Raw genomic sequence first — 108,782 nt, forward strand, 5'->3', positions numbered from 1 at the left:
CCCCCCCCCCCCCCCCCCCCCCCCCCCCCCCCCCCCCCCCCCCCCCCCCCCCCCCCCCCCCCCCCCCCCCCCCCCCCCCCCCCCCCCCCCCCCCCCCCCCCCCCCCCCCCCCCCCCCCCCCCCCCCCCCCCCGGATCGCCTGCCGCAGGGCAGGCGAAACCCATTGACCCCGCGGCGCGGCTCGGCGCAGATGACGCCATGACAGAACGCTTCACCGGCTCATTCACCCAGCAGGAACCGATCCCGGACGAGGGCATCGCCGCGGCCTTGGCCGTGCTGCGCCACGGGCGCCTGCACCGCTACAACACCGCCCCCGGCGAGCTGTCGGAAACGGCCCTCCTGGAACAGGAATTCGCGGGCTTCACCGGCGCGGCCTATGCGCTGGCGGTGGCCTCCGGCGGCTATGCGCTGGGGTGCGCGTTGCGGGCTGTCGGCGTGTGTCCGGGCGACAAGGTGCTGACCAATGCCTTCACGCTGGCGCCGGTGCCGGGGGCCATCGCGGCGCTGGGGGCCGTGCCGGTCTTCGTCGGCGTGACGGAGCGGCTGGTGATCGACCTCGACGATCTCGCGCTCAAGGTGCAGTCGAGCGGCGCGAAGGTGCTGATGCTCAGCCACATGCGGGGCCACATCTGCGACATGGACGCGCTCATGGCGATCTGCGATGCGGCGGACGTCACGGTGATCGAGGATTGCGCCCACACCATGGGGGCCTCGTGGAACGGCGTGCCCTCGGGGCGGCACGGCGCGGTCGGCTGCTATTCGACCCAGACCTACAAGCACATGAACTCGGGCGAGGGTGGTTTCCTCGTCACCGACGACGCGGAGATCGCGGCGCGGGCGGTGATGCTCTCGGGCTCCTACATGCTTTACGAACGCCACCTTGCCGCGCCGCCGCCCGAAGCCTTCGCCGAGGTGAAGTACATGACGCCCAACGTCTCGGGGCGGATGGACAACCTGCGGGCGGCGATCCTGCGGCCGCAGTTGGCCTCCCTTGGGGCGCAGGTGGCGCGCTGGAATGCGCGCTACGCGGTGGTCGAGGCGGGGCTGGCGGACACGCCGGGCCTGACGCTGGTTGCGCGCGATCCGAAGGAGGTGCCGGTCGGCTCCTCCTTCCAGTTCCTGCTGCTCGACTGGAGCGACGAGGCCATCGCCGAGGTGCTCCGCCGCTGCGCCGCACGCGGGGTCGAGCTGAAGTGGTTCGGCGGGGCAGAGCCCACGGGCTTCACCTCGCGATATGACAGCTGGCGCTACGTGGAGGCCGAGCGGATGCCCGCCTCCGACCGCATCCTGAAGGGCATCGTCGACATGCGCCTGCCGCTGACCTTCTCGGAAGAGGACTGCGCCCTGATCGCGCGGATCGTCCGGGCCGAGGTCGGCGCGGTCTATCAGGCCGGCTGAGCCAGCAGCCCGCGGGTGTCCAGCGCGTGGCGCAGCGGGGTGAGGTGCTCGGCATAGGCCTGCCACGCGCCGTCGCTGCCGGTGTAGATGCCGTCGCGGACCTGCAGCGAACTGGCGGTGGCGACAACCCGGTCGGACCTGCCGAAGGACAGGCAGGCATTGTCCCAGGGCAGCCCCAGCGCGTCGAGCAGGGCCGCAACGGTATCGCGCGGGGCCTCGGTCAGCGCGCTGTAGGACAGGCGGTGGATCGGCACGCCTTCTGCCTGCCAGTGGTCCAGCGTCTCGCGGTAGAGCGCCATGGCCCCGGCGATGTCGTCGAAATCGTAGGCAAAGCCGTTGCCGGTCTTCACGAAACACTGCCGGAAAAGTGACCAGCCGAGCGCCATGGGATCGCGGTCGAGGGCCACGATCCGCGCCTCGGGGATAAGCGCGTGCACCAGCCCGAGCAGAGGGAAGTTGAGCGGCATCTTGTCGACCACGAAGGCCTTGTCGCCGCCGCGTTCGGCCAGCGCCCGGCGGTAGCCGTCGCGCAGCCGGGCGAGGGTTGCGGGATCGGGGGCGCCCTTGTCGGGGGTGCCGGTCTTCATCGCGGGCAAGAGGTTCGCGCGCAGGAAGGTGCATTCCCCCGCCGTGCCGACCTGCGGGTGGGCCGAGAGGATCGTTTCGGTCAGCGTGGTGCCGGAGCGGGGAAGCCCCACGACAAGGATCGGCACCGGCGCGCCGGGCGCGGGCTCCGGCAGGACGGGGAGGTCCTTCAGCCGCGCAACCTCTGCCGCGTAGGGCGCCAGCGACAGGCCGTGCGCCTTCTTCTTCTGGGCATTGCCGAGGGCATAGTGGCGAAAGGCCTCGCGCGGGCGGCGGAGGTCGTCGAAGGCCTTGCCGAGCGCGAAGTTGAGTTCGTAGAGCTCCGCCTCGGTCAGCTTGCCGGAGGCGGCGAGCTTCTTCATCTTCGCCAGGTGCGGGTCGCTGCGGGAGGTGTAGCGGCTGGTTTCCGCCAGTGCCCGGTGCGCGGCGCCGTTGGTGGGCTGGAGCCGGGTGAGCACGGCAAAGCGCGCCCGCGCCGTTTCCCGCGCGCCGTTCACATGGGCCGCGACGGCGGCGAGCCGCACCGCGTGCGGGTCGTCGGGCAGGGCGTCGGCGGCGGCCTCTGCCGGGGCGCGCAGGGCCTCCATCTCGCCCAGGTCCATGAGGGTGCGGGCGAGGTCGCGGTAGAGCGCCGGCTTGTCGGGGTTGCGGCAGAGCGCCTCCGCCACCGCATCGCGGGCCTCCCTCGGGCGGCGCAGGGCGGTGAAGGCGTGGTAGAGCGCCTCGTGCGGGGTCGCGGCCTCCGGGTAGCGGGCGGCGAGCGCGCGGGCCATGGTAAGCGCGGCCTCCGCCTGTCCGCCGTTCAGCATCATGGCGAGGCGCTGTGCCTCTGCCGGGGAGGGGCGGGCGGCGCCGAGGCCGGGCAGGGCGGGCGGACGCAGCCGGTTGCGCAGGCGGTAGGCGCGGGGCGCGTGCCGCAGGCTGTCCGGCAGCGCGTCGAGCAGGGCCCGCGCGCCGTCCCTGTCGCCCGCGTCCAGCAGGCGCTCTGCCTTGTCGAAGTCTGACACCCCTGTTTCCTTCCTGTCCCGGCGGCGTTTGTCGGCGGGCAGTCTCTCCGGTTGGCGGGGGAAGGACAAGGGCGCGGCCTGTGCTTTGGCCGGGGCGGTGGAGGTTGGGGTGCGGTCAGGCGGCGGGCGGCGATGCCTGTGCCGTGGAGAGTTCGGCCAGGCGGGCGTCGATGTGGTGCAGCCCGTCGAGCGTCAGCGGTTTCGTCATGAAGTCGCGCACCACCTGGAACGCGCGGGCATGGGCCTTGTCCTCCTCCCGCGCGGAGGTGGAGAGCATGATGACCGCGCTTTTGACGAAATGCGTGCCGAAGCGGGCGGTGGCGGCTTCGAGGAACTCGAACCCGTTCATGCCGGGCATGTTGATGTCCAGTAGGATCACGTCGATGTCCGGGCCGTCGCCCGCGGCAAAGAACGCCAGCGCGCTTTCGGCGCCGAGGTGCTGGTGCAGCGTGCCCACGAGGCCGGAGCGTTCGATCAGCCGTTTGTAGAGCTTCTGGTCGATGGGCTCGTCGTCGATGGTCATCAGATGGTCGATCATGTCAGGCTGCCTTCATCGTGATGGTGAACGTGCTGCCCTCGCCGGGGGCGGATCTGAGGGTGATGTCGCCGCCGTGGGTCTGCGCGATCCGCTGGCAGATCGGCAGCCCGAGCCCCGAGCCGTCGAATTCGGTCCGGTTGTGCAGCCGGGCGAAGAGCGCGAAGATCCGGTCCTGCTGGTCCTCCGCGATGCCGATGCCGTTGTCGCCCACGGTGAAGGCCACGGTGCCTTCCGACGCCTCCGCCGGGGCGATGGAGACCACGGGCGCCACGCCGGGGCGGCGGAACTTCAGCGCGTTCGAGACGAGGTTCTGGAACAGCTGGCGCATCTGCGGCGGGTGGGCGGCGAGACGGGGCAGGGGGCTGCGCCGGATCTCTGCCCCGGCACCTTTGATGTCGGCGCGCAGGTCGGTCAGCACCTGGTCCAGCACCGCGTCGAGGTCAACGTCCTCCCGCGTGAATTCGGTGTCGAGCGAGCGGGTGTAGGTCAGCATGTCCTCCACCAGCCGGTTCATGCGCGTCAGGACGCCGCCGAGGTCGCCGATCAGCTCTGCCGCATCGCCCGGCAGGTCGGTCTTTGCCTCGTCGAGGTCCTGCCGGACGGCGGCCAGCAGCATCAGCGCGGTGTTGGTCGGCGCCTTCAGGTCGTGCGAGATGGCATAGGTCATCTCTGCCTGTTCGCGGTTGATCTGCTGGAGCTGGCGGTAGGACATGGCGAGGTCGCGGCGGTGCCTGACCTCGGTGTCGAGCGCGGCCTCCTGCGCCTTCAGCTGGTGGAAGGCTTCGCGGGCGCGGGCGTGGTTGCGCAGCTCCTGTCCGTACAGCACCAGCAGCAGGAGACAGGCGAAAAGCGACGCCAGCATCGCGCGGCGCACGGGTTGGTAGGCGTCCCTGTAGGCGTTGCTGATGGCGCGTGTCGCCCTGTCGAGGCTTTGCCGGGCGTCGCGGTCCGACACGCGCACCATGGCATCGACATCGCCGATGCTGTCCGTCGCGGCGCGCCGTCCCGAAAGGAAGTCGAGGTTGGCGCGGTACTGGCCGAGCGCCTGTTCGAACAGCGAAAGATCGACCTCCAGGCTGCGGTCGGCAGCCAGGCTGCGCAGGGTCGTAAGCGCCGCCATCGCACGGTCGTAATCGGCCATGGCATCGGCGATGTAATGCGGTTCGTCCGGCCGCAGGACCGCGTTCTTGAAGTCGTGGATGAAGCCCGTGTAGCCGGTCACCCGCTCCAGCTCGAGCGTGGTTTCGATGTGCAGGCGCCAGTTGGTGCGCACCTGATCGGAGGCGTACCAGAACCAGACGAAAGCGGCGCCGGAAATGGCGGCGCCGCCGAGTGTCACGGCACTGATGACGAGGTGTTGTCTGCGGCGCGGCATATCTTCGGCTCGGGTCGCCTTGCGTGGTCTGGTGTGGGTTCCGGCAGGCGCCGCATCGGACATGCGCTGCCCGTTTGCTGCGGCGCCGCCGGAGTGCGGGCTTCGGTTCTTTGCAGGATGCGGGCGGAGGTCTTAATAATCCGTTGCCCCGGACGCGGAACTCAGGGAACCCTTGACGCAATGCTTTCTGCGTCGTTAAATGAACAAGCGTTCAATAAGGGGGAGGAGAGGCGATGTTCCTTGCGAGCATGCGGTTCGATCTGGGCGAGGATGTGCACGCATTGCGTGAAATGGCGCATCGCTGGGCCCAGGAACGGGTGAAGCCGATGGCGGCGGCGATCGACCGCGACAACGTCTTTCCGCCGGAGCTCTGGCCGGAGATGGGCGAGCTGGGCCTGCTGGGCGTCACTGTCGAGGAAGAGTACGGCGGCGCGGGCATGGGCTACCTCGCGCACACGGTCGTCGTGGAAGAGATCGCGCGGGCCTCTGCCTCTGTCTCGCTGTCCTACGGGGCGCATGCCAACCTCTGCGTGAACCAGATCCGGCTGAACGGCTCGGACGAGCAGAAGCGCAAGTATCTGCCGGGGCTGATCTCGGGCGCGCACGTGGGCGCGCTGGCCATGTCGGAACCCTCGGCCGGGTCGGACGTGGTGTCGATGAAGCTGCGCGCCGAGAAGCGCAACGACCGCTACGTGCTGAACGGCAACAAGTACTGGATCACCAACGGCCCGGACGCGGACACGCTGGTGGTCTATGCCAAGACTGATCCGGAGGCCGGCGCGAAGGGTATCACCGCCTTCCTCGTCGAGAAGTCGATGAAGGGATTCTCGACCAGCCCGCATTTCGACAAGCTGGGGATGCGCGGGTCGAACACGGCGGAGCTGATCTTCGAGGACGTGGAAGTGCCGTTCGAGAACGTGCTGGGCGAGGAAGGCAAGGGCGTGCGCGTACTGATGTCCGGCCTCGACTACGAGCGGGTTGTGCTGGCGGGCATCGGCCTCGGGATCATGGCCGCCTGCATGGACGAGATCATGCCCTACCTGCGCGACCGCACCCAGTTCGGCAAGCCCATCGGGTCGTTCCAGCTCATGCAGGGCAAGATCGCAGATATGTATACCGCGATGAACTCGGCCCGCGCCTATGTCTACGAGGTCGCCAAGGCCTGCGACCGGGGCGAGGTCACGCGGGCGGATGCGGCGGCCTGCTGTCTCTATGCCTCGGAGGAGGCGATGAAGCAGGCGCATCAGGCGGTGCAGGCGATGGGCGGGGCGGGGTTCCTGAACGATGCGGCGGTGGCGCGCATCTTCCGCGACGCCAAGCTGATGGAGATCGGCGCGGGCACGAGCGAGATCCGCCGGATGCTGGTCGGACGCGAGTTGATGGGGGCGATGTGAGCGGAGCGCCGGGTGCGGCTGTCGGGGGCCGTTCGGGCTGGTCCGGGGCTGCGCCCTGCGTGCAGAGCGCTCGGCTGCGGACGCTTTTCGCGAACCCGCTGCGGTGACTCCGCGTTGGGTCATGTGGCTGCCGCTTGGCGTGCTGGTGACCTGCGGGGCGCTGTTGGCCTTCCGCTATGGCTGGATAGATGCCAACCTGACGGAGAGCGCGGCGATCGAGGCCTACGGGCGGCGCTACATGCGCGAGGCGGGCGCCCCGGCGGCGGATTGCACCGGGGTGCCGGGGCAGGGCGTCTGGCTGGTGGTCCGCTGCGGGCCGGAGGCGGCACGCTGGGAATACCGGGTGAACCGGTTCGGGGGACTGGTGGAGATCACCCGGCCGAACGGAATGGGAGAGGGGATATGATGCTCAGGATCATCGGCATGGCGCTTCTGGCGATGCCCGTCGCGGTGACGTTGCCGGTCGGGGCCGTTGCGCAGGACCTTGCGTTCTCGCCGCAGGTCACCGCGGATTGCGTGTCCTCGGGCCAGCCCTTCGAGGAATGCATCGGCGCGGCGGCGGAGGACTGCATGGAGCGCAACGGTTCCGCCACCGTGGTGATGAGCGCCTGCTACGGCGCAGAGGCGGACTGGTGGGATGCGCGGCTGAACGAGATCTATTCGGGCGTCATGGCCGAGGCCAAGGGCATGGACCGGGAAAACGGCGAACACGCCCCGAGCCAGGCGGAGGCGCTGCGCCGGATGCAGCGGGCCTGGATCGCCTACCGCGACGAGACCTGCAGCTACGAGGCGAGCCTCTGGGGCGGGGGCACGGGCTCCGGTCCGGCGTTCAACGCCTGCCTCATGCGGATGACGGCGGAGCAGGGCCGCTACCTGGACACCGCGACGATCAACTGATGCTGGAGCGCGCGGACACATACGAGGCGCTGCGGGCGGGCTTCAGGTGGGAGATCCCCGACCGGCTGAACCTGGCGGAACAGGTCTGCGACGGCTGGGCCAACCGCGAACCGGAGCGTCTGGCCATCCTCGACCTCTCGGAGGAGCGCGCGGAGCGGGTGTCTTACGCCCGGCTCCACGCCCTGTCGCTGCGGGTCGAGGACGTGCTGCGGCGCCGCGGCGTGGCGGAGGGCGACCGGGTGGGCGTCCTGCTGAGCCAGTCGGCGCTTTGCGCGGCGGCGCATGTGGCGGCGTGGCGGATGGGGGCGATCAGCGTGCCGCTCTTCAAGCTCTTCCGGGAAGATGCGCTGCGTTCGCGGCTGGAGGACAGCGGCGCGCAGGTCGTGGTGACGGACACGGAAGGATCGGGGATGCTGGCGCCCTTCGGGGTGGTGCCCGTGACCCGCGCCGACCTGCCCGAGGAGGGCCGGGGCGGCCCGGTTGCGCAGACCGGGCCGGAGACACCGGCGGTGCTGATCTACACCTCCGGCACGACGGGCAAGCCCAAGGGCGCGCTGCATGGCCACCGCGTGCTGGCCGGCCACCTGCCGGGCGTCGAGATGAGCCACGACTTCCTGGGCCAGGAGGGCGACATGCTCTGGACGCCCGCGGACTGGGCGTGGATCGGCGGGCTGTTCGACGTGCTGATGCCCGGTCTGGCCCTGGGCGTGCCGGTGGTGGCCGTGCGGGAGGCAAAATTTTCGCCGAAAATTTTGACGCGCGTGGCGAAGGCCGGTGCCCGGAATGTCTTCCTGCCGCCCACTGCCCTGCGGATGCTGAAGGCGGAGAATGCCTCGGTCCGGGGGCTGCGCTCCGTGGCGTCGGGCGGAGAGCCTTTGGGCGCCGAGATGCTGGCCTGGGGCCGCGTGGCACTTGGCGTCACGATCAACGAGTTCTACGGCCAGACCGAGTGCAACATGGTGGCGTCGAGCTGCGGTGCGCTGTTCGACGTGCGGCCCGGGTGCCTCGGCCGCGCGGCGCCGGGTTTCGACGTGGGCGTGATCGACGCGGACGGGCAGGAGACGGAGGGCGAGGGCGACATCGCGATCCGCCGCGGCGCCGGGTCGATGATGCTGGAATACTGGAACAATCCCGCCGCCACGGCCGAGAAGTTCCGGGGCCACTGGCTGGTGACCGGCGACCGGGGCGTGATCGAGGACGGCTTCATCCGGTTCGTGGGGCGCGAGGACGATGTCATAACATCCGGCGGCTACCGGATCGGCCCGGCGGAGATCGAGGATTGCCTGATGACCCATCCCGGCGTGGCCACCGTGGGTGTGGTCGGCAAGCCGGACGCGATGCGCACGGAGATCGTCAAGGCCTACGTGGTGGCGAAACAGGGTGCCTCGGTGAGCCCGGAGGAGCTGCAGGACTGGGTGAAGGCACGGCTGGCCGCACACAGCTATCCGCGCGAGGTGGCGCTGGTCGAGGACCTGCCGATGACGGTGACCGGCAAGGTGATCCGCAAGGAGCTGAAGCGCCGGGCCGTGGCCGAGACCGAAGGAGGCGGGGCGTGAACGGTGTGTCCACTGGCTTTGCGGGGCTTTTGGAGCGGGGGGTGACGCCAGCCGGTCCCGCAGGCGCGCGCGATCCTCAGCGGGAGGGCCTGTCGTGAAACCTCTGGTGCTGGGTGTCTGTCTGCTGGCTGGTTCGGCCATGGCGCAGCCGGAGGAGGCGCCGCCGGACTACGCGCCCCTGCCGAGCTTCGGCGAATGCATGGACGAGGAGGCGGCGCGCTACGAGCGGGCGCTGAAGCGGCTGAACGAGATGCCGGAAGACCAGGAGTTCGAGATCGGCGACACCCGCGGCACGGGCTATTGCGGCTCGGTGGGGTTCGTCCATTGCGACCGGGAGCCGACGCTGGAAGAGGTGCAGGACTGCCAACTCGAGCTGGCGGCGGAGGAAGAGGCGCTGGCCGAGAAGATCCGCGCGACGCTGCCCCTGCCCGAAGAGGTCGAGGGCAAGGGCAGCGACTTCGAACAGGCGCTTTATCCGCGCGCCTATGCGCTGGCGCAGGGCATCTCGGCCGGGCCGGATTGCGACGGCGACATTCCCCAGCGCGGCACATGGTGCACGGCATGGGAAGCGAACAACCGGCTGCGGGACGCGATCCTCGCGTGGCAGCTGGCACGGTTCCTGGGCGTGGCGGATACGGCTGTGGAAGCCGGATGGGCCGAGGCGCCCCCGCCTCTGCGCCCGCGTGCGCGGGAGGCGGAGGATGACTGACCTGACATCGCGGCTGGCGGATCGGCGCTGCCCGGACTGCAACACGTTGCAACCGCTTTTCGTGTCGCAGCCGGGAAGCCGGCGCGTCTGGCAGCGCGACGGGGCGGAGGTCATCCCCTGTCCCGGCTGCGCGGTGCCGCTGCGGCTGGAGGCGAACACCCGCGATCCGAAGGGCATCGTGGCCAGCGTGCTGCTCGTGGTGATCCTCGGCGGCGGGCTTCTGGCGGCGCTCCGGGCCGCGACGGTCTGGGGGCTGGGGGCCTGGCAGCTTGGCGGTCTCCTCCTGGTGATCGTGGCGCTGGGGATCGGGGTATCGACGGTCTGGAACGGATTCGAGGCGCGGCGGCGGCCGGTGGTCGTGGCCGGACGGGCCTCTGGGGAGGAAGACGCATCATGAGGTTGCAATCGGCGGTCCTGACGGGGTCGGAGGCGTATCGTGCCAACAGGGAGGCGCACCTGGCCGCGCTGGCGGAGATATCCGAAGCCGCGTCGCTGGCGGCGGCGGGCGGCGGCGCGAAGGCGCGGGAACGCCACCTGTCGCGGGGCAAGATGCTGCCGCGCGAGCGCGTGGCGGGGCTGCTCGACGCGGGCTCTCCGTTCCTGGAGGTGGGTGCGCTGGCGGCGCACGGCATGTACGACGGTGCGGCGCCCGCCGCGGGCGTGATCGCGGGGATCGGCCTTGTCGAGGGGCGGCAGGTCATGGTGATCTGCAACGACGCCACCGTGAAGGGCGGCACCTACTATCCGATGACGGTGAAGAAGCACCTGCGCGCGCAGGAGATCGCCGAGGAATGCCGCCTGCCGTGCATCTACCTGGTGGATTCGGGCGGGGCGAACCTGCCCAACCAGGACGAGGTCTTTCCGGACCGCGACCACTTCGGCCGTATCTTCTACAACCAGGCGCGGATGTCGGCCAAGGGCATCCCGCAGATCGCGGCGGTCATGGGGTCCTGTACGGCGGGCGGCGCCTATGTGCCCGCCATGTCGGACGTGTCGATCATCGTGAAGGAGCAGGGGACGATCTTCCTCGCCGGGCCGCCACTGGTGAAGGCCGCGACCGGAGAAGTGGTCAGCGCCGAGGACCTGGGCGGCGGCGACGTGCACACGCGGTTGTCGGGGGTGGCGGATTACCTTGCCGAGGACGACGCCCATGCGCTGGTGCTGGCGCGTCGTGCGGTGCGGTCGCTGGGCAGAGTTTTCGAGGAAAACTCTGCGGCGGGAAGACTTTTCGTCGAAAAGTCTTTGGGGGGCACCGCGCCGGATTACGACCCGGAGGAGATCCTAGGCGCCGTGCCCGCGGACCTGCGCACCCCCTACGACATCCACGAGGTGATCGCGCGGGTGGTCGACGGGTCATGGTTCGACGCTTTCAAGCCGCGCTTCGGCGAGACGCTGGTCTGCGGTTTCGCCCAGATCCACGGCATGGACGTGGGCATCGTGGCCAACAACGGGGTGCTGTTCTCCGAGAGCGCGCAGAAGGGCGCGCATTTCGTCGAGCTCTGCTCGCAGAGGAAGATCCCGCTGGTTTTCCTGCAGAACATCACCGGCTTCATGGTGGGCCGGAAGTACGAGAACGAGGGCATTGCGCGGCACGGGGCCAAGATGGTGACGGCGGTGGCCACGACGAGCGTGCCCAAGGTCACGGTGCTGGTCGGCGGGTCGTTCGGTGCGGGTAATTACGGCATGGCGGGGCGGGCCTATCAGCCGCGGTTTCTCTGGACCTGGCCCAACTCGCGCATCTCGGTGATGGGCGGCGCGCAGGCGGCGGGCGTGCTGGCGACGGTCAAGCGCGACGCCATCGAGCGGTCGGGCGGCAGCTGGTCGGAGGACGAGGAGGCGGCGTTCAAACGCCCGACGCTGGAGATGTTCGAGCGCCAGTCGCATCCGCTCTATGCCTCGGCGCGGCTCTGGGATGACGGCGTGATGGACCCGCGCAAGACGCGCTCCGTGCTCGCCCTGTCGCTGCGCGCGGCGCTCAATGCCCCGGTGGAGGAGACGCGGTTCGGCGTCTTCCGGATGTGACGGAGGCGGCTGTGGACAGGATGCGACGTGCGCGCGGTTGCAGCCTGCGCTGTGCCGGTCCCCGTTCTGGCGGCGGATTGCGGGGGCGCCGCGCGTCAGCCGCGATAGGCGGTGCGCGGCGCGCCTTCCGCCGCCCCGTGCCGCTTGAACTGAAGGTTGTTCTTGCGCACGAACATCCCCATCGAACTGCGCACCGCGGGCAGGAGGGCGTCGAAGGCGTCCTCGTTCGCGGCGCGCGCCGCCAGCACGGCATTGGCCGCCTCCGTGCCGGCGACGAGCTGGTCGAGCGCCGCGATGCTGGTGTCGAAGTCGGGGAACTCCAGCTTGATCTTGCTCTTGCCGATCACGGCTTCGAGCTGCTTGTTGGGCGGCAGGTCGACCTTGGCACCTTCGGTCTGAAGCTGCTTGCCGAAGTTGTAGAGCGGCGAGGCCGCCCCCAGCGCGAGGCAAGCCTTGAGGAAACCGGTGTACTTCTGGGTGGTGCCGAATTTCTCCATCTGGCAGTCGAGTTCGATCGGCTTGGTGATGATCGGGTCTTTGGGCCGGTCGGCGCGGATCGTGCGGACGTGGATGGCGTGCGAGACGTCGAGCAGGATGTTCAGCGAAAAACCGAATTCGTAGAAAAGGTCTGCCTGCGCTTCGGTGAGGGTGCCGACAAGGCGGTATTGGCCGGACATGGCTACAATCCTTGTTTTGCGGGCCGCGCGGGCCCCGGAAAATCGTGGCCGGGTAACAGCGGCCGAAACACGGAAAATACCGGATACGCTGCCAGATCGGCTGCCGTGACGCAACGGAAACAATCGGGCGGACACGGGCTGCGGGGGAATGAAGATGTTTGACACGATCCTGATCGCGAACCGGGGGGAGATTGCCTGCCGGGTGATGCGGACGGCGCAGGCGATGGGGCTGCGCTGCGTGGCGGTCTATTCGGAGGCGGACGCGGACGCGCTGCATGTCGCCATGGCGGATGCGGCGGTCTGCATCGGCGGGGCCGCCCCGGTGCAGAGCTACCTGCGCGGCGACCGGATCATAGCCGCCGCGCAGGAGACCGGCGCGCAGGCGATCCACCCGGGGTACGGCTTTCTGTCGGAGAACCCCGACTTCGTGGCGGCGGTCGAGGATGCGGGGCTGGTGTTCATCGGCCCCTCGGCGGAGGCGATCCGCAAGATGGGCCTGAAGGACGCGGCCAAGCGGCTGATGGAGGACGCGGGCGTGCCCGTGGTCCCGGGCTACATGGGCGGCGATCAGGATCCCGGGCACCTCGAGGTCGAGGCCGGGCAGGTCGGCTATCCGGTGCTCATCAAGGCCGTGGCGGGCGGCGGCGGCAAGGGGATGCGCCGGGTCGACCGGGCGGAGGACTTCATCGACGCGCTGGAACGGGCGAAGGCGGAGGCGCGCGGCGCCTTCGGCAACGACGACGTGCTGATCGAGAAGTTCATCGAGAAGCCGCGCCACATCGAGGTGCAGGTCTTCGGCGACGGCACCCGCGCGGTGCACCTGTTCGAGCGGGACTGCTCGCTTCAGCGGCGGCACCAGAAGGTGATCGAGGAGGCGCCCGCGCCGGACATGCCGGAGGATGTGCGCGCCGCGATGGGTGCCGCCGCCGTGCGCGCCGCGGAGGCGATCGGCTACAGCGGGGCGGGGACGGTCGAATTCATCGTGGACGGCGCGGGCGGACTGCGCACGGACGGTTTCTGGTTCATGGAAATGAACACCCGCCTGCAGGTGGAACACCCTGTGACGGAAGAGATCTGCGGCGTCGACCTTGTCGAGTGGCAGATCCGTGTCGCTGCCGGAGAGAGCCTGCCCGCGCGGCAGGAGGACCTGACGATCAACGGACATGCCTTCGAGGCGCGGCTCTATGCCGAGGACGTGCCTGCCGGGTTCCTGCCCGCGACGGGCCGGCTGGCGGAGCTGCGCTTTCCCGAGGGCGTGCGTGCGGAGACCGGCGTGCGGGCCGGGGACGAGATCAGCCCGCACTACGACCCGATGATCGCCAAGCTGGTGGTGCACGGCCCGTCCCGGGCGGTCGCGCTGCGGAAGCTGGCGAGGGGCCTGCGGGCCACGCGGGTGGCGGGCACGGTCACGAACCTCGGCTTCCTCGGTGCGCTGGCGGAGCATGAGGGTTTCGGCCGGGGCGAGGTGGACACCGGGCTGATCGGGCGCGAACTCGACGCGCTTATTGCGATGCCGGAGGTCGGCCCGGCGGTCTGGGCGGAGGCGGCGCTGGGGGCCATGGGCCTGCTCGACGCCGAGGGCTGGGAGACGGGTTTCTGCCTCTGGTCGCCTTCGTGGAAGCGGATCGTGCTGGCGCGCGGCGAGGACAGGCGCGAGCTGGGCGTGATGGTGCGCGCAGCGGGTTCGGCCCTGGTCTCGGTCGACGGGACCGAGGTCGAATGCCTGAAGGCGGCGCAGGGCTGGACCTTCGACGGGGCGGCGGGCGGCGGTGTCTTTGCCGAAGGCAGGCGCGTGACGGTCTTTGCCGACTACGGCGTGGCTTTCGAGGTCATCGACCCGCTGGCGCAGCAGGCCGAGGGCGCCGCCGCGGGGGCGGCGCTGGCGCCGATGCCGGGGCGCGTCGTCTCGGTCCACGTGCGGGTCGGGCAGGAGGTCGTGGCGGGCGACCGGCTGGCCGTGCTGGAGGCGATGAAGATGGAGCACACGCTGACCGCCTCTGCCGACGGGGTGGTGGCAGAGGTGCTGGTGGCCGAGGGCGACCAGGTGGAGGCCGGGGCGGCGCTGGTGGTCATGGAGGAGGCGGAGTGACCTTTGCCGACCTGCCGGAGGGGACGCCGGTGATGATGTGCCCCGAGGTGCGGGCCGACCCGAAGGCGGCCTACACCGTGGCGGCGGAACTCGACCGCAACATCGCCGTCTGGTGCGGCCTCTGCCGGTTCGAGACGGCGCGGCCGGGCCGCCTGCGCGAGGTGCTGGACGCCTGGCCGATGTTGGCGCGGCAGGAGGTGCCCCGGATGGGACAGCACTACGAACACACGGGCCATGGCCTCTGGTTCCTGAGGGAGGGACGGATTTGATCAGGTTGCATCACGTACAGTATGGGCGGTCGTTCCGCGTTCTGTGGCTCCTGGAGGAGATCGGAGTCGAGCGCTTCGGCGGGCTGGAGATCGTCGAGCACCGTATCGGCACGCGCGAGATGGCAGAGAGCGGGCTGGCGCGGGTGTCGCCCGCGGTGCGCATCCCGGCGATCGAGATGGACGGGCTGGAGATGTCCGAATCCGGCGCCATCGTCGAATACCTCGTGGAGACCTTCGCACCCGGGCTGGGCCGGGCACCGGGGGACGCGGATCGCGCGGCCTACCTGCAATGGATCCATTTCGCGGAGACGCAGGCGAGCCTCATCGAGAACCTGAACCTGCAGATGGTCTTCCTGCGCCCGCCCGCGAAGCCGTCGCCCGTGGTGGTGAAGCTGACCGTTGCGCGGCTTCGGCAGACGCTGAGGGGGATGGAGGCGCGGTTGTCCGGCGACTGGCTGCTGAAAGGCGGCTTCTCCGCGGCGGACATCATGATGGGGTTCAACCTGTTCGCCGCGCCTTATTACGTGAAGCTCGACGAGTTCCCGAAGCTCATGGCCTACAAGGCGCGGATGGAGGCGCGGGAGGCCTACCAGCGCGCCGTGGCGCGCGAGGGAGAGCAGCGGTTCTACACGCAGGATTTCTATCCGGTGCCCGAGGCGTGAGGCTTCGTTAAAGGGCTGTTGAAAGGCGCGCCTTGCGGCGCACGGGCTGTCTCGGCCCCGGCCTTCGGGCCGTGACCTCGGGGGGCGCGGCTCTGCGGTGCGGGGCAAGGAAACAGGAGGACAGGACATGGCCGAGAGGGTCGAGATCTTCGAGGTGGGGCCGCGCGACGGCCTGCAGAACGAAGCGCGGATGATCGCCACGGACGCCAAGGTGGCGCTGGTGGACCTGCTGTCCGGCGCGGGGTTCCGGCGGATCGAGTGCGCCTCCTTCGTGTCGCCGAAGTGGGTGCCGCAGATGGCGGACAGCGGCGACGTGCTGGAGCGGATCGCGCGGGCGCCGGGGGTGTCCTACGCCGCGCTGACGCCCAACATGAAGGGGCTGGAGCGGGCGCTGGCGGCGCGGGCCGACGAGGTGGCGGTGTTCGGTGCGGCCTCGGAAGGGTTCTCGCGCGCGAACATCAATGCCTCCGTCGAGGAGGGGCTGGCGCGGTTCGTGCCGGTCTGCGAGGCGGCGCGGGAGGCGGGCGTGCCGGTCCGGGGCTACGTGTCCTGCGTGGTGGAATGTCCCTACGACGGGGCAGTGCCGCCTGGGGACGTGGCGCGGGTCGTGGCGGCCCTGCGCGACATGGGCTGTTACGAGGTCTCGCTGGGCGACACCATCGGGCGCGGCACGCCGGAGGCGGTGGACGCCATGCTGGCCGCGGTGCTGGAGGAGATGCCCGCCGACCGGCTTGCGGGCCATTTCCACGACACGAGCGGCCGGGCGCTGGAGAACGTGCGCACCGCGATGGATCGCGGTCTGCGGGTCTTCGACGCGGCGGTGGGTGGTCTGGGCGGCTGCCCCTACGCGCCGGGAGCTGCGGGCAACGTGGCGACCGAGGCGGTGAATGCGTACGTCACGGCGCAGGGGTTCGAGACCGGGCTCGACGCCGGTATCCTCGCAGAGGCGGGCCGGATGGCGCGGGCGATGCGGGCGGAATGAGGCGTCGTCGTGTCCGGCGGTTGGCGATTGTCGTCAGTGACGCGGCGGGATGTCTGACGGAGCAGGAGGAGGGATGATGGAAGACGTTCGTGTGGTGCGCGAGATGCGCGGCGTGGCGCGGCTGATCCTGGCGCGGGCGGCCAAGCACAACGCCATGTCGGCGGAGATGATGGCGCAGATCGTCGCCGCGGCGCAGGAACTGGCCAAGGACGAGGCCGTGCGCGTGGTGGTGCTGGAGGCGGAGGGGCCGACCTTCTGCGCCGGGGGGGACCTTGCGTGGATGCGCGAACAGTTCGGCATGGCGCCGGACGCGCGGCGGCGCGAATCCGCGCGGATCGCCGAGGCGCTCGGCGCGCTGCACGACCTGCCGCAGCCGCTGATCGGACGGGTTCAGGGCAATGCCTTTGGCGGCGGGATCGGGCTGATCTCGGTCTGTGACGTGGCCATCGGGGTGGAGACGGCGAAGCTGGCGCTGACCGAGGTGAAGCTGGGGCTGATCCCGGCCAACATTGGCCCTTATGTCGTCGCCCGGATGGGCGCGAGCGCCGCGGCGCGGATCTTCATGAACGGCAGGGTGTTCGGGGCGCCGGAGGCGGTGACGCTCGGGCTCCTGTCGCGGGCTGTCCCGGCGGAGGACCTCGACGCCGCCGTCGAGGCGGAGGTGGCGCCTTATCTCGCCTGCGCGCCGGGCGCGGTGCGCGACGCCAAGCGCCTGTTGCGGAGGCTGTCGGGCGGTGTGCGTCAGGACGATGTGGAGATGGCGGTCGACGCGCTGGCCGCGCGCTGGGAAACTGCGGAGGCGCAGGACGGCATTGCGGCCTTCTTCGACAAGCGTCCCGCGCCCTGGGCGGAGGGGTAGGCGGGGTTTCGGTCCTGTCGGGCGTGCGCTTTACGCGACAGGGCGCACGGGACCGCTGCCCGCGTGACAGCGCGGCACTCTGAATGGACGGGACGATGACCGTACAGGTGGCGCAGTTCTATGCGATGGGGTGTCTGGCGGTCGTCTTCTTCCAGGTGGCACTGATCGGCGGGCTGCCCCTTGGCGCATGGACGCAGGGCGGGCGGTATCCCGGCACCCTGCCGTTGCGGGGGCGGCTGGTGGCGGCGGTCGCCGTTCCGGTGCACCTGTTCCAGGGGCTGGCGATCGTCAGCGCGGCGGGGTTTCCCGGGATGGGCTGGCCGCTCTGGACCGGGTGGGTGGCCTTCGGCACAAGCGTGATCGTCGCCGTGCTGAGCGGCTTCAGCCCGTCAGGGGAGGAACGCGCGGTCTGGTTGCCGGTCAACGTCGTCATGGCGGCGCTGGCGGGCTACGTCATGCTGATGACGCTGACGGGGCAGCCGGCGGGCGCCGTGCAGAATGTCTGAAGGCACGGTCTGCCCGGGAACTTCCCCGCTGCGCCATGGTCAGGACATATTTCTCTGAAAGACGGCAAGGGAAGGGCCTGGGGCCTGCCACCGGCGGTCTGTCCCGCGGGACGGCTGAGGCAGGTGCGGGCCTACGGGCCGTTTATCCGCCGGGGCATTGCTGGCTCAGCGTGGATGGCAAGGCGCAGAAGGAGAACGACGGTATGGCGCGCAACATCGGTCTGGCAGCCGCGCTGCTGTTTCTGGGCGCAGCGCCTGTCAAGGCGCAGGCCGCAGTCGAGTTGACGGCCCGATCCTGCCGCCCGATTGCGCAGGTCGACTGGACCGCGCCGCCGCCTGAGCAGTTCGGCATCGCGCTTGGCTGCCTTGCCGAGGAAGACTACGGCGGGGCGATCCGGTTCCACGCCGTCGCCGCGGCGATGATGTTCTTCGACGCGATGCGGGTGAGCGATCAGGCGGCCCGCGGCGTTCAGGCGGAGGTGGCGAAGGCCTTCGGCGATCAGGCGGGCGAAGCGGCGATGACCGCCCAGTCCGGCTTCCTGCGGACCATGGACCAAGCCGCCTTCAGCGCCGAGATCTGCAAGCTGTTCGATGCCAAGGGCCCCCCGCAGCACGCGGTCGCCTACATGAAAGGCCGGGGCGAGCCGGGCGCCGATCTGGTGGAGCCCGGCTTCGATTCGGCCGGGGCCTGGGCCGAAGTGTCCGCGCTGATGATGCGCTGCTTGCCCGGCGGCTGAGCCGGGATCGCCTCAGAACAGCGTGGCGATCATCCAGACACCCATGCCGATCATCACGAGGTTCTCGGTCAGCGACACGAAGCCGAGCGGCACGTTGGACGATCCGCCCATGCAGGCGCACTTGAGTTCGCGCTTGTCGATGTAGACCGCCTTGAAGACGGAGACCGCGCCGATGGTGCCGATGATCAGGGCCACGGGACCGGAGAGCCAGGGCAGGACACCTGCGAGCATCAGGATCGCGGCCAGCGCCTCGGCGTAGGGGTAGACGTAGCCGTATTCGACCTTGCGCCGCGCGAGCAGGTCGTAGTTCAGGAACATCGTCGTGAAGCTCTCGATGTCGCGCAGCTTCTGCACGGCAAGGAGCGCCATGGCGGTGGCCAGAATCGCGCGCAGGGTGCCCGCCCAGCCAAGACCGCCGGTCCAGCCGATGGCAATGCCCATCAGCGCGGCCATGCCGAAGACGGCGATGACCGGGGTATAGCTCTTCGCGATGTCGGAGGCCGGGGTGATGCCGAGTTCGCGCTGCGTGTCCTCGTAGCCGCCGATGCGCCGGTCGCCGATGTAGACCTGCGGCGTCGTCTCCACGTCGTGCGATTCCTGGAAGCGGTCGGTTTCCTCGCGGGTCGTCAGCGGGTGATCCTCGACCTCGTAGCCCTTCCGCTCCAGGAGGGCCTTGGTCTTCAGCCCGAAGGGACAGAGGTGATCCGGCGTCGACATGCGGTAGAGGCGGGCGCGGTTCGGCGTGGAGTCGAGGGGCATGGATGGGGTCCTCCTGTCAGCGGGGCGGATGGGCGGTCTGCGGTTTGCTGGTGGACCAACGCCCGTGACCGGACGCATGTTCCGGCGCGGTATTGGGCGCGGGATTGGGCGCGACCCATCCGCGCGGGGCAGGGTGGGGTGCGGCGACGCGGCCGGGGCCGGCACGCTACCCCATTGCGCAGGCAGTAGAATTTGCGCCAGAATGGGCGCGTGCCGGTTCGTTTCCATTCTACCGAATATGCCGCGGGCTTGTTGACCCTGCCGGTCGGTGCGGATAAGTCACGACATGACACGCGGCGCGCGCCTCCCGCGCGTGGCGCGCCCCCCGTTTATGAGGAGCTGCCTCGTGGAAGAGATGCTGCGGGAATATCTTCCCATCCTTGTGTTCCTGGCCATCGCCATCGTCATCGGACTCGTGTTCATCTTCGCCGCGATCCTCGTCGCCGTGCGGAACCCGGATCCGGAGAAGGTGTCGGCCTATGAATGCGGCTTCAACGCCTTCGATGACGCGCGGATGAAGTTCGACGTGCGGTTCTACCTCGTGTCGATCCTGTTCATCATCTTCGACCTTGAGATCGCGATGCTGTTCCCGTGGGCCGTGGCCTTCCAGCACATCTCGATGACGGCGTTCTGGGCGATGATGGTGTTCCTCGGCGTGCTGACGGCGGGCTTTGCCTACGAATGGAAGAAAGGGGCCCTGGAATGGGAGTGATGACCGGAGCGAACACTGCGGGCGTCGACCGTGAGGTGGCCACGCAGGACCTGAACCGCGAGCTGCAGGACAAGGGTTTCCTGCTGACCTCGACGGAGGACATCATCAACTGGGCGCGCACCGGTTCGCTGCACTGGATGACCTTCGGCCTCGCGTGCTGCGCGGTGGAGATGATGCACACCTCGATGCCGCGCTACGACCTGGAGCGGTTCGGCACGGCGCCGCGCGCCAGCCCGCGCCAGTCGGACCTGATGATCGTCGCGGGTACGCTGACCAACAAGATGGCGCCGGCGCTGCGCAAGGTCTACGACCAGATGCCGGAACCGCGCTACGTGATCTCGATGGGGTCCTGCGCGAACGGCGGCGGCTATTACCACTACTCCTACTCGGTGGTGCGCGGCTGTGACCGCGTCGTGCCTGTGGACGTCTACGTGCCCGGGTGCCCGCCGACGGCGGAGGCGCTGCTCTACGGCATCATGGCGCTGCAGAAGAAGATCCGCCGCACCGGAACGCTGGTGCGCTGAAGACGGCCCGGCGGGCGGTCCGGCGGGGCACATGCCCCCCGGCGCGCCCCGGGACCGGCAAGATGCAGGGCTTCCGGGCGGACCCGCCGCGGGGGCGAGAAGGGAAGACGAGATGGCAGACGTGAAACCGGGCGACAAGGTCCAGCTGATTTCGGGCAGCGTCGTGATGACGGTTGAAACCGTCGGGCAGAGCGACCAGAACGCCGCCCTCACGGCGGCGCAATGCGTCTGGTACGAAGCAGGGCAGGGCAATGTCCTCGGCGAGGTGCGCCGCGCGGTGGTCGCCGTCGACGCTCTGGAAAAGGTGTAAGCGAATGGTGCAGGCACTCAAGGAACTGGGCGAACACATCGCGACGAAGCGCCCCGACTGCGTGGTGGCATGGGACGTGACCCATGGCGAGCTGAACGTCGACGTGGCCCCCTCGAACATCCGCGGCTTCGTGGACTTCCTGAAGACCGATCCGACCTGCCGGTTCTCGTCGCTGGTGGACATCACCGGGGTCGACTACCCGGAGCGGCCGAAGCGGTTCGACGTGGTCTACCACTTCCTGTCGATGTACCAGAACCACCGCATCCGGCTGCGCGTCTCGGTCCGCGAGGACGAGATGGTGCCGTCGATCGTGCCGGTGCATCCCAGCGCCAACTGGTTCGAGCGCGAGACCTTCGACATGTACGGCATCCTGTTCTCGGGCCACCCGGACCTGCGCCGCATCCTGACGGACTACGGGTTCCGCGGCTATCCGCTGCGCAAGGACTTCCCGACGACCGGGTACACGGAAGTGCGCTACGACGAAGAGCGCAAGCGCGTGGTCTACGAGCCGGTGACGCTGGTGCAGGAATACCGCCAGTTCGATTTCATGTCCCCGTGGGAAGGCGCGAAATACGTGCTTCCGGGCGACGAGAAGACCGAAGGCAAGGCGTGAACATGACCGGGCGCGGGACCTGGAAGAGTTTTCGGACGAAAACTCTTGGACGTGAACACTCTTCGTCCGAAGAGTGTTCCCCGCGCGCGGTGGCATTGGACGGGGTGCGTGACACAAGCCCCGAGGAAAGGGACGGTCGATGATGGACGGCTCCAAAGGTTTCGAAGACGCCCTGACGGGTGAACAGAAGATCCGCAACTTCAACATCAACTTCGGTCCGCAGCACCCGGCGGCCCACGGCGTGCTGCGCCTGGTGCTGGAGCTGGACGGCGAGATCGTGGAACGCTGCGACCCGCACATCGGCCTGTTGCACCGCGGCACCGAGAAGCTGATGGAGAGCCGGACCTACCTCCAGAACCTGCCGTATTTCGACCGCCTCGACTACGTGGCGCCGATGAATCAGGAACACGCCTGGTGCCTCGCGATCGAGCGGCTGACCGGGGTCGAGGTGCCGCGCCGTGCCTCGCTGATCCGGGTGCTGTACTCCGAGATCGGACGGGTGCTGAACCACCTGCTGAACGTGACCACGCAGGCCATGGACGTGGGCGCGCTGACGCCGCCGCTCTGGGGCTTCGAGGAACGCGAGAAGCTGATGATCTTCTACGAGCGGGCCTGTGGCGCGCGCCTGCACTCGGCCTATTTCCGGCCGGGCGGGGTGCACCAGGACCTGCCGCCGAAGCTGATCGACGACATCGAGCAGTGGGCGAAGGAATTCCCGGCCAAGCTGGACGACATCGACGGCCTGCTGACCGAGAACCGCATCTTCAAGCAGCGCAACGCCGACATCGGCGTGGTGACGGAGCAGGAGATCCTCGACTGGGGCTTCTCCGGCGTGATGGTGCGCGGCTCCGGCCTCGCCTGGGACCTGCGACGTGCGCAGCCCTACGAGTGCTATGACGAATTCGACTTCAAGATCCCGGTGGGCAAGAACGGCGACTGCTACGACCGCTACCTCTGCCGGATGGCGGAGATGCGCGAATCGACGAAGATCATCCTGCAGGCGATCGACAAGCTGCGGGCGCCGGACGGCCAGGGCGATATCCTGGCCCGCGGCAAGGTCACCCCGCCGAAGCGCAACGAGATGAAGACCTCGATGGAGGCGCTCATCCACCACTTCAAGCTCTACACCGAAGGGTTCCACGTGCCGGCGGGCGAAGTCTATGCCGCGGTCGAGGCGCCGAAGGGCGAATTCGGCGTGTACCTCGTGGCGGACGGCACCAACAAGCCGTACCGGGCAAAGCTGCGCGCGCCGGGATATCTGCACCTGCAGGCCATGGACCACGTGGCAAGCGGCCACCAGTTGGCCGACGTGGCGGCGATCATCGGCACGATGGACATCGTGTTCGGCGAGGTCGACCGCTGAGGGCAGGGGGCCGGGCCGCCGCCACAGTGGCGGGGCGCGGCCATGCGTGACGGCAGGTCACGGGCAAGGAAGAAGGGCCGCGGAAAGGCCGGACGAGGGAAGTGAATATGAAGAAACTGTTTCTGTGTGTCCCGGCGCTGGCACTCGCCGGCTGCGTGGAACTGGGCATGGCGCCGCAGGACACCACGCCGGAGATGCTGGCACAGTGGGACGCGGCGGTGGCCTCCATCGGCTGCGACCTCGTGGCCGAAAGCGACTACCTCCCGGTGGAACTGCAGACCGGCATCCCGCGTCAGAAGCTGATCGAGATCGCGCAGTACAAGATCCAGAAGAAGCAGGCCGTGTCGCTCGAAGGCGGCGGTGTGCGGTCTGTCGTGGGCGCCTGTGCGCCGCAGCCCGAAGCACAGGTGGCGCAGGCGGGCTGAGCGGAGCCGGCAGGAACGTGATACGGCGCAGGCGCGCCAGAAGGAGTTGAGACATGCTGCGACGGCTGCATCCCGAACAACCCGACAGCTTCGAGTTCTCCGAAGCGAACCTCGCTTGGGCGAAAGAGCAGATCACGAAGTATCCCGCCGGGCGCCAGGCCTCGGCGATCATCCCGCTGCTGTGGCGCGCGCAGGAGCAGGAGGGCTGGCTCAGCCGTCCCGCCATCGAGTACGTGGCCGAGATGCTGGGCATGGCCTACATCCGCGCGCTCGAGGTGGCGACCTTCTACTTCATGTTCCAGCTTCAGCCGACCGGCTCGGTCGCGCATGTCCAGATCTGCGGCACCACGTCCTGCATGATCTGCGGCGCCGAAGACCTGATTGCCGTCTGCCGGGACAAGATCTCTTCGAAGCCGCACGCGCTGTCGGAGGACGGCAAGTTCTCGTGGGAAGAGGTGGAGTGCCTCGGCGCCTGCACCAACGCGCCCATGGCGCAGATCGGCAAGGACTACTACGAGGACCTCACCGCCGAGAAGCTGGGCGACCTGATCGACGCTTTGGCGAAGGGAGAGGTGCCGCAGGTAGGCCCGCAGAACGGCCGGTTCGCCTCCGAACCGCTGGGCGGAGCGACCACGCTGACCGAATACACTAATGCTTCGATCAAGATGAACGCCAGCGCGCAACTGGCGCATGACATCGGCGACACGGTGAAGCGCATCGACGGGACGGAGGTGCCGCTGGTGGCCCCCTGGACCGATCAGGCGGGCACCCGCGGCGCCTGAGCGCGCCCGCAGCAAGGCATCAGAACGGCGGTTCCGGAGACGGGGCCGCCGTTTTTCTTTCCGGCCTTGGTGATTCTCCGGCCCGTGCCCTTGGAAACCCCGGCGCGGGGGTCATTCTTTTGTCCCATGCGGTGCATCTGAGATTGTCTCCGCTGACGAAGGGGGCAAAAGTGTTTAAAACAATTGGTAAACACCGTGGTGGTGAAAACGTAGACGGGAGAACGGCCGAATGAGAACGAATGGCAACTGCACCATGATGAGCTGGGGAATAGCGGCGGCGCTCGGGGTTTTCGCCTTCCTGCTGCTCGTCGGAAGCTACGGGTTCGGCACGGCCCTGTTCCTCGGGATCGTGACGCTCGTGTTGCTGGGATTGCTGTTCCAGTGGCTGTTCTGCGCGCCTCTGCCCGAGAAGGGGGAGACCGGCGTGACGGCAGGCCAGGCCGGAGGCAACGGCACGTCCGCGACGTCGTCGGGCGCCACGGCGGCCTCTGCCGGGGTGGCAGCGGCCAGTTCTGCCTCGGCGTCCGCCAAGAGCGCGCCTGCGGCGGAGTCCGCGCCTGAGCCGAAGGCCCAGCCTGAACCCTCGACCGAAACCGCATCGTCCGCAAGCGCCGAACCGGCAGCGGAGGAGACGCCGGAGAAGGCATCCGGCGCGGACGAACCCGTCGCCGAAAGCGCCGCACCTGCCACGACGGCCAGTGCCGAGCCCGCGCCGAAGTCCGCCCCCAAGGACAAAGGCAAAGAGGCCTCCGGGGACGAGGGTGGTTCCCGCGTGAAGCCGAGCACGCAACTAGCGGGGGAGGCCGATCTTGCCGGTCGCAAGGGCTCCTGGACGTACAAGAAATCCGCGGACGCCGACGACACCACGCTGGCGGGCAGCACGGACGGGGCGGCGGGCAGCGTCGACAGCGCGGGGTCGGGCGGTGACGGCGCCGAGGTCATGACCGCCCCGGACGGGGCAGAGGCCGACGCCCCCGGCTCCGACGGCAAGGGCGGGGACAGCGGCGAAGGCTCCAAGCCGGCGCTGCTGGACGCGCCCGAGGGCGGCAAGCCGGACGATCTGAAGCAGATCAAGGGCATCGGTCCCAAGCTGGAGAAGGTCTGCCATTCGATCGGTGTCTACCATTTCCACCAGATCGCGTCCTGGACCGACGAAGAGGTCGCCTGGGCGGATGCCAACCTCGTCGGGTTCCGCGGCCGCGTCAGCCGCGACAACTGGGTGTCGCAGGCAAAGGTGCTGGCGGACGGCGGCGAGACAGAGTTCTCCACCCGTGTCGAAAAGGGCGGCGTCTACGATTGATGTGAACGGGGCAGGGCGCGGATACGCGCCCTGCGACGCAGGGGCGGCTTGCACATGGACCGATGATGTGTCAGGCGTGAACCCGGCACTGTTGGGGAGGAACGGCGCTTTGACTGGTGGCGCGGAAAGACCTGCGCCCCGCGAACTCGAGCGAGGACGTGACCATGAAAATGACTCCCATGAAAGCTTTCACCCCGGACTATTCTCCCGTCGTCAAGATGATGGCGATGCAGACCCGGTTGATGGTTGAGACCAGCCAAAACATGATGAAGCTGGCGATGCTGCCCTGGCAGGGCATGCCCATGCCGTCGATGAAGGCCGGTTTCGGCAGCATCTGCGCACCGGGCGGCGTGGCCAGGAAGGCCCCCTCGGCCAAGGCAGCGGCGCAAGCCGTCGAAGAGGCCGCGGAGGTGACCCAGGAGGTCGTCGAGACCACCGCCAAGGCCGCCGAGGAGGTCGCAGAGACCACCACGGAAACCGTCGAGGCGACCGTCGACGCGACGACCGAGAGCGTCGAGGACGTGGCCGCAGACGCGGCGGAAACCACCGCGGAGACTGCCGAGGCAGCCGGTGACATGGCCGAGGAAATCGTCGGCGTGGCCCCGGCCTTCCTGTCGGCGCCCGAAGGCGAGGCGGACGACCTGACCACCCTGATGGGCGTCGGTCCGAAGCTGGCGGCGACCCTGAACGAGGCGGGCATCTACCATTTCAGCCAGATCGCGGAATGGACCGAGGACAACGTCGCGTGGGTCGATGCGAACATCGCAGGCGTGCGTGGCCGCGCCGCGAAGAACGGCTGGGTGGCGCAGGCCGCCGACCTGAAAAAGTGATCTGACGGCGGGCGATGGCGAAGAAGGACGACCTTAACCGGCGGGGGCGCAGGATTGCGCTCGTGATTGCCGGGACCGGTGTGTTCTGGATCGCCATCACCGCCATTGGCGGGGCGCTGGACTGGAGCCAGCGCCTTCGTGCCCTGTTCGACCTTGTGGCACTTGCCGGGTTTATCTGGGCGTTCTGGATGATATACGGGCTCTGGCGGGCGCGCCAGGAACACGAAGGATAAGCGATGCTTCAGGATCAGGACCGGATCTTTACCAATCTCTACGGCATGCACGACCGGACGCTGGACGGCGCGAAGAAGCGCGGTCACTGGGACGGCACGGCTGGCCTGATCGAGAAGGGGCGCGACTGGATCATCCAGGAAATGAAGGACAGCGGGCTGCGGGGACGCGGCGGCGCGGGCTTCCCGACCGGGCTGAAGTGGTCCTTCATGCCGAAGGAAAGCGACGGTCGTCCGGCCTATCTCGTTGTGAACGCCGACGAATCGGAGCCGGGGACCTGCAAGGACCGCGAGATCATGCGCCACGATCCGCACACGCTGATCGAGGGCTGCCTGATCGCCTCCTTCGCGATGCAGGCGCATGCCTGCTACATCTATATCCGCGGCGAATACATCCGCGAGCGCGAGGCGCTGCAGCGCGCCATCGACGAGGCCTACGATGCCGGTCTGGTCGGTCCGAACGCCGCGGGCTCGGGCTGGGATTTCGAGATCTTCCTGCACCACGGCGCGGGCGCCTACATCTGCGGCGAGGAAACCGCCCTGCTGGAAAGCCTCGAAGGCAAGAAGGGCATGCCCCGCATGAAGCCGCCGTTCCCGGCGGGCGCGGGCCTGTACGGCTGCCCGACCACCGTGAACAACGTCGAATCCATCGCCGTCGTGCCGACCATCCTGCGCCGCGGCGCATCGTGGTTCTCTTCCTTCGGGCGGGAAAACAACGCGGGCACGAAGCTGTTCGCCGTCTCCGGCCATGTCAACAAGCCCTGTGTCGTCGAAGAGGCGATGTCGATTTCCTTCGAGGAGCTGATCGAGAAGCATTGCGGCGGCATCCGTGGCGGCTGGGACAACCTCAAGGCGGTCATTCCCGGCGGCTCTTCGGTTCCGTGCGTTCGCGGCGAGAAGATGAAGGACGCCATCATGGACTTCGACTACCTGCGGGGAGAGCTGGGCTCCGGCCTTGGCACCGCGGCGGTCATCGTGATGGACAAGGACACCGACATCATCAAGGCGATCTGGCGGCTGGCGAAGTTCTACAAGCACGAATCCTGCGGCCAGTGCACGCCCTGCCGCGAGGGCACGGGCTGGATGATGCGCGTCATGGACCGGCTTGTCCGCGGCGAGGCCGAGGTGGAAGAGATCGACATGCTCTGGGACGTGACCAAGCAGGTCGAGGGCCACACCATCTGCGCGCTCGGCGACGCGGCCGCATGGCCGATCCAGGGTCTGATCCGCAATTTCCGCGACGAGATCGAGGATCGGATCAAGGCACAGAAATCCGGCCGGGTGAGCGCTGTCGCCGCTGAATAAGCCGGTGCAGCGATGGAATAGGAAAAGGGCGCCGCGTGGCGCCCTTTTGCGTTTCCGGGTGAGGCCGGGCTCACTTGGTCCCGGTTTCGTCCTTGAACGTCTCGCGATCCTTTTCGGGCATCCCTTCGGAGATGTCGTCAGAGGTCTCGGCGTGCTTTTCCCGGCCCACATCTTCGTGTTCGGTGAACTTCCGGGTCTTCGCCTTTTCGTCGGCGTCCTTCTCCGGCAGCGGGCGTGTTTTGGGTGTATCGGTCATGGTGGCTCCTCCTTCTCCATCAAAACCCCCGAGCGGGCGGCGCGGTTCCGGGGAGGGCGGGCCATGCGGTCCGATGCTCCTGACTTTAGGGGCAATTTGCCGAAAATGCGTTGGTCATTCCGGTCCCTGCCTCCTTATAGTGGCGTCGAAAGCCGGAGGGCGGGACACAAGGGGGCACACATCAATGCAGATGCAACTCGCGGAACTGAACATCGGTCGGCTCGTGGCGCCGACGGACGATCCCCGTGTGGCGGAGTTCATGGACGCGCTCGACCGGATCAACGGTCTGGGCAAGCGCATGCCGGGCTTCGTCTGGATGATGGAAGGATCGGGGGAACCGGGCACCGGCAACACCGAGAACAACATCGGTGACGATCCGCAGTTCGTCGCGAACATGACCGTCTGGGAAGACGTGGTGAGCCTCGAACGCTTTGTCTGGGGCACGGTCCATCGCCAGTTCTACGAGCGGCGGAAGGAGTGGTTCGAGGTTCTGGGCGACATGCACTTTGTGATGTGGTGGGTGCCGGCGGGACATCGCCCGACGCTGGAGGAAGGTCTGGCGAAGCTTGACCTCCTGCGGCGGGAAGGCGACAGTGACGCCGCCTTCGGCTGGTCGTACCTGACCGAAGCGCGCATGTGGCGTGACAGGCGCTGCGACGCGGAGGCCGGATAAGGTGCTCCGGAAAGAACAAGAGGCCGGAGAATGAGCAATTTGAAACACTTGTCGCCCCGTAAGGCCCGGACGCAGCGCGCCGCCGCGACGGCCAAAGCGGCCCGCGCCCCCTTGGTCGCGCCTGCGTCCCTGATGCGCGCGGGCACGATCCTGCTGCTGATCGCAGCGATGGCGGCGCTTGCGGGCTGCGGCAACGGCCAGCGCCGGCAGGTCCAGACCTTCGACGGCCAGACCTTCCGTGCCAACGCCAAGTCCGCCGGTGACGACCGGCAGTATTTCGTGGCCTCTGTCCGCGACCCGGGCAAGAGCATCGACGGTGCGATCCAGGCGGCGGAATACCAGGCGGTGAAGCACTGCATTCACCTGTACGGCACGTCCGACATCGACTGGGAGGTCGGGCCCGACACGCCGAAGGACCAGCTTTCGATCACCAGCGACTCGCTGACGCTGTCCGGGCGCTGCAAGGACCTGTAAGCGGCGGACCGCGGGGCGGGTGCGGGTTTCGCGCCGGCTCTTGCCGATCGCGGGCGGATTCCGCCCGCGTTATTGCATATCCATGACGTTCCGCGCCTCTTGTCGCGAGATTGCCGTGTAAACGAGGACCCTTTCATGCGCCTGATTCCATCCGTCCTGATCCTTGCCCTGCTGGCGTCGGCCGCGGTCGCAAAGCCGCCGCTGCGCGAGGTTCGTGAAATCGACGACCAACTGATGATGATCGCCATCGCGGACGAGATCCGGAAGACCTGCAGCGACATCGACGCGCGCCTTTTGCGTGGAATCGCGGAGCTCAACGGCTTGAAGTCGAAGGCGAAGTCGCTGGGCTATTCTTCGGAGGAGATCGACGAATACGCGACGTCCAAGTCCGAAAAGGCACGGATGCGCACGAAGGCCGAGACCTGGCTGGCCAGCCAGGGGGTCAATGTCAGCGACAAGGCAGAGCTGTGCAGCTTCGGAAAGGCGCAGATGGCGGGCGGCACCTACATCGGATCGCTGCTGCGCTGAGGTCAATTCCTGACTTGAACGGTCATCTTAACGGGCGCTGAAATCCCGGTCACCGGGTTGCGCCCGTGCAATCAAGTCGCTTTGCCGCGTCGATTTTTCCCGGATTTCTGCGCCGCTGCATCTGGCGCTACCGAACATGTCGCGGTAGAACCCGTCGCAAGTCGCGCCCGGTCCGCTGGTCAGTCCGGTGGTCAGGGCGCTGCCATCTGCAATCTGGAGAGGCACCGGCATGTCCGACTTGCGAAAGCTCATCATCGACGGTCAGGAAATCGAGGTGGACGGGGCTATGACCCTGATCCAGGCCTGTGAGGAGGCCGGCATCGAGGTGCCGCGCTTCTGTTACCACGAGCGTCTGTCGATTGCCGGGAACTGCCGGATGTGCCTTGTCGAGGTTGTGGGCGGCCCGCCGAAGCCCGCCGCGTCCTGCGCGATGCAGGTCCGCGACATGCGTCCGGGCCGCAATGGCGAACCGCCGGAGATCAAGACCAACTCGCCCATGGTGAAGAAGGCCCGCGAGGGGGTGATGGAGTTCCTGCTCATCAACCACCCGCTCGACTGCCCGATCTGCGACCAGGGCGGCGAATGCGACCTGCAGGACCAGGCGATGGCCTATGGCGTCGACTTCTCCCGCTTCCGCGAGGCGAAGCGCGCTTCGACCGACCTCGACCTCGGGCCGCTGGTCGAGACGCACATGACGCGCTGCATCTCGTGCACCCGCTGCGTGCGCTTCACCACCGAGGTGGCAGGCATCACCCAGATGGGCCAGACCGGCCGGGGCGAGGATGCGGAGATCACCTCCTACCTGAACTCGACCCTCGATTCGAACCTGCAGGGCAACATCATCGACCTGTGCCCGGTGGGCGCTCTGGTGTCGAAGCCCTACGCCTTCACCGCCCGCCCGTGGGAGCTGACCAAGACGGAGACCATCGACGTGATGGACGCGCTGGGGTCCAGCATCCGCGTGGACACCAAGGGCCGCGAAGTGATGCGCATCCTGCCGCGCAACCATGACGGCGTGAACGAGGAATGGATTGCCGACAAGACGCGTTTTGTCTGGGACGGCCTGCGCCGCCAGCGGCTGGACCGGCCCTACGTGCGCAAGGACGGCAAGCTGAAGCCCGCCACCTGGCCGGAGGCGCTGGCCGCCGCCGCCACGGCGATCAAGGGCGCCTCGAAGCTTGCCGGTATCGTCGGCGATCTGGCCCCGGTCGAAGCGGCCTACAGCCTCAAGCAGCTGGTCGAGGGGCAGGGCGGTGTCGTCGAATGCCGCACCGATGGCGCGAAGCTGCCGGCGGGCAACCGTTCGGGCTATGTCGGCACGGCTGCCATCGAGGATATCGACAGCGCTGAGATGATCCTGCTGATCGGCACCAACCCTCGTGACGAAGCGCCGGTCCTGAATGCCCGCATCCGCAAGGCATGGGCCGCCGGAGCAAAGGTCGCGCGGATCGGTGCGCCGGTCGACCTGACCTTCCCGGTGCAGGAACTCGGCACCGGCCGCGAGGCGCTGGCCAAGCTGTCGAAGATGGACCACTCCGACAAGGAGGGCGTCGCCGGTGTGGTGATCATCGGTCAGGGCGCACTGAACGAGGCCGACGGCGCCGCCGTTCTGGGAACCGCCATGCAGACCGCCGCCGCCGGTTCGGCGAAGTTCATGGTGCTGCACACGGCCGCGGGTCGCGTGGGCGCGATGGACGTGAACGCCACGAACGAGCGTGGCATGGACGCGGTCAGCGAAGCAGACGTGATCTACAACCTCGGCGCGGATGAGGTGGAGATCGGCGAAGGCGCCTTCGTGATCTACCAGGGCTCGCACGGGGACCGTGGCGCGCATCGTGCCGACGTGATTCTGCCTGCCGCCGCCTACACCGAAGAGCAGGGCCTGTTCGTGAACACCGAGGGCCGCCCGCAACTGGCGCTGCGCGCCGGGTTCGCACCGGGCGAGGCCAAGGAAAACTGGGCGATCTTGCGCGCTCTGTCCGCCGAGATCGGCGCGACGCAGCCGTGGAACTCCATCGCGCAGCTCCGCCAGGCGCTGGTCGCGGAGGTGCCGCACCTTGCCCGCATCGACGAGGTGCCGGAAAACGAATGGACGCCGCTGGAGGCCGCTGACATGGGGGATGCGGACTTCCGCTACCCGGTGAAGGACCACTGGCTGACCAACCCGATCGCGCGCGCGTCGGAGGTCATGGCGGAACTGTCCAAGAACTCGAAACTGCGCTCCCAGGCGCCGATGGCGGCGGAATAAGTGAGGGTGGGCTGGGTGATAGCCTCGCTCGCCTGCGCTGCCACCACCGGATGCGACACTCCGGCGGCGGCAAAGGGGCCGTTCACCCCGTCTTACGAGGGTGTCGAGACGCGGCTGCTGGATGGTGATCTGGTGAATTTCCACGTTTCCATGCGTGGGGCGCGCAACCAGATCGACGTGGAGGCCTACGCCGAATGTGCCGCCGCGCAATACGCGCTGATCCGGGGGTACGGATTCGCGCGGCATTTGCGCACGAATGTGGACGAAGAGGGTGGCCTCTGGCGCGGGGATGCGGTTTACACCATCTCGCCGGCTCTGCCCCGCGGATCACGAACGATCGACGCCGAGGTCACCGCGCTGGCCTGCGCCGAGAACGGAATACCGATGGTGTGAGGACCTGATGGCTGAATTCTTCTCCGACAATCCCTGGGGTATCGCGATCTGGATCGTCTTCACGATCCTCGCGCTTCTGGTGCCGCTTCTGGTGAGCCTCGCCTTCCTGATGTGGGGCGACCGCAAGATCTGGGCCGCCGTGCAGATGCGCCGGGGGCCGAACGTCGTGGGCATCTTCGGCCTGCTGCAGTCCTTTGCCGACTTCCTGAAATACATCGTGAAAGAAGTCGTCGTGCCCGCGGGTGCCGACCGCTTCGTGTTCTTCCTCGCGCCGATGGTCAGCCTTGTCATGGCCTTCATCGCATGGGCGGTGATTCCCTTCGGCGACGGCTGGGTGGTCTCCGACATAAACGTGGCCATTCTTTACGTTTTCGCGGTCTCCTCGCTGGAAGTGTACGGCGTGATCATGGGGGGCTGGGCGTCCAACTCGAAGTACCCGTTCCTCGGCTCGCTGCGGTCCGCCGCGCAGATGATTTCCTACGAGGTTTCGATCGGCCTCATCATCATCGGTGTCGTGATCTCTTCGGGGTCGCTGAACTTCGGCAGCATCGTCGAGGCGCAGGACGGCATGGGCATCCTGTCGTGGTACTGGATCCCGCACTTCCCGATGATGTTCCTGTTCTTCATCTCGGCTCTTGCGGAAACCAACCGCCCGCCGTTCGACCTGCCGGAAGCGGAATCCGAACTGGTGGCTGGCTACCAGGTGGAATACTCCTCCACGCCGTTCCTGCTATTCATGATCGGCGAACTGACGGCGGTCGTGCTGATGTGCGCGCTGGTGTCGCTGCTGTTCCTCGGCGGCTGGCTGTCCCCGGTCGAATTCCTGCCGGATGGCATCTTCTGGATGTGCATCAAGATGCTGTTCGTCTTCTTCATCTTCTCGCTGGTGAAGGCGATCACCCCGCGTTACCGCTACGACCAGCTGATGCGCCTGGGCTGGAAGGTCTTCCTGCCGATGTCGCTGGCATGGGTCGTGTTCGTGGCCTTCGCGGCAAAGTTCGAGTGGTTCTGGGGCTTCTACACCCGTTGGGCAGTCGGAGGCTGATGGTGAAGCAGAGGTCGAAACAGACTGTTTCGGAAATGCTTCCTGGCGTTCGGGGCGTGGTGTCGCGCCCCGATGGTAGGGTCGGGGCAGGGGTGCGCATGACGTGCGCCCGTCTGTTCACGGGAGAAACCTGATGACCGACCTGAAGAAAGCCATCCTCGACGCCAAGTACATCGACATGATCGCCTTGGGCGATTTTGTCGTCCGCGATTGCGGCCTGCCGGACACCGATGCGGAGGGCAACCTCCTGCCGCAGGCCAACGAGATCGCCGCCGCCGTCTTCCGCTGGGCCGCCGATGTGCAGGCCATGGAGGATGCGGAGGTGAAGTCAAAGCCCGCGCCCGCCGCCGTTGCGGCCGCCGTGGCGGAAGAGGTTTCCGCCACCGGCCGCACCGGAAACGAGCGGGTTGGCGATTACGATGAATTCGGCGATCCCGTGATGGACGCCGAGCAGGCCGAGCGGCTGGAAGCAGCCCGCGAAGCCGTCAAAGAGGAGAGCGCGTAGACATGGCAGCCATCGACTACGGACGGGCCGCGAAGTACTTTCTGCTCGCGGACTTCATGAAGGGGTTCCAGCTGGGGATGAAGTACTTCTTCGCCCCCAAGGCCACCGTCAACTACCCGCACGAGAAGGGCCCTCTGAGCCCGCGTTTCCGCGGCGAGCACGCCCTGCGCCGGTATCCCAACGGCGAGGAACGCTGCATCGCTTGCAAGCTGTGCGAGGCGATCTGCCCGGCACAGGCCATTACCATCGACGCGGAGCCGCGCGACGACGGCTCGCGCCGGACGACCCGCTACGACATCGACATGACGAAGTGCATCTACTGCGGTTTCTGCCAGGAAGCCTGCCCGGTGGATGCGATCGTCGAGGGGCCGAACTTCGAGTTCTCGACCGAGACCCGCGAAGAGCTGTTCTACGACAAGGCCAAGCTGCTGGCGAACGGCGACCGCTGGGAAGCGGAGATCGCCCGCAACCTGGAGTTGGACGCGCCGTACCGATGAACCGCCCCGCCGTCCATATCCCGGCCCGCGTCCTGCGGTGTCCCGTCACATCCTGCAAGGGGAGCCGAGCATGACCACCAAGACGCCGTTCGAGCTGATGATGGAGCAGAGCCAGAAGTTCGCGCAGGACATGGTGACCAGCATGAACCCGGCGCTGTCGAGCTTCGACCCCAAGGCATTCGAAGCCATGTGGCCGACCATGCCGAAGGACGCGATGGAGATGTGGTTCGGCAAGGGGTTCTCGAAAGAGGGGCTCGATGCCAAGACGCGCCTGCTGCTGACGCTCTCGGGTCTGGTGATGCAGGGCGCGCAGGCGGAGACGCCCTTGCGCATGACCGTGCGCCACGCCATCGAGGCGGGCGCCACCAAGGAAGAAATCGTCGACACGATCACGCATATGTCGATGTTCGCAGGTATTCCCGCCATGAACCGCGCGCTCGAACTGTCGCGGGCGGTCATGGCCGACAAGAAGGATGACGAGACATGATGGCTTTTGCCTTCTACCTCTTTGCACTTGGCGTGATCGCCGGGGGGCTCTTCACGGTCGTCAGCCGCAACCCGGTGCACTCCGTGCTCTGGCTGATCCTCGCCTTCCTCTCCGCGGCCGGGTTCTTCGTGCTGATGGGGGCGGAATTCGTCGCCATGCTGCTGGTCATCGTCTACGTCGGCGCCGTCGCGGTGCTGTTCCTCTTCGTGGTGATGATGCTGGACGTCGACTTTGCCGAACTGAAGGCGGAGATGGCGCGCTACATGCCGCTGGCGCTGCTGATCGGCCTCGTGATCCTGATGCAGCTGGCCATGGCGTTTGGCGTCTGGGAAGCCTCCGACCTGGCCGCGGGCCAGCTGTCGGCACCGGCGCCCGAAGGGGTGGAGAACACCGCCGCGCTCGGCATGATCCTCTATGACAAGTACTTCCTGCTGTTCCAGCTGGCGGGTCTGATCCTGCTGGTTGCGATGATCGGGGCCATCGTTCTGACGCTGCGCCACCGCCAGGATGTCAAACGCCAGGACGTGCTGGCACAGATGTACCGCGATCCCGCCAAGGCGATGGAGCTGCGGGACGTGAGACCGGGGCAGGGGCTGTGAGCGCATTCTGGGATCTTCTCTTCTCGCCCGCGGGGCTGGTGCTTTACGCCGGTTTCTGGGCCTTGAAGATCGTTGCGGGCGCATGGGTGCTGAGCAAGCTCGTGCTGCTGCTGCCCGCGCGCATGCAGGTCTGGGCCGAGGACAAGCTTGTCCGGCTGCGCCTGATGAAACGGAAGGTCGGCCCTTTGGGCTGACCGGGGCCGGGCAGGTCCCGTCCCCGCCCGGCGCATTGCCGGGGCTGCCGCCCGAGGGCGGCGAGACGATCGAGGTTCCGGGACATGCCCGGGACGTGGTGCCGGGCCCGCCCGGAACCTGACAGAACAGAGCCCCCGGGCCGCTTCCGGGGTGCCACAGACAAGACGACAAATCGGGCAAGCCACCCGGAGGGACACGTATGATCGGATTGGAACACTACCTGACAGTGGCCGCAGTGCTGTTTGTGATCGGCATCTTCGGGCTCTTCCTGAACCGCAAGAACGTGATCATCCTGCTGATGAGCATCGAACTGATGCTGCTGGCGGTGAACATCAATCTCGTGGCCTTCTCGACGCATCTCGGCGACCTCGCCGGTCAGGTGTTCACGCTGTTCGTGCTGACCGTCGCCGCCGCCGAAGCGGCCATCGGCCTTGCGATCCTCGTCTGCTTCTTCCGAAACCGCGGCACCATCGCCGTGGAAGACGTCAACGTCATGAAAGGCTGAGCCCATGGAGAGCATCATCCTGTTTGCGCCCCTCGCGGGCGCTCTCATCGCGGGCTTCGGCTGGAAATTCATCGGCATCCGTGGCGCCCAGTGGATCACCACGGGCCTGCTGTTCCTGGCCTGCTTCTTCTCGTGGATCACCTTCCTGACCCACGGGCCGGAGACCGAGCACGTCCAGATCCTGCGCTGGATCGAAAGCGGCACGCTGTCGACCGACTGGTCGATCCGGCTGGACCGGCTGACCTCGATCATGCTGATCGTCGTCACTACCGTCTCGTCGCTCGTGCACCTGTATTCCTTCGGTTACATGGCGCACGACGAGAACTTCCGCGAGGGCGAGGAAAGCTACAAGCCGCGCTTCTTCGCGTACCTGTCGTTCTTCACCTTCGCCATGCTGATGCTGGTGACCTCCGACAACCTCGTTCAGATGTTCTTCGGCTGGGAAGGCGTGGGTGTCGCCTCCTACCTGCTGATCGGCTTCTACTATCGCAAGCCGTCCGCCAACGCCGCCGCCATCAAGGCCTTCGTGGTCAACCGGGTCGGCGACTTCGGCTTTGCATTGGGCATCTTCGCGCTGTTCTTCCTGACGGATTCCGTGCGCTTCGACGACATCTTTGCCGCCGCACCGACGCTGGCCGAGACGCAGCTCACCTTCCTCTGGGGGACGTGGAACGCGGCAGAAGTTGCGGCCTTCCTGCTGTTCATCGGTGCGATGGGCAAATCGGCACAGCTGTTCCTGCACACCTGGCTGCCGGACGCGATGGAAGGCCCGACCCCTGTGTCGGCGCTGATCCACGCCGCGACCATGGTGACCGCGGGCGTTTTCCTTGTCTGCCGCATGTCGCCGCTGATGGAATACGCGCCGCACGCGATGGCCTTTGTCACCTTCCTGGGTGCCTCGACTGCCTTCTTCGCGGCGACCGTGGGTCTCGTGCAGAACGACATCAAGCGCGTGATCGCCTATTCGACCTGTTCGCAGCTGGGCTACATGTTCGTGGCAGCGGGCGTTGGCGTCTATTCCGTCGCGATGTTCCACCTGTTCACGCACGCCTTCTTCAAGGCGATGCTCTTCCTCGGCGCGGGCTCCGTGATCCACGGCATGCACCACGAGCAGGACATGCGGAACTATGGCGGTCTGCGGAAGAAGCTGCCCTACACCTTCTGGGCGATGATGATCGGCACGCTGGCCATCACCGGCGTCGGCATTCCTCTGACCCATATCGGTTTTGCTGGCTTCCTGTCGAAGGACGCGGTGATCGAGAGCGCATGGGCGGGCACCGCCGGCGGTTACGCCTTCTGGATGCTGGTCGTCGCGGCGCTGTTCACGTCGTTCTACTCGTGGCGCCTGATCTTCCTGACCTTCTTCGGCAAGCCGCGCGGCAACAAGCACACGCATGAGCACGCGCACGAAAGCCCGAAGGTCATGCTGATCCCGCTGGGGGTGCTGGCACTTGGCGCGATCTTCTCCGGCATGGTCTGGTACGGATCGTTCTTCGGTGACCACGCCCGGGTCAACGCCTTCTTCGGCATCCCGGCGCACCATGAAGAGGTGGCTGAGGGCGACGCCGCGCATGCGGAGGACGTGGCCGATCTTCAGGGCGCCGCGGACGCGGTGAACGAAGAAGCCAGCGCGGACGAGGCCGTTGCCGCCGACACCGAAACGACGGGCGACGCAGTTTCGGACGAGGCTAACGGCGAAGACGTGGCCGCAGCGGACGGCGAGGGCGATGCAGCCCATGCCGCCGAGGGGGACCACGGGTCTGCCGGCATGGCGCCGCAGGGCGCGATCTTCATGGCCGCGGACAACACCGTCATGGACGACGCGCACCATGCGCCGGTCTGGGTCAAGGTCAGCCCCTTTATCGCCATGCTGATCGGTTTCGCGGTGTCCTACTGGTTCTACATCGTCAACCCGGCGATGCCGAAGCAGCTGGCAGAGAACCAGCGTCCGCTGTACCTCTTCCTGCTGAACAAGTGGTACTTCGACGAGATCTACGACTTCCTCTTCGTGCAGCCCTCGAAAAAGCTGGGCCGCATCCTGTGGAAGGGTGGTGACGAGGCCATCATCAAGGGCGGGATCAACGGTCTGGCCATGGGCATCGTGCCCTGGGTCACCCGTCTCGCCGGTCGGGCGCAGTCCGGTTACATCTTCACCTATGCCTTCGCCATGGTGATCGGGATCGCGGTCCTGATCACGTGGATGACCATCTCCGGAGGGGCGCAGTAATGGCCAACCTTCTTTCCATCGTCACCTTCCTGCCTGCGCTGGCGGCCCTGATCCTTGCGGTCTTCCTGCGCGGCAGCGATGCGGCGGCTCAGCGCAATGCGAAGTACCTTGCGCTGATCGCCACGACGGCGACCTTCATCATATCCCTGTTCATCCTCGCGCAGTTCGACGCGTCGAACACCGGCTTCCAGATGGTGGAAGAGGGCGAGTGGCTGATGGGCCTCAGCTACCGGATGGGCGTCGACGGGATCTCTGTCCTGTTCGTCATGCTGACGACCTTCATGATGCCGCTGGTGATCTGGGCCTCGTGGGACGTGAAGCACCGCGTGACCGAATACATGATCGCCTTCCTGATGCTGGAGACGCTCATGCTGGGTGTGTTCATGGCGCTGGACCTGGTCCTGTTCTACGTCTTCTTCGAGGCAGGCCTGATTCCGATGTTCCTGATCATCGGCATCTGGGGCGGCAAGGACCGCATCTACGCATCGTTCAAGTTCTTCCTCTACACCTTCCTCGGCTCCGTGCTGATGCTGGTGGCCATGGTCGCGATGTATGCCGACGCGGGCACGACCTGCATCGGGGGCTGCGACGTGTCGCTGCTGACCCACCAGTTCGCGTCCGAGGAGTTCTCGGTCCTGGGCATCCCGGTGGTGGGCGGCCTGCAGACCATGCTGTTCATCGCCTTCTTCGCCTCCTTCGCGGTGAAGATGCCGATGTGGCCGGTGCACACCTGGCTGCCAGAAGCGCACGTTCAGGCGCCGACCGCGGGCTCCGTGGTGCTGGCGGCGATCCTGCTGAAGATGGGCGGCTACGGCTTCCTGCGTTTCTCGCTGCCGATGTTCCCGGTGGGCTCGGACGTGATGGCGAACTTCGTCTTCACGCTGTCGGTGATCGCGATCATCTACACCTCGCTCGTGGCGCTGGTGCAGGAGGACATGAAGAAGCTGATCGCCTATTCGTCCGTCGCGCACATGGGTTACGTCACGATGGGGATCTTCGCGGCGAACCAGCAGGGCGTGGACGGGGCGATCTTCCAGATGATCTCTCACGGGTTCATCTCCGGCGCGCTCTTCCTCTGTGTCGGCGTGATCTACGACCGGATGCACACGCGAGAGATCGACGCCTACGGCGGCCTCGTGAACCGCATGCCGGCCTACGCGCTGATCTTCATGCTGTTCACCATGGCCAACGTCGGCCTGCCGGGCACCTCCGGGTTCATCGGCGAATTCCTGACGCTGGCGGGGATCTTCCAGGTCAACACCTGGGTGGCGGCGGGTGCCGCGACCGGCGTGATCCTGTCGGCGGCCTATGCGCTGTGGCTTTACCGCCGCGTGGTGATGGGCGACCTCATCAAGGAAAGCCTGAAGACCATCAAGGACATGACCGCACGGGAAAAGGCGATCTTCGCGCCGCTCGTCGTCATGACCATCTGGATGGGGGTCTACCCCGCACCGATCCTCGACCGGATCGGACCGTCGGTGGAGGCACTCGTCTCGAAATATGACATGGCGCTGGAAAGCGCGGGCCGGGGTGGCGACGCCACCCAAGTGGCCGAATCTGAACACTAAGGGGGCGACAGATGTCAGCAGATCTGAACATCATCCTGCCGGAGATCATCCTGTCGGTCTACGCGATGGTGGCACTGGTCGGCGCGGTCTACACCGCGAAGGACGACCTCGCCCCGGCGCTCACATGGGCGACCGCGGCGCTGTTCGTGGTTCTGGCCTTCTGGATCGGAACGACGGGCGAGGGCGCACAGAGCGCATTCGGCGGCATGTTCCAGTCGGACGGCTTCTCGCGCTTCTCGAAGGTGCTGATCCTCATCTCCGCGGCGGCGGTGCTGCTGATGAGCGAAGGCTACATGGCGCGTCGCGGCCTGCTGCGGTTCGAGTACCCGGTGCTGGTCTCGCTGGCCGTGGTCGGCATGATGGTCATGGTGTCGGCGGGCGACCTGATGTCGCTTTACATGGGCCTCGAGCTGCAGTCGCTGTCGCTGTACGTCGTCGCGTCGCTGCGCCGTGACAGCGTGAAGTCGACCGAAGCGGGTCTGAAGTACTTCGTGCTGGGCGCGCTGTCCTCCGGCCTGCTGCTTTACGGCGCGTCGCTGGTCTACGGCTACGCGGGCACCACGCTGTTCTCCGGCATCATCCAGACGGCGGAAGAGGGGCATGTCTCCATCGGCCTGCTGCTGGGTCTGGTGCTGATGATCTCGGGCATGGCGTTCAAGGTCTCGGCCGTGCCGTTCCATATGTGGACGCCGGACGTGTACCAGGGCTCTCCGACCCCGGTGACGGCCTTCTTCGCCACCGCACCCAAGGTTGCGGCGATGGGCCTGTTCGCCCGCGTGATGTTCGACGCCTTCGGCAACGCCACGGCGGACTGGGGGCAGGTGATCGCGCTGCTGGCGGTGCTGTCGATGTTCCTCGGCTCCTTTGCGGCCATCGGGCAGAAGGACATCAAGCGCCTGATGGCCTATTCGTCGATCGCCCACATGGGCTATGCCCTGATCGGCCTTGCCGCCGGGTCCGAGGTCGGCGTGCAGAACATGCTGATCTACATGGCCATTTACGTGACGATGAACGTCGGCACCTTCGCCTTCATCCTGTCGATGGAGCGCGACGGCCAGCCGGTGACGGACATCGAGTCGCTCGGCATGTATTCGAAGAAGGAACCGGGCCGTGCGCTGGCCATGCTGGTGCTGCTGTTCTCGCTGGCGGGCGTGCCGCCGCTGCTGGGCTTCTTCGCCAAGTACGGCGTGCTGATGGCCGCGGTCGAGGCGGACATGGTCTGGCTGGCGGTCGCGGGCGTGGTCGCCTCGGTCATCGGGGCCTACTACTACCTGCGGATCGTGTTCTACATGTACTTCGGCGAAGACCGGGAGGACGCGCTCGACACGTCGTCCTCGCCGCTGCTGTCGGGTTTCCTGGCGCTGTCTGCGATCATCATCGTGCTGGCGGTCTTCAACCCGCTGGGCCTGACGGTGGATGTGCAGGACTCGGCGCAGGCGGCAGCGGTCGCCCTGGTCAACTGATCTTGACCGGCTGTTTTCATGCGGCGACGCGCCCCTTTGCGGGCGCGTCGCTTTTTCGTGCCTGCGGCACGCCGGGGGTTCCCCCCGGACCCCAAGGTATTTGGACCAAGATGAAGGGCAGGGCGCATGGGCTGGCCTGAGGGCTACGGGCGGCGGGTGCTGGCAGAGGTCGACAGCACCAACGCCGAGGCGGCGCGGGTCGTGTCGGGGCTGGCCGGGCCGGAGTGGATCTGCGCCCTGCGCCAGACCGCCGCGCGCGGGCGCCGCGGGCGGGCCTGGGTGGCGCCGGAGGGGAACTTTGCCGGCACGCTGGTGATGCGCCCGCAGGAGACGCCGGATGTGGTGGCGCTGCGGTCGTTCGTGGCCTCGCTCGCGCTGTTCGATGCCTTTGCGGCCCTGACGGGTGCGGAGGCGGCCCTGGCGCTCAAGTGGCCGAACGACGTGCTGCTCAACGGCGGCAAGGTGGCGGGCATCCTGCTGGAGGGGCTGCCGGGCGGCGGCCTGGCTGTGGGGATCGGCGTTAACCTGATCGCCGCGCCCGGCGCGCAGCAGGTGGAGGAGGGGGCGGTGCCGCCGGTGTCGCTGCTGTCCGAAACCGGGGTCCGGGTGACGCCTGAACGGATGCTGGATGCGTTGGCCGAAGCCTGGGCCGTGCGGGAACATGCCTTTGTCACCTACGGCTTTGCGCCGATCCGGGAGGCCTGGCTGGCGCGGGCGGCACGCGTGGGCGAGACGATCACCGCGCGCACCGGAACCCGCACCGTCACCGGCGTCTTCGAGACGGTGGACGCCCGCGGGCAACTTGTTCTAGACACGCCGCAGGGCCGGACTGCGATCGCGGCCGCGGACGTCTTCTTCTGAAAGGTCACGCCTCATGCTGCTTGCCATAGACTGCGGCAACACCAACACCGTGTTCTCGATCTGGGATGGCGAGGTCTTCATCGCGACATGGCGCACCTCGACCGAGCATCAGCGGACGGCCGACCAGTACTATGTCTGGCTGTCGACGCTGATGGAATTCCAGGGCATCAAGGCCGAGATCACCGATGTCATCATCTCTTCCACGGTGCCGCGGGTCGTCTTCAACCTGCGGGTGCTGTCGGACCGGTACTTCAAGACGCGGCCCATCGTGGTGGGGCGGCCGGAGTGCAGCCTGCCCGTCGACGTGCGGGTCGATCCCGGCACCGCGGTCGGTCCGGACCGGCTGGTGAACACGGTGGCGGGCTTCGACAAGTTCGGCGGAGACCTGGTGATCGTGGACTTCGGCACGGCCACCACCTTCGACGTGGTGGCCAGCGACGGCGCCTATATCGGCGGTGTGATTGCACCGGGCGTGAACCTCAGTCTCGAGGCCCTGCACCAGGCAGCGGCGGCGCTGCCGCACGTCGACATTTCCCGCCCGCAGTCGGTGATCGGCACGAATACGGTTGCGTGCATGCAGTCCGGCGTGTTCTGGGGGTACGTGGGGCTCGTGCGGGAGATCTGCGACCGTATCAAGGCCGAGCGCGACCGCCCCATGCGCATCGTGGCAACCGGCGGGCTGGCGCCCTTGTTCCAGCAGTCGGTGCCGCTATTTGACGCCTACGATGAATTCCTGACAATGCACGGACTTACCGTGATCTACACACATAACAAGGCCCGTGCTCATGCAGAGTAGCCGTGGCAAACGAATTGAAGAGGCCAAGGCATGAGCGACGCGCGATTGATCTATCTCCCGCTTGGGGGCGCCGGCGAGATCGGCATGAACTGCTACGTCTACGGGTACGGCAAACCGGGGGCCGAGCGGCTGATCGTCGTCGACATGGGCGTGACCTTTCCGGACATGGACGGCACGCCGGGCGTCGACCTGATCCTGCCGGACATTACCTGGCTGAAAGAGAACAAGAACCGCATCGAGGCGATGTTCATCACCCACGCGCACGAGGATCACGTGGGCGCGGTGGGGCATACCTTCGGCGACCTGTCGGTGCCGATCTACGCGCGGGCCTTCACCGCGAACCTTGCCCGTCAGAAACTCGCGGAATACGGGGTGGAGGGGAAGTCGGTGCGGACCTGCTCCGCCTGGCCGGAAACCGTGACGGTGGGGCCGTTCACCGTGGGGTTCCTGCCGATCTCGCACTCCATCCCCGAAAGCAGCGGTCTTGTGATCGACAGCCCGGCGGGCCGGGTGCTGCACACCGGCGACTTCAAGCTGGACACGCAGCCGCTGGTAGGCGAGCCGTGGGACCCGGAACTGTGGGCCGAGGTGTCGAAGGGCGGGGTGAAGGCGCTGGTTTGCGACAGCACCAACGTGTTCAACCGCCATCCCGGCCGGTCGGAGGTCATCGTCGGCCCCGCGGTCGAGAAGCTGGTGAGCGAGGCCAGGCACATGGTGGTGGCGACGACCTTCGCCTCCAACGTGGCACGGGTGAAGACGCTGGCCGAAGCGGGTGAACGGGCCGGGCGGTCGATCTGCCTGATGGGCCGCGCGATGCGCCGCATGGTCGAGGCCGCGGTTGAGACGGGCGTGCTGACGCGGTTCCCGAGCGTGGTCAGCCCGGAGGATGCCGCGCAACTGCCGCGTGAGAACCTGATGATCCTCGCCACCGGTTCGCAGGGGGAGCGGCGCGCGGCCTCGGCCCAGCTGTCCCGGGGCAAGTTCAACGGGATCGAGCTGAAGGAGGGCGACCTCTTCCTGTTCTCCTCCAAGACCATTCCCGGCAACGAGCGGGACGTGATCCGCATCATGAACCAGTTGTCGGAGAAGGGCGTGGACGTGGTCGACGACTCGATGGGCGACTACCACGTGTCGGGCCATGCCAACCGCCCCGACCTGGAAACCGTGCAGGACATCGTGCAGCCGCAGATCGTTGTGCCCATGCACGGTGAGCACCGGCACCTTCGGGAGCACGTCAAGCTGGCGACGGAGCGGCGGCGGCAGGGGGTCCTGGCCGTCAACGGCATGATGATCGACCTGACGGGCAACGAGCCCAAGGTGGCAGAGTTTATCGAGACCGGGCGCACCTACCTTGACGGTACGGTGCAGATCGGCGCGCTGGACGGCATCGTGCGCGACCGTATCCGCATGGCGCTGAACGGCCACGTGGTGGTGACGATGATCCTCGACGAAGAGGACGAACCGCTGGGCGATCCGTGGTGCGACCTCATGGGGCTGGCCGAGATCGGCCGCAGCCACGTGCCGCTGGTGGACATTCTGGAGGCCGACCTCGGCCAGTTCGTGGGCCGGGCCGGGGACAAGACCCTGACCGACGACGACAAGCTGGAAGAGGGGCTGCGCCGCGTGGTGCGCCAGACCTGCCAGAACGAGATCGGCAAGAAGCCCGAGGTCACGGTCGTCGTCAGCCGCCTGTCCTGAGTCAGGCGCTTACGGCGCCGTCCCGAAGGGCGGTGCGGATGCGGTTGGAGAGGTGCTCCCTCTGGCGGTCGGTCAGCCGGAACTCCGCCCCGGCGTCGGAGCCCTGCCGCCAGCGGAAATCGGCGTGATACTGGCCGTAGCCGGGGATCTGCAGGTTCAGGGTGTCGTCGCGGACGCCCGCGATCCCGATGGAATCGAACCGCATCCGCGCGCCGCCTTCGGAGATGTCGAGGATCTGGCAGGGGATGTCGTACCCCCCCTGGAAACAGCGCGCGCCCAGGTTGACCTTGATCCGCGGGCTGCGGCGCAGATCGGTGAACTGGTCCGTTTCCACGATCCGCAGCGTGCTGGCGGGGGCCGGCGCCTCTGACGAGGGTGACGGCAGCTCTGGCGCCTCGACCTCCTCCAGGATTTGCAGGGGCGGCTCCGTGCTGCGGCCGGTCGGTTCCTTCATGCTCCGACCAAGGGCGGCGATGCGATGCTCTACCAGCTGGCGCATGCTGTCGCTGATCAGGAACTCGGCACCGAGGCTGTTGACGGCCTTCCAGACGATCCGCGACGGATATCGCCCGATGCCCGCAATCTCGAGCTCCAGCGGACCGCTGCGCATGGCTGCGGAGGAAATCGGGTCGAGTGCCATCTGCACGCCGCCACCGGAGAGGTTCAGGACCTTTCCCGGTATTTCAAGCCCGTCCTGTATGGCGATGACACGCAGGTCGATCGAAACGCGGGGGGAACGGCGTTCACTCATCCGAAAGGTCGCATTGGCTTGCATCGCCCTGCCGATTCACAACTTGTACGGCCGCACCATCTCACCTGCCGGGTTAAGGATCGGTTTAAGGAACCGGATGTGCTCCGGGTCGTTGGGTCTTCGATGCGCCCCGTCGGGCGCCATGAGGTGTGCCCTGAAGGCGCGCCGACAGACAGAAGACAGGAGATTTACATGATCGAGAAAGCCGGTTCCGCAAAATGGATGGGTGACCTCAAGACCGGGAAGGGCACCGTGTCCACCGAATCCGCCGCGCTGAAGGATCAGCCCTACGGGTTCAACACCCGGTTCGAAGACAAGCCAGGTACCAACCCGGAAGAACTGATCGGGGCCGCGCACGCCAGCTGCTTTTCCATGGCGTTGTCGATGATCCTCGGTCAGAGCGACCTTGTCCCCGACGAGATTTCGACCACCGCGAAGATCTACATGGACAAGGAAGGCGACGGGTTTGCCGTCAAGAAGTCCCACCTGACCGTCGCGGCGAAGGTGCCCGGCGCGTCCGAGGAGGATTTCATGAAGGCGGCAGAGACGGCGAAAGCCAACTGCCCGATCTCGAAGCTGCTGGACTGCGAGATCACCATGACGGCGACGCTCGGATAATCGCCCTCGGAAACAGGAAAGGCCGGTCCCTCGGGGCCGGCCTTTTTCATGTCAGTGTGCCTTGGCGTCAGCCCGCGCGGCGCTCGTCGAAGCTGAGCGCGATGAACTCCGGCATGTGCTCGCCCATGCCGATCATGTTGCTTTCCTTGCGGTCGTTGCGGTCGGACCGCGAAGAAGACGACCGGCTGTTCTTCGAGCTGCTGCCGGAGCGGCTGGACGAAGAGGAAGGCGACCGGTTGGACGAAGACGAGGAAGAAGACGACGAGGAGGAAGAAGAAGACCGCGAGCGGCTCGACGAGCTGCGGGTTTCCTTCTCTTCCGCGGGCTTGCTGTCCTTGCGGCTGTCGGAGCGCGGCTCGGCCGCTGCCGGGGCCTCCGATTTCAGCGGGTTCTCGAGGCGCGGGATCTCCTTCTGGAGGAGCTTCTCGACGGCATCGAAGTACTTCTCGTCCCGCGGCACGCAGATCGTGTAGGCCTTGCCGGAGCGTCCGGCGCGGCCCGTGCGGCCGATGCGGTGCACGTAATCCTCGGCATGGCTGGGCACGTCGAAGTTGAAGACGTGGGTCACCGCCGGAATGTCCAGACCGCGGGCCGCCACATCGGAGGCGATCAGCAGGCGGACGGACCCGTCACGGAACCCGTCCAGCGTGCGCGTGCGCTGCGACTGGTCGAGGTCGCCGTGGATCGGGGAGGCGTTGTAGCCGTATTTCTTCAGCGATTTCGCAACGATATCCACATCGACCTTGCGGTTGCAGAAGATGATCGCGTTGGAGCAGGCCTCGCCCTCTGCGTCGATCAGCGCGCGCAGAACGGCGCGCTTTTCGCTGCCCTCACGGTCACGGCGGGACGGGGTGAAGACCACGGCGCCCTGGGTGATCGTTTCCGACGCGGTGGCCTGACGGGCCACCTCGATCCGCGCGGGCGCGGAGAGGAAGGTGTTGGTGATGCGCTCGATCTCCGGCGCCATGGTGGCGGAGAAGAACAGCGTCTGGCGGGTGAACGGCGTGAGCGAGAAGATCCGCTCGATATCCGGGATGAAGCCCATGTCGAGCATCCGGTCGGCCTCGTCCACCACCATGATCTCGATGCCCGTCAGCAGCAGCTTGCCGCGCTCGAAATGGTCGAGCAGGCGGCCCGGCGTGGCGATCAGGACGTCGACGCCCTTGTCGATCAGCACGTCCTGTTCCTTGAACGAGACGCCGCCGATCAGCAGGGCCTTGGTCAGCTTGACGTGCTTGGAGTAGGTGTCGAAGTTTTCCGCCACCTGCGCCGCGAGTTCGCGGGTGGGGCACAGAACCAGCGAGCGCGGCATCCGGGCGCGTGCGCGGCCCCGGGCGAGCTTGTGGATCATCGGAAGGGTGAAAGAGGCGGTCTTGCCTGTGCCCGTCTGGGCGATTCCGAGCACATCCTTGCCTTCGAGGGCGTGGGGGATGGCACCGGCCTGAATGGGGGTCGGCGTCGTATAGCCGGCCTCTTCGATGGCCTTGAGAACCTTGGGACTGAGATCGAGATCAGAGAATTTTGTCATGCGTGTCCGTGTGATTGCGGACACTCAAACCTTGGCCCGCGCGTATGGATGAAGGGTCCGGCCCGGATGGCCTGACGTCGTTGCGCTCTCAACCCTTTGTGGTCCCTTAGTGAAATTATGCGGAAAGGTCAACGGATGTGGCCTCTTGCCGTGAAATTGCCGCATGGGACGTAGGGTCATGTGCTTTTTGGGAAGTGTTTCCGGCGCAATGTCTCGAGGTTGAGGGCGCGGCGGCGCAGCAACCCATGCGAATCCAGCCGGTCGCACAACGGCGCGTCGGCGACACAGACCTCGTCGAAGAAGGCGCGCAGGGCGGGTTCGCCGCCCTCCGCCTCGATCGTACGGAAGAGGTCGTGCAGGGACAGCGCCCCGTCGCGGCGGACCTGCGGTTTCAGTTCGGCCCGGTAAGACCCCTGGGCCAGGCGGAAACGGTAGGCGGCCAGGAAATGCTCCCAGCTGTCAGCGTGGAAGTGGCCCAGTTCCAGACCCGGCAGATCGGCCTGACCGGGGTTGGTGACATCATCGAGGATCACGTTGTGGATGCGGATCTGCAGGCCCTTGGTCCCGGCCCGAAAGAAGAGCTTGCCCGCGACGTGGCTGAGGAACCCGCCGGACAGGTGCGCGCCGTGGGTGGGAAAGCAGTCCTCCGCCGCCTGTTGCCTGGCCCGCTGGTCGAGGTGGAAGGCCTTGAAGGCAGTCTCACCCTCCGCCGTGCCGGTGCCGGGGGCCAGCGCCTCCACCGGGCGGACACGGGCGCAAAGCGCGCTGTCGGGCAGGCCGGCCAGCATCTCGGCCACGGGCCGGTCGGGCAGCAGGAATTCGTCCACGTCGATATGCGCCAGCCAGTCGACCTCTGCCTTGCGGTTGTTGCAATGTCGCGCGTTAAGCGACTGACGCACCTGATGTTTCTTCGGCCGGCCCTTGCGCTTATCCCAATAGGCCGCGTCGGTGTGCAATACCCTGATGCGGGGATGCGCTTTGAGCGCCGCCAGCGTCCCGGGCACGTCGTCGTCGAGGTATAGGTACACCCGGTGCGCACCCTGTTCGAGGTGCCACGCGGCAAAGCGCTGGATCGCGTCGAGCGGCGCCTTGACGGTGCTGACGGTGCCCCAGGCGGTCATGGCAGCGGGCCGAAGACGCGGGCGACCTTCGCCTCCAGATCGAGGTCGCGGGTGACCAGCATGCCCTTGTCCGCCAGTCGTGCGCGCAGGTCTGGCGTGTCGGCGCAGACCTCGTCGAAGAAGGCGCGGAGCCCGCTTTCGCCTTCCTCCTCCATCAGGAATGCGAAGAGGTCGGCCTGGCCCAGTTCCGGCCGGGTGGAACGCTTGCGGTAGGACCCGCGCGCAAGGCGGAAGTCCAGGTGATTGCGGAACTTTTCCCAGCTTGCCGCGTGCAGGTGGGCGAGCAGCAGGCCCGCCGGTTTGGCCTTGTTGGTGGCGTCCTGCCCGCGGAACTTCAGCGTGTGGATGCCCAGCCGGGTGTCGGCGATGCCGGTGCGGGCAAAGACCTTGCCGGACGTGTGCGACAGGAACCCGCCGTAAAGGTGCAGCCCGAAGGTCGGGTAGACGTCCTGAAGGTCGGCCTTCTTCACGCCTGCCTGCTTGTGGGTCAGCTTGAAATGCTGCGGCGGTCCGTCGGTGGCCAGTGCCTCCGCCGGGGCGATGCGGGCGATGGCCGCGTCGGGCGCTGCGCCGTGGAGGGCAAGGGCGACGGGCGTGTCGGCCAGTATGAATTCGTCCACGTCGATGTGGCCGAGCCAGTGCAGGCCTTCGGAATGTGCGTGATAACAGTGGGTTGCATTGAACGCCTGACGCAATTGATGAGCATCGGGGCGCGCCTTGCCGTGGCTCTCCCAATAGGCGGCGTCGCAGGTGGTGACCCGGATCTTGGGGTGGTCGCCGAGTAAGGCCGCGGCCTGCGGGTCCGGGACGTCGAGGTAGAGGTGCAGCGCCTCGGCGCCGAGGTCCAGATGATGTGCGGCAAAGCGGGCAATCTGGTCGAGCGGCGCCTTCACCGTCGTCACCAGCCCCCAACGCAGTTCCGCCGCCGTGGCGGGGACGCGGCCGGCGTTCACCGGGGCCGGGTTGTTGCCCTGCGGCGTGCCGTCCGGCTCTGGCTGACGGGTGGCGCGATGGGCCTCCTTCTCGGCCCGCATGGCGGCGAGACGGGCCGGAAGCGCGCGGTCGTCATTCAGCAATTTCCCCAATAAATCATGGGCTAAGGGGGCGATGACGAGGTCCTCTGAGGCCTCCTGCCAAAGGCGGGCGATGAGGTTCACGTCGAGGCCGCCGCCGACCAGCGCGTAGGCGTCCATGTCGAGCGGCAGGGCGGCTTTCTGGCGCTTTGACGAAGGGAACGGCTGCTGCGGCGTGAGGCCGGAATAGAGGCGCTCCGTCTCGTAGAGCTTCATCGCGCCGAAGAGCGTGGAGAGCGCGAGGCCGGTGGAACGCTGCGTCGGCGTCAGCCCGTGGTCGCCAAAGGTGGTGATCGCCGAGACCAGCCAGCGGGAGTCGAGATATTCGAGCAGGTGGTCGGCGTGTTCGCCCCAGAGCCTGTGGAACAGGTAGGGCGCGTGATCGGGAAAGCCGCGTTTGCGCAGGTGCGCGACCAGTAATCCATGAAGTGAACAAAGCTCGCTAAGACCCTGAAGTTCCTTGCGGATCGCATGCGACTTGCGATGGAAGCCGGAGCGGAAGGGCGGCGCGAACCTCGGGTCCTCGTCGGGGTCCTCGACGATGGTGCGGGTCAGCCGGGCAAGGTCTGCGTCGGCCTCTGGCAGGGCTTCGCCGGGGGCGCAGTCGATGGGATCGCGGCGCGCTTCGTACTGGGTCAGAAGGGCGGGAATGCCACGGGCGGAGCGGTCTTTCATGAACACGAGGGTGAGCTATCCTTTGGCGCGGGGCAAGGTGGTTCGAAGGTGGGTGTAACCATGATTTCGGGCGCTTTCAGGGCCGCCGTGCGGCGCTTTCGTCACCCGGTCGGAACGGCTGCGCGCGGTGGGCAAAGGTTAACCGGAATGCGCTTGGTCAGGTCTTCGTTAACCAGCGCCCATGGCGGGCTGGCGTTTGATCTGCGGGGGCAGTATGGGAACGCGCATGGCACTGACATCCTTCGAACTGAACGCCCGTGACGGGCGCGCGCGGACCGGCGTGATCCGCACCCCGCGCGGCGATATCCGCACGCCGGCCTTCATGCCCGTGGGCACCGCCGCGACGGTGAAGGGCATGATGCCCGAAAGCGTGCGCGAGACCGGCGCGGACATCCTGTTGGGCAACACCTACCACCTGATGTTGCGGCCCGGGGCCGAGAGGGTCGCAAAACTTGGGGGTCTGCATCGCTTCATGAACTGGGAGCGGCCGATTCTGACGGATTCGGGCGGCTTCCAGGTGATGAGCCTGTCGGATCTGCGCAAGCTGACCGAGGAGGGCGTGACCTTCCGCAGCCATGTGGACGGTTCCAAGCACATGCTGTCGCCCGAGACTTCGATGGAGATTCAACGGCTTCTGGGGTCCGACATCGTCATGGCCTTCGACGAGTGCCCGGCGCTGCCCGCCGACCGCGCGCGGCTGGAGGAGTCGATGCGGCTGTCGATGCGGTGGGCGGCGCGGTCGCGCGAGGCTTTCGGCGACCGGCCGGGGCACATGCTGTTCGGCATCCAGCAGGGCGGGCTGGAGCGCGACCTGCGGGAAGAATCGGCGCAAGCTTTGGTTAACATCGGTTTCGACGGCTATGCGATCGGCGGTCTGGCCGTGGGCGAAGGGCAGGAAGCGATGTTCGGCTGCCTCGATTTCGCGCCCGGAATGCTGCCGGACGACAAGCCGCGTTACCTGATGGGTGTCGGAAAACCGGCAGATATTGTGGGGGCCGTGGCGCGCGGCATCGACATGATGGATTGCGTGCTGCCCTCGCGGTCCGGGCGGACCGGGCAGGCCTGGACGCGGCGGGGGCAGGTGAACCTGCGCAACGCGCGCCATGCGGAGGACCCGCGGCCGCTGGAGGAGGGGTGCAACTGTCCCTGCTGCCGGAGCTATTCGCGGGCCTACCTGCATCACGTCGTCCGGGCGAAGGAGATGATCGCCGGGATGCTGCTGACCTGGCACAACCTCCATTACTATCAGGAGCTTATGGCCGGGATGCGGGCGGCGATTGCCGAAGGGCGCTTTGCGGCGTTCGAGGCTGCGTTCCACGAGGGCGAGGCGCTTGGGGATATCGAGCGGCTTTAACCCCGGATTGATACCTCGTTAAGGCGGGTTTCGGGCCGGTGATCTCGGTGCCTCAGCGCGCCGTCATGCCCGGGGGCGCGCGTTCTGTGCGCGATGCGGTGCCAGATGTTGTGGCGGCGACCGAAGCGGACACAGCGGGTTAACGGCGTATTCCGCGTATTTACCGGATATTACTGGTGAACCGGCCGTTTCAGGGGTCCGAACCGGCCGGTTGGTAACCTTTTCGGGCAAGGCCGGATTTTGCGCGCGGATCAGGCGCCCAGCATGGACGGCAGATCGGCGCGCAGACGCGCCATCCCGCCCGGCTGCCAGCCGAGCGCCGTCAGGCGGGCGCACTCCAGCGCGCTGACAGGATCGGTGGCGCGCGGCGGCGGGGGATGCGGGCAGCCGGTCAGGCGCTTCACCTCTGCCAGCAGGTCGTGGCGGTCGAGGAGCAGGTCGGAGACGTGGACCGGGCCCGCGGTCGTTTCGGTCAGCAGGAGGCGGACGGCGGCGGCGAGGTCGGCGCCGTGCACCTCTGTCGCGCGGCGGGGCGCGACGGGCCGTCCGGCGAGGTAGTCGGCGAAGAGGCCCTGCCACTTGTGATCGGCGCCGGGGCCGTAGATGCCGGTGGCGCGCAGGCTGAGGCCGGTCACGGGCAGGGTGGCGAGATGCTCTTCTGCCTGCAGCTTGACCTGCCCGTAGAGGGAGCGGGGTTCGGGCGGCCGGGTTTCCGGCAAGGGCGTGCCCGGGGGCATCCCGTCGAAGACCGCGCGGGAGGAGAGGAACAGGACGCGTTCCACGCCCGCATCGGCGGCGGCGTCAAACAGGCGCCGGGTGCCGTCGAGGTTCGCGGTCAGGAAGCCCTGCGGATCGTCACCTTCGCCGCCCCGGTACTTCCCCGGCACATGGGAGAAGGCGGCGTGGATCAGGGTGGTGACACCGCGGAGGTCGGGCGCGGGGCCGGTCAGGTCGTAGGGCCGGTGCGGACGGGGGCCCGCCGTGCGGCCCAGCGTCAGGTCGGCCAGCGGCAGGAGCCAGCGGCCGACGAGGCCCGTGGCGCCGGTCAGCGCGATCACGCCGGGTCCTTCAGGGCGTCGAGGTCGGGGCGTTCGCCACGCGCATAGGCGTGCCAGAGGTCGATCAGCGGGCGGAGGCGTTCGGCCTTGGCGTGGTCCTGCCAGGGCTTCTCGTACTGGTAGTGGATGACCTTCACACTGGGCCAGTGCCAGAGGCCGGGCAGGTTGAACCATGCGTATTGCAGCATGTTGAAGGTCACGGGCAGGCCGTGCCAGTCGGGAAAGTACGTTTCGAGGAAGGTCTGGTCGGTGCGCTTCCAGAAGGCGCCGGGGGCGTCGAGCGTTTCGAGCAAGTGCTGGAACGTGGCCTCGGACGGGCGGGCAGTAAAGACGCCGGAGTTCAGGCGGTGGAAGTCGGAGAGTGACTCGTAGACGTTCGGGGCGGCGCAGAACTCGGGATAGTCGAAGAGCGCGTCGATGTTGCGGATCGCCAGCGCGTCGGCGTCGAGGAAGACGACGCGGTCGTAGGGCAGCTGCCAGAGGCGCAGCTTGCAGAAGTTGTCGAGCGGCGTGTGGAAGGCCGGCTTCTCGCCCTTGGTGAAGGGGTTGCGGCCGTGGATCTGCCCCTTGGCGTGCGCGGCCTTGAAGGCGTCGGAGGTGGGCAGGTGGTCGACCGGCACGAGGCGGGCGCCTTGAGCCTTGAGGGGGGCAAGGGCCGCGTCGGGCACGCCCTCGGTGTGGAGGACGACGCGGTCGGCCCTTGTGCCGGTCTGGGCGAGCGAATGGAGCAGCGCGCCTGCGCCCAGCGCGAAGTCGGCGTTGGTGACGAGGGTGACGTAGGCGTTACGCATCGTAGCAGATGAATTCCAGGAGGGTGCCGTCGGGGTCGCGGAAGTAGAGGCTGGTGCCCGGCCCGCGCGCGCCGTTGCGCGGCACGGGGCCCAGTTCGACGGTGACACCGTGCGCCTCGAGGTGCGTCTGTGCGGCCTCTGCCGTGCCGTCCCAGGCAAAGCAGAGGTCGGTGCCGCCCGGGGGGACGGGCACGCGGGCGAGGGGGGCAGCCTCTACCCCGGGGCCGTGGCAGTTGATCTGCTGGGCCCCGAAGCGGAAGGCCACGCCCGCGCCGCGCGGCACGACCTCTGCCCCCATCACGTCGCGGTAGAAGGCCGTGGAGCGGTCCCAGTCGGTGACATGGATCACCACGTGGTCGAGGGTGAGCATGCTCAGGACACCGATTTCAGGCGCGCGCCCTCGGGGTCGTGGTCGACGGTGCGGGCGATGTCCTTGGTCCAGGCGGAGACGGCGGGCACGCGGGAGCGGTCGATCCGGTGGGCGTATTTCTTCGCCACGTCGACGACCTCGGACAGCAGGCCCTCGGCGAGGGTGGTCGGGTTCAGACCCAGAGCGAGGAACTGGTCGTTCTTGACGATCAGGTCGTTCTCGGCGGCTTCCTTGCGCGGGTTGGGCAGGTTCATGACCTCGGCGCCGGTGAGCCTTGCCACAAGCTGGGCGAGGTCGCGGACGCGGTGGGTCTCGGTCATCTGGTTGAAGATCTTCACCCGGTCGCCCTGCGCGGGGGCGTCCTGAAGCGCCAGCTCGACGCAGCGCACGCTGTCCTGAATGTGGATGAAGGCGCGGGTCTGCCCGCCGGTGCCGTGCACGGTGAGCGGGTAGCCGATGGCGGCCTGGATGAGGAAGCGGTTCAGCACGGTGCCGTAGTCGCCGTCGTAGTCGAAGCGGTTGATGAGCTGCTCGTGCCGCCGGGTCTGGTCGGTGTGGGTGCCCCAGACGATGCCCTGATGCAGGTCGGTGATCCGGAGCCCGTCGTTCTGGGCGTAGAACTGGAAGAGGATCTGATCGAGCGACTTGGTCATGTGGTAGACCGAGCCGGGGCGCGTGGGATAGAGGATCTCCTGCTCTTTCGGGCCGGAGGGCGTGTCGATCTGCACGTCGAGGTAGCCCTCGGGGATCGGCGCACCGACGGAGGAGTAGCCGTAGACGCCCATGGTGCCGAGGTGAACGAGGTGGGCGTCGGGGGCGGCCTCCACCATCGCGGCCAGCAGGTTGTGCGTGGCGTTGGTGTTGTTGTTGACCGTGTAGACCTTGTGGCGGTCGGTCTTCATCGAATAGGGCGCGGCGCGCTGTTCGGCGAAGTGGATGATGGCGTCGGGCTTGTGCTCGGCCAGCCACTGTTTCAGCCGCTCGTACTCCTTGGCGAGGTCGAGCAGATGGAAGCGGATGGTTTCGCCGGAGGTCTGCTTCCAGATGCGGCAGCGTTCCTGGATGGAGTCCATGGGCGTCAGCGACTGCACCCCCAGCTCCGTGTCGATCCAGCGGCGGGAGAGGTTGTCGAGGATGTGCACCTCGTGTCCGGCGTTGGAGAGATGGAGGGCGGTGGGCCAGCCGACAAAGCCGTCGCCGCCGAGGATCGCGATGCGCATGATGAGGGTCCCGTGTTGTTTGCGTGTCCTGTTAACGATGGGGCCCGGGGGAGTAAAATGAAACTTTTGTGGTGATTGATGCAGTAAAATGGGCGTCAATCCGCTGAAACGCCGGGGTTTGGCGGTAAATTGATACACGTTTGGCTGCATCAATTTCCGCAGGGGCGGGACGCGCGGAGGGCGCGCAGCCCATCGCCCGGCGTGCAGCTGGTGTCAGGAACTGTAGTGCGTTCCGATCCGGTAGCAGGGGCCGTAGGTCGGCACCTTCTTCCAGAAGAGCACCGCGAAGGTGGCGTATTCGTCTGCAAGGGTGCCGCCGGTCCATGTGCCCCCGCCGCTTTTGGGCGTGTGGGGGTTCAGCGGGTTGTTGGCGTGGTGCTTCGCCTCGTCGTCCACCTGCATCGCCATGGTTGCCGACCCGAGGCCGGAGGTGATCTTCTGGCCGACCTGCGCCACCTTCGCGGCTGGCACGACGGCCGCCAAGGCATCCAGCGGCGTGAGCTTGACGCTGTCGGCCAGCGCGCCGGTCTTGCTCATCTGCGTCTCGATGCTCACGACCGCGGCGATGGCGCCGTCGAGCGGCACGTCGGATTTCTGGTTGAGATAGGAAAACACCGTCGCGCTGATGGCGTTGGAAAAGCTGAAGCGTCCGATGCAGCAGGTGGGGTGGATGCCGTTGCCCTTGTAGCCGACGAATTCGCCCCAGTTGCGGTAGTTCTTCATCGGTTTGACGTCGTTCGCGATCTTGAATGCCACTTGCAAAACTCCTCGTTAAACAGTCGCCCGGAAAAGGCCGGACGCACAGCGATGCTTAATCAGAATGGAGCGGAGCCTATCACGGTTTGGTCCTGCCACAAAGCCGGGGCTTCGGCCGCGCCGGTCGCGTTCTTGTGCGCGCCACGGCACAGGGCCTGTCCGCAGGTAAGGGGGAACGTTTCGTTGCGGTGCAGCATTGGGCGGCACACGTCTTAACGACGAAACCGAAAGGAGCCTCTCATGAGCAAGAGCCTGTTCGACCCGATCAAGGTTGGGGCCATGGACCTCAAGAACCGCATCGTCATGGCGCCGCTGACCCGGAACCGTGCGATGGAAGACGACGCGCCTATGGACATGCACGCCGATTACTACGCGCAGCGCGCGGGCGCCGGTCTGATCATCACCGAGGCGACGCAGATTTCGCCGGAGGGCAAGGGCTATGCCTGGACCCCGGGCATCCACAGCGAGAAGCAGGTCGCCCAGTGGAAGAAGGTGACGGACGCGGTGCATGCGGAGGGCGGCAAGATCGTCCTGCAGCTGTGGCACGTGGGCCGGATCAGCCACACGTCCCTGCAGGAAGATGGCAAGGCGCCGGTGGCCCCCTCTGCGGTGCAGGCCGAGGGTGTGCAGACCTTCGACGGCGAGCAGATGGTCGCTGTCTCGGTGCCGCGCGCGCTGGAGACCGATGAGCTGCCCCGCATCGTGGAGGATTTCCGCAAGGCGACGGTCAACGCGAAGGCCGCCGGTTTCGACGGTGTCGAGGTGCATGGCGCCAACGGCTACCTGATCGACCAGTTCCTGAAGGATGGCCCGAACAAGCGTGACGACGCCTATGGCGGAACTTTCGAGAACCGCGCGCGCTTGCTGGGCGAGGTGCTGGATGCGGTTGTCGGCGCATGGGATGCCGCGCATGTGGGTCTGCGCCTTTCGCCCTATTCCGCTGCGAACGGCGCCACCGACAGCGATCCGAAGGCGCTGGGCGCGTTCCTCGTCGATTTCGTCTCGGGCCGCGGGCTGGCGTATCTGCACATGATCGAGGGCCAGACGGGCGGGCCGCGCGACCTGCCGGAAGGTGTCGACCTGAAGGCGCTGAAGGACCGCTTCGACGGCGTCTGGATGGGCAACAACGGGTATGACCGCGATATGGCCGTGGAGCGTGTTGCAGGGGACCTGACCGATCTGGTGGCCTTCGGACGGCCCTATATCGCCAACCCCGACCTGGCGGAGCGTCTGCGCGTCGGTGCGGAGCTGAACGAGGGCGATCCGTCCACCTATTACGGCGGTGGCCGCGAGGGGTACACGGATTATCCGGCCCTGCGCGACGAGGCCGCGTAAGCGCACAGGCACAAACGGGGGCAAATAGCCCTTGCATCCGGTCCCCATCCTGCAAGATGGGGGCTGGATCGTCATGCGTGAGTCGGGTCTCGCGCCGGTGACGACGATCAGGAGAACGTTCATGGACTACGGGAAATCCGGCAAGGGCAAGGCAGCCAAGGGCGCGCCGCGCTACGACGGGCACAAGGACGCGCCGCAGGGCAAGGACGCCCGCGGTGGCGCACCCAGCAAGGCGGAGCTTCTGGCACGCATGAAGGCCGCCCGTGAGGCGGACGCGCAGAAGGACGGCTGAGGCCGGTCTTCAGTCAGTCTTTCGTTCGGGGCAGGGGCCGGGGGCGCGGAATGCGCCGCACCGGCCTTTTGTCGTTTTGCGGGCGGGTTTGAAGCGCGGGTGCGGGCGCCGGCCGCGTCATGACGGAATTTTGAACCGCCGTGCCGGCATGGCCGTGCATCGTTCACTTTGGCCCGAAAACCCGGCTTGCGGAAACGGGCGGGCAGGGTCACACTGAGCGCCACACACCTTGGGCCGGCCCGGGTTGCTTGAAATCCGGGGTCAGGCGGCACATGTAGTGTGTTCTGACCGGAGACGGCGCAAGTTGCCGCGATGCGGGGCTCTGCCGTCTTGCCAAGAACCAGGAAAACGCGAGCATGAAACAGCCACTCAATCCATCTTACCCGGTGCTGCCGCTGCGCGACATCGTCGTGTTCCCGCACATGATCGTGCCCCTTTTCGTGGGCCGCGAGAAATCCGTGCGCGCACTGGAAGAGGTGATGAACGACGACAAGCAGATCCTGCTTGCCAGCCAGATCGATCCCGCGATCGACGACCCGGAAACCTCCGGCATCTACAAGGCGGGCGTGCTGGCGAATGTCCTGCAACTTCTGAAGCTGCCCGACGGCACCGTGAAGGTGCTGGTGGAAGGCCAGAGCCGTGTGCGCATCGTCGAGTACATCGAGAACGAGAACTTCTTCGAGGCGAAGGCCGAGTACCTGACCGAGATGCCCGGCGACCTCGCCGCGATCGAGGCCCTGACCCACACCGTGGCAGAGGAATTCGAACGCTACACCAAGGTCAAGAAGAACATCCCCGAAGAGGCGCTGGCCGCCGTCAGCGAAGCGACCGAACCGGCGCAGCTGGCCGACCTCGTGGCCGGGCACCTCGGCGTGGAAGTGGGCCAGAAGCAGGAACTGCTTGAGACGCTCTCGATCAGCGAGCGGCTGGAGAAGGTCTATGGCCTGATGCAGGGGGAGATGTCCGTCCTGCAGGTCGAGAAGAAGATCAAGACCCGCGTCAAGAGCCAGATGGAGAAGACCCAGCGCGAGTACTACCTGAATGAGCAGATGAAGGCCATTCAGAAGGAACTCGGCGATGGCGAGGACGGCGAGGGCGAAATCGCCGAGCTCGAAGAGAAGATCGAGAACACCAAGCTGTCGAAGGAAGCCCGGGAAAAGGCCGACGCGGAGCTCAAGAAGCTGCGCAACATGTCGCCCATGTCCGCCGAGGCGACCGTCGTGCGCAACTACCTCGACTGGATGCTGTCCATTCCGTGGGGCACCAAGTCGCGCGTGAAGAAGGACCTGAACAAGGCGCAGGAGATCCTCGACCACGATCACTACTCGCTTGAGAAGGTGAAGGAGCGGATCGTCGAGTACCTCGCCGTGCAGGCGCGGAGCCAGAAGCTGAAGGGCCCGATCCTTTGCCTCGTCGGCCCTCCGGGTGTCGGCAAGACGTCACTGGGCAAGTCGGTGGCGAAGGCCACGGGCCGCGAGTTCATCCGCATCAGCCTCGGTGGCGTGCGTGACGAATCCGAGATCCGCGGCCACCGCCGGACCTACATCGGCTCCATGCCGGGCAAGATCATCCAGGCGCTGAAGAAGGCGAAGACCACGAACCCGCTCATCCTGCTCGACGAGATCGACAAGATGGGGCAGGACTTCCGTGGCGACCCGGCTTCGGCCATGCTGGAGGTGCTGGACCCCGAACAGAACGCGACCTTCGTGGACCACTATCTTGAGGTGGAATACGACCTGTCGAACGTGATGTTCGTGACCACGGCCAACAGCTACAACATGCCCGGGCCGCTGCTCGACCGGATGGAGATCATCTCTCTCTCGGGGTACACCGAGGACGAGAAGCTGGAGATCGCCAAGCGGCACCTGTTGGACAAGGTGACCAAGAACCACGGTCTGAAGAAGTCCGAGTTCGTGGTCGAGGACAGCGCGCTGACCGACATCATCCGCTACTACACGCGGGAGGCCGGCGTCCGGAACCTTGAACGCGAGGTGGCAAAGCTTGCCCGCAAGGCGGTGACGAAGATCGTCAAGAAGGAAGCGGAGAAGGTGGTCGTTTCGGCGGACAACCTCGACGAATTCCTGGGCGTCCGGAAGCACCGTTACGGGTTGGCGGAGGAAGAGAACCAGATCGGTGTCGTCACCGGGCTGGCCTGGACCTCTGTCGGCGGCGACCTCCTGCACATCGAGGCGCTGAAGCTGCCGGGCAAGGGCCGGATGAAGACCACCGGGAAACTGGGCGACGTGATGAAGGAGTCGATCGATGCGGCGTCTTCCTACGTGCGTTCGATTTCCCCGCAGATCGGGGTGAAGCCGACGAAGTTCGACAAGATCGACATCCACGTGCACGTGCCGGACGGTGCGACACCGAAGGATGGTCCCTCTGCCGGTCTGGCGATGGTGACGTCGATCGTGTCGGTGCTGACGCAGATCCCGGTCCGCAAGGACGTGGCGATGACGGGCGAGGTCTCGCTTCGGGGCAACGCCATGCCCATCGGCGGCCTGAAGGAGAAACTGCTCGCGGCCCTGCGCGGTGGCATCAAGACGGTGTTCATCCCGGAGGAAAACGAGAAGGATCTGGCGGAGATCCCGGACAACGTGAAGGAGGGGCTGCAGATCATCCCCGTCAAGCACGTGTCCGAGGTGCTGAGCCAGGCACTGGTGTCGAAGCCCGAGCCCATCGAATGGGACGAGGCGGCGGAGGAAGCGGCGGCGGCAGCCAAGGCCAAGTCCGAGGACACCGTGTCGAGCACCGTGGCGCACTGAGCGTCCGCCCGATCGCTTGAAACAGGAAAGCCCCGACCGCGTGTCGGGGCTTTTTCACGTCCGGTTTGCCGGGGGCTCTTCTGGGCGGACTGTCGCGGCGCCGGGCGCAACAGGACCCTCGGGCCGGGGGCGCTGGGCGTGCGGCCGGGTGAAGGGGCAGAGCAGGGGCGGCGTCAGTTCCCGGCGGCGACGCCGAAGACGATCAGCGCGGCGAGGCCCAGGACCAGACCCGCAGAGGGCATGCTGCTGGCGGCGGCGTCGTCCTCGACGATGACCGGCGGCATGACCGGCGGATCGGCGGGGGCATCGTAACTGCCGGCCTGCGCGGCGCTGGCGGCAGAGAGAAGGGCGAACGCGGCAGCGTACCTTTTCATGGTCGTTCTCCAGACAAAGTTGCTCTGTCAAACTGGCGGGGAATGGTTGTACGAGTCAAGCAAACGCTGGCTTCGAGAGGCGGTTTGCGCTAGGCTCACGCGATACAAACCGAGCAGCTGCACGTGATTGCGGCGCCGCACACCGAGCAGAGACAGGTATCATGAGCACAGCAAAAGCACCGGCCGCCGAGCGGTCCAAGTCCACACGCAAGCCCTCTGCCGGGAAGGCGCGCGGCGGCAAATCCGGGTCTGCCGCCGCAGGGATCCTGAACACGGACGAGGAGGTCCTGCACGCGGACGCCGCCGAAAAGCGGTCCGAGGCGCCCGCCGTCTCCGCGCCTGCCGAGGCGGAGCCGGTCACGGTCGAGGAGATCCCCATCGTGCCGCAGCCGGAACTGAGGAAGAAGGAGCTGATCGACCTCGCGGTGGAACGCTCCGGCATCAAGAAGCGCGACGCCAAGCCCGCGATCGAGGCGGCGCTTGCGATCCTGGGCGAAGCGCTCTCGGAAGGGCGCGAACTGAACCTCGCGCCGTTCGGCAAGATGAAGGTCACGCGGATGAAAAAGGCGGGCAACGGGCAGATCATAAACGCCCGTCTGCGGCAGCCCGACGAGGATAAAATTAACGGACAGGACCCTCTTGCACAGGCTGCCGAGTGAGTCTAAAAGCCCCGCTACCGGGTGATTAGCTCAGTGGTAGAGCGCTTCGTTCACATCGAAGATGTCAGGAGTTCAAATCTCTTATCACCCACCAGAATTCGAAGCGCGTCCCATCCGGACGCGCTTTTTCTTTTGGGCGATGGGGCGGTCTGGGTGCTGCCGTCCTTTGACGGAACCTCCGCTGCGGGCGGAGCGATCTCCGGGCCGGATTGACGCCGCGGCAAGAGCGGGTGCGAAAAGGGCGGACAGAGCCCCTTGCACTGACGCCGCGCTTTGTCTATCTCGACGCGGCGCGGGTGATTAGCTCAGTTGGTAGAGCGCTTCGTTTACACCGAAGATGTCGGGAGTTCGAGTCTCTCATCACCCACCATCCCATCCCCTTGAAATGAAAGAGAACCCTTGTATTCAAGGGTGTTTCAACATTTTTCTGTTACAAAGTTGGTTACAAAATGGGGTTGGGATGGGTGGCAAGCCCAGGCACTTTCTGGAACGGGAAGGACGGTTCTATTCGCGGATCGTGGTCCCGAAAGAACTGCGGTGAATCATCGGCAGGTCAGAGCTGCGTGCCCCGTTGGGCGCTGATCGACGGGAGGCGGCTCGCAGGCATCACGTCGAAGTGGCGAAGCTTATGGCCCGGATCACCGCGGCTGAACAGGAACTGGCCCTGACCACCGGCACGCCCGCTGCCCAACCGCGCTAACCCATGTCCGGCGAGGAAATGGCGCAAATGAATTACCGGTTTGGTGTGGAGCAAGACGCTGAAGCACGCTGCTCACGCGAAATCAATGGGTCCTGAGCCTAAAGAACGCGGACTCCAAAGGGAGCAGGTCATGCTTGACACGGCTTCGCCCTCTCCGTCAGCCGCAACATACCGGGTTGAATTTCTCGGCACCCAATATGCTGACAGTTGACGGCAAGATGATGCAGTTACCGGATAGCGCGGGGCGGTGCATATAAGCTGAACCTGCGCAACTGGATCGCCCGCAGCCTTCGCGATCTTGATGTTCGGCGCAGTAGCTGCGGTAATGGCCCTGACCGCCACCATGGCTTTCTCGCCGCCAGACGGGTTCACAAGGGAGGGGGCGTGTCCGGATGCGTCGGCATGCCTTCGTTTTCGGCGGCCCGGATTGCCTCTCTGTCTCGCACACTTTGACCGGGCGACTTCGACGATGGCCCGGTCGCACCGGGTTCCGGATTCGCGCGTCCGGAATAGAACTGCCGCAGCTGAACCTCGGAGACCCCGTCGGCCTGCATCACGAGACGGACCATCGGGTCAGACAGCATTTCGTCAATGAAGAACTCGGACAATGCCCTGCCGGTCAGCTTGTCCCTCGCGCGGGCCCGGTCCAGGTCGGCAAGGGAAACGGTGAGCGTTCTCGCAAGGCCCGGATGCGATGCCCTCGGGTGCAGTTTTACCAGAACCGAGGCTTTCCAAGCCGCAGGATCCAGTTGATCAGGGGGCGAAGCCAACTCCGTTTCGATCTCGTACTCTCCCGCCGGGAACGTCTCGGCAAGGCTGGGAACCGTGAATGGCCGCGAAAAAAAACCGCGACGGTCTTGCTCGTCAGCTCTGTCATCTTCGTGGTCCTTCGCCTTGGTGGAGCGGGTGGGCCCAGCCGAACTTGCGGACAGAGCGCATAACCCTCTCGTGTTTCAAGATCTTTTGGGCGTCTTTGGCGCTTCTGTGCCACCGGATTCGGCTGCGTTCGCCTCGATGGGTCTGGCGGCGGTTTCCGAAGGCTTCGGTTTCAGTGCCGCCTTGGTCCAAGCGATTAAGTTCTTGAAAGACATGTCAGAGATCCTCTGTTTGCGTGCGGTAGATAATGTGGGCGGCTCGAAACTCGAGCTTCACGCCAGATCGTCGCGACAGACCGCGCAGATCGCGAAAGCCTGAATGGCGGGTGTCACGGCATCGGCCATCCGAGGGACAACCGGTGCAAGGCGGCGGCTGCGAGAGCATGTTCCTTCCGGCTGGAATCGCCCCGAAACTGTCCGTCGACCAGCACCTTCCAGATGCCGGTCCTCTCGCTGACCTGAACGCCATCCGCCTGCCTCGGCTGGTTCAGCGCAATGCCATGGGCCTGGTCGGCTTTCGGCGGCACGGGTGCCCTGCCGGTCGAAGCACTTCGCGCCTCCTCGGGCGGGCTTTCCTCTCCAAGCTGCATCACGGCACGAATGAACTCTTCGGCGAAGTCGTCGGTTTCGCGGTGGTCGTGTTCGCGCTTGGCCATGTGCATCGGCTCGATAAACCACTGCCGCAGGTGGTCGCTGAAGCGGGGTTCCGTTCGCGCCTTGCAGGCGATCAGGGCCTGCAACACTTTGTCATGGGCCAGAACCTGTCGTTCAAAATCGGTCGTCTGCGGTGACAGCGCTGACACGAGAGCCTTAGCCTTCATTCGGGGCGCCCCTGTCTTCGGGCGCAAGCATCCGGTCGATGTCGAGCGCTGCAAGACAGGCCAGTGCGATGTCACGGTTCGGGGCATCCGTCCCCGGCATTGTAGCCCAGCAGGCGGTCATGAGGGCGTCGCGTTTCTGATAGGTGGCGGCGGCCCGGATCGTAGCCAGCTTGTCTGCCCGCGCCGGGTCGGCGCGCGCCAAGTCGAGGCACACCGGCACCATCGATGCCACGACGTCGTCTCGGGACATCTCCATTGCTCTCGCATACGCGGTTCCGCCAGTCACCCAGCCGCCCCATGTATAGCGCCTGCGACGCCGACGAAGACCGCGCCGGTCAGCACCCCGTAAACCCCGGGTTTGGGCCATTCGGGAGTGTTCATCTTCCAACCCCTTGCGGCGACATCGCCGCCTTGCTGCATGTGCCGGTCCAAGCCGCATCCTGGCTCAAGACCTCTTCAAGGTCGTCTTCTGTCGTCGGACGGAGTTCGCGCTGACCGGCGTGTCGGCCGCTGCCGCACACCGCCAGAAATGTCGCGATGCGTATGTAGGCTTCGAAACTCAATCCCTGCAGCAGTTCCTCCACCACCAGGGTGTCGTAGGTGCCAGCGGGCAGTTCGTCTGGGTAGCCCGGCAGGGTGAACGGGTTCGAAAAGGTCATTGCAGATCTGGTTGATCGCACGGTCATGCAAGATCTCCGCTAAGGGGGCGCCGACTTGTCGCTCGCCCGTGTCAAAGGCTGGACGAGTCCAGGGGCAGGGGGTCGAAAGGCACCTCTCCTTGTACGTCCGGTGCCGTCGGACAGCGCTGACCCATGTTAGCCCCGCTCACACAACCGGGTGCCAATTCCCCGGATAGCCGTGCCGACACTGACCTGTGTCAGCACGACGAAGCCGGGCCGCGCATATGCTTGGGAAAACAGGCGCGGCCCGCGTTCCTGCAAACAAGGATTGGAAAGACGATGGAAAAATCCAGTGTCCTCACCCCGCACCCGCCAGAGTTCGGGCGATTTCTCTATGCCTCGGTCGGTGAAGACCGGAACGGGCATGGCGTGACGGTTCTCTCGGCGCTCGCAAGGCTTGGTCTCGATCCCTGGACGGAAACCGCCGAATTGGTCGCGCTTGGGCGCGATGCGGCGCGTGCGCGATTGGGATCGCTTCTGGCGCGATTTCGGGATGTTCCGGCTCTCGCAAGCGAGCACGCGCGGGTTGCCGGCGACCTGAGCCAATTGCTCCCGCAAGGACCGACCCAAGGCAGTGCGACACGCGCTGCATGGTCCGTCGCCAATGGCCACCCCAGGTTTGGCAGCGCAATATGGCTGGTGACGGCAATTGTCTTTATGCTGCTTCAATTGGCCATGGTCGGCGGATCGGTGTCCGGCGAATGACTGGTTCTAAAATCTCCGAGGGGACGCTCGCACATGCGTCGCACAGAAGCGGGACGCTTTCGCCCAGTGAGCAGCGTATTCTCTGGGACCATGAAGAACACTTCTGGACCAGTGGTGCCGACAGCGCGCAGGCGATGACAGCGACCAACGCTGTCATGATTGTTCCCTATCCGCCCGGCATCCTGCAGGGCGACCAGATCCAGATACACCTTCGCCAGAGAAGCGGCTGGCGATCCGTCGCCATGACGGAACGGCGCGTCACGCGGTGCCGGGACATCGCCATCCTGACTTACCGGGTCTCGGCGGAGAAACCCGAGGTGGCGGTCTTCAAGGCACTGTGCGCTTCGACATATCTCCGAGATGAAGGGGCTTGGCTCAGACTGTCGCACCAGCAGACTCCCGTAAACTGACGCGCGCGCTTTATGCACCGACCGGACCGAAGAAGACCGCCACTCTCAAGCACTACCCCGACGCCGCGACGACGCACGCCGCACATGACGGCACCGAGACCAACAAGGAACTCGACGCGGCGACCCACGCCGAGGCGTTAGCGCCATCGCCTGACCAAAGACCTGGGCGTACCCTCACCGAATTGGCGGCCGGGTCCAGAAATTCGGGACAGGAACCGGCAGGATCGATCCATACGCCATGGTCTTCGAACGTTGGTTTCTGGTCCATGTGGACCGCGCGCTGCAGACGCCCGGGATGACGACAGAACCGACCTACTACCGGTCAAACGGTTTCATCGTCTGCGTGTCTGTGCCGGGCACCGGCGGCACCGCCCGCCTTGCCACTTGATCGCGGGTGCCGGAACTTCGACGCCGACCTGGGGCGGTCGGGCGATCAGGTCAGCGTCTGCACCCAGACGACAACCCTGCCAAGGACAAGCTGCGTGACCCCGTCGAGTCCCTCGATCAGCGCCGCCGTGCTGTCCGATGTGACCTTGGCGGTGTTTTCGAAGTGCCGGATGCCCGCGACCGACCGGTCGGATTCACGGATCAGCGTCATCTGCATGGATATGCGAACCTGCGCTTGATCCGGCCCGGTCAGTTCGGCCTGAAAGGCCTGAACTTCGGCCATGAGTGTATAGTCGGGGGTCAGCCCGGCCCCGACACGGGTGACCAGCTCCAAACCTCCCCGGTTCAGAAGTGACTGAACCAGAAGGCTCTGCACCATGGCAGGCGTCGGTTCGGATCATCGGGCATCGGGCAGATACTCGGCCTGCCGTGGCGTGATCTTGATGAGGACCCGGTCCGTCGACATCTCACCCGCAGAGGTAGGCAGTTCCACGACCAGATGGCCGTCGCCACCCGCCCTTGTCCCGTCGGACTGCAACGGCGACAAGGTGTAGGTGTCCAGCGGATCGCTGGCCCGGGACACGGCGGACACGGCGCTGCAGCCGGACAGGCTGGCCGCGGCGGTCAGGGATAGAAACCTGCGGCGCGAAAGGATCATTCTCACCTCCTGTATTCCGGTGTTTCATTGCCGAGCAGGAACCGTCCGGGATCACTGCCGATTTGTCGGGCAAGCGCATCGAACCGGGCGATGACCCCGCTTGCATCCTGTATGAGCGCGCTGGTCTGCGCCGACAGCTGCGGCAGATCGGCCCGAACGGCGCCCGCAAGACCTGCAATCGAGTCCCGGGACTCGAGGGCAACCCCGCGCAGATCATGAACCAGCCCAGGAATTTCACCCTCCAGCAGGCCTGTCGCGGCAATGGCCCCGGCCTCGGTCGCGTCAAGAACGGTGTCGATCCGGGCCAGGGTTTCTTCCACGCGTGAGGTCAGCGCATCGATCCGGCCCGTGGCGTCACGCAGATTGGTGAGGATGCCGGCGATGGCATCGCGGTTTTCCGGCGTGGCAAAGCTGCGAACCTCGGCGATCAGGGCGGTTGCCTCGGCCACGAGATCCGGGCGGGTCAGCATGAGGTCCTGCACGACAGAGCGTTCGGAGCGGATCACCGGGACGCCGTTGGGCGGCACGGGTTTCAGGTGCTCGGCCTCGGCGCTGCCTCCTTCGAGCGCGATGAATGTGACACCCGTAAGTCCCTGAGCGGCAAGCGTCGCGATCGTGTCCGTGCGCACCGGCGTGCTGGCGAAAAGCTCCACGCGCACCCGCACCAGCGCGGGGTCGTCCCGATCGAGCGCAATCGTCAGGACGTGACCGACATCGACGCCGTTGTAGCGCACCGGCGAGGTCTGGCTCAGTCCCGCCACGGTGCCGAACAGGATATCGTACTGCGCATAGGTGCGGTCGAGCTGGACCTTGGCGAGCCAGAGCAGGAAGCCGAGCCCGACCACAAAGCCGAGAATGGTGAAGAACCCCATCAGGATGAACCGTGCGCGGGTTTCCATCAGCCCTCCCTCGCCGTCAGGGCGGCATGCGCACGAGGGCCATGGAAATAGGCATGGACCCAGGGGTCCTTCACATCGCGCAGTTCCGCCATCGTGCCGGTGACCAGAACGCGCCGTTCAGCCAGCACGGCGATCCGGTCGCAAGTTGCCTGCAACGTGTCGAGATCGTGGGTCACGAGGAACACAGTGAGGCCAAGCGCAGCGTGCAGCGCGTTCAGCAGGCTGTCGAAGTCCGAGGCGCTGATCGGGTCGAGACCCGCCGTCGGTTCGTCGAGGAACAGGATCTCGGGGTCCAGCGCAAGCGCCCGCGCGAGGCCCGCGCGCTTGCGCATGCCGCCCGACAGGGCCGCGGGAAAAAGCGCGCCAGCCTCGGGCGGCAGACCGACGAGAGCAATGCGCAGATCGGCCAGCGCCCGCCGCGTCGCCGGATCAACCGAGGTGCGTTCGCGCATCGGCGCCTCGACATTCTCGCGCACGGTCAGGGAGGAGAAGAGCGCGCCGTCCTGGAACATCACGCCCGTGCGCGCGCTGGCCCCCGAACGCTCGGCAGCAGAGCGGTGCAGCACGTCGCAGCCCAACAGCGTGATGTCACCGTCACTGGGTGTCATGAGCCCGACGATGCTGCGCAAGAGCACCGATTTCCCGCTGCCGGAGGCCCCGACGACGCCCAGCACCTCGCCGCGCCGCACGTCGAGCGACAGGTCCTCGTGAACGACCGTGGACCCGAAGCGGTTGGTCAGCCCCCGGATCGAAATGACGGTGTCGGCGTTCATCACACCTCCCAGACCGCGAAGAACACGGAAAACACGGCATCCACGGCGATCACGAGGAAGATGGCGATCACGACGGCACGTGAAGTCCGCATGCCCAGCGATTCCGCGTCGCCCTTGACCAGCAGACCTTGCTGGCATCCGACGAGCGCGATGATCGCGGCAAATACAGGTGCCTTGGACAATCCCACCAGCGCCTGCGTGGCATCGGTATTGGCCAATAACTGGGATCGGAACTGGCTTGGCGATATGCCAAGCTGCGTCCACGCCATCAGCCCGCCGCCAAAGAGGCCCGCCAGGTCGGCGACCAGCCCGAGGATCGGTAGCACGATGACCAGCGCAAGAAGGCGTGGCAGGACCAAAAGGTCGACAGTGTCGAGCCCGAGCACGCGCATGGCGTCGATCTCCTCGCGCATCTTCATCGAGCCAATGGCCGCGGTGAAGGCCGAGGCGGATCGTCCCGCGACGATGATTGCGGTCAGGAGCATGCCGAGCTCGCGCAGGATCGATACGGCGATCAGGTCGACGACAAAGACTTCGGCGCCGAACTGCTGCAGTTGAGCAGCACCCTGAAACGCCAGCACGATTCCGATGAGGAACCCCATGAGCGCGACGATGGGGATGGCACTCAGCCCGACCGCTTGCATGTGATGCACCAGCGCTGTGATCCTGAACCGGCCCGGATGCCACGCGGTCCCGGCGAGGCGTGCCATGACAAGACCGACGAAGCCAAGGCCTTGTGCCAGGTTGCGCAGGGCCCGGCCCGGCGCAGCGCCGACTGCAACGACCGCGTCCCCAACCCGCTGCAATGCCGAGCGGTCCTTGACGACAATGCCGGACCGCATGGCATCCCTGACCGCTTCGATGAGCCGCATTTGCGCGTCATCCGCGCCGGTCAGGGACCGTCCGCCTTGTGCAAGCAACCACGCGCCGGACATATCCAGTCGGGTGACGCCCGCCAGGTCCAAAGGAAAATCCTGCCCGGTGCGGCCGATCTGTCGGCGTACATCCTCCAGAGTGACAAGCGTGACATGTCCCGTCAGGCGATGCGGCGACACGTGGACCGTTTCATCCATCGAGCAACGCAAGGACGGTTGCGAAGGTCTGATTGAAACGGGGTCTTCCGTGGGGTCCCGGAAAGGGGATGGCGCCAGATGTGGCGGCTGATTGGGGCAGGGGCATCTTTTCAGTTCCCTTTGCATCGACCTCGATCCGTCGTTCGGTTCTGCGGGGTCTGACACGCCCGCGCCGGGAACGAAGGGCGTCGCGCACCTTCGTTCTCCTCGCCATCGATCCGCTGCGCCGGGACCGAAGATGGTCGGGGCGGCTTTTGGGATCAGTCACTTTCATCAAGGCGATTTTTCAAGCTGGGCCGCGGCCGCCCTGGCGTGCTCCTCCTGGTGGTAATCGCCTCGAAACACGCCGCCCTCGCGCACTTGCCAGATGCCGTGCCGTTTGCGAATCTCGATATGAGAGGGTCGGGCCTGGTGCCTTAGTGGACAACCGGGGAGACCGGCCACTTGCAACGATGCAGACCCCTGCTGGCGACTTCGGCCGGCAAGGCGCGGTGCGCTGGCCCGTGACGGGTCGGGACCGTGATCATCCTCGGTCATTCCAAATCGCTCCTGAACATCGCGGGTCGTGCCTGTTCTGTACAGCACAGGACAGGTCGGCGGGCTGACCGAGGTTAGCGCGGGGCAGACAACTCTTACTGATCTGCATCAGCCTGCACAGGGTAATCGGAGGATATGGTCCATGGAACATTTGCATGCTGAAGCGATGTCCCGTCGGGACAGATGAGCCGGTTTCAAAGCGCTGTTCTGCAGACGGCAAAGGAAGCCCCGATGATGCTGCGGTGCGATCAGGGAAAGGAACCCGACATGGACAAGAACAAGAAGACGAAAAAGGCATCCGGGACGCCGAAAAGCGTCAAACAGCCCAGCGACTACAAGGCACGTGAAACGGCGGGCAAGGAAAGCCAGACCGACGCGATGTTTCACAAGACCCCCGGAAAGGGCAAATCTGGCCAGCGCAAAGGCTGAGCCGCTGCCCGGATGGCTCCGCCGCCTATTACCTCGTGCGGCGGGGCCACGACCGGAATACGGTCCGGATCGGATTTCGTCATGTGCCAAAGCGTTCATCTGCGCCGCACGGAATTTCCACCCTCCAGAATGCCGTTGATTAGTGCTGCAACTGCCTCGTGCATCTCGGACTGCTCGGTGTCCGGGACAAACTGGTGCGCGGCGGCGGCATCCGTGAGAATACCCACGATTTCCTTTTCCGGCAGGATGTTGCGATCGTTCAGCGCCAGCAACAGCGATTCGCATATGGTAAGTGCGGCCGTTCCGGCGATGTCGTGTGGTCCTAGCATGATCTGGGTCGCTTTCTGATCAGGTGAAATGCGCGAGCTGCCGGAGGTCGACAGCGCCATCTTTCGTGATCTTATGCGTTGTTTGCCTTGCCGGACTGATCCAGAGCAGCTTGACGGACAACTTGTCGGGCTATTCGCTGGATCAGGTCACGCATTCCCGAACGGAGGTGGAATCCGACATGTCGATTCTGCAAAGCCCCCTGACCCGCAAGCTGTCCGCCTTCGTTGCGTTGTCCCGCACCGATCTGGAAACGCTTGCACGCTATCACCGCCGCGGAAGAACGTTTCAGTCGGGCCACCAGATGATCCATGAAGGTCAGAGGAACCAGTCAGCGTTCATCCTGGCCGAGGGCTGGGCCTGTGCCTTCAAACTGCTTCCCGACGGGGAAAGGCAGATCGTGGATTTCCAGATACCTGGAGACTTTCTGGGGCTGCGCAGCATCCTGTTCCGCACGGCCGACCACAGCATCGAGGCCGTGACGCGGATCGAGGCATCCGAGGTTCTCGCGCCGGAAATTTTCGACAGCTTCTCCGATGCACCCCGACTGGCTACGGCCGTGCTTTGGGCCGCGTCGCGCGACGAAGCGATGGTCGTCGAACACCTCGTCAATCTCGGACGCCGGTCAGCCGAAGTTCGGATGGCACATTTCCTTCTGGAACTGAGCGCACGTCTTCATCTGGTCGGGATCGGCGACAGGTCCGGCTTCGAGTGTCCATTGACGCAGTACCACCTGGCCGACGCCCTGGGGCTGAGCGCCGTCCATGTGAACCGCGTCTTGCGCCACCTGCGCGAGGAAGGCCTCGTGACGTTCCAGAATGGGCGCGTCAAGATTGACGACTTGGACGGTCTCGTCTCGCTTGCGAATTTTGACGTGGCCTATCTGGATCAGGCAGGGCCCTTTATCCAGTGACATACATCCCCCGCGCATTGCCGGAAATGCACCGGACAGCCGATTCCAAATTGCCCATCTCATCGGCTTGCTCTGTGTAACGGGCAAAAGTCCTTGCCACAGCGTCATCGGAATCGCGTCATGAGGGGGGCCTTGAAGGCCTCCCGTTGGGCTGACGCCGATTGGTGACCCCGTTCCTCGGGCGACACTCGAAAGGCGCTCATTTCGTCCTTGAGAACGGCGCCCGGGACGGTAGTGGCAACATTGATAATAAAAGTCCGGTTCCGGAGCGCTGCACCGCAGCCTCGATGCCCTTGAGAAATGGCGGCTGAGGGCCGGAAGCGACGGGCAACCCGGTCAGCGATGCGACGCCCTCCCGATGGGCTGCCTCAAGACCGCTTCGTCTCCTTTTCCAAATGTCGTTGCGTGCAACTCGAACGCAGGTTTTTGGGGGGCGCGCCCGAGTGGAGGAGAATGTCCGGATGGACAACAGTCACAGCCGAAAGGGTTTGTGAAAGCGTCCAAGGATGCCAATGACATCGTCGTGGGTTACGAAAATGGCTTCCGCCGCTTCAGCCTTGAGCGAATGCAGCGGTCGCCGTTGGTTTTATATCTTTGCTTTACCAAAGCGTCCCGATTTGACGATCGGCAGTTGTATTTGATCAAGGCCGGTGACGTTGCATGTTACACCGTCGGCACGGTTCCACCATCGATCACGTATTCCGTGCCGGTTATGGTCCCGGCGCGGTCCGAGGCGAGGAAGGCGACCAGGTTCGCGATCTCGCCGGGTTTTGACGGACGCCCGATCGGCACGCCGCCCAGCGAGTCCATGATCATGCGATTGCCCGCTTCCACGTCGACCCCGTGTTCCGTCGCGAGGCGCTTGGCCAACTCGACGGAGGACTCCGTCTCGATCCAGCCCGGAGAGACCCGGACGACCCGCACACCTTTGGGCGAAACCTGCTTCGACAGGCTCTTGCTGTAGGTGGACAGGGCCGCCTTGGCAGCGGCATAGGCGGTCGTCGCCTCTGGCAGCGGCAGTTCGCGCTGGATGGATGTGACGTGGATCACGACGCCGCTGCCTTGCGACTCCAACTCCGGAACAAGCACACGGTCGAGGCGGATCGCCGGCATCAGGTTCAGGTCGAGCTCGCGCCGCCACTCGTCGTCGCCAAGCGCCCTGTAGCCGCCCGCGGGCGCCGAGGAGCCGCCGAGCATGTGGACGATGATGTCGACGCCACCCAGCCTCTCGCGCACGGCCTCTGCCACCCTGGCGCACCCCTCGGCCCGGGTCAGGTCCGCCGCCACGAACCGGTCTTCCGGCATCTCCGGCGGCCTTGTCCGTGCCGTCGTCAGAACGTCGGCGCCAAGCGCCTTGAACAGGGAGACGGTCGCACCTCCGGCACCGCGCGTGCCGGAGGTGACGAGGGCCCGCTTGCCCTCAAGGGTCAGGAAGGGGCTCATGGCACGATCTCCAGTTCGGCGATCTTGTCCCCGCGAAGCACGAAGAAATAGCGCAGGTCGACCGGGCTGCCGGGGAAATTGCCGACAAGGTGGCTGGTGACGATCGTTCGCTGAGCTTCTTCCGCGATGTCGAAGGGCTCTACCGTGTAGGTGTATTGCGTGGAGGCATTCGCCATCCACTGCCGGATCGCGTCGCGGCCCTGGTAGGTGTTGCCTTCGTCGACGACGGTGGCGTCCTGCGTGAAGCACTCGGCCATCGTCTGTGCGTTGCCTGTCTTGTCGGCCGAGAAGTAGGCGTCAATCGCGTTTGGCAGTTCGATACTCATGGTTGATCTCCTTTCTGGATAGGGATTTCGCCGCTTGCCCTCTCGGGGCGGATCGGGACCGGCGCCTTGAGCTTGAATTTAAGGCTTTGACACAATGCGGATAAGCGGGATTAATCCGGACGTGGAGTTTGGATTTTCGGGATAATGGCAACCTACAAGCTGGCTGATTTCGACGCGGTGCTGGCGATTGCCCGCAGGGGATCGTTCCGGGCGGCCGCGCCGGACGTGGGGATGTCCACGAGCGCACTCAGCAGCGCGGTCTCGAAGCTCGAGGAGCAGCTGGGCGTGCGGCTCTTCAATCGCACGACGCGCAGCGTGTCGCTGACCGCCGCCGGGCAGCGTTTCGTCGACCAGGTCAGCCCGGCGCTCAAGGACATTCACGGCGCGATCGACACGGTCCGCTCGCAGCAGGAGACGCCCACGGGGATCCTGCGCATCAACACCTTCGCCACGGCGGGCCGGGAGATCCTGGCGCCGCTCGTCCTCGAATACCTGCGGCGGTTCCCGGGGGTGCAGATCGACCTCGTGACCGAAGGTAACCTCGTCGACATCGTGGCGGACGGTTTCGATGTTGGGGTGCGCAGCCAGAACCTTGTGCCGACCGATATGATCTCCATCCCGCTCGGGCCCGCGCGGCGCTACGCGGTCGTCGCGACACCCGCCTATTTCGAAGGCCGGGAGCCGCCGCAGGTGCCGTCCGACCTCAAGGCGCATGCCTGCATTCGGACGCGTCTGCCGAACGGTGCGCTTTTTCGCTGGCAGTTCGAAGCCGAGGGGCAGCCGGTTCATGTCGATGTCGAGGGCCCGATCACGCTGGACGAAGCCAGCCTCGCGCGCATTGCCGTGCTCGATGACCTCGGCATCGGGTTCTTCATGGAGTCGGACGTGCGAGAGGATATCGAAACGGGTCGGCTGGTACGAGTTCTCGACGCCTGGACGCCGCCGCTGACGCCGCTTTGCCTATACTATCCCAGTCGGCGCAATCCGCCGGCCGCTTTCAAGGTCTTCGTCGATCTCGCACGGGAACTCGCGCGATCCTCGAGACCGAGTTGAAGGCGTTGAGCCAATCCCGTCGCATAAGAACGACGCGGGCATCCGGCTCAGGACTCGTTCTTCCTCAAAGCCAGAAGATGACAGTTGCGGCGAGTGCGATCGCTGAGAAGAAGGTCTTAGGGCATCGGTCGTACCGCGTTGCAACGCGCCGCCAGTCCTTGAGCCTGCCGAACATGATCTCGATGCGATTACGGCGTTTGTACCGCGGCTTGTCGTACCGGACAGGCGTCTTCCGCTTCCGGCCCGGGATGCAAGGACGTATCGTCTTGTCCTGCAAGGCTTCTCTGAGCCAGTCGGCATCGTAGCCACGATCTCCGAGCAGCCACTTCACGTTGGGCAGCCGGCTGATGAGCGCACGCGCCCCGATGTAGTCGCTGACGGGACCGGCCGTCAGGAACAGGTCGATGGGCTGGCCGCGGCTGTCGCAGATGGCGTGCAGCTTCGTGTTCATGCCTCCCTTGGTTCGGCCAATAAGGCGTCCACGCCCCCCTTTTTAACGCCCAGGCTGGACGCCGTGCGATGGGCCTTCAGATGGGTGGCGTCGATCATCACAGTCGTCTCCTCGCCGTGCTCAGCGGCCAGCCCAGCCATGATCCGGGCGAAGACGACTTTATCGCTCCATCTTTTCCAGCGGTTGTAGAGTGTCTTGTGGGGGCCATACTCGCTTGGGGCGTCGCGCCACCGCAAGCCGTTGCGATTTATGAAGATAATGCCACTCAGAACCCGCCGGTCATCAACCCGGGGCTTGCCGTGCGACTTCGGAAAGTAAGGCTCAAGACGCGCCATCTGCGCTTCGCTCAACCAGAAAAGACCAGACATGGTCACCGCTCATTTTCGAACGGTGAATCATGATCGCCAAGCCAAATCAATGGGTCCTGAGCCTAGCCAATATTGTAGTCAAAGCAACAATAAGATTGGACTGAGACCGGTCATACGCTGCGCCCAGAACGAATGTCCGGATAGGGCCGGTCGCTTCGCCGACTGCAAGTAATCGAATTGAAGCGTCTTGGTGGGCCTCAGAGCGATCAGAGAGGCAGAGAACTCAGTTTTTTGCCGGCCTTGACCGGGATCTCATGCATGGTCGGCGCGGCCAAGATCTCAGTTACCTGTAGCATCTCCGGCCACTTCAGGATCAGTGCTGCGGCCCTTTGATGTATTGGCATCTTGGAAAAGCCGCGCGCCATGATGAAACCATGGAGCCCTGCGGGTCGCTGTGCAGTACGCTCCGCTGGGTTCTTCAGGATACGGAAATCCGCCGATATGAACATCCAGCACTCAGGCGCGCGATGCAAAAGATCGATCCACCTCGCAGCCTCGCTTTGGGAAGCGTTTCGCGTTGCGCATCAGCATTTCGTTGGCGGCAGCGTAAAGAGTTGCGCGAACATCTCGATCGCCAGCTCTGGATGCGCGCCCGGGGTTGTCATGTTCGCCCGACTTGTATCTTCGAGGTGTCAGGCGGTCATGTCCCGGGGCGTGGTGTAGCTGAGGCGGTCATCGGGTTTCTCGGTAGGGTCGGATTGCGAAAGCCAACCTGAACCGAGGGACGACCCCGATGACCAAACCCATGATGGACCTGAGAGAGCTCGTGGAGAAGAGCGGTGACGCGGATCTTCTGCGAGAGATGATCGGCTTTGCGGCCGAGCGCCTGATGGAGCTCGAGGTGGGCGGCCAGACCGGCGCTGCTTACGGCGAGAAGAGCCCCGAGCGCCGGGCGCAACGCAACGGTTACCGCGACCGCGACTGGCAGACCCGCGCCGGGAACGTGGAGCTTCGCATTCCGAAGCTGCGGACGGGCAGCTACTTCCCATCCTTCCTCGAGCCGCGACGGGCCGTGGAGAAGGCGCTGACGGCGGTCATCCAGGAAGCCTATGTCCACGGCGTCTCGACGCGCGCGATGGACGATCTCGTGCAGGCCATGGGCGGGACCGGCATCTCCAAGAGCCAGGTCAGCCGGTTGTGCGAGGAGATCGACGAACGGGTAGACGCCTTCCTGAGCCGGCCCATCGAGGGCGAGTGGCCCTATCTCTGGATCGACGCCACCTACCTGAAGGTCCGTCAGGGCGGTCGTATCGTGTCCGTCGCCGTCACCATCGCGGTCGGCGTGAACACCGACGGCCGCCGCGAGGTGCTCGGTATGGCCATCGGCCCCTCCGAGGCGGAACCGTTCTGGACCGAGTTCCTGCGCGGCCTGGTGCGCCGCGGCCTGACCGGCGTGAAGCTGGTGATCAGCGACGCGCACGAGGGCATAAAGGCTGCCACCGCCCGCGTGCTGTCCACGACCTGGCAGCGATGCCGCGTGCATTTTCAAAGGAATGCCCTGGCTCATGCCGGCAAGAGCAGCCGCAGGGTCGTGTCGGCCTTCATTGCCACCGCCTTCGCACAACCCGACCATGGGGCGGCCCGGACGCAGTGGCGGCTCGTGGCCGACCAGATGCGGAGCAAGCTACCGAAGCTCGCCACCCTCATGGACGGGGCCGAGGAGGATGTCCTCGCCTACATGACGTTTCCCCAGCAGCATCGGGCGAAGTTGCACTCGACGAATCCGATCGAGCGCCTGAACGGCGAGATCAAACGGCGCACCGATGTCGTTGGGATCTTTCCGAACGAGGCAGCCATCCGCCGCCTGGTCGGGGCGATCCTGATGGAGCAGACCGAAGAATGGGCGGTGCAGCGTTCTCGATACATGACGCTGGAAACGCTCGCGCCGGTCTGCGACGATGCAATCGTCAGCCTGCCTGCCGCGCAGACGGACTGATCAGCCCGGCCCGCCGAAACCAGTCAGGCCAGCCAGGAGCTACACCACCTCACGGGACATGATCTGTCAGGCCGAATTGCGCGGCTACGTTACGGGATCTCTTGAAGCGGGTGGGGGTATCGATGGCGGCCTTGAAGGTCCGCGCGGCTATCGGACCAAGGCCCGGCACCGTCATCATCCGTAAGCAGACTTCATCACTCCTGGCCGCGTATTTGACCCGCCGAACCAGATCGAGGAATTGCCCGTAAATCTCAAGGCGGGCGTCCAGCAGCGGTAGCATCGCATGCGACAAGACATCGTCGGCTTCGATCAATGGGTGCACGATGTCATCGAAATTTCCATGCTGGACAGACTTGGGCAGTCGCAGTCCGAAGATCTTCAGCAGGCCGCGCACCTCATTCGCCAGATCGATTGTCTTGTTGAGCAAGGCTTTGCGACAACTGAACTGTGCGCGCATGCCATGCGCTTCCCGGCTCTTCATGTGAACCCGGCTAAACCAGCCAGTTCTCAGGATATGAGCAATGCCGCGGGCGTCGTTCTTGGCGGTCTTGTTCCGCATTGCTGACAAGGCGGCGTTGACTTGGCGCGCTTCCATGCAGACGACATCAAAGCCATTGCTCGCAAGCCCTTAGAACAAGTGCTGGCTCATCGTGCCAGCCTCAAATCCGACCCTTGCAATCGGGTGTGAGAAGCTCGCCAAGCAATCGGTGATCTCAACGACATCGACGGCCAGCTCTCGCTCAAAGGCAACGGCACCTCTGGCATCCACGATGCACAGCGCACACGATCGCAGCGATACATCCAGTCCGGCAGAATACTCCATCTTCTATCTCCCTTGTTCACAGACATCCTGTGATCATATCGGGAGCGCGACCTCAGATCAGGGTCAGGCCAATTACGCATGCTCTGGGCCGAGAGCGGCCAGGCGCACGGGCAGGCGCGAAGATCCGCTCTGGGCTCATCTCGTTGGATAAAGTGCCACCGTCCGTCTCCGAGGCAAAGTCCGTTATCTGCGAATGGTAGCCATCAGAGGCTCTGTTGCACAAATCCCATGTGGGATTCATCTCATGAATCCAGCGTGGTAGCTGGGGTGCATGAGCAGCCCCACACCCCCGAACTACAAGACCAGGAACTGGCCAGCCTACAATGAAGCGCTCAAGCGCAGGGGCTCGCTGACGATCTGGTTCGATCCCGAAATGATCTGGGAGGCCGCGCAGACAGGCAGGCGTGGCCGCCAACAGAGCTACAGCGATGCCGCCATACAAACGTGCCTCTCGATGAAGGTGTTGTTCGGCATGGCGCTCCGACAGACGACCGGGTTCGTCGAAAGTCTGCTGCGGCTGGTTGGCCTCGACTGGACGGTGCCCAACTTCAGCACGCTGTCGCGCCGTCAGAAGACGCTGGCCGTGAATATCCCGTATCGCGGCTCCAAGGGACCGTCACACCTGCTAATCGACAGCACCGGCATCAAGGTCGAGGGCGAAGGCGAATGGCACGCCCGCAAGCATGGTGGTCCCAAACGGCGCGTCTGGCGCAAGATTCATCTCGGGATTGATGAGGAAACACTGGAGGTCCGCGCTGTCGAGATCACCTGCAGCCACATCGGCGATGCCCCGGTGCTACCCGACCTGGTCGGTCAGCAGATCCCGGCGGACGGGCGGATCGGCAGCGTCACCGCCGACGGTGCGTACGACACACGTAAATGCCACGACACCATTGCCGACCGCGGCGCCCATGCCGTCATCCCGCCCCTTAAGAACGCGAAGCCCTGGAAGGCCATCACCGCCGGAGCCGTGGCGCGAAACGAGGCCCTGCGCGTGGCGAAATACCTGGGCCGCGCGCTCTGGCGACGATGGAGCGGATACCACCGCCGAAGCCGCGTCGAGACAAAGATGCACTGTGTAAAGTTGCTGGGGCAGCGCCTTATGGCGCGGGACTTCGACCGTCAGGTCGCTGAGCTCCAGGTCCGCATCGCCGTCCTGAACGGATACACCGCGCTCGGCATACCCGTCACGGAAGTTGTAGGATAAGTCCGTCTAGGGAAAGGGAAACCTCGGTCATCACCCGATTTGTGCAACAGAGTCGAGTTGCGCGTCATCGTCAGAAAATCCGGAATTTCGTGTGCCGGTAGGCATTGACCGGGACTCTCAATGATCGTTGCGCAGGAACACCTGCTGCGCCGCGGTGCGGGTCCGCGGACTTGCGCAGCAGGTGAACGGTGTGGCTGTACCTGTCGCGGCCTTTACGCCTCGAACAGGGCCACCATGTCGTCCGGCAGGATGGGGAAGTCGTAGGCGCGCTTGCCGGTGGCATGGGCGACGGCATTGATCACTGCCGCCCCGGCGCCGGAGATGCCCAGTTCGCCGATGCCCTTGGTCTGGATCGGGTTGGCCCAGTCGTCGCGTTCCTCGAGGAAGACCACCTGCATGTCGCCCGGCACGTCGGCATGGGCGGGGACGTGGTAGTTGGCGAGGTCGCGCGTGACCACATGGCCGTCGCGCGGGTCGTTCTGCATCTCTTCGGTCAGTGCCGCGCCGATGCCCCAGATCATACCGCCGAGCGCCTGGCTGCGGGCGGTCTTCTCGTTCAGGATGCGGCCCATCGCCATGACGCCCAGCATGCGGCGGACGCGGATCTCTCCCGTCCATTCATTCACGGCGACCTCGGCGAAATGTGCGCCGAACCCGGAAGAGAAATGGCTTTCGGCGGTCTCGCCCTTCTCGATGGTGGCTTCGGCCAGGATTTCCTCGGGGACGAGGTCCGTGAGCGCCGCCTCCCGGTTGTCGCCGCGGGCCCGCCCGTCCTGCAATGTCAGGGTCTCGACGTCGCAGCCAAGCCGCGCCGCAATCTCTGCGCGCAGTTTCCTTGCTGCGAGGAAGACGGCGGACCCGGCGGAGTTTGCCCCGAAGCTGCCGCCGGACCCGGAGGCGCCGGGCAGGTCCGAGTCGCCCAGCCGCACATCGACCTGTGCGGGCGGGAGGCCGAGCATCTCGGCGGCGACCTGCGCGAGGATGGCGTAGGTCCCGGTGCCGATGTCGGTCATGTCGGTCTCGACGGTGGCGCGATCCCCGGTGAGTCGCATCCGCGCCGCCGACCGCACCAGCATGTTGGAGCGGGCCGCCGACGCCATGCCGATCCCGATCAGCCAGTCGCCCTCGCGGCGTGTTCCGGCCTGCCAGCGGTCGGACCAGCCGAAGCGCTGTGCGCCGTCGGTCAGGCAGTCCGCCAGCCGCCGCGCGCTGTAGGGGCGGCCGTCCATCGGGTGCTTTTCCGGCAGGTTCTTCAGCCGCAGGTCCAGCGGGTCCATCCCCAGCGTGTCTGCCAGTTCATCCATCGCCGCTTCGAAGGCCAGCATGCCGACCGCCTCGCCCGGGGCACGCACGGAGCCCGCCGGGGTGGCCGCGATGCGCGCCAGGGTCTGGGTGAAGCTGAGCCCGTCGGCCCCGTAGAGGAACTGCGAGGCCTGGCTGACGGGTTCGGCAAAGCCTTCGCCGTCGAGGTTGGACACTCGGTCGTCATGCGAAATCGCGGTGATCCGCCCGTCCTTCGTCGCGCCGAGGCGGACGCGTTGCGCGGTCTCGGAGCGGCGCAGCACGCTGTCGAAGACAGTCTGCCGGCTCATGACCACGCGCACCGGGCGGCCCAGCTTCTGCGCGGCGATGGCGGCAGCGGCGGCTTCCGGCCCGAGCCCGAGCTTGGAGCCGAACCCGCCCCCGACGAAGGGCGCGAGGATGCGCACCTGCGACGGCTCGATGCCCAGCGTGTCGGCGAGTTCGTCCTTGTTGAACCGCACCATCTGGAGCGCGCTGCGCAGGGTGACGGTGTCGCCCTGCCACTCGGCGATGGCCGCATGCGGTTCCATCGCCGCGGCGGCCTGCGAGGGGGTGGTATAGGCGCGGTCGATGCGCACGTCGGCCCCCGACCAGGCGGTGTCGAAATCGCCTGCGGTCTCGGGGTCGGCGGTCTCAAGGTCGGGGGTGGTTTCCGGCGTGACGGCGGCGTCCTCGGTCTCGTATTCGACCGACAAACGCTGTGCCGCGTCCCGTGCCGCCTCGAAGCTTTCGGCGACGACCAGCGCGATGGGCTGGCCGTGGTAATGCACTGCGTCGCCGGGCTGGACCGGGGCCTCCCCGGCCATGCCTTGTGCCGGGTTGCGGGTCATGCGCGGGTCGGTGATGACGTCGATCACGCCGTCGATGGCGAGGGCCGCGTCGCGGTCCATGCCGGTGACCCGGCCGCGTTTGATAGTGGCCCGCACCAGCACGCCATGCGCCACACCTTCGGGCGTGTGGTCGGCGGTGTAATCCGCTGTGCCGGAGACCTTGCGCGGGCCGTCGGGCCGGTCCATCGGTGTGCCGATCACGCCCTGTTTCGTTTCATCCAGCAGCCGGGGCTGCGGGCTGTCCATGGTGAAATGGTCTTTCATGCCTCTGCCCTCGCGATGTCTGTGCCAGCGGTATCGGCCAACCCGGTGAGCTGGCGCATCGTGGCGATGAAGGTGCGGCGCAGGAGGGTGCGCTTGTACTCGGTATCCGGGTGGGGGGCCGCATCCGGGGCGATCAGCTGTGCCGCACGCCGGAAGAGGTCGTCGGAGGCGGTCTTGCCTCTCAGCACATCCTCCACCTCCGGGATCGTCCAGGGCTGCGGGGCGACGCTGCCGAAGGCGAGGGTGACATCCTCGATGGTATCGCCCGCCATGGTGACGGCGCCTGCCACCGAGACCAGCGCGAAGGCGTAGGATGCCCGGTCGCGCACCTTGCGGTAACCCTGTCGGCTGCCCGAACGCGGGGCGGGCAGGATCACGGCGGTGATCAGGTCGCCGTCCTCAAGGATCGTCTCCCGGTCGGGGCGCTCGCCCGGTAGGCGGTAGAGATCGCGGACCGGCACGCGGCTTGTGTCGCCGCCGGCCGTGCGGATTTCCACCTCTGCATCCAGCGCGGCAAGTGCCACGGCCATGTCCGACGGATGCGCGGCAAGGCACTGGTCCGAGGTGCCGAAGAGCGCCAGCATCCGCCCGGCACCGCCTTGTGCGGCACACCCCGTCCCGGGCGCGCGTTTATTGCAGGCCTGCGAGGTGTCGTAGAAATAGGGGCAACGGGTGCGCTGCAGCAGGTTGCCGCCGGTGGTCGCCTTGTTTCGGATCTGGGCCGAGGCGCCGGCGAGGATCGCCCGCGACAGGAGCGGCCAGCCCGACCGGACGCGGCGGTCGTTGGCGAGCGCGGTGTTGGTCACCAGCGCGCCGATCCGCAGCATGTCGCCGTCAGGTTCGATGCCCGACAGGCCTTCGAGCCGGGTGATGTCCACGAGGGTCGCGGGGGTCATGACCTGTATCTTCATCAGGTCGAGCAGGTTGGTGCCGCCCGCGATGATCTGGCCTGCCGTCACATCGTCGAAAGAGGCGGCGCGGTGGTAGTCGAAGGGCCTCATTGCTTTGCCTCCGCCGCCATGGCGATGGCCTCGCGGATCAGCGGATAGGCCGAGCAGCGGCAGAGGTTGCCGGACATGCGCTCCGCGATCTCTTCGTCGGTGAAGGCCGCGCCGTCGAGCGCGTCGCTGACATAGGAGGGCGCGCCATCGGCGATCTCCTGCAGCAGGGCCGTGGCGGACATGATCTGCCCGGGCGTGCAGTAGCCGCACTGGTAGCTGTCCTTTTCGACAAAGGCCTTCTGCAGCGCCGAAAGGCGTTCCGGCGTGCCGATCCCTTCGATGGTGGTGATCTCGTCACCGTCGTGCATCGCGGTCAGGCAGAGGCAGGCATTCACCCGCGTGCCGTTGACCAGCACCGTGCAGGCGCCGCACTGACCATGGTCGCAGCCCTTCTTGGTGCCGGGCAGGCCGAGGTCGTCGCGCAGGGTGTCGAGCAGGGTACGGCGCGGGTCGTGCTCCACGTCATGGGATGTCGCGTTCACGGTGAGGGTCGTCTTCATGGAAACTCCGATGCGTCAGGGCAGGCGCGCGGCGGAACCGCGATTCCATGGTAAACGGGGCGCATCGCCCGTTGGTTCCTGCCGCTGTCCGGCGCTTGGCGTGCAATCCGGGTGAGCTGCCGCGGGGTCGTCCTGACCTTTCCGGCCCGGAGACGCCGTCTGTGCCGGTGGGTCTGGAGGCGATGGTGCGGTTTGTCGCGGGCGCGTTCGGCGCCGATGTTGAGGCAGGGATGCCGCTGGGTCCGGCAGCCAGTCCCCGTGGCAGACATGCGGTGCCGGAGAAGGGGGGAGCGATGGCGTAGACCGGCCGTTGGCCGTCATTCACAGCTTTGGATGGATGCGCCTGATACTCTTCGATAATGATGATGTCATGAAGCGCTCCATTGTCTATCTGCTCTGTCTTCTCGTCGTCGCGTGGGCACCGGCCACCGCGCAGGAGAGTGACCCGGCACCCGATCCGTCGCGCGTTCTCGCGGTCGAGAACGGGCCCTCGGATCAGGCCATTGCCGAACGTCTGCGCGCCATTCTGGGCGCGCTCGAACACGAGGGGATCACCGTGTCGGTGGAGGCCGGTGTGGTCCGGCTGGCGGGCGATGTCGCGGACCCGGTCATCGGCCGGGAGGTCGCGGCAATCGCCGAGCGTCTCGAAGGTGTCGTGGCGGTGAACAACGCGCTTGCCGCGTCGGACAACATATCCCAGCAACTCAACCCGGCCGTGGAACGCTTCCGCACACGCTTCGAACAGTTCGTCGCCCGCTTGCCCCTGTTCATCCTTGCCGCGGGTGCGTTCGCGGTGATCATCACCTTCGGCGTCTTACTGGCGCGCCTGAGGTTCTGGGACCGGATCGCGCCGAATTCCTTCATCGCGGGTATCTACCGTCAGGCCTTCCGCGTCGCCTGCGCCATCGTCGGTATCGTGGTTGCGCTGGATCTTCTGGGCGCGGCGGCTCTGCTCGGGACCATCCTTGGCGCGGCCGGGATCGTGGGGCTGGCGATCGGTTTCGCGGTCCGCGACACGGTCGAGAACTTCGTGGCCTCGATCATGTTGAGCCTGCGTCAGCCTTTCCGGCCGAACGACCTGGTCGAGATCGAGGGCGACGTGGGCCGCGTGATCCGGCTGACCTCGCGCGCGACGATCCTGCTGTCGCTGGACGGCAACCATATCCGCATTCCGAACGCCGCGGTCTTCAAGGGCAGGATCGTGAACTACACCCAGAACCCCGCGCGGCGGTTCATGTTCGATATCGGCATCGACCCTGACGCGGATCTCGAGGCGACGCGAATCCTGGCGCAGGCGGCCCTGAAGGCGCAGCCCTTCGTGCTCGACGATCCGGAAGAACTGGTCTGGATCGAGAACATCACCGAGTCCGGCGCGATCCTGCGGGTGACGGGCTGGATCGACCAGAACAAGACCGGCTTCGCGACGGCACGCGGCGACGCCATTCGCCTGGTGAAAGCGGCCATCGAGGATGCGGGGGTCGCGATCCCCGACACCACCTACCGCATTCGTCTGGAGGGGGTCGGTGCCCTCCCTGAACCCGCGGAGAAAGCGCCGTCCCGAGAGAAGCCAGCCGCCAGGCCGCCTGTCGCGCCCGGCGAAGGGTCGGATTACCAGTCCGAGGAAAAGGCGCTGATCCCCCTCGTGGCAGCCGAACGCCGGGACGCAGAGGACCTCCTGGAGCGGGACGCCCCGCGCGAATAGCGGGTGTTGTGTGAGGCCCCGCCGCCGGCATTCGTTCAGGCGTTGATCGCTGTAACGGGATTTCCCGACGCGAGTCTTATCGCGCGGGACAGCATTCACCAATGCGCCTGTCCCCATGCACCTGCCGTTGGCCACGCGAATCCATCTCGGGAAAGTGGGGTATTCCGGCAGTGCCCTTCGGTCTATGCTGCTGCAAGTTTAGCAAAACATTTTTTCCCGGAGGCCCGATGCTTCGCCTTTTGATCACTGTCATTTTCGCAACCTGCGCGTCCTTTGCCATGGCGCAGGACCGTCCCAACACAATCCTCGTCATCGATGGCTCCGGCTCGATGTGGGGCCAGATCGACGGCGTGAACAAGATCGTCATTGCCCGCGACGTCGTCGGTGACCTGCTGGACAGCTTTCCCGCCGACCAGAACCTTGGCCTGACGGTCTATGGCCACCGCGAGCGGGGCAACTGTGCGGATATCGAAACCGTGGTGGCGCCGGGGCAGGGGACATCGGCCCGGATCAGGGAGGCGGTGAACGGGATCAATCCGCGTGGCAAGACCCCCATGACCGATGCGCTTCTCGCTGCGGCAGAAGCCCTGCGTTATACGGAGGAGCGCGCGACGGTGATCCTTGTGTCCGACGGGATCGAGACCTGCAATCCCGACCCCTGCGCCGCGGCGCGCGCGATGGAGGAAGCGGGGATCGACTTCACCGCCCATGTCATCGGCTTCGACGTCACCGATCCGGAGGCCCTGGCCCAGATGCAATGTCTTGCCAGGGAGACGGGCGGGCAGTTCCTGACCGCCGGCAGCGCGGACCAGCTGGCCAGCGCCCTGAACGCCGTTGTCGAGGAACCGGTCTACGTCCCGCAAACGGTGCAGATCGCGGGCGTCCTGCAGCCGGGCGGACCCGAGATTGCCGGACCGATCCGCTGGAACATCCTGCCCGAGGCGGGGGCGAATTACGACGGGGCAGGGCCGGGCTATGCCATCGACCTCGTGGCGGGGCGCTACGATGTCGTGGGGATTCGAGAAAGCGATGGCGCAGAGGCCGGGACGGTTTTCGACGTTGCAGCCCGGGAGACGGATCAGGGCCAGCGGGTCGAGGTGGTCTTTCCCGAGCCCGCGCCCGATCCCACGATGGTGACATTCCGCGCCGTGATCGGCACGGAGAACGGCCCCGAGATCGAGACGCCGGTGATCTGGGACGTGGTGTCCGAGGACGCGGGTGCCGTGGTCGACGGCGAGTTGGCCAACCCGATGCCGGCCCCGTTGATGCCGGGCGCGCATACGGTTACAGCATACTGGGCGGCACAGGAAACCGCATCGCCGCCGCGGCAGTTCATCGTGACCTCCGACCCGCGCGAGATCGTCGTTGTCTTTGAACCGCCTGCGGTCACGGCGTCCATCGGCGCGCCGTCGTCTGCCATCGTCGGGTCGACCATCGAGGTCACCTGGAACGGTCCGGGCCAGGAGGGCGACTTCATCGGCATCGGCAAGGCCGGGGCAAGCGGTTCCGGCCGCTGGCGCAACTTCACAGAAACCGGCGCCGGGTCGCCCCTGAACCTTCTCGTGCCGCCGGAGCCCGGCGCGTATGCCATTGGCTACTTCGACGGGGCAACCAACGACATGCTGGGCAGCGTCGCCATCGACGTTCAGCCCGCCAATATCACGATCAGCGCGCCGGCCGAGGTCAGTGTCAGCGAGACCTTCGAAGTGGCGTGGACCGGCCCCGACTACGCGGACGACTTCATCGGCATCGGTCTTGTGGGCGCGGGCGGTTCCGGCCAATGGCGCAACTTCACCATGACGTCCCAGGGCAGCCCGCTGCAATTGCGCGCGCCCGCTGCACCGGGGGACTACCTGATCAAGTATTTCCTCGGGCAGGACAACTGGGCGTCCTTCGAGGTTCCGGTCACCGTCACCGAGCCGGAGATTTCCCTTTCCGCCCCGGCAGAGGTCGAGGCCAGCACCTTTTTCGAGGTCGCCTGGACAGGGCCGGACACGCCGGGCGATTTCATCGGGATCGGCAAGGTCGGCGCGGGCGGTTCCGGCCAATGGCGCAACTTTGCCGCCACTTCGGACGGAAACCCCGCGCGACTGCAGGCGCCGCCCGAGGCCGGAGACTATCTGATCAAGTACTTCCTCGATCAGGACAACACGGCACTCTTCGAGATCCCCATCACGGTCGGCCAGCCTCAGGTCAGCCTGACCGCCCCGGCCGAGGCGGATGTCAGCCAGACGATCGAAGTCGCATGGGCCGGTCCCGACACGCCGGGTGACTTCATCGGGATCGGCAAGGTCGGTGCGGGCGGCTCGGGCCAGTGGCTCAACTACGTCGCAACGGCCGACGGCAATCCCGCGCGCCTGATGACACCGTCGGAGCCGGGCGAGTACCTGATCAAGTACTTCCTCGATCAGGACAACACAGCACTCATCGAGGTCCCGATCACGCTGCGCGAACCCGAGGTGTCGCTGAGCGCCCCGGCCAGTGCGGAGGTCTCGACCATGATCGAGGTGGCCTGGACAGGTCCGGACACGCCCGGCGATTTCATCGGTGTCGGCAAGGCCGGTGCGGGCGGTTCCGGCCAGTGGCGCAACTACGCCGAGACCAGCACGGGCAATCCGGTCCGGCTCCTCGTTCCCGCCGAACCGGGCGACTACGTGATCAAGTACTTTCTCGACCAGCGGAACACACCGCTATACGAGGTGCCTTTGACGGTGACAGCGGCGGAGGTCAGCATGGAGGTGCCCGCCATCGTGACGGGCGGGACTGTCGTGGACATACCGTGGAGCGGTCCGAGCCATGCGGGCGATTTCATCGGCATGGGTCTGGCGGGCGCCGGAGGGTCGGGCCAGTGGCGGTCCTATGCGCCGACCGTCGACGGCTCGCCCGCGCGGTTGCGGATACCGACTGTCGGGGGGGACTATGCCGTTCAGTACTTCCTCGACCAGGACAACACGTCTGCGCTGGAAATCCCGGTCAAGGTCGTGACGCCCGCCGCAACGCTCGATGCCCCGGCAACGGCGGCACCAGGTTCGACGATCGAGGTCGCATGGACCGGGCCCAACTACGACGGCGACTACATCGGGCTTGGCAAGGCCGGGGCCGGGGGCTCCGGCCAGTGGCGGACATATGCGGAAACCTCGGGTGGTCCGGTGCTCAGCCTCACCCTGCCGGAGGAACCCGGCGAGTACCTGATCCAGTATTTCGTCAATTCGGATCAGACAGCCATCGCGAAACACGCGCTCGTCATCCAGTAGGGGTGGGCGGGCAGACAGCCTGCACTTTGCCGCCTTGCGGGGTCCGTGTAGCGGAGGATCGGGAACCGCCCGGCGGCGGTCCCGGTCTGAGGCAGCCATCCCTGCCGTCTTCGAAGAACGGGAGAAAGACGAGCGCGACGTTCTGGAGGTCACGGCCAGCCGAGGGGGCTAAGCACTATCTAGCTATGATACCGGGCCTCGTTTCACGCCGGATCGCAGCACGGATTTTTCGATCAACCGAAGGCCGTTAGGGGCGGGACATCTGCGGGCCGGGAACGGTCAGCTGTTTGCGGCGGCGGCCGGTTTCAGGCTGGCCAGAAGGTGGTGGAACTTTTCGCCTTGCACGGCCACATGGGCGCGCATGATCTCGGCGGCCTGCGCCCCGTCGGCGTCACACAGCGCGGCAAGAACCGCCTCATGCTCGGCCATCGACTGGCGCAGGCGCCCCCGCAGCCGAAGCTGGGTCCGGCGAAACGGTTGCAGGCGGCGCTGCAGCCGAAGCGCTTCGCCTTCCAGAAACCCGTTGCCGGACTGCGCATAGATCAGCGCATGAAAGCTCTCGTTCTCGCGGTAGTAGGCGTCGGCATCCTGCGCGGCGACGGCTTCCATGCAGCGCGCGTTGATCTCGGCCAGCTTGTCCAGCGCGGCGTCGCTGATGCGGGTCGCGGCAAGCCGGGCGCAGGCGGCCTCCAGCTCGGCCATGACCTCGAACATCTCGATGAGTTCGACCGGCCCCGGTTGGCGGACAAAGACGCCCCGGCGCGGCAACTGCTCGACCAGACCGGAGAGTGTCAGCCGGTGCAACGCCTCGCGGATCGGGGTGCGCGAGACGTCGAAACGTTCCGCCAGCATCACCTCGTCAAGGCGCGCGCCGTCGGGAAAGGTGCCGTCAAAGATCAGCCCTTCGAGTTCGTCAGCGATGCGGTCCGAGCGTTTGCGTTCCATTGGACATGATTTTGCACGGCTTTGGCGCGCACGCAATCTTGGATTTCTTGTATACAAAACATTTGACAGCGTGTGCAGGACCTGCCACCAATCGGACATAGACCGGGCCGACCCGGCAAAGGGAGGAACATCATGAAACATTTTCTGACTGCCAGCGTGGCAGCCGTTGCCCTGTGCGCATCTGCGATGACCGCCGCCGCCGCCGAGCTGCGCCTGTCGCATCAGTGGTCCACCGGCGACGTGCGCCACAAGGTGGCCCAGATCGTCGCGGACGAGGTTGCCGCTGCCGATGTGGACCTCGAGATCAAGATTTTCCCGTCCGCCTCGCTGTTCAAGGCGCGCGAGCAGTATACGCCCCTGTCGCGCGGCCAGCTCGACATGACGGTTCTGCCGCTGTCCTACGCCGGTGGCCAGCAGCCCGCTTACAACCTGACCCTGATGCCGGGGCTCGTGAAGAACCACGACCACGCCGCCCGCCTGAACGAGAGCGAGTTCATGGGCGAGATCGAGGACATCATGGCCGGCGATGACGTCATGGTGCTGGTGCACGGCTACCTCGCCGGCGGCTTTGCGGGCAAGGACAGCTGCATCACCGCGCCGGAAGACATGCAGGGCAAGCAGACCCGCGCAGCGGGCAAGGCGTTCGAGCAGATGCTGGCCGGGGCAGGGGCGTCCATCGCGTCGATGGCCTCGTCCGAGATCTACAATGCCATGCAGACCGGCGTTCTGGACGCGGCGAACACCTCGTCCTCGTCCTTCGTGTCGTACCGCATCTACGAGCAGGTGGCGTGCTACACGCCGGCGGGCGATTATGCGCTGTGGTTCATGTATCAGCCGCTGCTGATGAACAAGACGACCTACGACGGTCTGACCGACGAGCAGAAGGCCGCGCTGCAGGCGGCCTCGGAAAAGGCGCAGGCGTTCTACCTCGAAGAGGCCAAGAAGGAAGACGCCGAAAGCGCCCAGGTCTTTGCGGATGCGGGTGTGGAAATCGCGCAGATGTCCGCCGAGGATTTCGACAAGTGGCGCGCCCTGGCGCAGGAGACCTCGTACAAGGCCTTCGTCGAAGAGACGCCGGACGGCCAGAAGCTGCTGGACCTCGCGCTGTCGGTCGAGTGACCGGCGCCTGACCACAATGGGCGGCCGACGGGACCGGCCGCCCTTTTCCCATCCCGCAAGTGACGGAGGTTTGCCATGGCAGGCCAGATCGGCGGCGCGGTCGCGCGCACCGGCAACAATCCCTTTCTGCGCGGTGTCGCGGCGCTCAGCACACTTGCGGGCTGGTGTTCTGCGGCCATGATCGTCGCGGCGGTGGCCATCACCTGCCAGATGATCTGGGTGCGCTTCGTGCTGAACGGATCGACCGTGTGGCAGACCGAGGCGGTGATCTACCTGGTCATCGCGGCCACCCTGATCGGGCTGGCCTACGTGCAGCGGCTGCGCGGCCATGTGAACGTCGACCTCGTGCCGCTGGCGCTGAAGCCGGGACCGCGCCGTATCCTGGCCATGGTCGTGTCGGCCCTGTCCATCGCCATCGTGGCGATGATGCTCTGGTACGGCTGGGAATACTGGCACTTCGCCTATGAGCGCGGCTGGAAATCCGACACCGTCTGGGGCGTCCGCCTGTGGATCCCCTATTCCGCCATTCCCGTGGGTCTGGGCCTGCTGCTGCTGCAGTTGATTGCCGACCTCGTGGCGCTTCTGATCGGGGTCGATGCGCCCTTCGGCCTCGAAGACACTGAAACCATTGCCCAGCACCATACCGGAGAGACCTGAATGGACCCGCTCCTTCTGGGCGGCCTCGTCGCCGTCATCACCATCGTCGTGCTGTTTTCCGGCGTGTCCGTCGCGCTCGGGCTGCTGATCGTCTCTGCCGGGTTCCTGCTGGTCTTCGACGGGATGCGGTCACTGGAACTGATCCCGGAGATCCTGTTCGGCAAGCTCGACAACTTCGCCCTCCTGTCGATCCCGATGTTCATCATCATGGGGGCCAGTATCGCCTCTACCCGGGCGGGCGCCGACCTCTACGAGGCGCTGGAGCGCTGGCTGACCCGCGTGCCGGGCGGGCTGGTGATCTCCAACCTCGGGGCCTGCGCGCTGTTCGCCGCCATGTCCGGGTCCAGCCCCGCCACCTGTGCCGCCATCGGCAAGATGGGCATCCCCGAGATGCGCAAGCGCGGTTATCCCGACGGCGTCGCCGCAGGGTCCATCGCGGCGGGCGGCACGCTGGGCATCCTGATCCCGCCGTCGGTCACCATGATCGTCTACGGCATCGCCACGGAAACCTCGATCGGACGCCTGTTCCTTGCGGGCGTGATGCCGGGCCTGATGCTGATGTTCCTCTTCATGGCGTGGTCGCTCTATTCCACCGCCCGGTCGGGGGACCGCGCCATGCTGACCGCGCGCCGCTACAGCTGGTCCGAGCGGCTGGAGATCCTGCCCCGTGTGCTGCCGTTCCTCTTCATCATCCTCGGCGTGCTTTATGCCATGTACGGCGGCATCGCGACGCCATCGGAAACGGCGGCGGTGGGCGCACTTCTGTGCCTCGTGATCGCGGTCATCATCTACCGCCTCTGGAACCCCCGCGACCTCTGGACCGTGCTGCGCGACTCCACCCGCGAGTCGGTGATGATCCTCTTCATCATCGCGGCGGCGGGCGTGTTCAGCTACATGCTGTCCTCGCTCTTCATCACGCAGAGCATCGCCGCGTGGATCGGCGAGCTGGAGGTCAACCGCTGGGTCCTGATGGGGGCGGTCAACGTCTTCCTGCTGATCGCGGGCTTCTTCCTGCCGCCGGTCGCGGTGATCCTGATGGCCGCGCCGATCCTGCTGCCGATCATCCAGACCGCCGGTTTCGACCCGATCTGGTTCGCGGTGGTGCTGACGATCAACATGGAAATCGGCCTGATCTCGCCCCCTGTCGGCCTGAACCTGTATGTCATCAACGGCATCGCGCCGGACATCTCGCTCAGGACCATCCTCATCGGCTCGTTGCCCTTTGTGGTCTGCATGGTGCTGGCGATCTTGATCCTGTGCCTGTTCCCCGGCATCGCCACATGGCTGCCTGACCTCGTGATGGGACCCGCGATATGAGCCTGTTTGCCGATCTGCTCTCCAACGTCTTCGAGTACCGCTACCGCTTTGGCCTGGCGCGGCAGGACGGACGGCCCTTGCCCGAACTGACCGCCGCGCTGGTCGGCGCTACGGGCGAGGTGACGGGGCAGGCGGTGGCGCGGCAGATCATCGACCGCTACGCCGATTGGTCGGACGAGGAAAAGCGCGCCTTCTTCGAGCATCTCGCCCGTGACATGGACCTGGATGTGGAGGCCGCCGCCGCCGCGCTGGCGCGCTATGCCGAGAATCGCAACAAGGCGACCTACCGCACCTTTGCCGCCGCCGCAGAACCGCCGCGACAGGAGCTGATCCGCCGGCTGAACCAGGTGCGCGGGGCCACGCGGCAACTGGTGCGCATGCGGGCCGACCTGCTGCGGCTGGGGCGCGACGACGACGCGCTGATGGCGCTGGATCAGGACTTCCGGCACCTCTTTGGCTCGTGGTTCAATCGCGGTTTCCTTGTGCTGCGCCCGATCAACTGGGAAAGCCCGGCGCAGATCCTCGAGAAGATCATCGCCTACGAAGCGGTGCACGCGATCGATTCATGGGACGACCTGCGACGGCGCCTGCAACCGGCGGACCGGCGCTGCTTTGCCTTTTTCCACCCCGTCATGCCGGACGAGCCGCTGATCTTCGTCGAGGTCGCCCTGACGCGCGGCATCCCCGGATCGGTGCAGAACGTGCTGGCCGAGGAACGCGAGCCGCTGACCGCCGATCAGGCCGACACCGCCGTGTTCTATTCCATCTCGAACTGCCAGGCCGGGCTGGCGGGGATCTCCTTCGGCAATTCCCTGATCAAGCAGGTTGCCGCCGACCTCGCTGCGGAACTGCCGGGGCTCAGGACCTTTGTCACGCTGTCGCCCATTCCCGGCTTTGCCCGCTGGCTGGAGGGGCGCGACGTACCCTTTGACCGCCAAGACGACACCCAGATGCGCCAGCTGGCTGCCTGGTACCTGACGCGGGCCAAGCGGGACAATGGCCGGCCGCTGGATCCGGTGGCGGGCTTTCATCTCGGCAATGGCGCGCTGGTCCATGCGCTCCATGCCCGCGCCGACGTTTCGCCCAAGGGGCAGGCGCAATCGCATGGGGTGATGGTCAACTATCTGTATGATCTGGCCCGCGTCTCGCAGAACCACGAAAAGTTCGCCGCGACGGGTGAGATTGCCACCTCGTCGGACGTGCGTGGCCTCGCCTCCGCCGCCGATACCGTACTGAAGGAACCCGCGAAATGAACCCGCTTTACGACCGCCTTTTCGGTGTCCATGCCGGCAAGGACACGCCCTTTCTGCACCTTGCCTCGGGTGACAGTATGACCCACGCGGCGTTCCTGCGCATGGCGGCGCGCTTTGCCCATGTGCTGAGCAACGCGGGGCTGGTGCCGGGCGACCGTCTGGCGGCACAGGTGGAGAAATCCCCCGAGGCGCTGGCCCTGTACGCGGCCTGCGTGCAGGCCGGCGTCGTATTCCTGCCTCTGAACACGGCCTATACCCGCGACGAGCTGGCCTATTTCATCGAGAATTCGGGCGCGAAGCTGGTGGTGGGCGATCCGGCCAAGGCCGACGATCTGCGCCCGATGGTCGAGGGGCTGGACGCGCAGTTGATGACCTTGGCCGCCGATGGCACGGGCAGCTTCACCGAAGCCGCCGCCGACAAGCCCGACAGCTTTGACACCGCCGGGCGGGAGGAGGATGACCTTGCCGCCTTCCTCTACACGTCCGGCACGACGGGGCGGTCGAAGGGGGCGATGCTGACGCAGGCGAACCTCCTGTCCAACGCAGAGACGCTGGTCGACTGCTGGCGCTTTACTGCGGACGACGTGTTGCTGCACGCGCTGCCCATCTTCCACACGCACGGGCTTTTCGTCGCGACAAACGTGATGCTCGTGGCGGGCGGGTCGATGATCTTCCTGCCGAAGTTCGATCTGGACGTGGTGATCGCAAACCTGCCGCGCGCCACGTCGATGATGGGCGTGCCGACCTTCTACACCCGGCTTCTGAACGATGACCGGTTTACCCGCGACCTGACGCAGGGCATGCGGCTGTTTACCTCCGGCTCGGCCCCGTTGCTGGCGGAGACCCACGTTCGGTTCGAGGAGCGCACCGGCCACCGTATCCTCGAGCGCTACGGCATGACCGAAACCAACATGAACACGTCGAACCCCTATGATGGCGACCGCCGGGCCGGGACGGTCGGTCTGCCGCTGCCGGGCGTCGAGCTGAAGGTCTGCGACCCCGAAACCGGGGCAGAGCTGCCGCGTGGCGAGGTCGGCGTGATCGAGGTCCGCGGTCCCAACGTCTTCAAGGGCTACTGGCAGATGCCGGACAAGACCGCCGCCGAATTGCGCGAGGACGGGTTCTTCATCACCGGCGACCTCGGTGTGCAGGGCGAGGATGGCTATGTCACCATCGTCGGCCGCAACAAGGATCTGATCATCTCGGGCGGCTATAATATCTATCCCAAGGAAATCGAACAGGTGCTGGACGACCAGCCGGGCGTGCTGGAAACCGCCGTGATCGGCGTGCCGCACCCGGATTTCGGTGAAACCGTCGTGGCCGTCGTCGTGCCGCAAGAGGGCACCGCGCCGGATGCCGGTCAACTGGCCGCCGCCTGTACCGACAGCCTTGCCCGGTTCAAGCACCCGCGCCGCTTCGAGATCGTCGGTGCCCTGCCGCGCAACACCATGGGCAAGGTGCAGAAGAACATCCTGCGCGACACCTACAAGGGTTTGTTCAGCAATTGATTGCCGTGTTGCCGGGGCATGGAAGGATCTGACCTGCTGGCTGGCTGGGATGCAAGCGCGGAGGTTGCCCGAGACCTGTGTCGCCTGCTGCGGGTGTGGGGCAGGCCCGTCTGCATTGTCAGCGGTGACGGGGCGGCGTTCATCGGTCAGGCGACCGGAAACGAGGTCCCGTGGCCCCGCATGGGTCCTGGCAGGCCTCAACGGAACGCCCTTATCGAAACCCTCCGGGCGGAATAACCGAACGGGGAGGTATTCGACAGCCTGGGCGCAACCGGTTCCGTGGTGCCGGGTGGTCATTCCCGGCATTCGTTCTGTCACATGCGGATAAACCCCGTGTAATCCGGCTCGCCAAGGATGCCCTCGGCGAGCCGGTCGATGCGGGCGCCATATTCCCGACGGGGGCCCGGAACGAACAGCGGCGCGGTACGAGGGCTGGCGGTGGCGTGCGGTCAGGCCTGCGTCCCGTCCACGGTGAGAACCGGTGTGCCGTCGGATGTCGTGTCAGGACTGCGCCCGTCTTTGTCGAGCGTGCCGCGAATTCGGTGGCGCCAGTTCGAGAAGCTGTCGAACCGAACGGTGTCGATCGGCTGATCCAGCGCGATCTCGACCTGGCGACGCTCGGCTCTCCCCGAAACGGCGAGGATCGTTCCGCTGTAGGCCTGCCCAAGATAGTGCCCGCTCACCTTGGTGCCCACGGCGAGGGGCAGTGGGGTGCTGCGTTGTCTGAGACGGGCATGAAGCGTGTTCCAGTCGCGTGCGCCGTGCTGCCGTGCGATGAGTTCGAGAGATTGCGCATGGCTGACCACCTTGCCTTCGGCGCGCAGCGCCTGTCGGAGCGCCTTGGCCTCAGCCTTGACGGTGTCGAGGGTTGGATCGGTCATGCGGCCTCCTCCTTGGCAGATGAGGTTGGCGGGGCAGGGGCGGTCGGCCGACCCCGAAAGACGAGGGTCAGGGCCAGGAGGAACACCACGGCATCCGCGACGGGAAACGCGAACCACAGGCCGTCTATCCCGTAGAGCGCGTTCAGAGCGACGAGCAGCACCGGCGTCAGCAGCCATGGTTTGATCAGGGTCAGGGCCGCTGTCCGGAGGGGTTGACCCATTGCCTGGAAATGCAGGGCAAGGACAAGCACCGGCCCGGAGACCACGTAGAGCGCAGTCATCGGTCGCAGGACCCCGGCGACGGCCGCCACGACGTGCGGGTCCGCCGAGAACAACGCACCCATAGGTGCGCCCGCAAATGCGCCTGCCAGCGCCACGCCGAGACACCAGAGGAACGCGCTGCCCATGGCAAGCCGCAGGGCGGCACCGGCCCGATCCGGGCGGCCCGCGCCGACGTTGTTGCCGGTGATGCTCTGGGTGGTCAGCGCGATTGCCATCTGCGGCAGGAAGGCCAGCCCGAGAAGGCGCGTCACCACACCATAGGCCGCGATATAGGTGGCGCTCTCCGCGGTGGCGCTGCCGATGACGACCAGAACGGTACTGGCCACGAATGCCATGCCGACGAAGGTCAGGCTCAGCGGAAGACCGAGCGAGAGGATCTGGCCCCAGCCGGCCAGCCAGTTCGCGCGCCGGAGCGCACTCAGCGGAACAAGTTCACTGTCGCGCGCGCGCACCAGCAAGAGCAGCATGAGGCCGAGGCCCTGCGCGCCGACGGTGCCGAGTGCGGACCCCGCCACGCCGAGATCGAGGAGCACGATTGCCACGTAGTTCCCGCCGATGTTCAGCAGGGTGACCAGCACCGAAAGCCCCGCGATAAGCCCGGCCCGGCCTTCGTTCCGCAGGGCATCGGCGTGCAGTCCCAGCCCGAATTGGATGGGCGCCCCGAGGATCAGGATCAGCAGATAGTGTTCGGCCATCTCCGCCACCGCCGTGTTTCCGGCGGCGATCGCGGAGACGAGTGTCGGGCCGACCGTCAGCGCCCCCGCGATCAGCAGCGCGCCGATGGCCAGCGCCAGACCGTGGGCGCCTGCGAAGACGTCTCCGGCCTCCTTGCGCGCTCCGGCACCGAGGTGGCGGGCGAACAGGCTCGACATGCCGCCGCCCGCAAGCGTGGTCAGCGCCGTGAGCAGCATGACCACGGGAAAGGCAAGGCTGACCGCGGCCAGGGCCTCGGCGCCGACGAACCGGCCGACGAAGATCCCGTCGATCACGTTCAGAAGGCCGCCGGTCGACATGACGACCGCCATGGGAAGGGCATTCGACAGGAACAATCGCCCGACGGGGCGGGTCAGAAACCGGTTCTGGATTACATTCGGGGCGGGTCCAACGGACATCGCTCACTCCTCCGCAGAGGCATTTCGGTTCAGGAGGGAGCCTGCATTGCCCACCTGCGAAATGCTTCGAGGGTGAGATGTCGTCTTGCTCCGGGCTTCACCGTGACTTGCGTCTGCAGGCGGCAGGTGCCCGGCACCTTGCCGGCTGGATAAGGGGAAATTCCCGGAAGGGCAACACATGACTTGAGAGGGACCAAGGCCTCAGATGCCGGACGGCTGCGCGAACGGGTCCGGTTCGTTCGGTCCGGCGCGACCTCTCAGCGCCGCACGCAAGTCGACACCGCCATGCAAAAGGAAGTCGCCCTGGTATCCACCATGATCTTGCCGGAACACCGATCCGTCTACTATGGTAGCACGATGAAGGGTGACGACATCGATAACAGGCTTGGGGCTCGCATACGCGCCGAGCGGGAAAGCCGCGGCTGGTCGCTGACCGATCTGGCCGAACGGGCGAATGTTTCCCGGGCGATGATCCACAAGGTCGAGCGCGCCGACAGCTCTCCGACGGCCAATTTCCTGGGCAAGCTTTCCGGTGCGTTCGGGCTCAGCATGTCCACCCTTCTGGCCCGGGCCGAGGGCATGGGGGGCAGCCTCCTTCGAAAGGAGGATCAGCCGGTCTGGGTCGACCCGGAGACCGGGTACATTCGTCGTCAGGTCTCTCCCAGGTCCAATATGCCTCTCGACCTCGTGGAGGTTACCCTTCCGGGCGGCAAGGAGGTTCCCATGCCCGCCTCGGCCTACGCCTTCATCCGGCAGTTGATCTGGGTGCTCGATGGCGAGCTGACCTTTGTGGAAGGTGCGGTGCGCCATGAACTTCATGCGGGCGATTGCCTCCATCTGGGCCCTCCCGCGGATTGCGTCTTCAGGAACGAGGGCGCGAGGCCTTGCACCTATGCCGTGGCGGTTCTGCAGGACGGGTGAAATAGCCTGACGCTTGTGCGTTCATATTGACGAATTGTCCATTATGATGGACGGTGATCGCAATATGGTCACAAGGGAATCAACCATGCTCGTGCGCGATGCCGAAGACCGTGACCTCGAAACGGTTACGGCGATCTATAACGATGCTGTCACGCAGACGACGGCGATCTGGAACGAAACCGAGGTCGACGTGGAGAACCGCCGCGCCTGGCTCAGGGAGCGGCAGAGCCTCGGGTATCCGGTGCTGGTTGCCGTGTCGGAGGACGGCGACGTTTTGGGATATGCCTCCTTCGGGGACTGGCGCGCCTGGGACGGATATCGCCATACTGTCGAGCATTCCGTCTACGTCCGGGCGAACCAACGCGGGGCTGGGGTCGGCAGGGCGTTGATGGAGGTCCTGATCGACCGCGCCCGGGCCGCGGGCAAGCACGTCATGATCGCCGGGATCGAGGCGGGGAACACCGGCTCGATCTGCCTGCACGAAAGACTGGGCTTCGAGCAGGCGGGCCTTCTGCGGCAAGTGGGCACGAAATTCGGGCGCTGGCTCGACCTTGCCTTCCTGCAGCTGGTGCTCGACCAGCGCCGCGCTCCCGATCGCCCGGCAGGGCAATGATGCCCGGCTTCGTACTCGGCCTTCTGATCGCAGCCGGTGCGACACTGGTGGCGCAGAACCTTGTGATGACGAAAATCACCAGCGCGACCTCCTCGGTGCTGGCGGCACTCATGATGAACTCGGCGGTCGGATTGGCTTTGCTGTCGGCGCTGATGATGTGGCATGCCGGGATTGGCGGCGTCGGCGAGATCGCGAAGACGTTCAGGCCGTGGTTCCTGATACCGGGACTCTTGGGGACGTTTTTCGTCTTCGCCAGCATCAGCGGGTATCAGTATCTGGGCGCCGCGCCGACCATCGCCATTCTGGTGGCAAGCCAGTTGCTGTTCGGTCTGGCGTGGGACATATCGCGGGCCGATGATCTCTCCTTGCAAGGACTGATGACCGTGGCGGTCGGTGCCGGATTTCTGGTCTGCGGCGTCGTCATCATAGTGTGGCGCGCACCGTAAGGCTGGCTTGCGGTCCTCAGTCGTCATCTCCGCTGAACTCGGTCGCTGCGGAAGAGCGTCCACGAAACGACCCTTCATGGCAGCTTGCAGCAAGGGCCGAGAGGGCGGGGGCCGTCATGCAGACGAGCTTGATGTCACGCCCGAATGCGTGGTCCCGGACTGTCTCATTTACCGGCCTCGCTGCGCGATGACCAGCCCGGCCAGACATGCAAGCTGCACGCCAAAGAACACGGCCATGGCCGGCACGACGCCGATCCGATCCGCCAGACCGCCGGCAGCGATCACCGGGACGGAGAAACCGCAATAGGCGTAGACAAAGAGACCGGCGGTGGCGCGTGCGCGGTTCTCGGGCGCCAGCATCGAGACCTCGGAAAGCGCGGACAGGTAGGTGAAGCCGTAGCTGGACGCGCTGGTAAGACCCGTGCCCAGGAGGATCAGCGGAATCGACTGCAGGGCGGCCCCGGCCAGCAGACCCGCAAATCCCAGCGGGATCAGGCAGAGCCCGAGGCGCAGGGCGCGCGGGTTGCTCATGCGCCGTGCCAGCGGCTGGCAGAGAAAGCCCACGAAGAGCGCGAGAAAGATCACAGGCCCGGACCATGCGCCAAGCCCCTGACGGTCGAGCAAAAGCGGCACCACGGCGATGGTCATCCCCGTGGAGGCCCAGCTCAGCCCTATCGCGATGCCATAGGGCGCGCTGCCTTCGGGGAAGACCGGAAGGCGCAGCATCGACACGCGCCGCGGCACCCATGCCCGCGGCAGGGCGAGGCATGACAGCACCAGCAGGGGAACCGCGAGCAGCAGGAGCCGGAAGCTGGCGGGCACAAAGCTCGGGCCTTGGGCCATCAGGCTGAGGCCGGTAGCAAGTGCCCCGCCGCCGAAACCGAGGGAGGTGGCCGATGTCACCACGAGCGCCGCCTGCTTTGCCCGCGGCTCGCCCATCAACTCGGTCATGTAGGCGGTGCCGGATGTGGTGGCGAGCGCAGTCCCGGTGCCGAGAAGGACCCGCGCGATGACCAGTTGCACCCATCCGGGCGACACGGCCAGCAGCAGCGTCGCGCCGCCGCTCAGCAGCAGCGCGCAGACCAGCGGAGCCTTGCGCCCGATCCTGTCAGAGAGGCCGCCGAGAAAGATCAGGGTCGGCATGAGGCCCGCGACATAGGCGGCAAAGGCCAGGGTCGCCGCCGTGGCGCCAAGTCCGCTGGTTGCGACATAGGCGGGGTAGAGCGGTGCCTGCAGATTGACGGCGAAGGTCACGGCGAAGAGGCAAAGCGCAAGGATGGGAACGGAAAAGCGGGGCATGTGATCCTCAATGGCGGTACGTCCAGGCCACACTGTCGGTGGAGGGCTGGTCCCGACAGGGACAGTGCGGTACAGTTCCGCCAAACTGTATTGATCGGATGGGCAGTACACATGGATGGGCCGACGCTTTCCCGGATCGATGGCCAGACCCTCGTAGAGCAGGTCATGGACGTCCTCGGCACCCGCATCGCCGGACGCAAGGCCGCGCCCGGGAGCAGGCTGCCCTCGATCCGACATCTCGCCGATCAGCTTGGCGTCTCGCGCTCGACGGTTGTCGAGGCATATGACCGGCTGGTGGCCGAAGGCGTGGTCCAGTCGCGCCGCGGCTCCGGGTTCTACGTGGCCGCCCATCTGCCGCCCTTTTCGCTGAGCGACAGCGGCCCGGCGGTGGCGCGGGAGATCGACCCGCTGAGGATCACCCGGCAGGCGCTCGACGGCCGGCGCATCCGCGCCAACCCGGGCTGTGGCTGGCTGCCGAGCAGCTGGATGCCGGAGGAGGAGATCAGGCGGGCGCTGCGCAGCCTGGCCCGGTCGCCGGAGGCGGGGTTGACGGAGTATGGCACGCCGCTGGGCCTTCCCGAGTTGCGCAACCTGCTGGCCGTGCGGATGGCCGACAGTGGCGTGGAGGCGCATCCGGACCAGATCATGTTGACCGAGAGCGGGACCCAGGCGCTCGACCTCGTCTGCCGGCTTCTGCTTGAACCCGGCAGCAAGGTGCTGATCGACGATCCGTGCTACTTCAACTTCCTCGCGCTCTTCCGTGCCCACCGGGTCGAGGCCATAGGCGTGCCGCGTACTCCGAACGGACCCGACCTCGACGCCTTCGAAGCCGCGCTCAAGGAGCACCGGCCACGGCTCTACATCACCAATTCCGGCCCCCACAATCCGACCGGCACGGTGATCTCGCCCGTCACCTGTCACCGCATCCTTCGGCTGGCCGAGGCGCATGACCTGCTGATCGTCGAGGACGACATTTTCGCCGATTTCGAGGATCGTCCGGCTCCGCGGCTGGCCGCCTTCGACGGGCTGGAGCGGGTCATCCAGATCGGCAGCTTCTCGAAGACGCTCTCGGCCTCGATCCGTTGCGGCTACATCGCGGCGCGCCCGGCGTGGATCGACCCGCTCGTAGATCTGAAACTGGCCACGTCCTTCGGTGGGGGCGCGCTTTCGGCCCAGTTGCTGGTGCATCTGCTGAAAGAGGGCAGCTACCGGCGGCACGTGCAGGGCATGCGGACCCGGTTGGCGGCGGCGCGGAGCGCGCTGATCCCGCAACTCGCGGAGATCGGCATCATTCCCTGGCACGAACCGGAGGCCGGGGCGTTTCTCTGGTGCCGGCTCCCGGATGGCGTGGACGGTACGGCGCTGACGCGGGCCGCCTGGGAAGACGGGATCGTGCTTGCCCCGGGCAACGCGTTCAGCGTGTCACGCAGCGCCGGTGCCTGCATGAGGTTCAACGTGGCGCAAATGCTGGGAACTTCGGTCATCGACGACCTGCGGAGGCTGACGGGCGCTCAGAACGCAATGCGGTCGTGATCCGGAAAGGCGACGGCAACGAAGTCGGGGAGGCCCGGGCGGAGAAGGCGTTGCCGGGGGATCAAGGCGATGAAATTTCGTCGGAAGAGTCATGAGCGTACGTGCGATCGCGCGGCACGGGCGGCGCACGCCAACTCAGCCGTGCGCCACTCGTGGTCCATGCCTGACATCCGGGACTATGGCTGAGCCAGTCCCGTTCCGGCCCCGGCAGTCGCGCTCCGACGGGGGCTAGCCGCCGCGCTTGACGTGGACGAAGCCGCCTGTTTCGCCTTCCAGAACGCCGTGCTCGGCTGAGGTCGGTTTCTGCATCGCCTCCAGCAGAACCGGCACTTGGGTCCAGTAAGGGATGTACCATTCCTGATCCACCTCGAGGATCAGCACCCGGTCTTCGGCGGCGTTGTAGGCCCCGATCAGCGAGACATGCGGCCCATCCCAGTCGCCGGTGATCACGCCCTGATTGAAGTAGAGCAGCAGCACATCTTCCGCGGATTCTTCGTTGGCAGCCAGCATCTCGCGCAACTGGGCAAGGGTCGCGTCATCGGCTGTGGCGGGCTTGAACGTCTCCACCTTGTAATCGGTCATCTCAAGGGCCGTGAGCGTCTTGCCGGTGAACTCCGCCAACTGGTCGAAGGTCACCCCGTCGCCGCCCTCTGCCGAAAGCCCGGCCCATGTGGCATCGCCCAACTGCTCAAGCAAAGCCGGTTGGGTCAGCACGGTATCTTCAGCATTTGCCGGGAGACCGCGCAAGCCGTTGACGGCGGCGGTGACAGAGGCAATCGAACAGGCCGACGTGGTGAACTGAGGTTTCACGAAAGCGGAAAACGCCCAGTAATCCGGGGCAGGGCTCTGCCGCAGATAGTCCGTTTCGGCGGGGAGCGGCGTGGCATTGGGGCCGAGCTTGGGGGCGGCCTCGTCGGCCATGGCAGAAGAAGAACCGCAGAGGGCCGCACCGCAAAGAAGGGCTGCCCGGGTAATGGTAAAAGGGGTCATGCGTCAGATGTCCTGAGAATACAGATAAGCAAGCAGTATCACCGGCCTGAAAGCTGTCAACGCGGATTGCCTAGCGGCGTGGCGGTGGACGTTGCCGAGGACTGAACCGGTATTGGCCCGCGCCCCCTGAGCTTCGTTTGGTGAATTGCCCAGTTGTCGTTCTCTGGCAGTTCCTCGACGGGGTGACGGGTGCCGCAGCGTGTCCGCACCTGAACGGTCATTCGCAATGGAATTCCAACCCTGTCTGGATGCCGGGCGAAAGTCCGATACATCTCGGATTGCGGGTGGGGGCATCCTGATCCAATGCTGGCATCCCGACGTGCTTTGGCGGAAGGTGCCTCGGCCCGCCCACCGCAACAGGGGCAGACACCCGGCCAGAAGAGAAGGACGCCGCATGGCTGAACGTACGCCGACCGAACCGGGTCGGGACGCCGTCATCACCCACGGCATCGTCACCGACAACCCCGAAGGCCTGCTGCGCGGGACCGGTTGGCGCGCCGTCTGGAGCGTTCTGCGCGAGGCCGGTTTGCGGCTTTGGAGCGACGATGCCTTCGGGCTGGCCGGGAACGTGGCCTTCCGGGTGCTTCTGGCTGTCTTCCCGTTCCTGATCTTCACGTCGTCGCTGACCGCCTTCGTCGGCAATCAGAGCATGGCCGAAGACCTCATCTCGTTTCTCATCGCCATCGTCCCGCCCACGCTGATCGAACCGATCGTCGCGGAGGTGCGGCAGGTGATGACGGTCCAGCGCGGCGGTGTCCTGTCGGTCGGCATCCTGCTGACCGTATGGTTCGCCCTCGGCGGAGTCGATGGCGTCCGGATGGGGCTCAACCGTGCCTACGGGGTGCGCGAGACCCGGGCGTGGTACGTCCTCTATCCCTTGATGGCCCTGATGGTGGTGATCGCCAGTCTGGTGCTGGTGCTGGTCGGATATCTTCTCGTGCTGGCCCCGCGCGCCGGGTCGTGGCTGCACGTCCTGTTTCCCGGGTTCGATCCGGCCTCTGTCACGGTGCGCTTCGTGCGGTATCCGGCGGCTGCCCTCATCCTCGTCTCGTCGCTGTTTCTGGCGCATGTCTTCCTGCCCGCCCGGCGCACGCGGTTCTCGTCGATCTACCCCGGCGTGCTGTTCACGGTCGGCGCATGGATCACGCTGACCGTGGCGTTCTCGTTCTACCTCGGACATTTCGCCACGTACGCGAGCTATTACGGCGGCCTCGCGGGGATCATCGCGGCGCTCTACTTCCTGTATCTGGCGGCGCTTGTTCTGATCTTTGGCGGCGAACTCAACCGCGCAATCCGCATACGGCGCCTGTCGCGCGCCATGCGGGGCGAGGTTTAGGTATCCGCTCCTCGTGCCGGCCTGCCGGGTCTGGCCATGCCTTGATGTTGGGTGACTTTCGATGCTTCGGACCGCACACCTACATTCATGCGCGCCGCCTGCGGGCCAACCGGTCTGTCTCCGGACGGCGGCGAGCGGTTTCACCGGGCGCGCCAACTGCCGTGCCGGGCACCATGATACGGGGCTCCCGGCCATCGCTTCGGATGGGGAGCCCCGCGGGGGATGATGGTGCGCCTGAAGTCGCGCCAGGCCTCAACGCTGCGCGTCGACGACGAGGGCGGTGAGACGATAGAAGCCGTGGGCCATCTTGGTGAACGGGGTCAGCAGGAAGAAGGCCAAGACCGCGCCGAGGTGCAGGACCAGCAGGAGCGGCATGGCGCCGGTCTGACCCAGGGCGTAGAGCAGCAGGCCGCTGAGGCCCACGAAACCCAGGAGCCCGACGAAGGCGACCTCTCCCCCGAAGGCCTGCGTCGCGCCGAGCGCCCGGTCGGACCGGAGCTTCAGCCGGATCATCTCGGCGCAGCCCAGCACCAGCAGGAGACCGCCCGAGATCCCTAGCAGTTTCGGCAGGGAGAAGAGGCCGTAAGGCGCGGGCATGTCGAGCGCGTAGTGCATCACAGTGGCGACGCTGGTCGAAGCGAAGCACAGCAGGAAGCCGTACATCACCGCCTGATGCGCCATCCGGCGGGCGTGGGAAAAGCGGTCCTCGTCCTCGAAGTTGCAGCCGTCGCCGTGTCCGCCCTTGAGGTTCCTCATGTTGGCAGCCTGCTTCACAGCCTTGACCAGATGTGCAGTCCGGAACGGCCCGGCGCCGACCCGCTGCCAGTAACGGCAGAGGCTGATCGCGATGCTGACCAGCGGAAAGAGGAAGGCGGGCAGGAAGATCGCCACCATCGTGTTGTGCGACAGCACGGCATAGAAGCCTTCGCCGCCCTGCGCCGCCAGTGCGCGTGCCGCCCAGAACAGCAATGCGAAGCCGATGACGGTCGCCACGGCGATCAGCACGCCGTTCTTCTGGAATGCCCGCCCTGCCGCCTGCGGGAAGGCGAGGTCTTCCCAGCTGTCCTGCCGGACATTGGCCAGCGCCTGTGGCAGGTTGAGGTCGAACTCGTGTGGGGCGGTGTACTGGCAGGCATAGTAGCAGCCGCGGCAGTTGTGGCAGAGGTTCGCCAGTTGCGTGAGATCGCCGTCGCTGAAGGCGCGCTCGGCATGGAGCGCCGGGAACACCGAACAATAGCCTTCGCAATAGCGGCAGGCATTGCAGATCTCGGCTTGGCGGCGGGCTTCCTGGAGCAGATCAGTTTGCATGGGCGGCGGCCTCCTTGCCTGCGATGCGTCCGAAGACGGTGCCGATGGTCATGCCGAAACCGGCGAGGTAGCCCTGGCCGAGGATCGACCCGGCCATGGTTTCGCCCGCGGCCCAGAGGTTGGTGACAGGGCGGTTGCCGATGGCGCATTGCGCGTTCTCGTCGACCTTCAGCCCGAGATAGGTGAAGGTCACGCCGGTCCTGAGCGAGTAGCCGTAGAACGGCGGTTCGGTGATGGGGCGCGCCCAGTTGGTCTTGGGCGGCGTGATCCCGGTGGTCGACACGCCGTCGAGTTCGGTGGGGTGGAAGTTCGTCGTGTCGCCGCAGGCGGCGTTGAACTCTGCCACGGTCTGCGCCAGCGCGTCGGCGGGCAGCTCCATCTTCTGCGCCAGTTCCTCCAGCGTGTCCGCCTTGATCGGCGGGAAGACCGACGGCATGAACAGGTTCAGCGACTTGGCGTCGATGATGACATAGCCCACCTGATCGGGTTGCGCGGCCACCAGCCGGCCCCAGATCGCGTAACGCTTGGGCCAGACGTCCTCGCCCTCGTCGTAGAACCGCTGCGCGTCCTTGTTGACCACGATGGAGAAGGGCACGCAATCGAGCCGCGTGACGATGCCGCCGTCGAACTTGGGCGCGCGGCCGTCGATGGCCACGGCATGGCATTGTGTCGGGTCGCCCACCTGTTCGATGCCCTGATGCAGCAGGTCCGCCAGCACCACACCGCGGTTGTATGGCGTGCCCCGGATCAGGAAGTTCTTCGCCGCGGGCCCCCAGGCGCGGGCGAGCCAGTCGGTGTCTGCCTGGAACCCGCCGGAGGCCACGACGACGGATTTCGGCGTGACGCGGTGAGTTTCGCCGTTTTGCGTGTAGTCGACGAAGGCGATGCGGTTGTCGTCGAGGTCGAGGTGGGTGACCGCGGCCTCGTATCTGACCTGCACGCCGAGACGTTCGGCGGTGCGGTAGTAGGCGTTGACCAGCCCCTTGCCGCCACCGAGGAAGAAGGCATTGGTGCGCGCCAAAGACAGCGTGCCCGAGAGGGACGGCTGGAAGCGGACGCCGTGGGCCTCCATCCAGGGCAGGCAGTCCTCCGAGGTGCGGATGGCGAGGCGGGCCAGATGCTCATCGGTCTTGCCGCCGGTGACCTTCAGCAGGTCGGCGAGGTATTCCTCTTCCGTGTAGCTGTCGACCAGCGGGCCGAGCGGCCCGTGGTGCATGCAGCGGAAGTTGCGGGTGTGGCGCGAGTTGCCGCCGCGATAGGGTTTTGGCGCGGATTCGAGGATCAGCACGCGGGCGCCCGCCTCGGCCGCGGTGATGGCAGCACAAAGCGCCGCATTGCCGCCGCCGATGACGACGATGTCGGGGGTGTCCTCGGTCCGGGTCACAAGAGGTCTCCATCAAAGCCGGGGGTGCGGTCGGGCAGGGCGCGGAGGGCACGCACGCGCACCCTCTGGGCCGCCTCGATGTGGGCGCGCATGGCGGCTTCGGCCAGGGCGCCTTCGCGGGCCCTGATCGCGTCGAGCACGCCGAAATGTTCCTCCACCGCCTTGGCGGCGCGGTCCGGTTCGGTCAGCGTCGTCGGGCCAAGGATCATAAGTGCCTTTTGAAGCGTGTGGATCGACCGCGCGAGGAAGCGGTTCTTGGCGGCGTCGAGCAGCGCGGCATGGAACTGGCGGTTCAGAACGAAGGCCTCCGGCGCGTTGCCCAGCTGCGCCATCTGCTGGTTCATGTCGATCAGCTCCTCGATCTCGATATCCGAGGCAGCCCGTGCCGCCAGCCGCGCGGCGGTGCCTTCGAGCACGGCGCGCATCTCGTACAGCTCCATGACCTCCGCGTAATCCAGCGTCCGGATCGTCGCGCCCTGACGCGGAACATGGGTTACGATGCCGTCGGCTTCGAGCTGGCGGATCGCCTCGCGGACCGGGGTGCGGGACATGCCCAGCCGGTCAGCCAGCTCTGTCTCCCGCAGGCGGTCGCCGGGGTTCAGCCGGCCTTCGCGCAGCTCGGTCAGCAGGCGGGCATAGGCGGCGTTGCCCTGCGGGGTGTTGTCATCTTCAGTGGTCATCCCGGTCTCCGTCCCATTTTGCATGCGCGTGTATACGCGTGCATACAAAATGGCGTCAAGAGGTTCCGGCGTGGGGTTTGCGCAAACAGTGGCCGCATTGGCCAGGGCTTGATGGCTCCAGGCCGCGCGGCGGGTTCCTTGGGTGTAGGCGGTGGCCAAAAAGGCCGGTAGGTCCGAGGGTTTTCCTGCCGGTAGGGGGTATCGAGGGAAGTGCCAACGGTGCCGCTTGATCCCGCGCCGTTGCCCTTTCGGCGTGCGGCGTAGGCCGGATCGTGCGGCGCTCAGCCGGCGGCGGGGCCGGTGGTGGAGCGGACGACCAGCTTCGGGACGATGAGTTCGCCGGGCATGTCGTCATCCTGTCCGCCCTCTGCCGCACTGCCCGCGATCATGCGGATGATCTGGCGGGCGGCGATGCGGCCCATCTCTTCGCGGGGCTGGCGCAGGGTGGTCAGCGCGGGCAGGAAATGCGCGGCAAAGTCGATGTCGTCGAAGCCCACCACGCTGACGTCCCCCGGCACGGAGAACCCCAGCCGCACGCATTCGGAGATGAAACCCCAGGCGCATTCGTCCGACGCGCAGAAGACGCCGGTGGGTCGGCGGGGGAGGTCGGACCAGCGCCGGGCGGCCTCCGTCCCCGAGGAAAGTGTGAAATCGCCCTGCAGGACCTGCGGCTTCAACCCCAGTTCGCCGGTGGCAGAGAGGAAGCCGTCGCGCCGGGTCTGGGCGAGAATGTTGTCCTCCGGCCCGCTGACGTGCAGCAGCCTGCGGTGGCCGAGCTTCGCCAGGTGGTCGACGGCCAGCCGCGCGGCGCCGGGGTTGTCGAGCACGAGGCGCGGCGCGTCATAGGCGTCGTTCCATTCGCTGAGCTGGATCAGCGGCAGGTTCCAGCCGTTGACGACCTTGGGGTCGATGGTGCCGTCGAGCAGCACGATGCCGTCCGCGCGCCCGTCGTAGCCGAGCGAGACGAGCTTGTCCCGGCCGATGCGGCTGTCGGAGATCTGCACGGTCAGCCCGACGGAACTGGCCTCTTCCTGTATCGCCGCGAAGATCCGGCTGAAGTAGGTGTTGGCGAGGTTCGGCGCGAGGATCAGGACGGAGCGGGCGCGGCGCTGCCTCAGATCGCGGGCGGCGGAGTTGATCCGGTAGCCGGTGGCGCGGACCGCGTCCATGACCCGCTGCCGGGTTTCCTGTCCGACGGTTTCCGGGGAGGAGAGGGCGCGGCTGACGGTCGCCGTCGACACCCCGGCCAGCGATGCAACATCGACGATACGCACTCTGCCAGCCATGAGGTCCCCTTCGATACCGTCATTTGATTAATCGATTACATTTACATTTGCAATTTGCGTCGCGCTTTGATGTAATCGTTTTCATAGCCACC

112 protein-coding genes, 2 tRNA genes and 3 pseudogenes are annotated in these 108,782 nt (G+C 66.2%); 73 read left to right on the forward strand and 44 right to left on the reverse strand.

The window, feature by feature from the left end; translation table 11 throughout:
• Positions 1-198: 198 nt before the first annotated feature.
• Complete coding sequence (locus ACU0DV_RS09140) at positions 199-1,398, forward strand: DegT/DnrJ/EryC1/StrS family aminotransferase (RefSeq protein WP_283980420.1); 1,200 nt, start codon at positions 199-201, stop codon at positions 1,396-1,398.
• Here ACU0DV_RS09140 and ACU0DV_RS09145 read toward each other — a convergent pair.
• From ACU0DV_RS09145 to ACU0DV_RS09155, 3 genes are all read right to left on the reverse strand, one after another.
• The gene (locus ACU0DV_RS09145) at positions 1,386-2,990 is read right to left on the reverse strand and encodes a sulfotransferase (protein ID WP_446242192.1); all 1,605 of its coding nucleotides are present in this window, start codon (positions 2,988-2,990) and stop codon (positions 1,386-1,388) included. The two genes, ACU0DV_RS09140 and ACU0DV_RS09145, sit on opposite strands and share 13 nt — an antisense overlap.
• A gap of 115 nt (positions 2,991-3,105) precedes the next feature.
• Complete coding sequence (locus tag ACU0DV_RS09150; RefSeq protein WP_254698211.1) at positions 3,106-3,528, reverse strand: response regulator; 423 nt, start codon at positions 3,526-3,528, stop codon at positions 3,106-3,108.
• 1 nt (position 3,529) lies between these two features.
• Positions 3,530-4,903 carry a sensor histidine kinase gene (locus tag ACU0DV_RS09155; protein ID WP_157815044.1) on the reverse strand — a complete coding sequence of 458 codons (1,374 nt, stop codon included), beginning with the start codon at positions 4,901-4,903 and terminating at the stop codon, positions 3,530-3,532.
• A 233-nt stretch (positions 4,904-5,136) separates the two neighbouring features.
• Between ACU0DV_RS09155 and ACU0DV_RS09160 the strand changes: the two genes are divergently transcribed.
• From ACU0DV_RS09160 to ACU0DV_RS09190, 7 genes are all read left to right on the forward strand, one after another.
• Complete coding sequence (locus tag ACU0DV_RS09160; RefSeq protein WP_283980418.1) at positions 5,137-6,297, forward strand: isovaleryl-CoA dehydrogenase; 1,161 nt, start codon at positions 5,137-5,139, stop codon at positions 6,295-6,297.
• Between the two features lie 121 nt (positions 6,298-6,418).
• Positions 6,419-6,703: a hypothetical protein gene (locus ACU0DV_RS09165; protein WP_370316207.1), complete on the forward strand. Its 285-nt coding sequence runs from the start codon at positions 6,419-6,421 to the stop codon at positions 6,701-6,703.
• Entirely contained in the window at positions 6,700-7,194 is a 495-nt protein-coding gene (locus tag ACU0DV_RS09170; protein ID WP_100930198.1) for a lysozyme inhibitor LprI family protein, read from the forward strand. Before ACU0DV_RS09165 ends, ACU0DV_RS09170 begins: the two co-directional genes overlap by 4 nt.
• Complete coding sequence (locus ACU0DV_RS09175; RefSeq protein ID WP_446242193.1) at positions 7,194-8,750, forward strand: AMP-binding protein; 1,557 nt, start codon at positions 7,194-7,196, stop codon at positions 8,748-8,750. Before ACU0DV_RS09170 ends, ACU0DV_RS09175 begins: the two co-directional genes overlap by 1 nt.
• A gap of 94 nt (positions 8,751-8,844) precedes the next feature.
• Positions 8,845-9,459: a hypothetical protein gene (locus ACU0DV_RS09180; protein ID WP_446242194.1), complete on the forward strand. Its 615-nt coding sequence runs from the start codon at positions 8,845-8,847 to the stop codon at positions 9,457-9,459.
• Complete coding sequence (locus ACU0DV_RS09185; protein ID WP_446242195.1) at positions 9,452-9,856, forward strand: hypothetical protein; 405 nt, start codon at positions 9,452-9,454, stop codon at positions 9,854-9,856. The genes ACU0DV_RS09180 and ACU0DV_RS09185 overlap by 8 nt, the downstream gene beginning before the upstream one ends.
• Positions 9,853-11,481, forward strand: a complete 1,629-nt coding sequence (locus tag ACU0DV_RS09190) for a carboxyl transferase domain-containing protein (RefSeq protein ID WP_446242196.1) — start codon at positions 9,853-9,855, stop codon at positions 11,479-11,481. Before ACU0DV_RS09185 ends, ACU0DV_RS09190 begins: the two co-directional genes overlap by 4 nt.
• A 95-nt stretch (positions 11,482-11,576) precedes the next feature.
• Here ACU0DV_RS09190 and ACU0DV_RS09195 read toward each other — a convergent pair whose 3' ends face one another.
• Positions 11,577-12,158, reverse strand: coding sequence for a hypothetical protein (locus ACU0DV_RS09195; RefSeq protein WP_100930203.1), 582 nt, complete (start codon positions 12,156-12,158; stop codon positions 11,577-11,579).
• 154 nt (positions 12,159-12,312) lie between these two features.
• On the opposite strand from ACU0DV_RS09195, the gene ACU0DV_RS09200 reads away from it, so the two are divergent.
• The 7 genes from ACU0DV_RS09200 (at position 12,313) to ACU0DV_RS09230 (ending at position 18,262) form a co-directional block, all read left to right on the forward strand.
• A complete protein-coding gene (locus tag ACU0DV_RS09200; protein WP_446242197.1) occupies positions 12,313-14,247 on the forward strand; it encodes an acetyl/propionyl/methylcrotonyl-CoA carboxylase subunit alpha in 1,935 nt (644 codons plus the stop codon).
• Positions 14,244-14,516, forward strand: a complete 273-nt coding sequence (locus ACU0DV_RS09205) for a hypothetical protein (protein WP_100930204.1) — start codon at positions 14,244-14,246, stop codon at positions 14,514-14,516. The genes ACU0DV_RS09200 and ACU0DV_RS09205 overlap by 4 nt, the downstream gene beginning before the upstream one ends.
• Positions 14,513-15,178 (forward strand): glutathione S-transferase family protein, encoded by a 666-nt coding sequence (locus ACU0DV_RS09210; RefSeq protein ID WP_446242198.1) that lies wholly within the window; start codon positions 14,513-14,515, stop codon positions 15,176-15,178. The genes ACU0DV_RS09205 and ACU0DV_RS09210 overlap by 4 nt, the downstream gene beginning before the upstream one ends.
• Positions 15,179-15,305: 127 nt before the next feature.
• Complete coding sequence (locus ACU0DV_RS09215) at positions 15,306-16,160, forward strand: hydroxymethylglutaryl-CoA lyase (RefSeq protein ID WP_446242199.1); 855 nt, start codon at positions 15,306-15,308, stop codon at positions 16,158-16,160.
• A 76-nt stretch (positions 16,161-16,236) separates the two neighbouring features.
• Positions 16,237-17,019 (forward strand): crotonase/enoyl-CoA hydratase family protein, encoded by a 783-nt coding sequence (locus ACU0DV_RS09220; protein ID WP_370316198.1) that lies wholly within the window; start codon positions 16,237-16,239, stop codon positions 17,017-17,019.
• Positions 17,020-17,114: 95 nt separating this feature from the next.
• Positions 17,115-17,525, forward strand: coding sequence for a hypothetical protein (locus tag ACU0DV_RS09225; protein ID WP_446242200.1), 411 nt, complete (start codon positions 17,115-17,117; stop codon positions 17,523-17,525).
• A gap of 203 nt (positions 17,526-17,728) precedes the next feature.
• Complete coding sequence (locus tag ACU0DV_RS09230) at positions 17,729-18,262, forward strand: hypothetical protein (protein ID WP_446242201.1); 534 nt, start codon at positions 17,729-17,731, stop codon at positions 18,260-18,262.
• 12 nt (positions 18,263-18,274) lie between these two features.
• Here ACU0DV_RS09230 and ACU0DV_RS09235 read toward each other — a convergent pair whose 3' ends face one another.
• Positions 18,275-19,021, reverse strand: coding sequence for a MauE/DoxX family redox-associated membrane protein (locus ACU0DV_RS09235; protein WP_446242202.1), 747 nt, complete (start codon positions 19,019-19,021; stop codon positions 18,275-18,277).
• A gap of 346 nt (positions 19,022-19,367) precedes the next feature.
• Between ACU0DV_RS09235 and ACU0DV_RS09240 the strand changes: the two genes are divergently transcribed.
• The 11 genes and pseudogenes from ACU0DV_RS09240 to nuoF all read left to right on the forward strand — a co-directional run bounded on the left by ACU0DV_RS09240 (position 19,368) and on the right by nuoF (position 27,415).
• On the forward strand, positions 19,368-19,733 hold the full coding sequence (locus ACU0DV_RS09240; RefSeq protein ID WP_005857462.1) for an NADH-quinone oxidoreductase subunit A: 366 nt from the start codon (positions 19,368-19,370) through the stop codon (positions 19,731-19,733).
• Positions 19,733-20,257 carry a NuoB/complex I 20 kDa subunit family protein gene (locus ACU0DV_RS09245; protein WP_005857464.1) on the forward strand — a complete coding sequence of 175 codons (525 nt, stop codon included), beginning with the start codon at positions 19,733-19,735 and terminating at the stop codon, positions 20,255-20,257. Before ACU0DV_RS09240 ends, ACU0DV_RS09245 begins: the two co-directional genes overlap by 1 nt.
• A gap of 112 nt (positions 20,258-20,369) precedes the next feature.
• Positions 20,370-20,567: a hypothetical protein gene (locus ACU0DV_RS09250; RefSeq protein WP_005857466.1), complete on the forward strand. Its 198-nt coding sequence runs from the start codon at positions 20,370-20,372 to the stop codon at positions 20,565-20,567.
• 4 nt (positions 20,568-20,571) lie between these two features.
• Positions 20,572-21,180: an NADH-quinone oxidoreductase subunit C gene (locus ACU0DV_RS09255; RefSeq protein WP_100930211.1), complete on the forward strand. Its 609-nt coding sequence runs from the start codon at positions 20,572-20,574 to the stop codon at positions 21,178-21,180.
• Between the two features lie 139 nt (positions 21,181-21,319).
• Positions 21,320-22,543 (forward strand): NADH-quinone oxidoreductase subunit D, encoded by a 1,224-nt coding sequence (locus ACU0DV_RS09260; protein WP_100930212.1) that lies wholly within the window; start codon positions 21,320-21,322, stop codon positions 22,541-22,543.
• A 107-nt stretch (positions 22,544-22,650) separates the two neighbouring features.
• On the forward strand, positions 22,651-22,968 hold the full coding sequence (locus ACU0DV_RS09265; protein ID WP_100930213.1) for a hypothetical protein: 318 nt from the start codon (positions 22,651-22,653) through the stop codon (positions 22,966-22,968).
• A 53-nt stretch (positions 22,969-23,021) separates the two neighbouring features.
• Positions 23,022-23,735, forward strand: a pseudogene (nuoE, locus tag ACU0DV_RS09270) (NADH-quinone oxidoreductase subunit NuoE); the annotation flags it as partial.
• A gap of 244 nt (positions 23,736-23,979) precedes the next feature.
• Positions 23,980-25,050 (forward strand): hypothetical protein, encoded by a 1,071-nt coding sequence (locus tag ACU0DV_RS09275; protein WP_446242203.1) that lies wholly within the window; start codon positions 23,980-23,982, stop codon positions 25,048-25,050.
• Between the two features lie 164 nt (positions 25,051-25,214).
• A complete protein-coding gene (locus ACU0DV_RS09280; protein ID WP_283980404.1) occupies positions 25,215-25,880 on the forward strand; it encodes a hypothetical protein in 666 nt (221 codons plus the stop codon).
• Positions 25,881-25,894: 14 nt separating this feature from the next.
• Positions 25,895-26,113, forward strand: a complete 219-nt coding sequence (locus ACU0DV_RS09285; protein WP_100930217.1) for a DUF5337 domain-containing protein — start codon at positions 25,895-25,897, stop codon at positions 26,111-26,113.
• Between the two features lie 3 nt (positions 26,114-26,116).
• Positions 26,117-27,415 carry an NADH-quinone oxidoreductase subunit NuoF gene (gene nuoF / locus ACU0DV_RS09290; protein WP_100930218.1) on the forward strand — a complete coding sequence of 433 codons (1,299 nt, stop codon included), beginning with the start codon at positions 26,117-26,119 and terminating at the stop codon, positions 27,413-27,415.
• A gap of 70 nt (positions 27,416-27,485) precedes the next feature.
• On the opposite strand, the gene ACU0DV_RS09295 is transcribed toward nuoF, so the two are convergent.
• Positions 27,486-27,671: a hypothetical protein gene (locus ACU0DV_RS09295; RefSeq protein WP_100930219.1), complete on the reverse strand. Its 186-nt coding sequence runs from the start codon at positions 27,669-27,671 to the stop codon at positions 27,486-27,488.
• A gap of 184 nt (positions 27,672-27,855) precedes the next feature.
• Between ACU0DV_RS09295 and ACU0DV_RS09300 the strand changes: the two genes are divergently transcribed.
• From ACU0DV_RS09300 to ACU0DV_RS09385, 18 genes are all read left to right on the forward strand, one after another.
• Positions 27,856-28,344 carry a DUF3291 domain-containing protein gene (locus ACU0DV_RS09300; RefSeq protein ID WP_446242204.1) on the forward strand — a complete coding sequence of 163 codons (489 nt, stop codon included), beginning with the start codon at positions 27,856-27,858 and terminating at the stop codon, positions 28,342-28,344.
• Positions 28,345-28,374: 30 nt separating this feature from the next.
• Positions 28,375-28,818 carry a hypothetical protein gene (locus ACU0DV_RS09305; protein ID WP_283980402.1) on the forward strand — a complete coding sequence of 148 codons (444 nt, stop codon included), beginning with the start codon at positions 28,375-28,377 and terminating at the stop codon, positions 28,816-28,818.
• A 135-nt stretch (positions 28,819-28,953) separates the two neighbouring features.
• Entirely contained in the window at positions 28,954-29,346 is a 393-nt protein-coding gene (locus ACU0DV_RS09310) for a DUF5333 domain-containing protein (RefSeq protein ID WP_100930222.1), read from the forward strand.
• Between the two features lie 229 nt (positions 29,347-29,575).
• Positions 29,576-31,594, forward strand: a complete 2,019-nt coding sequence (gene nuoG / locus ACU0DV_RS09315; protein ID WP_446269785.1) for an NADH-quinone oxidoreductase subunit NuoG — start codon at positions 29,576-29,578, stop codon at positions 31,592-31,594.
• 18 nt (positions 31,595-31,612) lie between these two features.
• Positions 31,613-31,987: a hypothetical protein gene (locus ACU0DV_RS09320; RefSeq protein ID WP_446269786.1), complete on the forward strand. Its 375-nt coding sequence runs from the start codon at positions 31,613-31,615 to the stop codon at positions 31,985-31,987.
• A 7-nt stretch (positions 31,988-31,994) separates the two neighbouring features.
• A complete protein-coding gene (nuoH, locus tag ACU0DV_RS09325; RefSeq protein WP_005857499.1) occupies positions 31,995-33,032 on the forward strand; it encodes an NADH-quinone oxidoreductase subunit NuoH in 1,038 nt (345 codons plus the stop codon).
• Between the two features lie 133 nt (positions 33,033-33,165).
• Complete coding sequence (locus tag ACU0DV_RS09330) at positions 33,166-33,537, forward strand: hypothetical protein (protein ID WP_283980400.1); 372 nt, start codon at positions 33,166-33,168, stop codon at positions 33,535-33,537.
• Between the two features lie 2 nt (positions 33,538-33,539).
• Positions 33,540-34,034: an NADH-quinone oxidoreductase subunit NuoI gene (gene nuoI / locus ACU0DV_RS09335; protein WP_100930225.1), complete on the forward strand. Its 495-nt coding sequence runs from the start codon at positions 33,540-33,542 to the stop codon at positions 34,032-34,034.
• A gap of 70 nt (positions 34,035-34,104) precedes the next feature.
• A complete protein-coding gene (locus tag ACU0DV_RS09340) occupies positions 34,105-34,521 on the forward strand; it encodes a carboxymuconolactone decarboxylase family protein (RefSeq protein ID WP_100930226.1) in 417 nt (138 codons plus the stop codon).
• Positions 34,518-35,120 carry an NADH-quinone oxidoreductase subunit J gene (locus ACU0DV_RS09345; protein WP_100930227.1) on the forward strand — a complete coding sequence of 201 codons (603 nt, stop codon included), beginning with the start codon at positions 34,518-34,520 and terminating at the stop codon, positions 35,118-35,120. Before ACU0DV_RS09340 ends, ACU0DV_RS09345 begins: the two co-directional genes overlap by 4 nt.
• The gene (locus tag ACU0DV_RS09350; RefSeq protein ID WP_100930228.1) at positions 35,117-35,314 is read left to right on the forward strand and encodes a hypothetical protein; all 198 of its coding nucleotides are present in this window, start codon (positions 35,117-35,119) and stop codon (positions 35,312-35,314) included. Before ACU0DV_RS09345 ends, ACU0DV_RS09350 begins: the two co-directional genes overlap by 4 nt.
• Before the next feature lie 200 nt (positions 35,315-35,514).
• The gene (gene nuoK, locus ACU0DV_RS09355; protein WP_005857510.1) at positions 35,515-35,820 is read left to right on the forward strand and encodes an NADH-quinone oxidoreductase subunit NuoK; all 306 of its coding nucleotides are present in this window, start codon (positions 35,515-35,517) and stop codon (positions 35,818-35,820) included.
• A gap of 4 nt (positions 35,821-35,824) precedes the next feature.
• Positions 35,825-38,047, forward strand: a complete 2,223-nt coding sequence (nuoL, locus tag ACU0DV_RS09360; protein ID WP_446242206.1) for an NADH-quinone oxidoreductase subunit L — start codon at positions 35,825-35,827, stop codon at positions 38,045-38,047.
• Positions 38,047-39,615 (forward strand): NADH-quinone oxidoreductase subunit M, encoded by a 1,569-nt coding sequence (locus tag ACU0DV_RS09365; RefSeq protein WP_100930230.1) that lies wholly within the window; start codon positions 38,047-38,049, stop codon positions 39,613-39,615. Before nuoL ends, ACU0DV_RS09365 begins: the two co-directional genes overlap by 1 nt.
• A gap of 11 nt (positions 39,616-39,626) precedes the next feature.
• Positions 39,627-41,078: an NADH-quinone oxidoreductase subunit NuoN gene (gene nuoN, locus ACU0DV_RS09370; protein WP_283980397.1), complete on the forward strand. Its 1,452-nt coding sequence runs from the start codon at positions 39,627-39,629 to the stop codon at positions 41,076-41,078.
• 126 nt (positions 41,079-41,204) lie between these two features.
• A complete protein-coding gene (locus ACU0DV_RS09375; protein WP_446242207.1) occupies positions 41,205-41,939 on the forward strand; it encodes a biotin--[acetyl-CoA-carboxylase] ligase in 735 nt (244 codons plus the stop codon).
• A 13-nt stretch (positions 41,940-41,952) separates the two neighbouring features.
• Positions 41,953-42,735 carry a type III pantothenate kinase gene (locus tag ACU0DV_RS09380; protein ID WP_100930233.1) on the forward strand — a complete coding sequence of 261 codons (783 nt, stop codon included), beginning with the start codon at positions 41,953-41,955 and terminating at the stop codon, positions 42,733-42,735.
• A 30-nt stretch (positions 42,736-42,765) separates the two neighbouring features.
• Positions 42,766-44,433, forward strand: coding sequence for a ribonuclease J (locus tag ACU0DV_RS09385; protein ID WP_446242208.1), 1,668 nt, complete (start codon positions 42,766-42,768; stop codon positions 44,431-44,433).
• Position 44,434: 1 nt separating this feature from the next.
• On the opposite strand, the gene ACU0DV_RS09390 is transcribed toward ACU0DV_RS09385, so the two are convergent.
• Positions 44,435-45,184, reverse strand: a complete 750-nt coding sequence (locus ACU0DV_RS09390) for a PilZ domain-containing protein (RefSeq protein WP_446242209.1) — start codon at positions 45,182-45,184, stop codon at positions 44,435-44,437.
• A 192-nt stretch (positions 45,185-45,376) separates the two neighbouring features.
• Here ACU0DV_RS09390 and ACU0DV_RS09395 point away from each other — a divergent pair, with 192 nt between their 5' ends.
• Positions 45,377-45,802, forward strand: a complete 426-nt coding sequence (locus ACU0DV_RS09395) for an OsmC family protein (RefSeq protein ID WP_100930236.1) — start codon at positions 45,377-45,379, stop codon at positions 45,800-45,802.
• A gap of 67 nt (positions 45,803-45,869) precedes the next feature.
• On the opposite strand, the gene ACU0DV_RS09400 is transcribed toward ACU0DV_RS09395, so the two are convergent.
• From ACU0DV_RS09400 to ACU0DV_RS09410, 3 genes are all read right to left on the reverse strand, one after another.
• Positions 45,870-47,330 carry a DEAD/DEAH box helicase gene (locus tag ACU0DV_RS09400; RefSeq protein WP_446242210.1) on the reverse strand — a complete coding sequence of 487 codons (1,461 nt, stop codon included), beginning with the start codon at positions 47,328-47,330 and terminating at the stop codon, positions 45,870-45,872.
• Between the two features lie 176 nt (positions 47,331-47,506).
• On the reverse strand, positions 47,507-48,451 hold the full coding sequence (locus ACU0DV_RS09405; RefSeq protein WP_446242211.1) for a glycosyltransferase family 2 protein: 945 nt from the start codon (positions 48,449-48,451) through the stop codon (positions 47,507-47,509).
• Entirely contained in the window at positions 48,448-50,199 is a 1,752-nt protein-coding gene (locus ACU0DV_RS09410; RefSeq protein WP_446242280.1) for a glycosyltransferase family 2 protein, read from the reverse strand. Before ACU0DV_RS09410 ends, ACU0DV_RS09405 begins: the two co-directional genes overlap by 4 nt.
• Positions 50,200-50,425: 226 nt before the next feature.
• Here ACU0DV_RS09410 and tgt point away from each other — a divergent pair, with 226 nt between their 5' ends.
• Positions 50,426-51,553, forward strand: coding sequence for a tRNA guanosine(34) transglycosylase Tgt (gene tgt, locus ACU0DV_RS09415; protein ID WP_446242212.1), 1,128 nt, complete (start codon positions 50,426-50,428; stop codon positions 51,551-51,553).
• Between the two features lie 251 nt (positions 51,554-51,804).
• Here tgt and ACU0DV_RS09420 read toward each other — a convergent pair whose 3' ends face one another.
• The 5 genes from ACU0DV_RS09420 to ACU0DV_RS09440 all read right to left on the reverse strand — a co-directional run bounded on the left by ACU0DV_RS09420 (position 51,805) and on the right by ACU0DV_RS09440 (position 55,748).
• Positions 51,805-52,611 carry an NAD-dependent epimerase/dehydratase family protein gene (locus ACU0DV_RS09420; protein WP_446242213.1) on the reverse strand — a complete coding sequence of 269 codons (807 nt, stop codon included), beginning with the start codon at positions 52,609-52,611 and terminating at the stop codon, positions 51,805-51,807.
• Entirely contained in the window at positions 52,608-53,402 is a 795-nt protein-coding gene (locus ACU0DV_RS09425) for a glycosyltransferase (RefSeq protein ID WP_446242214.1), read from the reverse strand. Before ACU0DV_RS09425 ends, ACU0DV_RS09420 begins: the two co-directional genes overlap by 4 nt.
• Positions 53,395-53,772 carry a VOC family protein gene (locus ACU0DV_RS09430; protein ID WP_446242215.1) on the reverse strand — a complete coding sequence of 126 codons (378 nt, stop codon included), beginning with the start codon at positions 53,770-53,772 and terminating at the stop codon, positions 53,395-53,397. Before ACU0DV_RS09430 ends, ACU0DV_RS09425 begins: the two co-directional genes overlap by 8 nt.
• A gap of 2 nt (positions 53,773-53,774) precedes the next feature.
• Entirely contained in the window at positions 53,775-54,992 is a 1,218-nt protein-coding gene (locus tag ACU0DV_RS09435) for an NAD-dependent epimerase/dehydratase family protein (RefSeq protein ID WP_100930243.1), read from the reverse strand.
• A 213-nt stretch (positions 54,993-55,205) separates the two neighbouring features.
• On the reverse strand, positions 55,206-55,748 hold the full coding sequence (locus ACU0DV_RS09440; protein WP_100930244.1) for a hypothetical protein: 543 nt from the start codon (positions 55,746-55,748) through the stop codon (positions 55,206-55,208).
• Positions 55,749-55,988: 240 nt separating this feature from the next.
• Here ACU0DV_RS09440 and ACU0DV_RS09445 point away from each other — a divergent pair, with 240 nt between their 5' ends.
• The 3 genes from ACU0DV_RS09445 to lon all read left to right on the forward strand — a co-directional run bounded on the left by ACU0DV_RS09445 (position 55,989) and on the right by lon (position 60,140).
• Positions 55,989-57,083 carry an alkene reductase gene (locus tag ACU0DV_RS09445; protein WP_446242216.1) on the forward strand — a complete coding sequence of 365 codons (1,095 nt, stop codon included), beginning with the start codon at positions 55,989-55,991 and terminating at the stop codon, positions 57,081-57,083.
• 121 nt (positions 57,084-57,204) lie between these two features.
• Positions 57,205-57,375: a hypothetical protein gene (locus tag ACU0DV_RS09450; RefSeq protein ID WP_198521758.1), complete on the forward strand. Its 171-nt coding sequence runs from the start codon at positions 57,205-57,207 to the stop codon at positions 57,373-57,375.
• Between the two features lie 356 nt (positions 57,376-57,731).
• Positions 57,732-60,140: an endopeptidase La gene (gene lon / locus ACU0DV_RS09455; protein WP_446242217.1), complete on the forward strand. Its 2,409-nt coding sequence runs from the start codon at positions 57,732-57,734 to the stop codon at positions 60,138-60,140.
• Between the two features lie 173 nt (positions 60,141-60,313).
• Here lon and ACU0DV_RS09460 read toward each other — a convergent pair whose 3' ends face one another.
• On the reverse strand, positions 60,314-60,514 hold the full coding sequence (locus tag ACU0DV_RS09460) for a hypothetical protein (protein ID WP_446242218.1): 201 nt from the start codon (positions 60,512-60,514) through the stop codon (positions 60,314-60,316).
• A gap of 161 nt (positions 60,515-60,675) precedes the next feature.
• Here ACU0DV_RS09460 and ACU0DV_RS09465 point away from each other — a divergent pair, with 161 nt between their 5' ends.
• From ACU0DV_RS09465 to ACU0DV_RS09480, 4 genes are all read left to right on the forward strand, one after another.
• Entirely contained in the window at positions 60,676-61,173 is a 498-nt protein-coding gene (locus ACU0DV_RS09465; RefSeq protein ID WP_446242219.1) for an HU family DNA-binding protein, read from the forward strand.
• A 19-nt stretch (positions 61,174-61,192) separates the two neighbouring features.
• Positions 61,193-61,267: transfer RNA gene (locus ACU0DV_RS09470), tRNA-Val, on the forward strand.
• A 200-nt stretch (positions 61,268-61,467) separates the two neighbouring features.
• Positions 61,468-61,543, forward strand: a tRNA-Val gene (locus ACU0DV_RS09475).
• A 1,278-nt stretch (positions 61,544-62,821) separates the two neighbouring features.
• Positions 62,822-63,067 carry a hypothetical protein gene (locus tag ACU0DV_RS09480; protein ID WP_446242220.1) on the forward strand — a complete coding sequence of 82 codons (246 nt, stop codon included), beginning with the start codon at positions 62,822-62,824 and terminating at the stop codon, positions 63,065-63,067.
• Between the two features lie 10 nt (positions 63,068-63,077).
• Here ACU0DV_RS09480 and ACU0DV_RS09485 read toward each other — a convergent pair whose 3' ends face one another.
• The 3 genes from ACU0DV_RS09485 to ACU0DV_RS09495 form a co-directional block, all read right to left on the reverse strand.
• A complete protein-coding gene (locus ACU0DV_RS09485) occupies positions 63,078-63,569 on the reverse strand; it encodes a hypothetical protein (RefSeq protein ID WP_446242221.1) in 492 nt (163 codons plus the stop codon).
• Positions 63,559-63,819 carry a hypothetical protein gene (locus ACU0DV_RS09490; RefSeq protein WP_446242222.1) on the reverse strand — a complete coding sequence of 87 codons (261 nt, stop codon included), beginning with the start codon at positions 63,817-63,819 and terminating at the stop codon, positions 63,559-63,561. Before ACU0DV_RS09490 ends, ACU0DV_RS09485 begins: the two co-directional genes overlap by 11 nt.
• A gap of 127 nt (positions 63,820-63,946) precedes the next feature.
• Positions 63,947-64,255 carry a hypothetical protein gene (locus tag ACU0DV_RS09495; protein WP_446242223.1) on the reverse strand — a complete coding sequence of 103 codons (309 nt, stop codon included), beginning with the start codon at positions 64,253-64,255 and terminating at the stop codon, positions 63,947-63,949.
• 273 nt (positions 64,256-64,528) lie between these two features.
• Here ACU0DV_RS09495 and ACU0DV_RS09500 point away from each other — a divergent pair, with 273 nt between their 5' ends.
• The 3 genes from ACU0DV_RS09500 to ACU0DV_RS09510 all read left to right on the forward strand — a co-directional run bounded on the left by ACU0DV_RS09500 (position 64,529) and on the right by ACU0DV_RS09510 (position 65,752).
• Positions 64,529-64,954 carry a hypothetical protein gene (locus ACU0DV_RS09500; protein WP_446242224.1) on the forward strand — a complete coding sequence of 142 codons (426 nt, stop codon included), beginning with the start codon at positions 64,529-64,531 and terminating at the stop codon, positions 64,952-64,954.
• On the forward strand, positions 64,951-65,364 hold the full coding sequence (locus ACU0DV_RS09505; RefSeq protein WP_254698212.1) for a hypothetical protein: 414 nt from the start codon (positions 64,951-64,953) through the stop codon (positions 65,362-65,364). The genes ACU0DV_RS09500 and ACU0DV_RS09505 overlap by 4 nt, the downstream gene beginning before the upstream one ends.
• A gap of 238 nt (positions 65,365-65,602) precedes the next feature.
• Positions 65,603-65,752 (forward strand): hypothetical protein, encoded by a 150-nt coding sequence (locus tag ACU0DV_RS09510; RefSeq protein ID WP_446242225.1) that lies wholly within the window; start codon positions 65,603-65,605, stop codon positions 65,750-65,752.
• 45 nt (positions 65,753-65,797) lie between these two features.
• Here ACU0DV_RS09510 and ACU0DV_RS09515 read toward each other — a convergent pair.
• The 5 genes and pseudogenes from ACU0DV_RS09515 to ACU0DV_RS09535 all read right to left on the reverse strand — a co-directional run.
• Positions 65,798-66,136: pseudogene (locus tag ACU0DV_RS09515) on the reverse strand (ABC-type transport auxiliary lipoprotein family protein); the annotation flags it as partial.
• 12 nt (positions 66,137-66,148) lie between these two features.
• Positions 66,149-66,409 carry a hypothetical protein gene (locus ACU0DV_RS09520; protein ID WP_446242226.1) on the reverse strand — a complete coding sequence of 87 codons (261 nt, stop codon included), beginning with the start codon at positions 66,407-66,409 and terminating at the stop codon, positions 66,149-66,151.
• Positions 66,410-66,411: 2 nt separating this feature from the next.
• Positions 66,412-67,308, reverse strand: a complete 897-nt coding sequence (locus tag ACU0DV_RS09525) for an MlaD family protein (protein ID WP_446242227.1) — start codon at positions 67,306-67,308, stop codon at positions 66,412-66,414.
• Positions 67,308-68,081, reverse strand: coding sequence for an ABC transporter ATP-binding protein (locus ACU0DV_RS09530; protein WP_446242228.1), 774 nt, complete (start codon positions 68,079-68,081; stop codon positions 67,308-67,310). The genes ACU0DV_RS09525 and ACU0DV_RS09530 overlap by 1 nt, the downstream gene beginning before the upstream one ends.
• Positions 68,081-69,154, reverse strand: a complete 1,074-nt coding sequence (locus ACU0DV_RS09535) for an MlaE family ABC transporter permease (protein WP_446242229.1) — start codon at positions 69,152-69,154, stop codon at positions 68,081-68,083. The genes ACU0DV_RS09530 and ACU0DV_RS09535 overlap by 1 nt, the downstream gene beginning before the upstream one ends.
• 804 nt (positions 69,155-69,958) lie before the next feature.
• On the opposite strand from ACU0DV_RS09535, the gene ACU0DV_RS09540 reads away from it, so the two are divergent.
• Positions 69,959-70,120 carry a hypothetical protein gene (locus ACU0DV_RS09540; RefSeq protein ID WP_157815050.1) on the forward strand — a complete coding sequence of 54 codons (162 nt, stop codon included), beginning with the start codon at positions 69,959-69,961 and terminating at the stop codon, positions 70,118-70,120.
• Between the two features lie 95 nt (positions 70,121-70,215).
• Here the strand turns inward: ACU0DV_RS09540 and ACU0DV_RS09545 are convergent, their stop codons facing one another.
• On the reverse strand, positions 70,216-70,449 hold the full coding sequence (locus tag ACU0DV_RS09545) for a hypothetical protein (protein WP_446242281.1): 234 nt from the start codon (positions 70,447-70,449) through the stop codon (positions 70,216-70,218).
• A 179-nt stretch (positions 70,450-70,628) separates the two neighbouring features.
• Between ACU0DV_RS09545 and ACU0DV_RS09550 the strand changes: the two genes are divergently transcribed.
• On the forward strand, positions 70,629-71,360 hold the full coding sequence (locus ACU0DV_RS09550; protein WP_446242230.1) for a Crp/Fnr family transcriptional regulator: 732 nt from the start codon (positions 70,629-70,631) through the stop codon (positions 71,358-71,360).
• Between the two features lie 663 nt (positions 71,361-72,023).
• Here the strand turns inward: ACU0DV_RS09550 and ACU0DV_RS09555 are convergent.
• Positions 72,024-72,803 carry an SDR family oxidoreductase gene (locus ACU0DV_RS09555; protein WP_446242231.1) on the reverse strand — a complete coding sequence of 260 codons (780 nt, stop codon included), beginning with the start codon at positions 72,801-72,803 and terminating at the stop codon, positions 72,024-72,026.
• The gene (locus tag ACU0DV_RS09560; RefSeq protein ID WP_446242232.1) at positions 72,800-73,129 is read right to left on the reverse strand and encodes a nuclear transport factor 2 family protein; all 330 of its coding nucleotides are present in this window, start codon (positions 73,127-73,129) and stop codon (positions 72,800-72,802) included. Before ACU0DV_RS09560 ends, ACU0DV_RS09555 begins: the two co-directional genes overlap by 4 nt.
• 144 nt (positions 73,130-73,273) lie before the next feature.
• Here ACU0DV_RS09560 and ACU0DV_RS09565 point away from each other — a divergent pair, with 144 nt between their 5' ends.
• Complete coding sequence (locus ACU0DV_RS09565; RefSeq protein ID WP_446242233.1) at positions 73,274-74,182, forward strand: LysR family transcriptional regulator; 909 nt, start codon at positions 73,274-73,276, stop codon at positions 74,180-74,182.
• A gap of 64 nt (positions 74,183-74,246) precedes the next feature.
• Here ACU0DV_RS09565 and ACU0DV_RS09570 read toward each other — a convergent pair.
• The 3 genes and pseudogenes from ACU0DV_RS09570 to ACU0DV_RS09580 form a co-directional block, all read right to left on the reverse strand.
• Positions 74,247-75,001 (reverse strand): IS5 family transposase gene (locus ACU0DV_RS09570; protein WP_446242234.1). Its coding sequence is split into 2 segments (ribosomal slippage): positions 74,247-74,677 and positions 74,677-75,001, totalling 756 coding nucleotides; the frame shifts between segments, so codons are not numbered across the junction.
• 206 nt (positions 75,002-75,207) lie between these two features.
• The gene (locus ACU0DV_RS09575) at positions 75,208-75,450 is read right to left on the reverse strand and encodes a hypothetical protein (protein ID WP_446242235.1); all 243 of its coding nucleotides are present in this window, start codon (positions 75,448-75,450) and stop codon (positions 75,208-75,210) included.
• Between the two features lie 40 nt (positions 75,451-75,490).
• A pseudogene (locus ACU0DV_RS09580) lies at positions 75,491-75,646 on the reverse strand (transposase); the annotation flags it as partial.
• 88 nt (positions 75,647-75,734) lie between these two features.
• Here ACU0DV_RS09580 and ACU0DV_RS09585 point away from each other — a divergent pair.
• The gene (locus ACU0DV_RS09585) at positions 75,735-76,937 is read left to right on the forward strand and encodes an IS256 family transposase (protein ID WP_446242236.1); all 1,203 of its coding nucleotides are present in this window, start codon (positions 75,735-75,737) and stop codon (positions 76,935-76,937) included.
• Positions 76,938-76,986: 49 nt separating this feature from the next.
• On the opposite strand, the gene ACU0DV_RS09590 is transcribed toward ACU0DV_RS09585, so the two are convergent.
• Positions 76,987-77,532: a transposase gene (locus ACU0DV_RS09590; RefSeq protein WP_446242237.1), complete on the reverse strand. Its 546-nt coding sequence runs from the start codon at positions 77,530-77,532 to the stop codon at positions 76,987-76,989.
• Positions 77,533-77,565: 33 nt separating this feature from the next.
• Positions 77,566-77,760: a hypothetical protein gene (locus tag ACU0DV_RS09595; protein ID WP_446273540.1), complete on the reverse strand. Its 195-nt coding sequence runs from the start codon at positions 77,758-77,760 to the stop codon at positions 77,566-77,568.
• Between the two features lie 271 nt (positions 77,761-78,031).
• Here ACU0DV_RS09595 and ACU0DV_RS09600 point away from each other — a divergent pair, with 271 nt between their 5' ends.
• Entirely contained in the window at positions 78,032-78,967 is a 936-nt protein-coding gene (locus ACU0DV_RS09600; RefSeq protein ID WP_446242238.1) for an IS5 family transposase, read from the forward strand.
• 212 nt (positions 78,968-79,179) lie between these two features.
• Here ACU0DV_RS09600 and ACU0DV_RS09605 read toward each other — a convergent pair whose 3' ends face one another.
• Genes ACU0DV_RS09605 through ACU0DV_RS09615 form a run of 3 tightly spaced genes read right to left on the reverse strand, consistent with a single transcriptional unit; the run spans position 79,180 to position 82,864 of the window.
• Positions 79,180-81,363, reverse strand: coding sequence for a xanthine dehydrogenase family protein molybdopterin-binding subunit (locus ACU0DV_RS09605; protein ID WP_446242239.1), 2,184 nt, complete (start codon positions 81,361-81,363; stop codon positions 79,180-79,182).
• Complete coding sequence (locus ACU0DV_RS09610; protein WP_446242240.1) at positions 81,360-82,364, reverse strand: FAD binding domain-containing protein; 1,005 nt, start codon at positions 82,362-82,364, stop codon at positions 81,360-81,362. The genes ACU0DV_RS09605 and ACU0DV_RS09610 overlap by 4 nt, the downstream gene beginning before the upstream one ends.
• Positions 82,361-82,864 carry a (2Fe-2S)-binding protein gene (locus ACU0DV_RS09615; protein ID WP_446242241.1) on the reverse strand — a complete coding sequence of 168 codons (504 nt, stop codon included), beginning with the start codon at positions 82,862-82,864 and terminating at the stop codon, positions 82,361-82,363. Before ACU0DV_RS09615 ends, ACU0DV_RS09610 begins: the two co-directional genes overlap by 4 nt.
• Before the next feature lie 370 nt (positions 82,865-83,234).
• On the opposite strand from ACU0DV_RS09615, the gene ACU0DV_RS09620 reads away from it, so the two are divergent.
• Entirely contained in the window at positions 83,235-84,566 is a 1,332-nt protein-coding gene (locus ACU0DV_RS09620; protein ID WP_446242242.1) for a mechanosensitive ion channel family protein, read from the forward strand.
• A 227-nt stretch (positions 84,567-84,793) separates the two neighbouring features.
• Complete coding sequence (locus ACU0DV_RS09625) at positions 84,794-87,820, forward strand: vWA domain-containing protein (RefSeq protein WP_446242243.1); 3,027 nt, start codon at positions 84,794-84,796, stop codon at positions 87,818-87,820.
• A gap of 279 nt (positions 87,821-88,099) precedes the next feature.
• Here ACU0DV_RS09625 and ACU0DV_RS09630 read toward each other — a convergent pair whose 3' ends face one another.
• On the reverse strand, positions 88,100-88,765 hold the full coding sequence (locus tag ACU0DV_RS09630; RefSeq protein ID WP_100930266.1) for a GntR family transcriptional regulator: 666 nt from the start codon (positions 88,763-88,765) through the stop codon (positions 88,100-88,102).
• A 132-nt stretch (positions 88,766-88,897) separates the two neighbouring features.
• On the opposite strand from ACU0DV_RS09630, the gene dctP reads away from it, so the two are divergent.
• The 5 genes from dctP to ACU0DV_RS09655 all read left to right on the forward strand — a co-directional run bounded on the left by dctP (position 88,898) and on the right by ACU0DV_RS09655 (position 94,619).
• Positions 88,898-89,884 (forward strand): TRAP transporter substrate-binding protein DctP, encoded by a 987-nt coding sequence (dctP, locus tag ACU0DV_RS09635; protein WP_446242244.1) that lies wholly within the window; start codon positions 88,898-88,900, stop codon positions 89,882-89,884.
• A 75-nt stretch (positions 89,885-89,959) separates the two neighbouring features.
• On the forward strand, positions 89,960-90,541 hold the full coding sequence (locus ACU0DV_RS09640; protein ID WP_100930268.1) for a TRAP transporter small permease: 582 nt from the start codon (positions 89,960-89,962) through the stop codon (positions 90,539-90,541).
• Complete coding sequence (locus ACU0DV_RS09645; protein WP_446242245.1) at positions 90,542-91,858, forward strand: TRAP transporter large permease; 1,317 nt, start codon at positions 90,542-90,544, stop codon at positions 91,856-91,858.
• Positions 91,855-93,111: a malonyl-CoA decarboxylase gene (locus ACU0DV_RS09650; protein WP_446242246.1), complete on the forward strand. Its 1,257-nt coding sequence runs from the start codon at positions 91,855-91,857 to the stop codon at positions 93,109-93,111. Before ACU0DV_RS09645 ends, ACU0DV_RS09650 begins: the two co-directional genes overlap by 4 nt.
• A complete protein-coding gene (locus ACU0DV_RS09655; protein WP_446242247.1) occupies positions 93,108-94,619 on the forward strand; it encodes a malonate--CoA ligase in 1,512 nt (503 codons plus the stop codon). The genes ACU0DV_RS09650 and ACU0DV_RS09655 overlap by 4 nt, the downstream gene beginning before the upstream one ends.
• Before the next feature lie 449 nt (positions 94,620-95,068).
• On the opposite strand, the gene ACU0DV_RS09660 is transcribed toward ACU0DV_RS09655, so the two are convergent.
• Entirely contained in the window at positions 95,069-95,500 is a 432-nt protein-coding gene (locus ACU0DV_RS09660) for a glyoxalase superfamily protein (RefSeq protein WP_446242248.1), read from the reverse strand.
• A complete protein-coding gene (locus ACU0DV_RS09665; RefSeq protein ID WP_446273541.1) occupies positions 95,497-96,894 on the reverse strand; it encodes an MATE family efflux transporter in 1,398 nt (465 codons plus the stop codon). Before ACU0DV_RS09665 ends, ACU0DV_RS09660 begins: the two co-directional genes overlap by 4 nt.
• A 285-nt stretch (positions 96,895-97,179) precedes the next feature.
• Between ACU0DV_RS09665 and ACU0DV_RS09670 the strand changes: the two genes are divergently transcribed.
• The 3 genes from ACU0DV_RS09670 to ACU0DV_RS09680 all read left to right on the forward strand — a co-directional run bounded on the left by ACU0DV_RS09670 (position 97,180) and on the right by ACU0DV_RS09680 (position 98,874).
• The gene (locus ACU0DV_RS09670; RefSeq protein WP_446242250.1) at positions 97,180-97,815 is read left to right on the forward strand and encodes a helix-turn-helix domain-containing protein; all 636 of its coding nucleotides are present in this window, start codon (positions 97,180-97,182) and stop codon (positions 97,813-97,815) included.
• 85 nt (positions 97,816-97,900) lie between these two features.
• A complete protein-coding gene (locus ACU0DV_RS09675; protein WP_446242251.1) occupies positions 97,901-98,428 on the forward strand; it encodes an N-acetyltransferase family protein in 528 nt (175 codons plus the stop codon).
• The gene (locus ACU0DV_RS09680) at positions 98,428-98,874 is read left to right on the forward strand and encodes a DMT family transporter (protein ID WP_446242252.1); all 447 of its coding nucleotides are present in this window, start codon (positions 98,428-98,430) and stop codon (positions 98,872-98,874) included. Before ACU0DV_RS09675 ends, ACU0DV_RS09680 begins: the two co-directional genes overlap by 1 nt.
• Before the next feature lie 168 nt (positions 98,875-99,042).
• On the opposite strand, the gene ACU0DV_RS09685 is transcribed toward ACU0DV_RS09680, so the two are convergent.
• Positions 99,043-100,173 carry an MFS transporter gene (locus ACU0DV_RS09685; protein ID WP_446242253.1) on the reverse strand — a complete coding sequence of 377 codons (1,131 nt, stop codon included), beginning with the start codon at positions 100,171-100,173 and terminating at the stop codon, positions 99,043-99,045.
• 111 nt (positions 100,174-100,284) lie between these two features.
• Here ACU0DV_RS09685 and ACU0DV_RS09690 point away from each other — a divergent pair, with 111 nt between their 5' ends.
• Positions 100,285-101,706: an aminotransferase-like domain-containing protein gene (locus ACU0DV_RS09690; RefSeq protein WP_446242254.1), complete on the forward strand. Its 1,422-nt coding sequence runs from the start codon at positions 100,285-100,287 to the stop codon at positions 101,704-101,706.
• A 228-nt stretch (positions 101,707-101,934) separates the two neighbouring features.
• Here ACU0DV_RS09690 and ACU0DV_RS09695 read toward each other — a convergent pair whose 3' ends face one another.
• Positions 101,935-102,696, reverse strand: coding sequence for a phytochelatin synthase family protein (locus tag ACU0DV_RS09695; protein WP_446242255.1), 762 nt, complete (start codon positions 102,694-102,696; stop codon positions 101,935-101,937).
• A gap of 394 nt (positions 102,697-103,090) precedes the next feature.
• On the opposite strand from ACU0DV_RS09695, the gene ACU0DV_RS09700 reads away from it, so the two are divergent.
• Complete coding sequence (locus ACU0DV_RS09700; RefSeq protein WP_446242256.1) at positions 103,091-104,032, forward strand: YihY/virulence factor BrkB family protein; 942 nt, start codon at positions 103,091-103,093, stop codon at positions 104,030-104,032.
• A 252-nt stretch (positions 104,033-104,284) separates the two neighbouring features.
• Here the strand turns inward: ACU0DV_RS09700 and tcuB are convergent, their stop codons facing one another.
• The 4 genes from tcuB to ACU0DV_RS09720 all read right to left on the reverse strand — a co-directional run bounded on the left by tcuB (position 104,285) and on the right by ACU0DV_RS09720 (position 108,690).
• On the reverse strand, positions 104,285-105,340 hold the full coding sequence (gene tcuB, locus ACU0DV_RS09705) for a tricarballylate utilization 4Fe-4S protein TcuB (protein ID WP_446242257.1): 1,056 nt from the start codon (positions 105,338-105,340) through the stop codon (positions 104,285-104,287).
• Complete coding sequence (tcuA, locus tag ACU0DV_RS09710; RefSeq protein ID WP_446242258.1) at positions 105,330-106,724, reverse strand: FAD-dependent tricarballylate dehydrogenase TcuA; 1,395 nt, start codon at positions 106,722-106,724, stop codon at positions 105,330-105,332. Before tcuA ends, tcuB begins: the two co-directional genes overlap by 11 nt.
• On the reverse strand, positions 106,721-107,404 hold the full coding sequence (locus tag ACU0DV_RS09715) for a GntR family transcriptional regulator (protein WP_446242259.1): 684 nt from the start codon (positions 107,402-107,404) through the stop codon (positions 106,721-106,723). The genes tcuA and ACU0DV_RS09715 overlap by 4 nt, the downstream gene beginning before the upstream one ends.
• A 281-nt stretch (positions 107,405-107,685) precedes the next feature.
• Complete coding sequence (locus tag ACU0DV_RS09720) at positions 107,686-108,690, reverse strand: LacI family DNA-binding transcriptional regulator (RefSeq protein ID WP_446242260.1); 1,005 nt, start codon at positions 108,688-108,690, stop codon at positions 107,686-107,688.
• Positions 108,691-108,782: the final 92 nt, after the last annotated feature.

The sequence above is a fragment of the Sagittula sp. genome (assembly GCF_052825245.1).

Excerpts from the sequence above, each read along its gene's own strand:
- ACU0DV_RS09140 (WP_283980420.1), top strand. The coding sequence starts at position 199 with ATGACAGAACGCTTCACCGGCTCATTCACCCAGCAGGAACCGATCCCG.
- ACU0DV_RS09150 (WP_254698211.1), bottom strand. The coding sequence starts at position 3,528 with ATGATCGACCATCTGATGACCATCGACGACGAGCCCATCGACCAGAAG.
- ACU0DV_RS09155 (WP_157815044.1), bottom strand. The coding sequence starts at position 4,903 with ATGCCGCGCCGCAGACAACACCTCGTCATCAGTGCCGTGACACTCGGC.
- ACU0DV_RS09160 (WP_283980418.1), top strand. The coding sequence starts at position 5,137 with ATGTTCCTTGCGAGCATGCGGTTCGATCTGGGCGAGGATGTGCACGCA.
- ACU0DV_RS09165 (WP_370316207.1), top strand. The coding sequence starts at position 6,419 with ATGTGGCTGCCGCTTGGCGTGCTGGTGACCTGCGGGGCGCTGTTGGCC.
- ACU0DV_RS09170 (WP_100930198.1), top strand. The coding sequence starts at position 6,700 with ATGATGCTCAGGATCATCGGCATGGCGCTTCTGGCGATGCCCGTCGCG.
- ACU0DV_RS09175 (WP_446242193.1), top strand. The coding sequence starts at position 7,194 with ATGCTGGAGCGCGCGGACACATACGAGGCGCTGCGGGCGGGCTTCAGG.
- ACU0DV_RS09185 (WP_446242195.1), top strand. The coding sequence starts at position 9,452 with ATGACTGACCTGACATCGCGGCTGGCGGATCGGCGCTGCCCGGACTGC.
- ACU0DV_RS09190 (WP_446242196.1), top strand. The coding sequence starts at position 9,853 with ATGAGGTTGCAATCGGCGGTCCTGACGGGGTCGGAGGCGTATCGTGCC.
- ACU0DV_RS09195 (WP_100930203.1), bottom strand. The coding sequence starts at position 12,158 with ATGTCCGGCCAATACCGCCTTGTCGGCACCCTCACCGAAGCGCAGGCA.
- ACU0DV_RS09200 (WP_446242197.1), top strand. The coding sequence starts at position 12,313 with ATGTTTGACACGATCCTGATCGCGAACCGGGGGGAGATTGCCTGCCGG.
- ACU0DV_RS09215 (WP_446242199.1), top strand. The coding sequence starts at position 15,306 with ATGGCCGAGAGGGTCGAGATCTTCGAGGTGGGGCCGCGCGACGGCCTG.
- ACU0DV_RS09220 (WP_370316198.1), top strand. The coding sequence starts at position 16,237 with ATGGAAGACGTTCGTGTGGTGCGCGAGATGCGCGGCGTGGCGCGGCTG.
- ACU0DV_RS09225 (WP_446242200.1), top strand. The coding sequence starts at position 17,115 with ATGACCGTACAGGTGGCGCAGTTCTATGCGATGGGGTGTCTGGCGGTC.
- ACU0DV_RS09230 (WP_446242201.1), top strand. The coding sequence starts at position 17,729 with ATGGCGCGCAACATCGGTCTGGCAGCCGCGCTGCTGTTTCTGGGCGCA.
- ACU0DV_RS09235 (WP_446242202.1), bottom strand. The coding sequence starts at position 19,021 with ATGCCCCTCGACTCCACGCCGAACCGCGCCCGCCTCTACCGCATGTCG.
- ACU0DV_RS09245 (WP_005857464.1), top strand. The coding sequence starts at position 19,733 with ATGACCGGAGCGAACACTGCGGGCGTCGACCGTGAGGTGGCCACGCAG.
- ACU0DV_RS09250 (WP_005857466.1), top strand. The coding sequence starts at position 20,370 with ATGGCAGACGTGAAACCGGGCGACAAGGTCCAGCTGATTTCGGGCAGC.
- ACU0DV_RS09255 (WP_100930211.1), top strand. The coding sequence starts at position 20,572 with ATGGTGCAGGCACTCAAGGAACTGGGCGAACACATCGCGACGAAGCGC.
- ACU0DV_RS09260 (WP_100930212.1), top strand. The coding sequence starts at position 21,320 with ATGATGGACGGCTCCAAAGGTTTCGAAGACGCCCTGACGGGTGAACAG.
- ACU0DV_RS09265 (WP_100930213.1), top strand. The coding sequence starts at position 22,651 with ATGAAGAAACTGTTTCTGTGTGTCCCGGCGCTGGCACTCGCCGGCTGC.
- ACU0DV_RS09275 (WP_446242203.1), top strand. The coding sequence starts at position 23,980 with ATGAGAACGAATGGCAACTGCACCATGATGAGCTGGGGAATAGCGGCG.
- ACU0DV_RS09280 (WP_283980404.1), top strand. The coding sequence starts at position 25,215 with ATGAAAATGACTCCCATGAAAGCTTTCACCCCGGACTATTCTCCCGTC.
- ACU0DV_RS09285 (WP_100930217.1), top strand. The coding sequence starts at position 25,895 with ATGGCGAAGAAGGACGACCTTAACCGGCGGGGGCGCAGGATTGCGCTC.
- nuoF (WP_100930218.1), top strand. The coding sequence starts at position 26,117 with ATGCTTCAGGATCAGGACCGGATCTTTACCAATCTCTACGGCATGCAC.
- ACU0DV_RS09295 (WP_100930219.1), bottom strand. The coding sequence starts at position 27,671 with ATGACCGATACACCCAAAACACGCCCGCTGCCGGAGAAGGACGCCGAC.
- ACU0DV_RS09300 (WP_446242204.1), top strand. The coding sequence starts at position 27,856 with ATGCAGATGCAACTCGCGGAACTGAACATCGGTCGGCTCGTGGCGCCG.
- ACU0DV_RS09305 (WP_283980402.1), top strand. The coding sequence starts at position 28,375 with ATGAGCAATTTGAAACACTTGTCGCCCCGTAAGGCCCGGACGCAGCGC.
- ACU0DV_RS09310 (WP_100930222.1), top strand. The coding sequence starts at position 28,954 with ATGCGCCTGATTCCATCCGTCCTGATCCTTGCCCTGCTGGCGTCGGCC.
- nuoG (WP_446269785.1), top strand. The coding sequence starts at position 29,576 with ATGTCCGACTTGCGAAAGCTCATCATCGACGGTCAGGAAATCGAGGTG.
- nuoH (WP_005857499.1), top strand. The coding sequence starts at position 31,995 with ATGGCTGAATTCTTCTCCGACAATCCCTGGGGTATCGCGATCTGGATC.
- ACU0DV_RS09330 (WP_283980400.1), top strand. The coding sequence starts at position 33,166 with ATGACCGACCTGAAGAAAGCCATCCTCGACGCCAAGTACATCGACATG.
- nuoI (WP_100930225.1), top strand. The coding sequence starts at position 33,540 with ATGGCAGCCATCGACTACGGACGGGCCGCGAAGTACTTTCTGCTCGCG.
- ACU0DV_RS09340 (WP_100930226.1), top strand. The coding sequence starts at position 34,105 with ATGACCACCAAGACGCCGTTCGAGCTGATGATGGAGCAGAGCCAGAAG.
- ACU0DV_RS09345 (WP_100930227.1), top strand. The coding sequence starts at position 34,518 with ATGATGGCTTTTGCCTTCTACCTCTTTGCACTTGGCGTGATCGCCGGG.
- nuoK (WP_005857510.1), top strand. The coding sequence starts at position 35,515 with ATGATCGGATTGGAACACTACCTGACAGTGGCCGCAGTGCTGTTTGTG.
- nuoL (WP_446242206.1), top strand. The coding sequence starts at position 35,825 with ATGGAGAGCATCATCCTGTTTGCGCCCCTCGCGGGCGCTCTCATCGCG.
- ACU0DV_RS09365 (WP_100930230.1), top strand. The coding sequence starts at position 38,047 with ATGGCCAACCTTCTTTCCATCGTCACCTTCCTGCCTGCGCTGGCGGCC.
- nuoN (WP_283980397.1), top strand. The coding sequence starts at position 39,627 with ATGTCAGCAGATCTGAACATCATCCTGCCGGAGATCATCCTGTCGGTC.
- ACU0DV_RS09375 (WP_446242207.1), top strand. The coding sequence starts at position 41,205 with ATGGGCTGGCCTGAGGGCTACGGGCGGCGGGTGCTGGCAGAGGTCGAC.
- ACU0DV_RS09380 (WP_100930233.1), top strand. The coding sequence starts at position 41,953 with ATGCTGCTTGCCATAGACTGCGGCAACACCAACACCGTGTTCTCGATC.
- ACU0DV_RS09385 (WP_446242208.1), top strand. The coding sequence starts at position 42,766 with ATGAGCGACGCGCGATTGATCTATCTCCCGCTTGGGGGCGCCGGCGAG.
- ACU0DV_RS09390 (WP_446242209.1), bottom strand. The coding sequence starts at position 45,184 with ATGAGTGAACGCCGTTCCCCCCGCGTTTCGATCGACCTGCGTGTCATC.
- ACU0DV_RS09395 (WP_100930236.1), top strand. The coding sequence starts at position 45,377 with ATGATCGAGAAAGCCGGTTCCGCAAAATGGATGGGTGACCTCAAGACC.
- ACU0DV_RS09400 (WP_446242210.1), bottom strand. The coding sequence starts at position 47,330 with ATGACAAAATTCTCTGATCTCGATCTCAGTCCCAAGGTTCTCAAGGCC.
- ACU0DV_RS09405 (WP_446242211.1), bottom strand. The coding sequence starts at position 48,451 with ATGACCGCCTGGGGCACCGTCAGCACCGTCAAGGCGCCGCTCGACGCG.
- ACU0DV_RS09410 (WP_446242280.1), bottom strand. The coding sequence starts at position 50,199 with ATGAAAGACCGCTCCGCCCGTGGCATTCCCGCCCTTCTGACCCAGTAC.
- tgt (WP_446242212.1), top strand. The coding sequence starts at position 50,426 with ATGGCACTGACATCCTTCGAACTGAACGCCCGTGACGGGCGCGCGCGG.
- ACU0DV_RS09425 (WP_446242214.1), bottom strand. The coding sequence starts at position 53,402 with ATGCGTAACGCCTACGTCACCCTCGTCACCAACGCCGACTTCGCGCTG.
- ACU0DV_RS09430 (WP_446242215.1), bottom strand. The coding sequence starts at position 53,772 with ATGCTCACCCTCGACCACGTGGTGATCCATGTCACCGACTGGGACCGC.
- ACU0DV_RS09435 (WP_100930243.1), bottom strand. The coding sequence starts at position 54,992 with ATGCGCATCGCGATCCTCGGCGGCGACGGCTTTGTCGGCTGGCCCACC.
- ACU0DV_RS09445 (WP_446242216.1), top strand. The coding sequence starts at position 55,989 with ATGAGCAAGAGCCTGTTCGACCCGATCAAGGTTGGGGCCATGGACCTC.
- ACU0DV_RS09450 (WP_198521758.1), top strand. The coding sequence starts at position 57,205 with ATGGACTACGGGAAATCCGGCAAGGGCAAGGCAGCCAAGGGCGCGCCG.
- lon (WP_446242217.1), top strand. The coding sequence starts at position 57,732 with ATGAAACAGCCACTCAATCCATCTTACCCGGTGCTGCCGCTGCGCGAC.
- ACU0DV_RS09460 (WP_446242218.1), bottom strand. The coding sequence starts at position 60,514 with ATGAAAAGGTACGCTGCCGCGTTCGCCCTTCTCTCTGCCGCCAGCGCC.
- ACU0DV_RS09465 (WP_446242219.1), top strand. The coding sequence starts at position 60,676 with ATGAGCACAGCAAAAGCACCGGCCGCCGAGCGGTCCAAGTCCACACGC.
- ACU0DV_RS09485 (WP_446242221.1), bottom strand. The coding sequence starts at position 63,569 with ATGAAGGCTAAGGCTCTCGTGTCAGCGCTGTCACCGCAGACGACCGAT.
- ACU0DV_RS09490 (WP_446242222.1), bottom strand. The coding sequence starts at position 63,819 with ATGTCCCGAGACGACGTCGTGGCATCGATGGTGCCGGTGTGCCTCGAC.
- ACU0DV_RS09495 (WP_446242223.1), bottom strand. The coding sequence starts at position 64,255 with ATGACCGTGCGATCAACCAGATCTGCAATGACCTTTTCGAACCCGTTC.
- ACU0DV_RS09500 (WP_446242224.1), top strand. The coding sequence starts at position 64,529 with ATGGAAAAATCCAGTGTCCTCACCCCGCACCCGCCAGAGTTCGGGCGA.
- ACU0DV_RS09505 (WP_254698212.1), top strand. The coding sequence starts at position 64,951 with ATGACTGGTTCTAAAATCTCCGAGGGGACGCTCGCACATGCGTCGCAC.
- ACU0DV_RS09510 (WP_446242225.1), top strand. The coding sequence starts at position 65,603 with ATGGTCTTCGAACGTTGGTTTCTGGTCCATGTGGACCGCGCGCTGCAG.
- ACU0DV_RS09520 (WP_446242226.1), bottom strand. The coding sequence starts at position 66,409 with ATGATCCTTTCGCGCCGCAGGTTTCTATCCCTGACCGCCGCGGCCAGC.
- ACU0DV_RS09525 (WP_446242227.1), bottom strand. The coding sequence starts at position 67,308 with ATGGAAACCCGCGCACGGTTCATCCTGATGGGGTTCTTCACCATTCTC.
- ACU0DV_RS09530 (WP_446242228.1), bottom strand. The coding sequence starts at position 68,081 with ATGAACGCCGACACCGTCATTTCGATCCGGGGGCTGACCAACCGCTTC.
- ACU0DV_RS09535 (WP_446242229.1), bottom strand. The coding sequence starts at position 69,154 with ATGGATGAAACGGTCCACGTGTCGCCGCATCGCCTGACGGGACATGTC.
- ACU0DV_RS09540 (WP_157815050.1), top strand. The coding sequence starts at position 69,959 with ATGGACAAGAACAAGAAGACGAAAAAGGCATCCGGGACGCCGAAAAGC.
- ACU0DV_RS09545 (WP_446242281.1), bottom strand. The coding sequence starts at position 70,449 with ATGCTAGGACCACACGACATCGCCGGAACGGCCGCACTTACCATATGC.
- ACU0DV_RS09550 (WP_446242230.1), top strand. The coding sequence starts at position 70,629 with ATGTCGATTCTGCAAAGCCCCCTGACCCGCAAGCTGTCCGCCTTCGTT.
- ACU0DV_RS09555 (WP_446242231.1), bottom strand. The coding sequence starts at position 72,803 with ATGAGCCCCTTCCTGACCCTTGAGGGCAAGCGGGCCCTCGTCACCTCC.
- ACU0DV_RS09560 (WP_446242232.1), bottom strand. The coding sequence starts at position 73,129 with ATGAGTATCGAACTGCCAAACGCGATTGACGCCTACTTCTCGGCCGAC.
- ACU0DV_RS09565 (WP_446242233.1), top strand. The coding sequence starts at position 73,274 with ATGGCAACCTACAAGCTGGCTGATTTCGACGCGGTGCTGGCGATTGCC.
- ACU0DV_RS09575 (WP_446242235.1), bottom strand. The coding sequence starts at position 75,450 with ATGTTCATATCGGCGGATTTCCGTATCCTGAAGAACCCAGCGGAGCGT.
- ACU0DV_RS09585 (WP_446242236.1), top strand. The coding sequence starts at position 75,735 with ATGACCAAACCCATGATGGACCTGAGAGAGCTCGTGGAGAAGAGCGGT.
- ACU0DV_RS09590 (WP_446242237.1), bottom strand. The coding sequence starts at position 77,532 with ATGGAAGCGCGCCAAGTCAACGCCGCCTTGTCAGCAATGCGGAACAAG.
- ACU0DV_RS09595 (WP_446273540.1), bottom strand. The coding sequence starts at position 77,760 with ATGGAGTATTCTGCCGGACTGGATGTATCGCTGCGATCGTGTGCGCTG.
- ACU0DV_RS09600 (WP_446242238.1), top strand. The coding sequence starts at position 78,032 with ATGAGCAGCCCCACACCCCCGAACTACAAGACCAGGAACTGGCCAGCC.
- ACU0DV_RS09605 (WP_446242239.1), bottom strand. The coding sequence starts at position 81,363 with ATGAAAGACCATTTCACCATGGACAGCCCGCAGCCCCGGCTGCTGGAT.
- ACU0DV_RS09610 (WP_446242240.1), bottom strand. The coding sequence starts at position 82,364 with ATGAGGCCCTTCGACTACCACCGCGCCGCCTCTTTCGACGATGTGACG.
- ACU0DV_RS09615 (WP_446242241.1), bottom strand. The coding sequence starts at position 82,864 with ATGAAGACGACCCTCACCGTGAACGCGACATCCCATGACGTGGAGCAC.
- ACU0DV_RS09620 (WP_446242242.1), top strand. The coding sequence starts at position 83,235 with ATGAAGCGCTCCATTGTCTATCTGCTCTGTCTTCTCGTCGTCGCGTGG.
- ACU0DV_RS09625 (WP_446242243.1), top strand. The coding sequence starts at position 84,794 with ATGCTTCGCCTTTTGATCACTGTCATTTTCGCAACCTGCGCGTCCTTT.
- ACU0DV_RS09630 (WP_100930266.1), bottom strand. The coding sequence starts at position 88,765 with ATGGAACGCAAACGCTCGGACCGCATCGCTGACGAACTCGAAGGGCTG.
- dctP (WP_446242244.1), top strand. The coding sequence starts at position 88,898 with ATGAAACATTTTCTGACTGCCAGCGTGGCAGCCGTTGCCCTGTGCGCA.
- ACU0DV_RS09640 (WP_100930268.1), top strand. The coding sequence starts at position 89,960 with ATGGCAGGCCAGATCGGCGGCGCGGTCGCGCGCACCGGCAACAATCCC.
- ACU0DV_RS09645 (WP_446242245.1), top strand. The coding sequence starts at position 90,542 with ATGGACCCGCTCCTTCTGGGCGGCCTCGTCGCCGTCATCACCATCGTC.
- ACU0DV_RS09650 (WP_446242246.1), top strand. The coding sequence starts at position 91,855 with ATGAGCCTGTTTGCCGATCTGCTCTCCAACGTCTTCGAGTACCGCTAC.
- ACU0DV_RS09655 (WP_446242247.1), top strand. The coding sequence starts at position 93,108 with ATGAACCCGCTTTACGACCGCCTTTTCGGTGTCCATGCCGGCAAGGAC.
- ACU0DV_RS09660 (WP_446242248.1), bottom strand. The coding sequence starts at position 95,500 with ATGACCGATCCAACCCTCGACACCGTCAAGGCTGAGGCCAAGGCGCTC.
- ACU0DV_RS09665 (WP_446273541.1), bottom strand. The coding sequence starts at position 96,894 with ATGTCCGTTGGACCCGCCCCGAATGTAATCCAGAACCGGTTTCTGACC.
- ACU0DV_RS09670 (WP_446242250.1), top strand. The coding sequence starts at position 97,180 with ATGCAAAAGGAAGTCGCCCTGGTATCCACCATGATCTTGCCGGAACAC.
- ACU0DV_RS09675 (WP_446242251.1), top strand. The coding sequence starts at position 97,901 with ATGCTCGTGCGCGATGCCGAAGACCGTGACCTCGAAACGGTTACGGCG.
- ACU0DV_RS09680 (WP_446242252.1), top strand. The coding sequence starts at position 98,428 with ATGCCCGGCTTCGTACTCGGCCTTCTGATCGCAGCCGGTGCGACACTG.
- ACU0DV_RS09685 (WP_446242253.1), bottom strand. The coding sequence starts at position 100,173 with ATGCCCCGCTTTTCCGTTCCCATCCTTGCGCTTTGCCTCTTCGCCGTG.
- ACU0DV_RS09690 (WP_446242254.1), top strand. The coding sequence starts at position 100,285 with ATGGATGGGCCGACGCTTTCCCGGATCGATGGCCAGACCCTCGTAGAG.
- ACU0DV_RS09695 (WP_446242255.1), bottom strand. The coding sequence starts at position 102,696 with ATGACCCCTTTTACCATTACCCGGGCAGCCCTTCTTTGCGGTGCGGCC.
- ACU0DV_RS09700 (WP_446242256.1), top strand. The coding sequence starts at position 103,091 with ATGGCTGAACGTACGCCGACCGAACCGGGTCGGGACGCCGTCATCACC.
- tcuB (WP_446242257.1), bottom strand. The coding sequence starts at position 105,340 with ATGCAAACTGATCTGCTCCAGGAAGCCCGCCGCCAAGCCGAGATCTGC.
- ACU0DV_RS09715 (WP_446242259.1), bottom strand. The coding sequence starts at position 107,404 with ATGACCACTGAAGATGACAACACCCCGCAGGGCAACGCCGCCTATGCC.
- ACU0DV_RS09720 (WP_446242260.1), bottom strand. The coding sequence starts at position 108,690 with ATGGCTGGCAGAGTGCGTATCGTCGATGTTGCATCGCTGGCCGGGGTG.